Here is a 114,523-nt window from a genome sequence, read left to right as displayed (position 1 = left end):
GTTCAATGCGTGCCACGTCCTTCAAATGCACCATCGAGCCGTCCTGGTTCACCTTCAGCGTCACGCGGCCAAACTCTTCCGGTGATTTCAGGCGGGTTTGCGCAATGATCGAGGCGTTCAGCTGCTGGCCCGGTACAGACGGTGTGCCACCTAACTGGCCTGCCGCAATCTGATCGTTCTGGGTTTTCAGTTGATTAATAATGTCCAGCGGCGTCAGCTGATATTTGTTCATTGCGTTGCTGTCGAGCCAGATACGCATCGCATACTGGGCACCAAACAGCTGAACATCACCCACCCCCGTGGTTCGGCTAATCGCATCTTTCACATTCGAGGCGACATAGTCAGAGATGTCGTCCTGCGAGAGGTTTTTATTGTCGGAAACAAAGCCGGCAACCAGCAGGAAGCTGCTGCTGGCTTTTTTAACGCCGATCCCTTGTTGCTGGACCTCCTGCGGCAACAGCGGCATGGCGAGCTGAAGTTTGTTCTGGACCTGAACCTGCGCGATGTCCGGGTCTGTACCTGACTCAAACGTCAGGGTAAGGGTGACGTTACCTGCAGAGTCGCTGGTGGATGACATATACATCAGGTTATCGACGCCGTTCATGTTCTGTTCGATAACCTGCGTCACGGTATCCTGCACCGTCTGGGCATCTGCGCCGGGATAGGTCGCGGTTATGGCAACCGCGGGTGGGGCGATAGTCGGATACTGCGCGACGGGCAGTTTGAGGATCGCCAGCCCACCAGCAATCATCAAAATGATGGCGAGAACCCAGGCGAAAACCGGCCTCTGGATAAAGAAATTAGCCATGTCGTCGTTCCTTAACCGGCTGGAGTCGTAGAGGTATCGGGTGTGGCGACGACGGTAGCCCCAGGCCTGACTTTTTGTAACCCACTGACAATCACGCGGTCACCGTCTTTCAGTCCTTCCGTGATCAGCCAGCGATCGCCAATGGCCTGGGGTGCAACGACGGTGCGTGACTCGACCTGGTTTTTGGCGTTAACAATCAGGACGGTTGCATCCCCACGCGGTGTGCGGGTCACGCCTTGCTGGGGAACCAGAATCGCATTCGGCTGTGTACCCTCATTAATGCGGGCGCGTACAAACATGCCCGGTAACAGCAGGTGCTGGGGATTCGGGAAAATCGCCCGCAGGGTGATGGAGCCGGTGCTTTCATCAACCGTCACGTCGGAAAACTGCAGCGTCCCTTTTAGCGGATAAGGCTGACCATTCTCCATCAACAGCTCGACGGTGCTGGTGGTCTCACCTTTTTGCAGGCTTGTCTGCTTCAGACGCATAAAATCATTGCTGGACTGGGTGACATCGACATACATCGGATCCAGCTGCTGTACCGTTGCCAGGGCGTTTGCCTGGCCGTTGGTAACAAGCGCCCCTTCGGTCACGCTGGATTTACCAATGCGACCATCGACGGGAGAGGTGACTTTGGTATAGGCGAGGTTGATGCGTGCGCTTTCAACCCCTGCTTTTGCGGCAACGACGCTGGCATCCGCCTGCTGAGCCGTCGCGACGGCCTGGTCGTATTCCTGCTTACTGACATACTGTGTGCCCACGAGCGGGAGATAACGTTTCACCGTCAGGTGCGCAATATTGGCTGCCGCCTGGGCTTTCGCCAGCTCCCCTTGTGCGTTGTCATACGCCGCCTGATAGCTGGCGGGATCGATCTGATAAAGTGACTGACCAGCTTTGACATCGCTGCCTTCGGTGAAATTGCGACGCAGGATAATGCCGCTAACCTGAGGACGCACTTCCGCAACGCGAAACGCATCGGTTCTGCCAGGAAGCTCTGTAGTGACATCCAGGGGGGCACTTTTAACAATATGTACACTCACCTGAGGAGGCTGCGGTTGATGTTGTTGGTTTTCCTGCCCATCGCATCCAGTAAGCAGTGCGGCGCAGACAATAAAACCGGTTAAGGGTAAGCGTCTGAAATGATTCGTCATTACTGTTCCTTTAAACACCCATTAACCGATATTTCCGTGAATCGGTGACAGGGCAGGGGACAAAAACAAAAAATGTAGATGCGTATAATAATGAGGGTATTTAATGTTTTTTAATTTATAAGTGCGAATGAATGCAGTAATAATAAAAAAGTCAGAGCCGGAACTTATAGAAGCAACGAAATAGTTCTGGAAGGCTAATCAGGTTAAGGGCGTTTGATAACCGGTATTCATATATTATATGAATCTAATTACTGCTAAATATTTATCTCAATTATAAATTAAGCGGATTGACGTTTTTTGTGCAGAAATAAAACCGGTTTTAATGAATACTCCCGACGACCAACCTCCGATATACAGCTTAAATCTTGTGAGTAACGAGTAGTCGTCTATGGCGCGTAAAAAGAAAGCAGAGGCTCAACAGACCCGTCAACAGCTGATTGAAGCGGCTATCGGGCAGTTTGCGACGCGCGGTGTGGCTAACACCACGCTGACGGATATCGCGGATGCGGCAAAGGTGACACGTGGTGCCGTCTACTGGCATTTCAGCAGCAAAGCAGAAATATTTAATGCGATTTGGGAACAGCAATTGCCGCTTCGTGACATCATTCGCGACAGACTTTCTCTTTCCGCCAATGCTGACCCATTGTTAATGCTTCGTGAGCAATTCATCACGGCGTTGCAATATATTGCACATGAGCCACGCCAGTGTGCACTTTTACAAATTTTGTATCATAAGTGTGAATTTGCCAGCGATATGATTTCAGAGTATGAAATCAGGAAGCGCATTGGCTTCAACGATGACGCTCTGCGTGCGACGCTGGAAACGTGTATTTCGGCGCAGATGAATGTGGATTTAACGCTGATTGTGTTCCATGGATTTTTTAGTGGAATAATTAAAAACTGGTTAATGAATAACAACAGTTTTAATCTTTATCAGCAGGCTCCCGCTCTGGTCGATAACATTCTGGCGACACTCCCTGTTACGCGAATGTCGCCACGTGAAGAGACTTACGACTCGGTGTCGGGCAAGATCTCTCCCTGCTCGCAAAGCGTCTCAATGGTCTGTGCGCTGACAGGTTTGCCTAACAAATAACCCTGAAGGGTATTACACCCCAGCTCTGTCAAAAAGGCTTGTTGGGCTTCGGTCTCCACCCCTTCAGCCACCACTTTCAGATTCAGCGTTTTCGCCAGGGCGACAATCGCGGAGACAATCGTCGCATCTTCGCTTTCCCCACTTAACTCTTTCACAAACGCCCTGTCGATTTTCAATTCACAGGCGGGTAAGCGTTTAAGGTACAGCAGGCTCGAGTATCCGGTACCAAAGTCATCAATGGAGGCTTTCACGCCCGCATTCGTCAACTCCGTCAACACCCGCACGCTCTCATCCGGATTGCTCATCGCGGTCGTTTCCGTCACTTCCAGGATCAGCATTTCCGGTGGTACCTGATGACGTGCCAGACACTCGAGCACCGTATTAACCAGTGACGGCTGTTCAAACTGCAGCGTCGACAGATTCACTGCCATCGACCAGTTTTGATGTCCTTTAAGGTGCCATTCACGCAACTGGCGGCAGGCTTCATTGAGAACCCAGTTACCAATCGGAATGATCTGCCCTGTTTTTTCCGCCAGCGGCAGGAACAGGTCTGGCGTGAGTAATCCCTGCTTCGGGTGTTGCCAGCGCAGGAGCGCTTCAAATCCAAGTATCGGGCCTGCCGGTGCGTGGAATTTGGGCTGATAATGCAGCTGGAGTTCATTACGATCGATGGCCAGCCACAGATCGTTCATGAGCTGCAGATGGGTTTGCGCCAGGGTGTTCATGGAGGGCTGGAAAAAGTGATAACCGTTACGGCCCATATGCTTGGTGTGGTACATCGCCGCATCGGCGTTAAACATCAGTTCGCGCTCGGTTTTGCCGTCGTGCGGATACAGCGCAATACCAATGCTAAGGGTCACCACCAGCTCATACGGATCCAGATTGAACGGGCTATCAATCGCGCGTACCAGCGCGTTGGCGAGGGAGGCCGCATCGTCCGGGCCTTCTGCTTCTGCGAGCAGCACAAATTCATCACCGCCAATACGTGCAAGCGTGAACTGGCCTTTCAGGGGGAGCAGCAGGCGCTGCGTAACGGCCACCAGCAGCTTATCGCCGACATCATGACCGTAGGCGTCATTGACGGCTTTAAAACCGTCGAGATCCATGAACATCAATGCGAAATGCGTACCCTCACGGTCTGCTTTGTTGATGGCCTGGTCGAGTCGGTCTTCCAGCAGGATACGATTGGGCAGGCGCGTCAGCGTATCTTGCAGTGCCAGTTGAGCCAGCTCCCGGTTAGCTTCTGCCAGGGATGAGGCAAGGAGAGAGGTGCGTGCCTGAAGGCGCGCATCCAGCATGGAGACCAGCAGGGTGATCCCAAGGATGGCGAGCGCGACGACGCTCACCAGCACAGCCAGCCAGCTGCCGTTAATGCCGTCATGGTGTGCCATGGTCGACATCGGAAACTGGGCGGCTTTCATCCCCGCGTAGTGCATTCCGGCAATGGCGATCCCCATCGTGATCGCGGCACCCATGCGCATTAGCGCCACCTGGGCGGCTTCATGACGCAGGCGGAATGTCAGCCACAGTGCCGTGAGCGACGCCGCAAGCGCGATAGCCACCGATATACCCACCCATGTTTTATCCCAGATAATACCGGGCGTGACCTCCAGTGCCGCCATACCGGTGTAATGCATGGCCACAATACCGCTTCCCATCACCAGTGCACCGGGCAGCAGACGGCGCAAACGCAGCTGTTCGCAGCTGACAAGCCACAATGCAAACAAGGATGAACCTACGGCAATGACCATAGATAACCCCGTCAGGGTGGCGTTGTAGCTCATGCTCATAGAGAGATCCATTGCCAGCATGCCGATGAAATGCATCGCCCATACGCCAATACCCATTGCAATACCGCCACCGGCCAGCCAGATGCGAGCTGCGACCCCCTGACTCCCCGCGACACGCGCGGCCATATTCAGCGCGGTATAGGCGGCAAGGATGGCAACAACAAAGGAGAGGACTACAAGGATATGGTTGTATTGGCTAACCAGCATGATCGGTTCAACTCGAGTGTGAGGTTACGCAGGAGCGATTGGGAAGGGCGAGACATTATCATCGTAAGGTAATGACTCAAAGGGATTTAAATCCCCGTTTTTACCAGGAGATTTCGGGGATTTTGGCGACGTTAGCGGCTCAGTCCAGCTCTGAACAATTGACGAGTTTAAGCGGGTTCACAGAATTCATATTGCGACACTTGTCGGTCTCGGTGCTCATCAGTTCAATCCACTGCATCAGCAGCGTATCGAAGATAAAAACGGAGACAGCAAAGACAACCAGCCACCAGTATTTACGAATCATTGTGACATTCCGGGAGAAGAGAGCCAGTAAGGTGGTGGAAATATACACGAAAAGTCGCGGTTGGAAAGTGGGGGAAGCGAAGGTTTACAAAGCATTGACGGTAGCAGGTCTGGGGCAATAAAAAAGGCGCATCCCCATGCCAGGTAGCGCCTTTTTAAACAAGCATTTCGCTAACCGAAATTAGTTCATGCCGTATTTTTTCAGTTTCTTACGCAGGGTACCACGGTTGATACCCATCATCAGCGCAGCGCGGGTTTGGTTACCGCGGGTGTATTGCATCACCATGTCCAACAGTGGCTGTTCAACTTCAGCCAGTACCAGCTCATAGAGGTCATTAACATCCTGACCATTCAGTTGAGCAAAATAGTTCTTCAGTGCCTGTTTAACCGAGTCACGCAGGGGTTTTTGAGTTACCTGGTCCTGAGAGTTAACGGTAGAAACGGTCAGTACGTCAGAATTTACGCGTTGTTCGAACATAGTTCTGTCAGCTCTTTATTTCATTACGCAAGATTTTCGAAGTATGCCTCCAACGCCTCCAGCTGTTCGCTGGCATCCTCTATGGCGTTGAATGTGCGCCGAAACTGGTCATTTGGAGCGTGCTCCTGGAGATACCAGGAGACGTGTTTACGCGCAATTCGGTACCCTTTTGCCTGACCGTAGTGGTCATGCAGTTCCCGAACATGCGAACAAAGCAAGCGCTTAACCTCTGCCAGTGGCAGCGGGGCAAGCAGCTCCCCAGTGTCCAGATAATGCTGGATTTCCCGAAAGATCCAGGGTCTTCCCTGAGCTGCACGTCCTATCATCAGAGCATCAGCTCCCGTATAGTCGAGCACAGCTCTGGCTTTAAGCGGGTCAGTAATGTCGCCATTCGCGATAATCGGAATGGAAACTTTCTGCTTAACTGCCCGAATGCTGTCGTATTCAGCTTCACCGTTGAACAAACAGGCGCGAGTGCGTCCATGAATGGTCAGGGCCTGAATGCCACAGTCTTCGGCCAGTTGGGCAATCTCTACACAGTTACGGTGTTCCGGCGACCAACCCGTGCGAATCTTCAACGTAACAGGAACGTCCACTGCGCTGACAACCGCCGTCAGGATTGACTTCACCTGGTCGGGGTATTGCAGAAGGGCTGAACCTGCAAGCTTGCGATTCACTTTTTTGGCCGGGCAACCCATGTTGATATCAATAATCTGGGCGCCACTTTCCACGTTAATCCGCGCGGCATCTGCCATCTCTTCAGGCACACTTCCGGCGATTTGCACGGTGCGAATACCTGGTTCATCAATGTGCACCATCCGAAGGCGGGATTTATCGCTTTCCCAGACCTGCGGGTTAGACGACATCATCTCGGAAACGGTTAAACCGGCTCCCATCTCATAGCACAGCGTCCTGAACGGCCGGTCGGTAATACCTGCCATTGGGGCTGCGATCAGGCGATTTCTGAGCTGGTGGTGTCCGATGCGCATGAGTTAAGAAATGACCATACTGTGACTGCAAGGCGGCGTATATTACGCATTTTTTGCACGAGATGAAAGGCCAAACTTTGAACAATCCACTGTTGTAGATCAAGGAATCGCCACCCAGTCACAATGATGAAAATTATTTTTTATTTAAATCATTGTGTTATGTATTAACGGCGATTTTATGACCGCTTACAATTTCCCGTAACTTCTCATCATTTCTCAAAAAATGAATCGGTTGAGCGGGATATTCTGCTGTTTTTAGCAGCAGATTCTCCCGCTTCTATGCGATCTGCGTCGCATTTTAGAACATCATCTCCGTACGAAAAATGTTCTTATTTTTTACGGCCCGTGATACGGCACCACTCTTCTTTTTCCACCACCGGATCGAGGGTGAAGAGATCGGCGTAGGCTTCGCAAACGCTGTCAGCCTGGCTTGCCAGGATCCCGGAAAGCCCCAGCAGACCGCCCTCAACGGGCAGCACACTGATTAACGGTGCAAGCTCGCGTAATGGGCCCGCCAGGATGTTCGCGACCACCACATCGGCTTTCATGGCCTCTGGCTGAGCGTCAGGGAGATACAGCTCAAGGCGATCGGAAACGCCGTTACGCTCGGCGTTATCACGACTGGCCTGAATAGCCTGCGGATCGATATCGATCCCGATGGCTTTTGCGGCGCCCAGCTTCAGTGCGGCAATGGCGAGGATCCCGGATCCACAGCCGAAGTCGATCACGGTTTTCCCTTCCAGATCCAGACCATCCAGCCACTGCAGGCACAGTGAGGTGGTCGGGTGGGTGCCGGTACCAAATGCCAGACCCGGATCGAGCATCACGTTGACCGCGTTTTCATCGGGCACCTCACGCCAGCTTGGGCAGATCCACAGACGTTTGCCAAACTGCATCGGGTGGAAGTTATCCATCCATTCGCGTTCCCAGTCTTTGTCTTCCAGCTGTTCAATTTTGTGCGCAAAACCCGCGCCCAGCAGAGGATGATGTTCCAGAATCGCGACCACTTCTTTCATGTCGGTTTCGGCATCAAAGAGGCCGATGACGTCGGTATCGCCCCACAGGCGGGTTTCACCTGGCAGCGGCTCAAAGACCGGCGTGTCATGCGTGTCCTGGAAGGTGATAGAGACCGAGCCGGCCTCCATCAGCGCATCGCTCAGCTCTTCGGCGTGAGCACCGGTTGTGTTCAGTTTTAGTTGGATCCACGGCATGGCAAAACTCTTTATTTATCAGTAGACATCATAGCGGGTTGTGGGACGGGTTGACCGAAACGGTTCCCCACCACAAACGCCAGTAAACTTAACAGTAACGAAGGGACAATCGGGTGGAAGCCCAGGTACTGGATTTTAAAGGTGGCGAGTAGAGCATAAACGACACCGCCAACAATCATGCCGCTCAGGGCGCCTGCAGCATTCGCGCGCTCCCAGTAGAGGCCAAGCACCAGCGGCCAGAGGAATACCGCTTCCAGACCGCCAAACGCAAGCAGGTTTAGCCAGATGATCATCTCCGGCGGACGCCAGGCGGCCAGCAGCAGCAGTGCCCCTAACACCAGAGTGATCACCGCAGACATGCGTTTTAAGCGTCGTTCGTTTTCCATCTGCTCGGGACGCAAATTCAGATAGAGATCTTTGATAATCGTAGCGGAACTTTGCAGCAACTGAGCGTTGATTGTCGACATAATGGCAGCCATCGGTGCGGCAAGGAAAATCCCGGCAGCAAACGGTGGCAGGACTTTTACCATCAGGGTAGGGATCACCAGATCGGGCACGGTAAGGTCAGGGATCACCGCACGGCCTAATGCTCCTGCCAGATGCATTCCCAACATCAGGATCGCCACCACAATGGTGCCGATAATAATCCCGCGGTGGACAGCTTTACTGTCTTTATACGAGATACACCGTACGGCGGTATGCGGCAGACCAATGACACCAAAGCAGACCAGCACCCAGAAAGAGGTCATAAAGGTGGGCGACAGAATATCATCAGCCCCTTCTGGCGCGACCAGTTTCGGGTCAATAGCTTCCAGGGTTTCAACAGCATGGCTCAGGCCGCCTGCCGCATGGACAACCCCCACCAGCAGCACAATGGTGCCGATGAGCATCACCATGCCCTGCAGAGTGTCGTTCAGTACGCTGGCGCGGAATCCACCAAACGCCGTATAAAGCGCGATACTGATCCCAAAGATAAGCAGGCCTGTCTCGTAAGGGATCCCCGCGGCGGTTTCAAGCAGACGCGCACCGCCAATAAACTGCACCGTCATCGCACCAATAAAGGCGACCAGCAGGCTTAAACTTGCCAGCCATACCAGTAAACGGCTGCGGTAACGGGCAAACAGCATGTCGTTCAGCGTTACGGCATTATAACGACGCGCCAGGATAGCGAATTTTTTGCCGAGTATTCCCAGAGAGAGCCAGACGGCAGGAAGCTGGATCATCGCCAGCAGCACCCAGCCTAACCCATATTTATAGGCCGCACCGGGACCGCCAATAAATGAACTGGCACTGATGTAGGTGGCGGTGAGCGTCATCGCTAACACAATGCCGCCCATTGAACGGCTGCCGAGGAAATATTCGTTCAGGAAGGTGCCGGTTGCCCTTTTGCGCATCGCATACACGGACACGCCAAACACGACCAACAAATACGCGATAAGCGGCAGAATGACTTCAAGCTGCATCGTCGTCCTCCAGCGGAATATCGCGATAAATGAATTTCACCATTGCCCAACATAGCAGGATAAAAATCACCGGTACCAGCAGACAGGCCATTTCAAACCAGTGCGGCAGGCCGGTGATGCCCATCGCAGAATCAGGTAAGTAAGCAGTTACTAACCACGCAACAAGATAGAGAAGGGTCAGCCACAGCGCCCAGCGCGCTTCTTTATGGGCCTGAACAAAACGTTTGTCCATTTTTTGTCCCTTGTGGATGAAGAAAGCGGGGATTGTACATGATGGGCCTTGACGATCCCCAGAAATAAAAAAGGCCGGTTAAACCGGCCTTTTCGCAAAGATGCTTTCTTACTTCTCGTTGAGACCGAGTTTTTTCTCCAGATAGTGGATGTTGGTCCCACCATTCTGGAAGTGCTCGTCGCTCATGATACGCATCTGCAGATCAACGTTGGTTTTGATACCGTCGATGATCAGTTCCTGCAGGGCGTTCTTCATGCGGGCAATCGCCACGTCACGGTTTTCGCCGTAGCAGATCAGTTTACCGATCATGGAGTCATAGTACGGCGGTACGGTGTAACCGGCGTAGATATGAGACTCCCAACGCACACCAAAGCCACCCGGCGCGTGGAAACGCGTGATTTTACCCGGGCTTGGCAGGAAGGTATTCGGGTCTTCGGCGTTGATACGGCACTCGACCGCATGGCCTTTGACCACCACTTCTTCCTGTTTGATGGACAGAGGCTGGCCGGCAGCGATACGCAGCTGCTCTTTGATCAGGTCAACGCCGGTGATCATTTCGGTAACCGGGTGTTCTACCTGAATACGGGTGTTCATCTCAATGAAGTAGAACTCACCGTTTTCGAACAGGAATTCGAAGGTACCCGCTCCGCGATAGCCGATGTCGACACACGCTTTGGCACAACGCTCGCCGATGTAGCGACGCAGTTCCGGAGTAATGCCCGGTGCTGGTGCTTCTTCGACCACTTTCTGGTGACGACGCTGCATGGAGCAGTCACGTTCTGCCAGATAGATAGCGTTACCCTGACCGTCAGCCAGCACCTGAATTTCGATGTGGCGTGGGTTTTCCAGGTATTTTTCCATGTACACCATGTCGTTGCTGAAAGCCGCTTTCGCTTCCGCTTTGGTCATGGAGATGGACTGTGCCAGTTCAGCGTCGCTGCGCACTACGCGCATACCGCGACCGCCGCCGCCGCCGGACGCCTTGATGATCACCGGGTAGCCAATGCGTTTAGCATGCGCACGGTTTGCATCCATGTCGTCAGTCAGCGGGCCGTCGGAACCCGGAACGGTTGGAACACCGGCTTTTTTCATCGCGGTGATAGCAGACACTTTGTCGCCCATCAGGCGGATGGTGTCAGCTTTCGGGCCGATGAAGATAAAGCCAGAGCGTTCAACCTGCTCAGCAAAGTTGGCGTTCTCGGAGAGGAAGCCATAACCCGGGTGAATCGCCACCGCGCCAGTGATTTCAGCGGCGCTGATGATAGCCGGGATGTTCAGATAGCTTTTTACGGACGGAGCCGGACCGATACAGACCGTCTCATCCGCCAGCAATACGTGTTTTAAATCGCGGTCCGCGCTTGAGTGCACAGCGACAGTCTTGATGCCCAGTTCTTTACAGGCACGAAGAATACGCAGTGCGATCTCGCCGCGGTTGGCGATAACAATTTTATCCAGCATGTTCGCCTCGTTACTCGATGACGACCAGCGGCTCGTCAAATTCTACCGGCTGACCACTTTCGACCAGAATCGCCTTCACAGTGCCTGATTTGTCTGCTTCGATCTGGTTCATCATTTTCATGGCTTCAACGATGCACAGGGTATCGCCTACGTTGACTTTCTGACCCACTTCGATGAACGCCTTCGCGTCCGGGCTCGGGGTGCGGTAGAAAGTACCAACCATTGGGGAACGTACGATGTGACCACTGATTTCTGCTGCAGCGGCAGGTGCGGCTTCAGTTGCGGCTGGCGCAACGGCTGCGGAAAGCGCAGGCTGCTGCACTGGCGCAGCATAAGCTTGCTGCATTACCGGGAAGCTAGCGGCTGGGGCTGCACGGCTGATGCGTACAGACTCTTCGCCTTCAGAAATTTCCAGTTCGGAGATGCCTGATTCTTCAACCAGCTCGATCAGTTTTTTAATCTTACGAATATCCATGAGTGGGTTCCGTACTCTTGTTTAGTGTGATTGTGACAAGCGTTTTACCGCTGTCTGTAAAGCGTATGAATAACCGTCTGCGCCCAGTCCGCAGATAACACCAGCGGCGATATCCGACAGATACGAATGGTGGCGGAACGGCTCTCGGGCGTGCACGTTGCTGAGGTGGATCTCGATAAACGGGATACTCACCGCCAGCAGTGCGTCGCGGATAGCAACACTGGTGTGCGTAAACGCGGCCGGATTGATCAGGATATAGTCCACAGTGTCTTTAGCCTGATGAATACGGTCGATGAGTGCGTACTCCGCATTTGACTGAAAATGATCCAAATCCACATTCAGTGACGCTGCTTCCGTGCCCAAACGGTTAACAATTTCACTCAATGTCAGCGTGCCATACTTCTCTGGCTCACGGGGGCCGAGCATGTTCAGGTTCGGTCCGTTCAAAACTAAGATTCGGAATTTTTCCGCCATTGTGTCGCTATCTCCTGCGAATCTCGGGTAAAAACCAAAATATACCTTTGAAACGCGAAAGTCACCTGATGACTTTCCTAAAATGCATTCAGGAAAACCAAAGTCGCACATTATAACGATTTCGTAGCATTTGGCAGCTAAATACTGGTCTTATCAGGGAAGATTATCAACCGCTATCCGAAAAAGAATTGCGGTTGATAAGTAATCTGCGGGAAAACGCACAGTTTCGCGAACTATCGCAACCACTGGCGGAACTTCTTGTAACGCCATGCTAAAAGCGTCAAAGCCAGCAGCGCGTAGATGACGGGTTGCGGCGAGAGGATCTTCACGGACCACAGATAATGGATGGGGGCGAGGATCGCCACAAGATAGACGAAGTTGTGCAACAGCTGCCAGCGCTTACCCAGTTTTCGCTGCGCATATTGCGTGGATGTCAGCGCTAATGCCAGTAACACCAGCCAGCTGACAATGCCCAGCGTCAGATAAGGACGCGTGACCAGTTCGCGGCCCAGCAGTGTCAGGTTGTTAATCCCCAGTTCCAGCAGCGCGTAGCTGGTCAGGTGCAACGTGGCCCAGGCAAAACACCATAGCCCTAAAAGTCGACGTGTGCGTATCAATAATGGCTGTTTAGCGTAGCGTGCCAGCGGCGAAACCAGCAAGGTCGCCAGTAAAAATTTCAGAGCCATCCGACCGGTAAAATGCTGGATATCTTTAGCCGGATCGGCACTAAACAGCCCCTGGCTGGCGGCCCAGAACAACCAGATAAAAGGAAATAACCCGGCTAAATGCAGCAGCACTTTCAGCCAGGTTATCTGTTTTGCCGTTAAACGCACTCAGAAGTTCTCCCGTAAATTGAGCCCACGGTAGAGCGACGCCACTTCATCGGCATAGCCGTTAAAGAGCAATGTGGGTTGACGCTTCACATCCAGCGCACCGCCGGAACCGATAAAACGTTCCGTCGCCTGGGACCAGCGGGGGTGATCGACATGCGGGTTCACGTTGGCGAAGAAACCGTATTCGTCCGGCGCGGCCAGATTCCATGTCGTGGGCGGACGCTCGCGGGTGAGCTTAATACTGACGATAGATTTAATGCCTTTGAAGCCATATTTCCACGGCACGGTTAAGCGGATGGGGGCGCCATTCTGCGGCGGCAACGCTTTACCGTAAACACCGACGGTCAGCAGGGTAAGAGGATGCATGGCTTCGTCAAGGCGTAATCCTTCTACATAAGGATATGCAAGCCCACCGCCGATGAACCGGTCCTTCTGGCCTGGCATCTCATCCGGGGCGTAACGCGTCTGGAATGCGACATATTTCGCATTGCTGGTGGGTTCAACCATTGCCAGCAGCTTATGCAGCGGAAAACCGACCCACGGTACCACCATCGACCAGGCTTCCACGCAGCGCATACGATAGATGCGTTCCTCTAACGGGAAACGGGTGGTGAGATCGTGGTGATCCAGCGTTAAGGGTTTTGCCACTTCGCCGTCAATTTTCAACGTCCACGGATCGGTTTTCATGCTGCCGGCATTGGCCGCAGGATCGGCTTTATCAAGCCCAAATTCGTAGAAGTTGTTATAGCCAGTGACTTTATCTTCCGGCGTGAGCGTCAGTTTGTTTTGCCACTCGGCAGGTTTCGTAAAGGTGAGTGGGGCACCGGAAGGGGCTTTTGGCCGATCGTTGCCTTTAAACCAGTCGAGCAAATCGGCGTGAGCCGCAGGGGTAAGCGTTAACGCGGTGGCACTGATGCCAAGCATTTTCAGGATCTGGCGGCGCTGTAACATAAAGACAGATTCGGACGTTACGTCGGCTTCCGTCAGTTTTCGGGTTTTCATGGCATCCTCCGTCATGCGTTTTTCTAAGCATGACGGAGGAGAAGGATTAGCGCGAATATGTCACGAAAATTTGAAGATTAGGCAATTTTCACCAGCGCACGGCCGTGGAACTGGTTGTCCATGATCTTACTGGCATATTCCGGGGCCTGGCTGAGGGGGATTTCGGTTGCGCTCTGCGTAAAGAAGGACTCCGGCAGGTCACGCACCAGACGCTCCCACGCTTCTGCACGACGGGCCGCCGGGGTCATGACGGAATCCACACCCTGCAGACGCACGTTACGCAGGATAAAGGGCATCACGGTGGTGGGCAGGGCAAAACCGCCCGCCAGACCGCAGGCCGCCACGCAGCCACCGTAATTCATCTGCGCCAGCACTTTTGCCAGCACTTTGTCACCGACGGTATCAACCGCACCGGCCCAGACCTGTTTTTCCAGCGGACGGGTTTCGGCGAACTCGTCGCGGCCAAGAATGCGGCTGGCGCCAAGCTGACGCAGGTAGTCATGGGTGCTTTCGCGCCCAGAAACCGCGACGACCTGATACCCGAGTTTATGCAGAAGCGTCACTGCTGTACTGCCAACACCACCGCTGGCGCCAGTCACGACAATCTCACCCGACTCAGGACGGATACCGGCATCTTCCAGCGCCATGACGCACAGCATGGCGGTAAAGCCTGCGGTGCCGATAATCATCGCTTTGCGGCCATCCAGCCCTGCTGGCATAGGCACCAGCCAGTCGCCCTTCACCCGCGCCTGCGTTGCCAGCCCGCCCCAGTGGTTTTCACCCACGCCCCAACCGGTGAGCAGCACCTGCTGGCCTGCATGGAAGCGAGGATCTTCGCTGGTATGAACATGGCCCGCAAAATCAATCCCCGGCACCATCGGGAAATTTCGGATGATTTTACCTTTGCCGGTGATGGCCAGCGCATCCTTGTAATTCAGACTGGACCAGTCGATGTCGACGGTGACGTCGCCTTCGGGCAGTCGGCTCTCTTCAAGGGCTTGCACCGAGGCAATGGTTTTGCCGTCCTGCTGTTCTAAGATCAAAGCCTGCATACAGGATCCTCACTATTCTGATGATTGGAAAATTCGTTCTGAAGACTATACTCGCTCAGTGAAACGCTATGCCGATTTAACGCAATAAATTGCCAGATACACCAGGTTTGGTAGTATGCCGCATTTGAAATGCAAGTTAGCGCTTACTCGCTACCCCATCAACCCACGGAGTAATCTCAAGGATGCGATTAACGACGAAGTTCTCAGCTTTTATCACCTTGCTGACGGGGTTAACCATTTTTGTCACGCTGCTCGGCTGCTCCCTGAGCTTTTATAACGCCATTCAGGACAAGCTGGTCAACCGGGTTGAATCTGTTGCGTCGGTTATCGATACGCGTCTGATCACCACTCCGCTTCCGGAACTCTCCCGCGAGCTGGATGAGTTAATGGTACCTGTTGATATTGTGCAGGTAGACATCACCCAGGGAAAGCATCAGGTTTTGAGCCATCAGCGCCAGGGAAGTTATCGTCCCGCGGGCGTTGTCAGCCAGTATCGGGAAGTGAAAGTCCATTCGCTTAAAAATCCGGGGATGACGATACGCATGGTCTACCTCGATCCCATGGCCAGCTACTTCCGCTCAATGATGACCACCGCGCCGCTTACCGTCGCCGTCGCCTTTATTGTAGTGCTGATATTTCTTGCGGTTCGCTGGCTACGCCGCCAGCTCTCCGGTCAGGAGTTACTGGAAACCCGCTCCGTGCGGATACTTAACGGGGAGCGCGGTCCGCAGGTGCGCGGGTCGGTGTATGAGTGGCCGTCCAGCACCAGCAGCGCGCTGGATACCTTGCTCTCTGAAATCCAGTTCGCCAGCGACCAGCGCAGCCGCATGGATACGCTGATCCGTTCCTATGCCGCGCAAGATAACAAAACCGGTCTTAACAACCGTCTGTTCTTTGATAATCAGCTGGCCACGCTGCTGGACGATCCGGAAAAGGTCGGAACGCATGGAGTGGTCATGATGATTCGCCTTCCCGATTTTGATCTCCTGCGCGATACCTGGGGACGGCGTGTGGCGGAAGAGAACCTCTTTACGCTGATTAATTTGCTCTCGACCTTTATTATGCGCTACCCCGGTGCACTGCTGGCGCGCTATCACCGCAGCGACTTTGCGGTACTGTTACCCCATCGCACGCTGAAGGAGTCAGAGAGCATCGCCAGTCAGTTGCTGAAGGCGGTGGATGCGCTACCGCAAAGTAAAATGCTCGACCGGGACGATATGGTACATATGGGCATCTGCGCCTGGCGCGGTGGGCAGTCGACAGAACAGGTCATGGAACACGCGGAAGCGGCAACCCGCAACGCCGTATTGCAAGGGGCGAACGGTTGGGCGGTGTATGATGATTCCCTGCCGGAAAAAGGGCGCGGCAATGTGCGCTGGCGGACACTGATTGAGCAAATGTTGAGCCGCGGCGGACCCCGTCTTTATCAAAAACCGGCGGTCATGAAAAACGGCCATGTCCATCACCGGGAGTTGATGTGCCGTATTTTCGACGGGACGGAAGAGGTTATTTCGGCTGAATATCTGCCGATGGTCCTGCAATTTGGACTCTCCGAAGAGTATGACCGTCAGCAAATTAGCCGACTGATTCCGTTTTTATCGTTCTGGCCTGAAGAAAACCTGGCGTTGCAGGTGACCGTCGAGTCGTTAATACGCCCGCGTTTCCAGCGCTGGCTTCGCGATACATTAATGCAATGCGAAAAATCGCAACGTAAACACATTATTTTTGAACTTGCTGAGGCGGATGTTGGTCAACACATCAGCCGGTTACGTCCGGTGGTACGTTTGATCAATGCGCTCGGCGCGCGTGTGGCGGTGACACAGGCGGGCCTGACGCTGGTCAGTACCAGCTGGATCAAGGAGCTGGATGTGGAATTATTAAAGCTACATCCGGGGCTGGTCAGGAATATTGAAAAGCGCACGGAAAACCAGCTGCTGGTGCAGAGTCTGGTGGAAGCGTGCAAGGGAACGCGAACACAAGTATTTGCTACGGGCGTACGCTCCAGAGGCGAATGGCAGATGTTGACGGAGCGCGGTGTCATGGGCGGTCAGGGTGATTTTTTTGCCGCCTCTCAGCCGCTTGACACCAATGTGAAAAAATATTTGCAAAGATACTCGGTTTGACCTGCCGTTTACGCTGTTTTCACGTAGAATATCGCGCCTGTAGCTTTGAGTATGACGAGCAAAAAGCCAGTGAACGACCTTTTGCGGGTTACAAATGAAAGTGAGGAACGCTACTGTGTACTCAGCCCTGAGGGAGTCAGGGGATGAATTTGTAACAGAAGGAAACGTACTGCACAAATTTTCACCGCAGCAGGTGATTTTTGCGCCTTGTCGCTGCTGCGTGTGGTTGGTAAAGTAAGCGGATTTTGTTTTCCGCCCCAGCTTTCAGGATTATCCCTTAGTATGTTGAAAAAATTTCGTGGCATGTTTTCCAATGACCTGTCCATTGACCTGGGTACCGCGAATACCCTTATTTATGTAAAAGGACAAGGCATCGTATTGAATGAGCCTTCTGTTGTGGCCATTCGTCAGGATCGTGCCGGCTCGCCGAAAAGCGTAGCCGCAGTGGGTCATGACGCGAAGCAGATGCTGGGTCGTACCCCAGGTAACATCGCCGCGATCCGCCCAATGAAAGACGGCGTTATCGCTGACTTCTTCGTGACTGAAAAAATGCTTCAGCACTTCATCAAGCAGGTCCATAGCAACAGCTTCATGCGTCCAAGCCCGCGTGTTCTGGTCTGTGTGCCGGTCGGTGCGACCCAGGTAGAACGTCGCGCAATCCGCGAATCTGCCCAGGGTGCCGGTGCGCGTGAAGTGTTCCTGATTGAAGAGCCAATGGCTGCGGCTATCGGTGCAGGCCTGCCTGTTTCTGAAGCAACCGGTTCTATGGTGGTGGATATCGGTGGTGGTACCACTGAAGTGGCCGTTATCTCCCTGAACGGCGTGGTGTACTCCTCTTCCGTGCGTATCGGTGGTGACCGTTTCGACGAAGCCATCATTAACTATGTGCGTCGTAACTACGGTTCTCTGATCGGTGAAGCGACCGCAGAACGTATTAAGCACGAGATCGGTTCTGCTTATCCGGGTGATGAAGTGCGCGAAATTGAAGTGCGCGGCCGTAACCTGGCGGAAGGCGTTCCACGCGGCTTTACCCTGAACTCCAACGAAATCCTGGAAGCGCTGCAAGAGCCACTGACCGGTATCGTGAGCGCGGTGATGGTTGCTCTGGAACAGTGCCCACCAGAACTGGCGTCCGATATCTCTGAGCGCGGTATGGTTCTGACCGGTGGTGGTGCGCTGCTGCGTAACCTCGACCGCCTGTTAATGGAAGAGACAGGTATTCCTGTCGTAGTTGCAGAAGATCCACTGACTTGCGTCGCCCGTGGTGGTGGCAAGGCGCTGGAAATGATCGACATGCACGGCGGCGACTTGTTCAGCGAAGAGTAGTCATTGTGAAAGGGTAGCGAATCGCTACCCTTTCTCTCTGACACGAGAATACGCATAGCCTATGAAGCCAATTTTTAGCCGTGGCCCCTCGCTACAGTTTCGCCTGATCCTGGCGGTTCTGGTTGCGCTTGGTGTCATTATTGCCGATAGCCGCCTCGGTACGTTCAGTCAGATCAGAACGTACATGGATACCGCCGTCAGTCCTTTCTATTTTATATCCAATGGTCCCCGTGAACTGCTCGACTCCGTTTCTCAAACGCTGTCTTCACGTGACCAGCTCGAACTTGAAAACCGGGCATTGCGCCAGGAACTGCTGCTGAAAAACAGCGAACTGCTGATGTTAGGGCAATACAAGCAGGAAAACGCGCGTCTGCGTGAGCTGCTTGGCTCGCCGTTGCGTCAGGATGAACAGAAGATGGTGACGCAGGTGATCTCCACCGTGAACGATCCTTACAGCGATCAGGTGGTGATCGACAAAGGTAGCGTTAACGGGGTGTATGAAGGTCAGCCTGTGATCAGTGATAAAGGTGTGGTGGGCCAGGTGGTCGCCGTCGCCAAACTGACCAGCCGTGTGCTGCTGATCTGCGATGCCACCCATGCGCTGCCTATTCAGGTTCTGCGTAACGATATTCGCGTCATTGCGGCGGGTAACGGCTGTACGGACGATCTGCAGCTGGAACACCTGCCAGCCAACACGGACATCCGTGTGGGCGACGTGCTGGTTACGTCTGGCCTGGGTGGACGTTTCCCTGAAGGGTATCCGGTTGCGGTTGTCTCTTCTGTGAAGCTTGATACGCAGCGTGCCTACACCGTGATTCAGGCGCGTCCAACGGCGGGTTTACAGCGTCTTCGCTACCTGCTGCTGTTGTGGGGTGCCGATCGCAACGGTGCCAACCCAATGACGCCTGAAGAAGTACATCGCGTCGCCAATGAGCGCCTGATGCAGATGATGCCGCAGGTTCTCCCTGCGCCGGATGCAATGGGGCCGCCTGCGCCAGTACCCGCGCCGGCTACCGGGATAACGGATGCGCCGCCACCGCCTAAACTCTCATCCGGAGGGCAGTAGTGGCAAGTTATCGTAGCCAGGGACGCTGGGTTATCTGGCTCTCGTTTCTCATTGCGCTGTTGCTGCAGATTATGCCCTGGCCGGACGACATTCTCGTTTTCCGGCCAAACTGGGTATTGCTCATTTTGCTCTACTGGATCCTGGCCCTGCCGCACCGCGTAAATGTTGGCACAGGTTTTGTGATGGGTGCCATACTGGATCTCATTAGTGGCTCAACGCTGGGTGTTCGTGCGTTATCCATGAGCATTATTGCGTATCTCGTTGCACTCAAATTCCAGCTCTTTCGTAACCTCGCGCTCTGGCAACAGGCGCTGGTGGTGATGTTGTTGTCGCTTGCCGCGGATATCGTTGTTTTCTGGGCAGAGTTTTTAGTGATCAACGTCTCTTTCCGACCCGAAGTGTTCTGGAGTAGTGTAGTAAACGGTGTGCTCTGGCCGTGGCTGTTCCTGTTGATGCGTAAGGTTCGCCAGCAGTTTGCTGTGCAGTAAAAGGTTTCCATGACGTCTATATATCTTGCCTCCGGTTCTCCACGTCGTCAGGAGTTGCTCACACAGCTGGGCATCTCTTTTGAACGTATCGTTACCGGCATCGAAGAAAAACGGGCTGAGGGTGAAAGCGCTCAGCAGTATGTCTCTCGCCTGGCGCGTGAGAAAGCGCAGGCTGGCGTAGCACGTGTGCCATGCGACCTGCCGGTGTTGGGGGCGGATACCATCGTTATCCTTAACGGTGAAGTGCTTGAGAAACCGCGCGATGCTGAGCATGCGGCGCATATGCTGCACAAAATGTCCGGGCAAACGCATCAGGTGATGACCGCCGTGGCGCTGGCGGACAGCCAGCACGTGCTGGATTGCCTGGTCGTGACGGACGTCACCTTCAGAGTACTGACCAACGACGAGATCGCCGCGTATATTGCCAGCGGTGAACCGATGGATAAAGCAGGTGCATACGGTATTCAAGGGCTGGGTGGCTGTTTTGTCAGGAAGATTAATGGCAGCTATCACGCCGTAGTCGGCTTACCGCTGGTGGAAACGTATGAGTTGCTGAGCAATTTTAACTCACTGCGTGAGGGAAGGGATAATTATGACGGCTGAATTGTTGGTAAACGTAACGCCATCGGAAACCCGTGTGGCCTACATTGATGGTGGCATTCTTCAGGAAATTCATATTGAGCGTGAAGCGCGACGCGGAATAGTAGGCAATATCTACAAAGGTCGTGTCAGCCGCGTACTGCCAGGTATGCAGGCGGCTTTTGTAGATATTGGACTGGATAAGGCGGCATTTTTACATGCCTCCGATATCATGCCGCATACCGAGTGTGTCGCTGGCGAAGAGCAGAAGCAGTTTGCCGTGCGCGACATTTCAGAGCTGGTGCGTCAGGGGCAGGATCTGATGGTGCAGGTGGTCAAAGATCCCCTTGGTACTAAGGGTGCCCGTCTGACAACCGACATCACGCTACCTTCCCGTTACCTGGTGTTTATGCCGGGCGCGTCGCACGTGGGGGTTTCCCAGCGTATTGAAAGTGAGAGCGAGCGTGAGCGTCTGAAGAAAGTGGTCAGCGCCTACTGCGACGAACAGGGCGGGTTTATCATCCGTACCGCCGCCGAAGGGGTCAGCGAAGAGGATCTGGCGTCCGATGCGGCTTATCTGAAGCGTGTCTGGACCAAGGTGATGGAGCGTAAAAAACGCAACCAGACCCGCTATCAGCTGTACGGTGAGCTGGCGCTTGCCCAGCGCGTCCTGCGCGATTTTGCTGATGCTCAGCTCGATCGAATCCGCGTGGACTCGCGTCTGACGTATGAAGCGCTGCTGGAATTTACCGCTGAGTACATTCCGGAGATGCCTGGCCTGCTGGAACATTACACCGGGCGTCAGCCAATCTTCGATCTCTATGATGTCGAAAATGAGATCCAGCGTGCGCTGGAGCGCAAGGTTGAACTGAAGTCCGGTGGTTATCTGATCATCGATCAGACCGAAGCAATGACCACCGTGGATATCAACACCGGTGCGTTTGTCGGACATCGCAACCTGGATGACACCATCTTCAATACCAACATCGAAGCGACACAGGCGATTGCGCGCCAGCTTCGCCTGCGCAATCTGGGCGGCATTATCATTATCGACTTTATTGATATGAATAATGAAGACCATCGCCGTCGCGTGCTCCATTCGCTGGAGCAGGCGCTGAGTAAAGATCGCGTGAAAACCAGTATCAACGGCTTCTCACAGCTGGGGCTGGTGGAAATGACGCGTAAACGGACCCGTGAAAGCGTGGAACATGTGCTGTGTAATGAGTGTCCAACCTGCCACGGACGCGGCACCGTAAAGACGGTGGAGACCGTCTGCTATGAGATCATGCGTGAAATTGTCCGCGTTCATCATGCTTACGACTCCGATCGTTTTCTGGTCTATGCTTCCCCTGCGGTGGCTGAAGCACTGAAAGGCGAAGAGTCGCACGCGCTGGCGGAAGTGGAAATCTTTGTCGGCAAACAGGTAAAAGTACAAATTGAGCCGCTCTATAACCAGGAGCAATTTGACGTCGTCATGATGTAAGACGCAGTTCGCTGTGTGACCAAAGCTGACAAGGAGAGATGCGTGAGGCGATTGCCGGGGATTTTACTGCTTACAGGGGCAACGCTTGTCGTGATTGTCGCGTTGCTCGTGAGTGGGCTACGCCTCGTTTTACCGCATCTGGACAGCTGGCGTCCACAAGTGCTGGCGAAGATCGAATCCGCCACCGGTGTACCGGTTGACGTCAGTCAGGTCAGCGCCAGCTGGCAAAACTTTGGCCCGACGCTGGATGCCCGGGACATCAGTGCCAGCCTGAAAGATGGCGGCTATCTGAAAATCAAACGCGTGACCCTGGCACTGGATGTCTGGCAAAGCCTGCTGCACATGCGCTGGCAGTTCCGCGACCTTACCTTTTATCAACTGCAGTTTTTGACCAACACGCCGATCTCTGGCGGTGATAATAATCAAAGTCTTGAAGCCAACCGCCTGAGCGATCTCTTCCTGCGTCAGTTCGATCATTTCGATCTGCGCGACAGTGAGGTGAGCTTTATTACCCTCTCCGGCCAGCGCGCCGAACTGAAGATCCCGCAGCTGACCTGGCTTAACGGCAAAGAGCGTCACCGTGCCGAGGGGCAGGTGAACCTCTCCAGCCTGAACGGCCAGCACGGGGTCATGCAGGTTCGTATGGATCTGCGTGACGACGACGGCTTGCTCAACAACGGAAAGGTGTGGCTACAGGCTGACGACGTGGATGTGAAGCCATGGCTCGGCGACTGGTTGCAGCAAAATATGCAGCTGGAAACGGCCCGTTTTAGCCTGGAAGGCTGGATGACCGTGACGAAAGGTGTGTTCGCCAGCGGCGATATCTGGCTGAAGCAGGGCGGCGCAAGCTGGCAAGGCGAAAGCAAGCAGCATCAACTCTCCGTGGATAACCTCACCGCACATGTGACGAAAGAGAAAGGGGGCTGGCAGTTTGCCATCCCGGATACACGCATCACCATGGACGGCAAACCCTGGCCGCGCGGCGCGCTGACGCTGGCATGGATGCCTGAGCAGGATGTCGGCGGCACGAATAATAAGCGTAGCGATGAGCTGCGTATCCGCGCCACGCATCTCGACCTGGCGGCCATTGAAGGGCTGCGCTCCATGGCGGCGAAACTCTCTCCGGATTTGGGTGACGTTTGGCTGGCGACGCAGCCTGCTGGGGAAATTGACGCCCTCGCGCTGGATATCCCGCTGCAGGCAACCGAGAAAACCCGTTTCCTGGCAACATGGAAAGATCTGGCCTGGAAACAGTGGAAACTGCTGCCGGGGGCTGAAAACTTCAGCGGTAAGCTGGAGGGCAGCGTTGAGAACGGCAGACTGACCGTTGAGATGCATGACGCCAGAATGCCTTACGAAACGGTCTTCAGGGCACCTCTGGAAATTGAAAAAGGCAACGCGGTGCTTAACTGGCTGCGCAACGATAAAGGCTTCCAGCTTGATGGCCGACATATTGATGTGAAAGCCAAAGCGGTTCATGCCCGCGGGGATTTCCGCTATTTAAAGCCTGAAGGTGAAGAGCCGTGGCTGGGTATTCTGGCGGGGATCAGCACCAGCGACGGTTCTCAGGCCTGGCGTTACTTCCCGGAAAACCTGATGGGTAAAGCGCTCGTGGATTACCTGAGCGGGGCGATCCAGGGTGGTCAGGCAGATAACGCCACGCTGGTCTATGGCGGTAACCCGCATCTTTTCCCGTACAAACATAACGAAGGTCAGTTCCAGGTGCTGGTGCCGTTGCATAACGCCACCTTTGCGTTCCAGCCGGGCTGGCCTGCCCTGAAAAACCTCGATATCGAGCTTAATTTTCTCAATGACGGGTTGTGGATGAAGTCAGACAGCGTCGCGCTGGGCGGCGTGACGGCTACCAACCTGACGGCAAATATCCCCGATTACTCAAAAGAGAAACTGCTGATTGATGCCGATATCAACGGGCCAGGCAAGGCGGTCGGCCCCTATTTTGACGAGACGCCGCTGAAAGCCTCGCTGGCGGCCACGCTTGAGCAGCTCCAGCTTGATGGCGATGTGAATGCTCGCTTACATCTGGATATCCCGCTGGACGGCGAAATGACCACCGCCAAAGGCGACGTCCGTCTGAATAATAACAGCCTGTATATCAAGCCCCTGGAAAGTACGCTCAAGAACCTCAGCGGGCAGTTCAGCTTTGTGAATGGCAACCTGAAGAGTGAGCCGCTCACAGCCCGCTGGTTCAATCAGCCTGTGAATATTGACTTCTCGACCACCGAAGGCGAGAAGTCCTATCAGGTGGCCGTCAACCTGGATGGCAACTGGCAACCGTCGCAGATGGACGTGCTGCCGAAACCCATTCAGGAGTCGGTTGGGGGGGCTGCCGCCTGGAAAGGGAAGGTTGATATAGAACTGCCCTACCATGCCAGTGCGCATTATAAGGTCGACCTTACCGGTGACCTGAAAAATCTCAGCAGTCAGTTGCCTGCACCGCTGGATAAACAGGCCGGACAGGCACTGCCGGTGAAGCTTAACGTCGACGGTAACCTGAACAGTTTCGAACTGACCGGCAGCGCGGGTGGCACAAACCACTTTAACAGCCGCTGGTTGCTCAACCGCAAGCTGACGCTGGACAAAGCCATCTGGACGACGGACAGTCGAACCACGCCTCCGCTCCCGGATCACCAGGGCGTTGAGCTGAATCTCCCACCGCTGGATGGCGCGCAGTGGCTGGCACTGTTCCAGAAAGGCGTCGGGCAAAACGTGGATGAGGCTGCGCAGTTCCCGCAGACCGTTACCGTGCGTACCCCGTCGCTCACGCTGGGTGGGCAACAGTGGAACAACCTGAGTATCGTTTCTCAGCCGACGGCTAACGGCTCGAAAGTAGAGGCTCAGGGCAGGGAGATCAACGCCACTCTGACCATGCGCGATAACGCCCCGTGGCAGGCGGCCATCCGCTATCTCTACTACAACCCGGCAACGGCGGGCGGGAAAGATCAATCGACTCCGGCATCGCCGTTGAGTAACACTTCCCGCGTGGACTTCAGCGGCTGGCCGGATCTGCAACTGCGCTGCGCTGAGTGCTGGCTGTGGGGACAAAAATATGGCCGCATTGACGGTGACTTCGCGATTCAGGGCAACACGCTGAGCCTCACGGGCGGGCTGGTGGATACCGGCTTTGGTCGTCTGACGGCCGCGGGCGAGTGGGTGAATAACCCTGGCGAACAGCGCACCTCGCTGAAAGGCGACATTAAGGGCAACAAACTGGATGCGGCAGCCAATTTCTTTGGTATCAGTACACCGCTGCGCGGCTCGTCATTTGACGTCGATTACGATCTTCACTGGCGTGATGCGCCGTGGAAGCCGGATGAGGCCTCGCTTAACGGCATACTGAAAACCCGCTTCGGAAAAGGGGAAATTGCCGACGTGAGCACGGGACGCGCCGGGCAGATCCTGCGTCTCCTGAGCTTTGATGCATTGCTGCGCAAGCTGCGCTTCGATTTCAGCGATACCTTCAGCGAAGGGTTCTACTACGATTCCATCCGCAGTACGGCGTGGATCAAGGACGGCGTTATGCATACGGACGACACGCTGGTGGACGGCCTGGAAGCGGATATCGCCATGAAGGGCTCGGTTAACCTTGTGCGTCGCGAGCTGGATATGGAAGCCGTGGTGGCGCCGGAAATCTCCGCGAGCGTGGGGGTGGCAGCCGCCTTTGTGGTGAACCCGATTGTTGGGGCCGCGGTGTTTGCCGCCAGTAAAGTGCTGGGGCCGCTGTGGAGTAAGGTCTCTATTCTGCGCTACCGCATCACCGGTCCGGTGGATAAACCGCAGATTAATGAAGTGCTGCGCCAGCCGCGCAAAGATGCACAGCAATGATTTGACGTGGGCAGGTAATTGCCTCACTCTCAATAAATACGATCTTTATACCGCCACGGGCGGCAACGAACGAGTAGCAATACGATGAGTCTGAACCTGGTAAGTGAACATTTGCTCGCAGCGAACGGCCTGAGCCATCAGGACCTGTTCTCCATTCTTGGTCAACTGACCGAACGCCGTCTCGACTACGGCGATCTCTATTTCCAGTCGAGCTATCACGAATCCTGGGTTTTAGAAGACAGCATCATCAAAGATGGTTCTTACAACATTGACCAGGGCGTGGGTGTGCGCGCCATCAGCGGCGAGAAAACCGGTTTTGCCTACGCCGATCAGATAAGCCTGGCTGCGCTGGAGCAGAGCGCGCAGGCGGCGCGTACCATCGTGCGTGATGCTGGCGATGGGCGTGTGAAAACGCTGGGTGAGGTGCAGCATTCTGCCCTCTACACCAGCATCGACCCACTGCAGAGCATGAGCCGTGAAGAGAAGCTGGATATCCTGCGCCGCGTGGATAAAGTGGCGCGCGCTGCCGATAAACGCGTGCAGGAAGTGTCTGCCAGCCTGAGCGGTGTCTATGAACTGATTCTGGTTGCGGCCACTGACGGCACGCTGGCGGCGGATGTCCGTCCGCTGGTGCGCCTCTCTATCAGCGTGCAGGTCGATGACAACGGTAAACGCGAGCGCGGCTCAAGTGGTGGCGGCGGTCGTTTTGGCTATGACTGGTTCCTGGGTGACGTCGACGGTGAAGCGCGCGCTGACGCGTGGGCAAAAGAAGCCGTGCGCATGGCGCTGGTGAATCTTTCTGCCGTGGCGGCACCGGCGGGGTCATTCCCGGTGGTGCTGGGTGCCGGCTGGCCAGGCGTGCTGTTGCACGAAGCGGTAGGACACGGTCTGGAAGGGGACTTTAACCGGCGCGGTACGTCCGTATTCAGCGGTCAGATGGGGCAGCTTGTCTCCTCTGAGCTATGCACCGTGGTGGATGACGGTACCATGCCTGACCGTCGTGGCTCTATCTCCATCGATGATGAAGGCACACCCGGCCAGTACAACGTGCTGATCGAAAACGGTGTCCTGAAAGGTTACATGCAGGACAAACTGAACGCGCGCCTGATGGGCGTAGCGCCAACCGGTAACGGCCGTCGTGAATCCTATGCGCACCTGCCGATGCCACGTATGACCAACACCTATATGCTGCCGGGCAAATCTACGCCGCAGGAGATCATCGAATCCGTTGATTACGGTATCTTTGCGCCAAACTTTGGCGGCGGCCAGGTGGACATTACCTCCGGTAAATTCGTCTTCTCCACGTCAGAAGCCTATCTGATCGAGAAAGGCAAAGTGACCAAAGCGGTGAAAGGCGCGACGCTGATTGGCTCCGGCATTGAAGCTATGCAGCAGATCTCCATGGTCGGTAACGATCTCAAGCTGGATAACGGCGTGGGTGTCTGCGGTAAAGAGGGGCAGAGCCTGCCGGTGGGTGTGGGTCAGCCAACGCTGAAAGTGGATAATCTGACGGTGGGCGGTACAGCCTGACCTGACGACCTGTAAAAAAATGGCGCTACTCTGGGGTAGCGCCTTTTTTTTAACGCAAGTGACCCAGCGGTATCTCCGGATCCGGCTCATGAGTGATGCGGTTACGCAAATCACGACGAATAATTTCAATCGACCAGAACCAGATCAAATGGCCCACGATCTCTGAGACGTGCTCGTACCAGGGCAGCTCAAACAGCGGCGGCGTCAGTCCCATCAATGGGAAGGAGATCATATGGACAAAAAGCTGCGCTAACGCACCCGCCAGCAAACCTTGCCAGAGTTTAATTTTCGGGAAGACTTCCGCAACTACGCAATAACCTACGGCGAAGACGATAGAAAAAATAATATGCGTGACGCCGACCCAGTTAAAAATATGTCCGGCAAAGGTGTAAACCGCTGCGTTAGGATCGACGACACCCAGCCAGTCACGCAGAAATATATAGGGAGGATTTAAGAAATTGCGGGAACAATCAATCTGACTTGCTGCTCTTATTAATTGCTCTGGCCCGCATGCGCCGGTGAATAAATCTGTGGGACTGCGCGGCGGCAGTGGAACTTCGGCTCCCCATTTGACAAAGGCGGAGACAATCCCCGCGATCAACCCAATGAATGCGGCTAGCCCATAGCGCCTGCGTGAAGGCGGTGTTTGTTCAAATATATTCATTTCTGTTCCTTGTTCAATGTCATCCTGCGAAATACATTTTATTATTCATATTGGTAACATAAATATAACAGCCTGAGATTCAGGCTCCTCACAAAATAAATGGCGTAAGGCGACGGTGTCAATTAACTATTATTTAGAGTGAGGGAGGGGAATTGCGCCATGCAAGGGATATTATCCCGGACATTGTCATGCCAGAAAGGCGTTCCGGGATAATTTCATTACTCTTTTCTGCGTCCCCGCATTCCCTGAAACAGTTCTGCCACGTCCACAAAATACTCGGTCAGATAGTTGATACAGACCTGCACTTTGAGCGGCAGTTTGTCTTTTTCGGTATACAGGGCATACACCGGACGCGGATCGGACTGGTAGCGAGGGAACAGGATCTCCAGTACGCCGCTGTTGATCTCATTGATCACCCACATTAACGGTACGTAAGCGATCCCGGCGCCCGCCACCAGCCAGCGCGAGATGGTCATCGGATCGTTGGTGACAAACCGCCCTTCCGGCAGCAGTCGGGTAGAAATCCCTTCCGGGGCAATCAGTTCAAACTCATTATCGGGGCGGACGCTGTACTCCAGCCAGGAGTGGTTGGCGAGATCGGCAGGTTTCTCCGGCACGCCGTACTGTGCCAGATAGCTCTTTGAGGCGCAGACCACCATCGGCATGCTGCCGAGTCGACGGGAGAAGAGGCTGGAGTCCTGCAGTGCGCCGACGCGGATCACTACATCCAGGCCATCGGCAATCAGGTCCGGGGCAGGAATACCCGTGACCAGATTCACGGTTAATCCCGGATATTCTTTCAGCATCTCGGCGGTCATGGCGGCGAGAACATTTTGTGCCATAGTTGAAGAACAACCGATCCGCAGGGTCCCGATGGGTGTGTTGTTAAAGGCATAGAGCTGTTCGTGAACATCCTGCACTTCATGCAGCATGCGGCGACAGCCCTGATAGTAAATTTTACCCGCTTCCGTCAGCCCGATGCTGCGGGTGCTGCGGTTGAGCAATTTCACCTGCAGTTCATCTTCCAGTTTTGACACCGTCTGACTGATGGAGGAGACGCTCATCTGCAACTGCCGGGCAGCAGCAGTAAATGAGCCAAGTTCAACCACTTTGGCGAAGACCGACATGCGTTTTAAACGTTCCATTGTTCACTCTGGCTTAAAAGTGATTTAGATCACATATTATAGATAACAGCATAACAGTTACGTTAATATACTATTAATTACATAACGGCTGCGCCATTCTCGCCCGGCGTTTCTTGCTCTCCTGCGATGGCGTGCGCTAAAAATTCTGAAGCCTGCACTCTCTCTTATCAAGGTCAACATGAGTCTGTTTCCCGTTATCGTGGTGTTCGGTCTGTCGTTCCCACCGATATTTTTCGAGCTTCTTTTATCACTGGCGATCTTCTGGCTGGTGCGCAAGGTGCTGGTTCCTACCGGGATCTACGATTTCGTCTGGCACCCTGCATTGTTCAATACCGCGCTGTATTGCTGCCTGTTCTACCTGATATCGCGCATGTTTGTCTGAGGTTGATGTGAAAACGCTAACAAGAAAAATCTCCCGCACCGCCATCACCATGGCGCTGGTTATCCTCGCGTTCATCGCTATTTTTCGCGCCTGGGTCTATTACACCGAATCACCGTGGACACGTGACGCGCGTTTTAGCGCGGATGTCGTGGCGATCGCCCCCGACGTGGCCGGTCTTATCACCGCGGTTAACGTCCACGATAACCAGCTGGTGAAGAAAGACCAGGTGCTGTTCACCATCGACCAGCCGCGTTACCAGAAAGCACTGGAAGAAGCGGAAGCGGATGTTGCCTATTACCAGGCGCTGGCCGCAGAGAAACGCCGTGAGGCGGGCCGCCGTAACCAGCTGGGTGTCCAGGCGATGTCCCGGGAAGAGATTGATCAGTCCAACAACGTGCTGCAAACCGTACTGCATCAGCTGGCAAAAGCGCAGGCGACGCGCGATCTGGCGAAGCTCGATCTGGAGCGTACCGTGATCCGCGCGCCAGCCGATGGTTGGGTTACTAACCTTAACGTCTATGCCGGGGAGTTTATTACCCGCGGTTCAACCGCCGTGGCGCTGGTAAAACAGAACTCGTTCTATGTGCTTGCCTATATGGAAGAGACCAAGCTGGAAGGCGTTCGTCCGGGCTATCGCGCAGAGATCACGCCGCTTGGCAGCAACCGCGTCTTTAAAGGCACCGTCGACAGCGTCGCGGCTGGCGTCACCAACTCCAGCAGCTCCAACGACGCAAAAGGGATGGCGACCGTCGATTCCAACCTGGAGTGGGTGCGTCTGGCCCAGCGTGTGCCGGTACGTATTCATCTGGACGAACAGCAGGGCAACCTGTGGCCTGCTGGCACGACGGCGACGGTGGTGATCACCGGTGAGAAAGATCGGGACGCCAGCCAGGACTCAATCTTCCGTAAAATTGCCCACCGTCTGCGCGAATTTGGTTAATCGCTATGGGTATCTTTACTATCGCCAGTCAGCACATTCGCTTCGCCGTGAAGCTGGCGAGTGCTATTGTGCTGGCGCTGTTTGTCGGCTTTCACTTCCAGCTGGAAACCCCGCGCTGGGCGGTGCTGACGGCGGCGATTGTCGCGGCTGGCCCGGCATTTGCGGCCGGCGGTGAGCCCTACTCCGGGGCGATCCGCTATCGCGGCATGCTGCGTATCATCGGGACGTTTATCGGCTGTATCGCCGCGCTCACCATCATTATTCTGATGATCCGCACACCGCTGCTGATGGTGTTGGTGTGCTGTATCTGGGCGGGTTTCTGCACCTGGCTCTCCTCGCTGGTGAAAGTAGAGAACTCTTATGCCTGGGGGCTGGCGGGTTATACCGCGCTGATTATTGTCATCACCATTCAAACCGAACCGCTGCTCGCGCCGCAGTTTGCTGTGGAACGCTGTAGCGAGATCGTGATTGGTATCGTCTGCGCAATTGTCGCTGACCTGCTTTTTTCCCCGCGCTCCATCAAACAGGAAGTGGATCGCGAGCTGGACGCGCTGATTGTCGCTCAGTACCAGCTGATGCAGCTGTGCATTAAGCACGGTGACAGTGAAGAGGTGGACAAGGCGTGGAGCGGACTGGTCCGCCGTACGCAGGCCCTGGAAGGAATGCGCAGCAACCTTAACATGGAGTCTTCGCGCTGGGCACGCGCCAACCGCCGACTCAAAGCGATCAATACCGTCTCCTTAACGCTGATTACCCAGGCGTGCGAAACCTACCTCATCCAGAACACTCGTCCGGAATCGGTCACCGATACCTTCCGCGAACTGTTTGCCGAGCCGGTGGAAACGGTGCAGGACGTGCATAAGCAGCTCAAACGCATGCGCCGGGTCATTGCCTGGACCGGAGAGCGCGACACGCCAGTGACCATATACACCTGGGTTGGCGCTGCGACGCGCTACCTCTTGCTGAAACGCGGCGTGATTGGCAATACCAAAATCAGCGCCGCGGAAGAAGAGGTCCTGCAGGGGGAAGTGGTGATCAAGGCGGAATCGGCTGAACGCCATCACGCAATGGTCAACTTCTGGCGTACCACGCTGGCCTGTATGCTCGGTACGCTGTTCTGGCTTTGGACCGGCTGGACCTCCGGCAGTGGCGCGATGGTCATGATTGCCGTTGTCACGGCGCTGGCAATGCGTCTGCCCAACCCGCGTATGGTCGCCATCGATTTCCTGTACGGGACGATAGCCGCGCTGCCCATTGGTGCGCTCTATTTCCTGGTGATCCTCCCGTCCACGCAGCAGAGCATGTTGCTGCTCTGTATCAGTCTCGCGGTGATGGCGTTCTTTATCGGGATCGAAGTGCAGAAGCGCCGTCTGGGATCGCTGGGTGCTCTCGCCAGTACCATTAACATTCTGGTGCTCGATAACCCGATGACGTTTCATTTCAGCCAGTTCCTCGACAGCGCGTTGGGTCAGCTGGTGGGCTGTTTCCTGGCGATGATGGTGATCCTGCTGGTGCGCGATAATTCGCAGGCACGGACGGGTCGCGTGCTGCTGAACCAGTTCGTCTCGGCCGCGGTTTCGTCCATGACCACCAACACTGCGCGCCGTAAAGAGAACCACCTACCGGCGCTCTATCAGCAGCTGTTTTTACTGCTGAATAAATTCCCCGGCGACATTGCCCGTTTTCGTCTGGCGTTAACAATGATCATTGCGCACCAGCGTCTGCGCAACGCCCCGGTGCCGATCAACGACGATTTGTCGGCTTTCCATCGCCAGTTGCGCCGCACCGCCGACCATGTGCTTTCCGCCTCCAGTGATGACAAACGGCGCCGCTACTTTAAGCAACTGCTGGAAGAGCTGGATGTCTACCAGGAGAAGCTCAGGGTCTGGGAAGCGCCTCCTCAGGTGACAGAGCCGGTAGGACGGCTGGTGCTTATGCTGCACCGCTACCAGAACGTCCTGACGGATAACTGACTGAAGTAAAAAAACCGACGCCAAAAGCGTCGGTTTTTTGTAGCTATACTTATTGCTGCAGTCTCTTACATTCAGAAAGGGAGGACACATGACGACCCAGGCGCTTCAGGACAACATCCTTTTTCAGACCGGTTATCTGGTCAACGGCATTTGGAAGACGCTGGATACGACCTTTGATGTGTTGAACCCGGCTACCGGTGACGTTATCGCCAGAGTGGCGAAAGCGGGTAAAGCAGAAACCGAAGAAGCTATTGCTGCTGCCGTGAAAGCCTTCCCGGCATGGCGAGCCAAAACCGCGAAAGAGCGCTCGACTATCCTCTATCGCTGGTACGAACTGATTATTGAGCACAAAAGCTGGCTTGGTCGGTTAATGACCACCGAACAGGGCAAACCCCTGAAAGAAGCCGAAGGTGAGGTGGAGTACGCCGCCAGTTTTATTCAGTGGTTTGCCGAAGAGGCCAAGCGCGCTAACGGTGAAATTATTCCGCCGATCAAGCCGGGGTCCCGCATTCTGGCTACCCGTGAACCTGTTGGCGTGGTGGCAGCGATCACGCCGTGGAACTTCCCGATGGCCATGCTCACCCGCAAACTAGGTCCGGCACTTGCTGCGGGCTGTACCGGGGTGATTAAACCGGCCAATAACACCCCACTCAGCGCCTTTGCGCTCCTCACGCTGGCGAAACAGGCCGGTGTGCCGGATGGGGTGCTCAACGCCGTGGCAGGTAATACGCATGAGATCAGCGACGCGATTATGGCGAGCCATGAGGTGCGTAAAATCTCGTTTACCGGCTCCACTTCCGTCGGCAAAACGCTGGTGCGTAACGCCGCGGAGACCATGAAAAAAGTCTCTATGGAGCTGGGGGGAAATGCCCCGTATATCGTGTTTGAGGATGCGGACATCGATGCTGCCGTCAAAGGGGCAATCGCCAACAAATTCCGTAATGCTGGACAAGTCTGCGTCAGCGTTAACCGCTTCTATATTCAGGAAACCGTCTACGACAAGTTTGTGAACAAACTGGCCGATGCGGTGAACGCGCTGAAGGTGGGAAATGGTCTGGAGGACGGTGTGGTCGTAGGCCCGCTGATTGAACCCTCCGCAGTGAACAAAGTGCGTGAGCACGTTGAGGATGCGGTTGCCCGTGGAGCAACGGTCCTGGCGGGCGGCAAACCGCACCCGCTTGGCGGCAATTTCTGGATGCCCACCGTGCTGGGCGACTGTCATGAAGGCATGAAACTGGCAGAAGAAGAGACGTTTGGTCCCGTTGCAGCCTGCTTCCGTTTCACTTCTGAAGATGAAGTCATCCAGCGTGCCAACAACACGCCATATGGTCTGGCGGCTTACTTCTATACTCAGAATCTGTCGCGGGTGTTCCGTGTGTCGCAGGCGATCGAAAGCGGGATGATCGGGATTAACGAGTGCGCCGTCTCCACGGAGCTTGGCCCCTTCGGAGGAGTAAAAGAGTCTGGCCTGGGCCGTGAAGGGTCCGTGCTGGGGCTGGAAGAGTATCTGGAAGTCAAAACCCTGCATATCGGCGGATTATAATAGACAGGGCGGCATCTGCCGCTCGCCTGGACTGGGTGGCTGGCAATGAAAACCTATACCTTTGATTTTGACGAGATCGACAGTCAGGAAGACTTCTATCGTGAATTTATCCGGGTGTTTGATCTTGAACGGGAAAGCGTCACGAATCTGGATACGTTGTGGGATGTGGTAACCGGCAGTCAGTTGCCTTTACCGCTGGAGCTAGAGTTTATCCATCTGCCTGAGAAACTGCGCAGACGCTTTGGTGCACTGATTTTATTGTTTGATGAAGCGGAAGAAGAGCTGGAAGGGCAGTTGCGTTTCAACGCGCGCCAGTGATTAATCAAAAAAGCCCCTAACCAGCGAGGCCAGGGGCAAGTCGTATGATGAGATACGACGAGGGTTTATTTATACAGTTCTGCCGTCGCATGCCAGTGGTCACCCTGATTCAGTTCGGTGACGCGATAGCTGCTGGCGCCTGCTTTTTCAGCTTTTGCGGCCAGTTCCTGACGGATATCCATCGGAGAGCCGGTGACAGATGTCACGGAGATACTACCCATAGACTGCAGATTCTGCGCCTGGTCGGCATTCACCTGCTGAACGGCTGCGCTTGCACCGAAAGAGAGAACCGATGCCAGACCGAGGGTTGCGATGATTAATTTGCTTTTCATAGTCTTTGCTCCTGAAGAGGTTTTTGCTCAACGGCAAGAAGGGTTGAACTGCTATTTTTATGCCTGGTGCCGTTGAGTGGAGATTTTCGTCTTTTGCTATTACTAAAACTTATTTGTACAGCTCAGCGGTCGCGTGCCAGTGGTCACCTGAACGCGCTTCAATGATGCGATAGGATGATGCACCCTGTTCTTCCGCTTTTTTGTTCAGCATTTCACGCATATCCATTGGAGACGTGCCGATCGCGCCGACAGAAACCGTACCGATAGCCTCACGGGATTGCGCCTGGTCGGCATTGATGGAGTCCGCTGCGAAAGCACCGAATGACAGGACAGACAGGACGCTCAGCGCCGCTACAGTAGTTTTGATTTTCATGATTCTTTACCTCGTCGAATTTTTAGAGGGGTCTTTGTTTCGTGACCCTCATCACAAAATCAAGTATACACTAATAACGGTAAAAATTAATACCAGACTAATTGTTTCACAGGAAATTACGCGTTAAACAGCGCCATTTTTATAACCAAACTGCATAATGTTGGTCGATTTTTGTTCGCATTGATGAGCTATATCTAAGAAAATCATATGGATATTTGATTTTGATTTTTTGTGCGATTTTTTGATTTACCATTCACTGGATGAATGTTAATGGGTGGTAAAAAGCACTATTTGTCAAATCAGGGACAGAAGAAAGCAGGGGAAAACGCAGCGGGGGCAGAATGAACCCCGTAGCGGCGCTACGGGGCTAGAGAGGACTACAGCTCCTGTTCGAACAGAACCAGGATTGCCTCGTGGAGATCTTTCACGGAAAAACCGTTAGCCGGCGTGGTAAAGATGGTGTCGTCACCGGCGATGGTGCCGAGGATACCTTCCGTTTTACCTAAAGAGTCCAGCATGCGGGCAATCAGCTGTGCGGCGCCAGGGCTTGTGTGGATCACCACAACGGCGTCGTTATGGTCGATATCCAGAACCAGGTTCTTCAGTGGGCTGGAGGTTGTCGGCACGCCAAGTTCAGCCGGCAGGCAATAGACCATCTCCATTTTGGCGTTACGGGTACGCACCGCGCCAAACTTGGTTAACATGCGGGAGACTTTCGACTGGTTGATGTTATCGAAGCCTTGTTCCTGCAACGCCTGAACAATTTCTCCCTGAGAACTGAATTTCTCTTCTTTGAGTAGCGCTTTAAACGCCTTTACTAATTCTTCTTGCTTAGACGAGCTTCGCATAAGTCACCCGGAATATGACGATAGAAACAACATTATTATGCATGTGGATGAATTTTTATGCAAATTATCTACCAGGCAGTAGCCTGAAATAATGTTATGAAAGGGAGTGATTTTATCAGATTTCGTTATCAGAAAACATGCCTGGGTCACGCCACGCAAATAAGCTTAAAAGTAAATTAAATGTTATCAAAATGATGTTGTTTTGGTGGCGTGGCAGGGTGTATTGTAACCACCTCTTAATTCGTTGCCGTCTGTTGTCAGAGAGTCTTCTGGTGAGAGATAAAGTCGCGTGACCTCAAATTCTTTAGCTACGAAAATTGTAATTAATTACCTGCTGAATTAAGGTCGCCGCAACGGATTTACAGATACTTAAGTTAACCATAATAAGGAGTTTAGGATGAAAGTCGCAGTCCTCGGCGCTGCTGGTGGTATCGGCCAGGCGCTTGCCCTACTACTGAAAACCCAACTGCCTTCAGGCTCAGAACTCTCCCTGTACGATATTGCTCCGGTAACCCCAGGTGTGGCGGTTGACCTGAGCCACATCCCGACAGCTGTAAAAATCAAAGGCTTTTCCGGTGAAGACGCGCGTCCTGCGCTGCAGGGTGCTGACGTTGTGCTGATCTCCGCTGGTGTGGCGCGTAAGCCAGGCATGGATCGTTCAGACCTGTTCAACGTCAACGCAGGCATCGTGAAAAACCTGGTGCAGCAGATCGCTGAAGTTTGTCCGAAAGCGTGCATCGGTATCATCACCAACCCGGTGAACACCACGGTCGCTATCGCGGCGGAAGTGCTGAAGAAAGCGGGTGTTTACGACAAGAACAAACTGTTCGGCGTGACCACGCTGGATATCATCCGTTCTAACACCTTCGTTGCTGAGCTGAAAGGCAAGCAGCCTACGGAAGTGGAAGTGCCGGTCATCGGCGGTCACTCTGGTGTCACTATTCTGCCTCTGCTGTCGCAGATCCCTGGCGTGAGCTTCACCGAGCAGGAAGTGGCTGACCTGACCAAACGTATTCAGAACGCAGGCACCGAAGTGGTGGAAGCGAAGGCGGGTGGCGGTTCTGCAACACTGTCTATGGGCCAGGCGGCTGCACGTTTCGGTCTGTCACTGGTTCGTGCGCTGCAGGGCGAGAAGGGCGTGGTTGAATGCGCTTATGTAGAAGGCGATGGCGAACACGCGCGCTTCTTCTCTCAGCCGCTGCTGCTGGGTAAAAACGGTATTGAAGAACGTAAGCCAATTGGCACGCTGAGCGCGTTTGAACAACACGCGATGGAAGGCATGCTGGATACGCTGAAAAAAGATATCACCCTGGGCGAAGAGTTCGTTAACAAGTAACACGAACCTTCTTCCGCAGGCCGGGTAAGCGTTAGCGCCACCCGGCAAAAAAAACCGAAGCACTGGCTGGCTTCGGTTTTTTTATGGCTGTCAGTTGGTGGCCGGGTATTCCTGAATGGTGACCTGAATCGTCAGCTTCTTATCGTTACGCATGACTTCAACAGGGATGATAGAGCCAGGGCGGATCTCCGCAACCTGGTCCATTGTCTCCAGCGCCGATACCGCCGGTGTGCCGTTCACCGACAAAATGACATCATTAACCTGAATACCCGCGTTAGCTGCCGGGCCGCCAGGCGCCACCTCGTTGACCACAATCCCCTGAATCTGATCGATACCGCCACCCTGGGTATGCATGGGGGCAATCTCACGACCGCCAATCCCGATATAACCGCGGATGACACGGCCGTCGCGGATCAGCTTATCCATAATCTTGGTAGCCAACTGGAACGGAATGGCAAAGCCAATCCCTTCCGGCGTTTCGCCATCGTTACTTTTATCGAACGAAAGGGTGTTGATGCCCATCAGCTCGCCCAGGGAGTTGACCAGCGCACCGCCGGAGTTTCCGTGGTTGATGGAGGCATCGGTTTGCAGGAAGTTCTGCCGTCCCGATGGATTCAGACCGATTCGACCGGTGGCGCTGATGATACCCTGGGTGATGGTCTGGCCCAGGTTGTAAGGGTTACCGATAGCCAGAACCACGTCGCCAATATGAGGAGTACGTTTACGGTTAATCGGAATAACCGGCAGCCCGCCGGTGGCGTTGATCTTCAGTACCGCCAGATCGGTCAGGCTGTCAGAACCCACCAGCAAGGCCTCAAACACGCGGCCATCCTGAAGCGCAACGATGATCTGGTCCGCATCGTTAATCACATGTTTGTTGGTAATAATGTACCCGCGATCGTCCATAATCACGCCGGAGCCGAGGGTGCGGATCTCCAGCTGGTTATGGGCGGAACTGTTGAGGCCGCGATTATAGACGTTAACCACAGCGGGTGCGGCACGGCGAACAGCCTGATTATAGGTAGCAGGCGTTTCATCCGTGCTGTCAAACTGGGGCGCCGACAGCTTGTTGAACTGGCGTAAAGACGGCATGGCCGCTAACAGCAGGGCTGCAACAATCAAACCGATGGCAATTGAACGAAAGAGCTTTAAAAGCATGATGCGCGTGTCGTTAAAAAAGGAACGATTTGCAGCATAACATGAGTTATCCCGGACATCACACGCAGCGGTGATACCCGGGATCGCAAATGCTTAGCGCAACAGAATATAGATAGACTCGTTGCCGCGCATGATTTGCAGGGCAATGACCGTTGGTTTACTTTCCAGCACTTTGCGCAGCTCAGCAATGGATTGCACGCGCGTGCGATTCACGCCGATGATCACATCATCCTGATGCAATCCTGCCTGTGCGGCAGGGCTGCTTTTCTCGACGGTATCGATGCTGATGCCTTTTGTCCCGTCTTTCAGTTGTCCGTCGCTAAGGGTCGCGCCCTGCAGTGCCGGTGCGATTAGCTCCGCGCTGGCAGAGGAGGATGTGCTCTTATCCAGGGTTACTTCCACGTTCAGCGGCTTGCCGTCACGAATCAGACCCAATTTCACTTTGGCGCCCGGTTCAGTGGTGGCGATTCGTGAACGCAGCTCTGCAAAGCTGCTCAGCGGCTTGTCATTCAGGCTGACGATCACATCGCCCGATTTAATGCCCGCTTTGGCCGAGCCGGAGTTTGGCAGCACTTCACTGACGAACGCACCGCGCTGCACGTTGATATTGAACGCTTTTGCGATATCGGCGCTCATCTCCATCCCTTTAATACCCAACAGCCCGCGTTTGACTTCGCCAAACTGGATAAGCTGTTGTGCCAGCGTTTTGGCCATGTTGCTGGGGATAGCAAAACCAATCCCGATACTGCCGCCGCCCGGGGCCAGAATTGCCGTGTTAATGCCAATCAGCTCACCGTTAAGGTTCAGCAGCGCACCGCCGGAGTTACCGCGGTTAATTGAGGCGTCGGTCTGGATAAAGTTTTCCAGCCCTTCCAGGTTCAGACCGCTGCGGCCCAGCGCAGAGATGATCCCGGAGGTGGCGGTTTGTCCTAAACCAAAGGGGTTACCCACGGCAACGGCAAAGTCGCCGACGCGCAGTTTGTCGGAGTCTGCGATGGCAATCTGCGTCAGGTTGCTCGGGTTCTGCACCTGCAAAAGCGCAATATCGCTCTGATCATCGCCACCAATCAGTTTGGCATCAAATTCCCGGCCATCATTCAACTGCACGCTGATTTTATCGGCCTGACTGATGACGTGGTTGTTGGTCAGAATATAGCCTTTGGCCGCATCAATAATGACGCCAGACCCCAGCCCTTCAAAAGGCTGAGCCTGCTGGTCGGGAGACTCATCGCCAAAATATTTTTTCAGTTCTTCAGGTACGCGCTGGCTTTGTACTGCCGTTCCCTCTACCTGCACGCTAACCACTGCAGGCAACACTTTGTCCAGCATGGGGGCGAGGCTCGGAATAGCCGTCTGGCCCGGCACCTGCGAAGGAAGGGCGGCCAGGGCAGGGAAGGACGCCGAGAGAGATAACCCGACACTTAACGCTAACGCGCTCAACAGCTGGTTCTTTTTCTTCATCGATGCTGACTCTCGTAACCTGGAGTAAAGGAAAAAACGGGCCCAAAAACATGTTGATGTTATTGAATTTTAAACCGCTGAACAATGAGGTGTTTAACTAAATAATAGCTGGGGTCAGGAAGAAAGGACGGGCGCAATCGCTGCGCCCGTAAAATAAATTCAGGTTGTGCGATTAATCGCGTTTTACACCACCGCGCAGCAGGCCGGATGCGCCATCAGAATAGTCGCGAGGCATCTGAACAGGGGCCTGATCGTTACCGGCTTCAGAGTCTGCCAGACGGTTGCGGAACGGGTTGGTTTCCGCGGTCATTTCCGGCAGCAGGCTGCTGGAGCTTTTTGCCATGTGTTGATACAGCTGGCGATAGTCGGTTGCCATGTTGTCCAGCAGCTCGGCGCTACGGGCAAAGTGGCTGACCAGCTCTTCGCGATACTCTTCCAGCTCGGCTTTGTTCTTTTCCAGTTCGTATTGCAGTGACTGCTGCTGACGCAATTTGCGATTACCGAAACGCATGGCCACAGCACCGATCACGATGCCGACGACTAAACCGATTAGCGCATATTCCCAGGTCATGAACTTCTCCCGTTGTCTTGTTGTTCCGTAGGGTGTTGGCTCGGCTCCTGCCTGTGCCTGATATTGCCACTATAACCGCTATTTCTGCAGAAGTGGAATCCTGACGTATCATCGCGTAGTGTAGAACGGCCTTTTTTTCATCAGTCACGCCTGCTGATGAGGTTTAATTGAAGGAATAACAACAAGATTATGCAAAACCTGTCCCCCGCATCGCGATATCAACTGGCCCTGGACGAGGGCTCACATCAGCCGGATGACGTTCAACGTGAAGCGGTTAACCGTCTGGATACGATTTATCAGGAACTCACGGCAAAACCTGCTGAGGCAGGGCAGAGCGGTGGGCTGAAGGCGGCATTGGGTCGGCTGCTTGGCAAAAAAGAGCAGCAGGCTAACCCTCCCGTGCGCGGTTTATATATGTGGGGGGGGGTCGGGCGCGGGAAAACCTGGCTGATGGATCTCTTTTATCAGAGCCTGCCGGGTGAGCGAAAACAGCGTCTGCACTTCCACCGCTTTATGCTGCGGGTGCATGAAGAGCTGACGGCGCTGCAGGGCAAAAGCGATCCGCTGGAGATTGTGGCTGACAGGTTTAAGGCTGAAACGGACGTCCTCTGTTTCGATGAGTTTTTTGTTTCGGATATTACCGATGCCATGCTGTTGGGCGGCCTGATGAAAGCGCTGTTTGCCCGCGGGATCACGCTGATCGCCACCTCGAATATTCCGCCGGATGAGCTGTATCGTAACGGCCTCCAACGGGCGCGTTTCCTGCCTGCCATTGATGCCATCAAACAACATTGTGACATTATGAACGTTGATGCGGGCGTGGATTACCGTTTGCGCACGCTGACCCAGGCGCACCTGTGGCTCTCGCCGCTGAACGCAGAGACTACCCGCCAGATGGATAAACTCTGGCTGGCGCTGGCCGGGGCAAAGCGCGAAAACGCGCCGACGCTGGAGATTAACCATCGTCCGTTGCCAACGCTTGGCGTGGAAAATCAAACGCTGGCGGTCTCTTTCTCTACGCTCTGCGTCGATGCCCGCAGCCAGCACGACTACATCGCCCTTTCGCGCCTGTTCCACACGGTGATGCTGCTGGATGTCCCCGTCATGACACGGTTGATGGAGAGCGAAGCGCGGCGCTTCATTGCGCTGGTGGACGAGTTTTACGAGCGCCACGTCAAGCTGGTGGTGAGCGCTGAGGTACCTTTATATGAGGTGTATCAGGGGGAACGTCTGAAGTTCGAGTTCCAGCGCTGCCTGTCGCGCCTGCAGGAGATGCAGAGCGAGGAGTATCTGAAGCTGGAGCATATGCCTTAAATGCTACCCTCTCCCCGTGGGAAAGGGGCTGGGGGTGAGGGCACCGGACCGCAAAAACTCGCCCCCCGAAAAACCCATTCCAAATCACATTTAAGGGTCGATCTTTGACCTCAACTTCTCTATAATCTTGCGACCCCACGTTACGAGAAGGTTTTTTTCCCGAAACTTTCTATGTGTCGGCATGAGCTATTCGAAGGGGTAGGTTTGCCGGACTTTGTCGTGTGAACCTCAACTGACTAAACGTTTGGGTGTTCACCAACGTGTAACTTATTATTTGGGTAAGCTTTTAATGAAAACTTTTACAGCTAAACCAGAAACCGTACAACGCGACTGGTATGTTGTTGACGCGACCGGTAAAACTCTGGGCCGTCTGGCTACTGAACTGGCTCGTCGCCTGCGCGGTAAGCACAAAGCGGAATACACTCCGCACGTTGATACTGGTGACTACATCATCGTTCTGAACGCAGAAAAAGTTGCTGTAACCGGCAACAAGCGCGAAGACAAAATGTACTACCACCACACTGGCCACATCGGTGGTATCAAAGAAGCGACCTTTGAAGAGATGATTGCTCGCCGTCCTGAGCGTGTGATTGAAATCGCGGTTAAAGGCATGCTGCCAAAAGGCCCGCTGGGTCGTGCTATGTTCCGTAAACTGAAAGTTTACGCAGGTAACGAGCACAACCACGCGGCACAGCAACCGCAAGTTCTTGACATCTAATCGGGATTATAGGCAATGGCTGAAAATCAATACTACGGCACTGGTCGCCGCAAAAGTTCCGCAGCTCGCGTTTTCATCAAACCGGGCAACGGTAAAATCGTTATCAACCAGCGTTCTCTGGAACAGTACTTCGGTCGCGAAACTGCCCGCATGGTAGTTCGCCAGCCGCTGGAACTGGTTGATATGGTAGAAAAACTGGATCTGTACATCACCGTTAAAGGTGGTGGTATCTCCGGTCAGGCAGGTGCGATCCGTCACGGTATCACCCGCGCTCTGATGGAGTACGATGAATCCCTGCGTTCTGAACTGCGTAAAGCTGGCTTCGTTACTCGTGACGCTCGTCAGGTTGAACGTAAGAAAGTGGGTCTGCGTAAAGCACGTCGTCGTCCACAGTTCTCCAAACGTTAATCATTTTCTGCTCACGCAGAACGATTGGCGAAAAACCCGCTTCGGCGGGTTTTTTTATGGATAATGCTCAGGTTATCCACAATATCAATGCATATATCTCCTCTTTTTCCACATTTCCAGAATCCCCTCACCACAAAGCCATCAAAATCTGGTAAACTATCATCCAATTTTCTGCCCAAATATCGGTGAATACTCGATTTTTGTTCGATTCTTGAACAATGTGTCTTCTCGGGGATGGGCGCTACATCATCTGGCTGGCCCCACCGGGCCGGTAGCAGTAAAAATTCTGAATATACCTGGAGGTTTTCATGGCTGTCGCTGCCAACAAACGTTCGGTAATGACGCTGTTTTCTGGTCCTACTGACATTTATAGCCATCAGGTTCGTATCGTGCTGGCCGAGAAGGGTGTCAGTTTTGAGATCGAGCATGTGGAAAAGGATAACCCACCTCAGGATCTGATCGATCTCAACCCGAGCCAAAGTGTACCAACGCTGGTGGATCGCGAGCTGACCCTGTGGGAATCCCGTATCATTATGGAATACCTGGATGAGCGTTTCCCGCATCCACCGCTGATGCCTGTTTACCCTGTTGCGCGTGGTGAAAGCCGCCTGTACATGCAGCGTATCGAGAAAGACTGGTACACGCTGATGAACGTGATCGTAAACGGCTCTGCCGCTGAAGCGGACGCTGCGCGTAAACAGCTGCGTGAAGAGCTGCTGGCGATTGCCCCGGTGTTCGGCCAGAAACCGTTCTTCCTGAGCGATGAATTCAGCCTGGTGGATTGCTATCTGGCACCCCTGCTGTGGCGTCTGCCAACACTTGGCGTTGAGTTCAGTGGCCCAGGTGCAAAAGAGCTGAAAGGTTATATGACCCGCGTCTTTGAACGCGACTCCTTCCTGGCATCCTTAACTGAACCGGAACGTGAAATGCGTCTCGGCCGAGGCTAATGACTGTGGAAATGTCACAACTTTCACCACGCCGTCCGTATCTGCTGCGCGCCTTCTATGAATGGCTGCTGGACAACCAGCTCACGCCGCACCTGGTTGTGGATGTGACGCTGCCGGGCGTGCAGGTTCCTATGGAATATGCACGCGACGGACAAATCGTATTGAACATTGCGCCACGTGCGGTGGGCAATCTGGAGTTGGCCAACGACGAAGTCCGCTTTAATGCGCGTTTTGGCGGTGTGCCGCGTCAGGTTTCTGTGCCATTGGCTGCTGTGCTGGCAATCTACGCGCGTGAAAACGGTGCGGGGACGATGTTTGAGCCGGAAGCGGCTTACGACGAAGACGTTGCCAGCCTGAATGACGACGATGCAACCGAAGAACGCGAAAGCGATACGGTGATGTCTGTTATTGACGGCGACAAACCCGATCATCAGGATGATAACGATCCGGATGACGATCCGCCACCACGCGGCGGGCGTCCGGCGCTACGTGTCGTGAAATAATTCAACAGGCCCAACGGGCCTGTTTTGCTTTGTGTCCTTTTTCGCCCCCTCTTGTTCCTGTGTTATGATGAATTGTTCTTCTTCAATGGCACCGGATTGCAATGAAACCGACTGATCTTAAAGCTGAAAACTCTGATGAACCTCTTGGGCGCAGCCTGCGTCGTCGACCGCTGACGCGCAAAAAACTGTCCGATATGGTGGAAGAAGAGCTGGAGCAGATGATCCGCCGAAAAGAATTTGCACAGGGAGAGCAATTGCCCTCTGAGCGTGAGCTGATGGAGTTCTTTAATGTGGGCCGGCCCTCGGTGCGGGAAGCGCTGGCGGCACTAAAGCGTAAAGGACTGGTACAGATTAACAATGGTGAACGTGCTCGCGTCTCCATACCTTCTGCTGATACCATCATCAGTGAATTGTCGGGCATGGCGAAAGACTTCCTGACTCAGCCAGGCGGCATTGCCCACTTTGAGCAGCTCCGTTTGTTCTTTGAATCCAGCCTCGTTCGTTATGCCGCCGAATACGCGACTGACGATCAGATTACGCAGCTGACGAAAGCCCTGGAGATCAATAGCCAGTCTCTGGATGACAATACGCTGTTTATTCGATCCGATGTCGATTTTCACCGCGTACTGGCGGAGATCCCCGGCAATCCGATCTTCAATGCGATCCACGTTGCGCTGCTCGACTGGTTAATAGCGGCACGCCCTAAAGTGCCGGATGTAGAGCTTTATCAGCATAATGAAGCCAGCTATCGCCAGCATATCGCGATAGTTGATGCGATCCGCCGCCGCGATCCCGATGAAGCCGATCGGGCGTTGCAAACCCACCTTAACAGCGTTTCAGCCACCTGGCACGCTTTCGGACAGCACGCCAAAGCCAACAAATAACGATCCTTTAGTGAAGTCGATCGCAATATAAACGATCTGGTCACCACTGCTGCTTAATTGATCTGGTATAACAGGTATAAAGGTATATCGTTATTATTGACTCACCCAATCTGGAGGTATCTATGACAACGCAATTACGAGGCGTAATGGCTGCACTTTTGACCCCTTTTACCCAACACCAGGCTCTGGATAAAGAGAGTCTGCGCCGTTTGGTCCAGTTCAATATTGGGCAGGGGATCGACGGGCTTTATGTTGGTGGCTCAACGGGAGAGGCGTTTGTGCAAACCCTTTCAGAGCGTGAACAGGTAATGGAAATTGTGGCGGAGGAGGCGAAGGGGAAAATCACGCTCATCGCGCATGTGGGTTGTATCAGTACGGCTGAAAGCCAGCAACTCGCCATCGCCGCCGCTCGCCTGGGCTTTGACGCAGTGTCCGCCGTCACGCCGTTTTACTATCCCTTCAGCTTTGAAGAGCATTGCGATCACTACCGCGCCATTATTGAGTCAGCAGAGGGGTTGCCGATGGTGGTCTATAACATTCCAGCATTAAGCGGCGTGAAGTTAAGTCTGGATCAGATCAACACCCTGGTGACGCTGCCGGGTGTCGGTGCCCTGAAACAAACCTCAGGCGATCTTTTCCAGATGGAGCAGATCCGTCGCGCGCATCCTGATCTGGTGCTCTATAACGGCTATGACGAGATCTTCGCATATGGCCTGCTGGCGGGGGCCGATGGGGGAATTGGCAGCACCTACAACATCATGGGCTGGCGCTATCAGGCGATCGCAAAAGCGGTTCGCGACGGGGATAACGCCACCGCTCAGCGCCTGCAAAGCGAGTGTAACAAGGCTATCGATCTGCTTATCAAGTCAGGTGTATTCCGTGGACTAAAAACGGTATTGCACTACATGGACGTGGTTTCCGTGCCGCTGTGCCGCAAGCCGTTTGCCCCCGTGGATGAACAATATGTGCCGGAGCTGAAAGCGCTGGCGGAGCAGTTAATGGCGGAAAAACGCTAACGCATCGCCGGATGACGCGTTGCTTGTCCGGCTAAAAATCCTGTTCGGGAGAGTGTTATGAGTATGTCTACCCAAAGCATCCCGTGGTATCGCCATCTTACGCGCCCTCAATGGCGTGCCTTCTCCGCCGCCTGGCTGGGGTATCTGCTTGATGGCTTCGATTTTGTACTGATTGCCTTAGTCCTGACAGAAGTAAAAAGTGAATTTGGCCTGACGACCGTTGAAGCGGCGAGCCTTATTTCAGCGGCATTTATCTCGCGCTGGTTCGGCGGCTTGTTGCTGGGCGCGATGGGCGACCGCTATGGTCGAAAGCTGGCGATGATCACCAGCATTGTGCTTTTTTCCTGCGGTACGCTGGCCTGCGGTTTTGCACCGGGCTACGTCACCATGTTTATCGCCCGCATGGTGATTGGGATGGGAATGGCAGGGGAGTACGGCTCCAGCGCAACCTATGTTATTGAAAGCTGGCCAAAACATCTGCGCAATAAGGCCAGCGGTTTTCTCATCTCTGGATTCTCTGTTGGTGCGGTGGTTGCGGCGCAGGTGTACAGCCTTGTGGTACCCGTCTGGGGCTGGCGGGCATTATTCTTTATCGGCATCTTGCCTATTGTCTTTGCCCTGTGGCTGCGTAAAAACATCCCGGAAGCCGGGGACTGGAAAGCGAAGCATGAAGGAAAAACACCGGTGCACACGATGGTCGATATTCTTTATCGTGGCAAATACCGTGTGATCAACATTGCGATGACGTTGTTTGCCGGAGTGGCACTGTGGCTCTGTTTTGCGGGAGAGCTTAATAACGTCGGGATGGTGGTCATACTGGGGCTGCTGTGCGCTGTCGTTTTTATCAGCTTTATGGTGCAAAGTAGCGGCAAACGCTGGCCTACCGGCGTCACGCTGATGGTAGTGGTGCTGTTTGCCTTTCTCTACTCGTGGCCGATTCAGGCATTGCTGCCAACCTATCTGAAAACGGAGCTGGCCTACGATCCGGCTACGGTGGCTCGCGTGCTGTTCTTCAGCGGGTTTGGTGCGGCGGTAGGCTGCTGTGTAGGCGGCTTTCTTGGCGACTGGCTGGGAACGCGTAAAGCCTACGTCTGTAGCCTGCTGGCCTCGCAGCTGCTCATCATTCCGGTGTTTGCGATTGGCGGCGCTAATATCTGGGTGCTCGGGTTATTGCTCTTTTTCCAGCAGATGTTAGGTCAGGGTATTTCCGGGATTTTGCCTAAGCTGATTGGCGGCTATTACGATACCGATCAGCGGGCAGCTGGGCTTGGATTTACCTATAACGTCGGCGCTCTGGGCGGGGCGATTGCGCCGGTAGTAGGTGCACTCCTTTCACAACGAATGGAACTAGGAACCGCGCTGGGATCGCTCTCCTTTGGCCTGACGTTTGTGGTTATTCTGTTGATCGGCCTGGATATGCCGTCTCGCGTACAGCGTTGGATCAGGCCGGAAGCACTGCGCACTCATGACGCCATCGACGGTAAACCACTGAGCGGCGCTTTTCCTGCGGGGACAGTAAAAAGCGAGCAGGTGGTAAAATGACGATGCTGGCAATGGATACTGGCGCAACAATGCTCGCCGCGGCTCTGTTAGTACCAGGAGACACATTATGATTTTGGGAGAACTGCGGTCAATGGCGTCTTCCGGGTTGCCTTCTGTCCTGGCAAACGCCCTCTCGCTGGCGGTTGCTGCCCGACCTCAGGAGAAGGCGCCGGGCCACTACGAACTGCCGGGCAACGATATCTTTATGAATGTTATGCAGTTTGACACGCAGACGCCGGAACAGAAAAAGGCAGAACTGCACGCGCAATATATCGATATCCAGCTGTTGCTAGCCGGAGAAGAGCGCATTCTGTTTGGTGTTACCGGCTCTGCGCGTGAGTGCGAGGAAATGCATAACGCCGAAGATTATCAGCTTTGCAGGCGCATTGAAGGGGAGCAATTCGTCATTCTGAGACCGGGTATGTTCGTGGTGTTTATGCCGGGGGAACCGCATAAACCGGGGTGTATTACCGAATCGGCGAGAGAAATAAAAAAGGTCGTGGTGAAAGTGCGTGCCAGCCTGTTAACCGCATAAAAAAAGCCGGATGGTTATCCATCCGGCTCGTTTTTACACTTCCAGATAGTTCAGTATACCGTCTGCCGCCTTACGCCCTTCGGCAATCGCTGTGACCACCAGGTCAGAGCCACGAACGATATCACCACCGGCAAAGATTTTCGGGTTGCTGGTCTGGAACGCATTGTCACTGCCTTCTGGCGCGATAATGCGACCCTGTGAATCCAGCTCAACGCTGTGCTTCGCCAGCCACTCCATGCTGTGAGGGCGGAAACCGAACGCCATCACTACGGCATCGGCCGGGATCACATGCTCAGAGCCAGCCACGATCTCCGCACGACGACGGCCTTTGGCATCCGGCGCACCCATCTCGGTACGCGCCATCTTCACGCCGCTCACCTTGCCGTTGGCATTCACTTCAATACCCAGAGGCTGGATGTTGAACTGGAACTCCACACCCTCTTCACGCGCGTTTTTTACTTCGCGTTTGGAGCCTGGCATGTTTTCTTCGTCACGACGGTAAGCACAGATCACGTGCGCCGCGTTCTGGCGAATGGAGGTACGCACGCAGTCCATCGCGGTATCACCGCCGCCCAGCACCACCACGCGTTTGCCTTCCATACTGACGAAAGGCTCATCAGCCGTTTCGCCATAACCCATGATCTGCTTGGTGTTGGCGATCAGGAACGGCAGCGCGTCGTACACGCCCGGCGCGTCTTCGTTCTCCAGCCCGCCACGCATGGACTGATAGGTGCCCACGCCGAGGAACACGGCGTCGTAATCTTTCAGCAGATCGTCGAGCTGCACGTCGCGGCCCACTTCCACATTCAGTTTGAACTCAATGCCCATGCCGGTGAAGATTTCACGGCGGCGGGTCATCACCTCTTTCTCCAGCTTAAAGGCCGGGATACCGAAGGTCAGCAGGCCGCCGATCTCCGGATGACGGTCAAAGACCACCGCCTTCACGCCGTTACGGGTCAGGACATCTGCACAGGCCAGGCCCGCCGGGCCTGCACCGATAATCGCCACGCGCTTGTCGGTTTGCTTCACCCCGGTCATATCCGGACGCCAGCCCATCTCAAACGCTTTATCGTTGATGTAGCGCTCAATGTTACCGATGGTCACTGCGCCAAACTCATCATTCAGCGTACAGGAGCCTTCACACAGACGGTCCTGCGGGCACACGCGGCCGCACACTTCCGGCAGGGTGTTGGTCTGGTGAGAGAGCTCAGCGGCTTCGAAAATACGTCCTTCGTTGGCCAGCTTCAGCCAGTTCGGGATGTAGTTATGGACCGGACATTTCCACTCACAGTAAGGGTTACCGCAGGACAGGCAGCGGTCTGCCTGTGCTTTGGCCTGGCCTTCTGAAAACGGCTCATAGATTTCTACAAATTCAATTTTACGGATCTTCAGCGGTTTCTTTGGCGGATCAACACGCTGCAGGTCGATAAACTGGTATACGTTCTGGCTCATCTGAATTCCTTACTGCGCCTGCACACGCAGCTCTGCTGCGCTACGACTACGGTGACCCAACAGGGCTTTAACATCGCTGGACTTCGGTTTAACCAGCGCGAATTTCGCAGAGAACGCCGGCCAGTTCGCCAGGATCTCTTCGCCGCGCGAAGAACCGGTATGCTGCACGTGTTCGGTAATCAAACCGCGCAGGTGTTCTTCGTGGATCGCCAGCGTATCAACGTCCAGCACTTCCACCAGTTCCGGGTTCACGCGTTTGCGGAACTCGCCGTCTTCATCCAGGACGTAAGCAAAACCACCTGTCATGCCTGCGCCAAAGTTCACGCCGGTTTTACCCAGCACGCACACAATCCCGCCCGTCATGTATTCACAGCCGTTATCGCCAATGCCTTCCACCACGGTGATGGCACCGGAGTTACGCACCGCAAAACGCTCACCCGCACGGCCCGCGGCAAACAGACGACCGCCGGTTGCTCCATACAGACAGGTGTTACCGATGATGCTCGCTTCGTGACTGCGGAACGCTGAGCCCACCGGAGGACGCACGGCCAGCAGACCCCCCGCCATGCCTTTACCGACGTAGTCGTTGGCATCGCCAGTAAGGATAAGCTCAACGCCGCCGGCGTTCCACACGCCGAAGCTTTGACCCGCCGTACCGCTGAAGTGCGCGGTGATCGGATCCGCTGCCAGCCCCTGGTCGCCATGCGTTTGCGCGATGTAACCAGAGAGCGACGCGCCCACAGAGCGGTCGGTGTTGCGGATATCAAACCAGAACGTTTTGCTCTGCTTCTCATCTACATACGGCTTTGCCTGCTGCAGCAGCTGCGCGTTCAGCACGCCATTGTCGAACGGCGGGTTGTTCTCGGTGCAGTAGACCGCTTTACCCGGATGCGGCTCGGCCGTTTCCAGCAGCTTGCCGAGATCCAGTTTCTGCTGTTTGGCAGTGAAACCGTCCAGCTCTTTCAGCAGGTCGGTACGGCCAATCAGATCCACCAGACGCTTCACGCCCAGTTGCGCCATCAGCTCGCGGGTTTCGCGGGCGATAAAGTCAAAGTAGTTCGTCACTTTGAACGGCAGGCCGTGATAGTGGTTCTTACGCAGTTTCTCATCCTGGGTTGCCACACCGGTCGCACAGTTGTTCAGGTGGCAAATACGCAGGTATTTACAGCCCAGCGCAACCATCGGGCCGGTACCAAAGCCAAAGCTTTCCGCACCCAGAATCGCCGCTTTGATGATGTCGAGGCCGGTTTTCAGGCCGCCATCCACCTGCAGACGGATCTTATGACGCAGACCGTTCGCCACCAGCGCCTGTTGGGTTTCCACCAGGCCAAGCTCCCACGGGCAGCCCGCGTATTTCACGGAGGAGAGCGGGCTTGCGCCGGTACCGCCGTCATAACCGGCGATGGTGATGAGATCCGCATAGGCTTTCGCCACGCCGGTAGCGATGGTGCCGACGCCCGGTTCGGAAACCAGCTTCACGGAGATCATCGCTTTCGGGTTGACCTGTTTCAGGTCGAAAATCAGCTGCGCTAAGTCCTCGATAGAGTAGATATCGTGGTGCGGCGGCGGGGAGATCAGCGTCACGCCCGGTACGGAATAGCGCAGTTTGGCGATGTACGGGGTGACTTTATCACCCGGCAGCTGACCGCCTTCGCCCGGTTTCGCACCCTGAGCGACTTTAATCTGAATGACGTCGGCGTTGACCAGGTACGCTGGCGTTACGCCAAAGCGACCAGATGCCACCTGCTTGATACGGGACACTTTATTGGTGCCGTAGCGGGCAGGATCTTCACCGCCTTCACCGGAGTTAGAGTTACCGCCGATGCTGTTCATCGCTTCGGCCAGCGCCTCGTGGGCTTCCGGGCTCAATGCACCGATGGACATCGCGGCGGTGTCGAAGCGTTTGAACAGCTCAGACGCCGGCTCCACCTCGTTAATGCTGACTGCTTCATCACCCGGATTCAGCGCCAGCAGGTCGCGCAGCGTGGCCGCCGGACGCTCGTTAACCAGTTTTGCATACTGCTGATAATCGCTGTACTCGCCGCTCTGAACGGCCTGCTGCAGCGTGCGCACCACGTCCGGGTTGTAGGCGTGATATTCGCCACCGTGAACGTATTTCAGCAGACCGCCTTGCTCCAGCGGCTTACGTGCCAGCCAGGCGCGTTTCGACAGGTTCACCAGATCCTGCTGGAAGTCGGCAAAACCGGCTCCGCCGATACGGCTGACCACGCCCTGGAAGCAGAGATTTGCGACCTCATTATGCAGACCAACCGCTTCAAACAGCTTCGAGCAGCGGTAGGAGGCAATGGTCGAGATGCCCATTTTGGACATGATCTTATACAGGCCTTTGTTGATGCCGTTACGGTAGTTCAGCATCACTGCACGGTAGTCTTTGTCGATCGCGCGGGTATCGACCAGACGTGCCAGCGTTTCGTAGGCCAGGTATGGATAAATCGCCGTCGCACCAAAACCTAACAGCACGGCAAAGTGGTGTGGGTCGCGTGCGCTTGCGGTTTCAACAATGATGTTGGCGTCGCAGCGCAGGCTCTTATCGACCAGACGCGTCTGGATAGCACCCACCGCCATCGGCGCAGGCACCGGCAGGCGGTTCTTCGCGATATTACGGTCAGACAGCACCAGCAGAACGGTACCGTTACGTACCATCTGTTCAGCTTTGTCACACAGCGCGTTCACCGTCTCTTCGAGGCTCGCTTCAGTCACGTCGAAGGTGATATCGAGCGTGTCGGCGCGGTAGTGATCCTCTTTCAGCGTGGTGAGCTGTTTGAAATCGGAGTAGAGCAGGATCGGCGATTTAAAGGTCAGGCGGTGGGCCTGGCCTTCAGCTTCGCAGAAAACGTTCATCTCGCGACCAATACTGGTAGCCAATGACATGACGTGTGCTTCACGCAGCGGATCGATTGGCGGGTTGGTCACCTGCGCGAACTGCTGACGGAAGTAGTCGTAAATAATGCGCGGCTGGCTGGAGAGTACGGCAAACGGGGTATCGTCACCCATGGAGCCGACCGCTTCCTGGCCGTTTTCACCCAGTACGCGGATGACGGAGTCCAGCTCTTCCGCGCTGTAGTTAAATTGTTTCTGGAAACTCGCCAGCGTATCGTCGTCCAGTTCGCGGCTGCCCACTTCTTCATCCGGCAGATCTTCGAACGGCACCAGACGGCGCACGTTTTTCTCCATCCACTCTTTGTACGGATGGCGGCTCTTCAGGTCGTGGTCGGTTTCAGCGGAGTGCAGAATACGTCCACCGCGGGTATCGATAACCATCAGCTCGCCCGGGCCAACGCGGCCTTTCTCAACCACTTCGTCAGGCTGGTAATCCCAGATACCGACTTCAGAGGCACAGGTGATGAGCTTATCTTTGGTGATGACATAGCGCGCCGGACGCAGGCCGTTACGGTCCAGGTTACAGGCGGCAAAACGACCGTCGGACATGACGATGCCCGCCGGACCATCCCACGGCTCCATGTGCATGGAGTTAAAATCGAAGAAGGCGCGCAGCTCCGGATCCATATCCGGGTTGTTCTGCCAGGCTGGTGGCACCAGCAGACGCATGGCACGAACAATATCCATGCCGCCTGCCAGCAGCAGTTCCAGCATGTTATCCATCGAGCTGGAGTCAGAGCCGGTTTCGTTAACGAACGGCGCGGCATCGTGCAGATCCGGGATCAGTGGGGTCTGGAACTTATAGGTACGGGCGCGTGCCCACTGGCGGTTACCGGTGATGGTGTTGATCTCACCGTTGTGCGCCAGATAGCGGAACGGCTGTGCCAGCGGCCAGCGTGGCACGGTGTTGGTGGAGAAGCGCTGGTGGAACAGGCAAATGGCCGATTCCAGACGCAGATCCGCCAGGTCCAGGTAGAAGCGCGGCAGGTCAGCCGGCATACACAGACCTTTATAAATGTTCACCAGATTCGAGAGGCTACAGACGTAGAACTCTTTATCGTCCTGGAGACGTTTTTCAATGCGGCGGCGAGCGATAAACAGACGGCGTTCCATATCGCGTGGACGCCAGCCCGCAGGCGCATTAACGAAAATCTGTTCAATACGAGGCAGCGAGGAGAGGGCGATTTCACCGAGCACCCCTTCGTTGGTTGGCACATCGCGCCAGCCGACAATAGACAGGGTTTCACGCTGAAGTTCTTCTTCAACGATGCGGCGTGAGGCAGCAGCTTTTTCAGGATCCTGATTCAGGAACAGCATACCGACAGCGTAGTTTTTGGCTAAACGCCAGCCGCGCTCTTCCGCTACGATACGGAAGAAACGATCCGGTTTTTGCAGCAGCAGGCCGCAACCGTCGCCGGTTTTACCATCGGCAAGGATGGCACCACGGTGCTGCATACGGGCCAGTGCGTGAATAGCAGTACGCACTACCTTGTGGCTAGGTTCGCCTTCTATGTGGGCGATCAGGCCGAAACCACAGTTATCCTTCTCAAGGGATTTATCGTACAACATATCAGTGAACCTCCCCAGGCTCGTCGGGCTTCCCACTGAACCGTGGCGCACAGGCACAGAAAGAGCATGGCGACGGGGTTTGCGTTTCATACGCGGACCTCGCATTCGCCCTCTTTTTCATCCTTTCGCGCAGGTAAACAAGTTTGAGGACTTGCTTCAGAGGGAAATCTCAATTACTGCATAAATATGATGAGCAGGCCGCTCATCCAGAAAGCTTCCAGCGGATTTCCAACTTATCGGGAATTGGTACACAGGTCAAATGGCAATCTTATTTATACAAAAATGTGCTAAAGAGAAGTTATCTTATTGTATATAAAGGGTATTTAACTATTTTTACAACCACCTGGCGCCCCGGGAAGTCGCCGAGGAGTGTGATCTGACTCACTATATGAAAGCGGTATTATCGATGCAGCGTGCTGAATAGCGGTTTTTTAGCAGAATAATACGCTGTCATGGAGTTTAAACCCGCATAAAGACACTGTTTTTCAATGCTGGCGTGATAAATGAAAAAAACAATCAGAACATAAGGAAAAGTAATCACGTCTGGCGTGAATGAAATTGCAGTAATCTTGAGTATTTATTCATGAGGGTAATGGCCATCCAGGGCGATTGATCCAGGTCATCGCCGACGGTGGCTAAAAATGGCAGGCTTGTCCCCTTTCTTCGGGACGGTCTATCAGATTATGCAGTTACAGAAATTAGTCAATATGTTTGGTGGGGATCTTTTGCAGCGCTACGGGCAAAAGGTTCACAAGCTGACGCTGCATGGCGGTTTTAGCTGCCCGAACCGCGATGGCACTATCGGACGTGGTGGCTGTACGTTCTGCAACGTGGCTTCGTTTGCGGACGAAGCGCTGCAGCATAAATCTATCGCGGAACAGCTCGCGCATCAGGCCCGTCTTGTGAACCGGGCAAAGCAGTATCTGGCCTATTTTCAGGCCTACACCAGCACATGGGCGGAAGTGCAGGTGCTGCGTTCCCTGTATCAGCAGGCGGTCAGCCAGGCCAATATTGTGGGGTTGTGCGTAGGCACGCGACCGGACTGCGTGCCGGACGCGGTGCTGGATCTACTCAGCGAGTACCAGGATCAAGGGTACGAGATCTGGCTGGAACTGGGTTTGCAAACGGCTCATGACAAAACGTTGCATCGCATTAACCGTGGGCATGATTTTGCCTGCTATCAGCGCACCACTCGCCTGGCGCGCGAGCGCGGGTTGAAGGTCTGCTCGCATCTGATTGCCGGTCTGCCGGGCGAAGGGCTGCAGCATGGCCTGGAGACGCTGGAAAAAGTCGTTGAAACGGGCGTAGACGGGATCAAGCTGCACCCGCTGCATATCGTCCAGGGCAGCATTATGGCCAAAGCGTGGCAAGCCGGACGGTTAAACGGCATTCCACTTGATGAGTATACGGAAACGGCAGGGGAGATGATCCGCCATACGCCGCCCGAGATTGTCTACCACCGCATCTCCGCCAGCGCCCGCCGTCCAACGCTTCTGGCACCGCTGTGGTGTGAGAACCGTTGGACGGGGATGGTGGAAATTGACCGCTATCTGCATGAGCACGGTGTGCAGGGATCGGCGCTGGGAAGACCGTGGGTTGCCCCGCTACCGACGGCGACCGCCTAACAAACTCCCCAGCATGCCGCGCACAATCTGATTCGTGACCTGCCGCGCGGCGCTTTTCGCCATCGTCTGTACAACGCCATCGCGCTTGCCGCCGCGCGGCCCGGTGCTGCCAAACAAAATGTCTTTCAGCCCACCCAGAATGCCGTCATCCACCGCGACTGACTGGCCTTTGGCAGGAGGCGCATCCTGCGATTCGGTGGTGGCCTGTACGCCTTTTTGTAGCATCTCGAAGGCAGATTCACGATCCACTTCGTCTTCGTATTTCCCGTAAACCGGGGAGTGGTTAATCAGGGCATTGCGCTCATCGTCTGTCACCGGTCCCATCCGCGAGCAAGGGGCAATCACCATGGCACGTTCCACAATGGACGGGCTGCCCTTGGCATCAAGGAACGAAATCAGTGCTTCACCGGTGCCCAGCGCCTGGATCGCCGCTTCGGTATTAAAGTCCGGATTCGCGCGCATGGTTTGTGCGGCAGCTTTGACGGCTTTCTGATCTTTTGGCGTAAAGGCGCGCAGGGCGTGCTGGACGCGGTTACCGAGTTGTCCCAGTACGTTATCGGGGATATCCGACGGGTTTTGCGAGACAAACCAGACGCCGACGCCTTTGGAGCGGATCAGGCGGATAACCTGCTCGATCTTGTCCAGCAGCACCTGCGGTGCGTCGTTAAACAGCAGGTGCGCTTCATCAAAGAAGAACACCAGCTTCGGCTTCTCAAGGTCGCCCGCCTCTGGCAGCTGTTCGTAAAGTTCAGAGAGCATCCACAGCAGGCTGGCGGCGTAGAGTTTCGGCATCTGGTAGAGCTTCTCTGAACTCAGGATATTGATGATGCCCTTGCCGCTGCTGTCGGTGCGCATCCAGTCTTTGATATCCAGCATCGGCTCGCCGAAGAAATGTTCTGCCCCCTGTTGCTCCAGCGTCAGTAACCCGCGCTGAATAGCCCCTACTGAGGCACTGCTGATGTTGCCGTACTGGTTCTGGAAAGATTTGGCGTTATCGCCGATGTACTGGGTAATGGCGCGCAGATCTTTGAAATCAAGCAGCAGCAGCCCCTGGTCATCGGCAATACGGAAGATGATGTTCAACACCCCGGACTGGACATCGTTGAGGTTCAGGAGACGGGCCAGCAGCAGCGGGCCAAGATCGGAGACGGTGGCTCGTACCGGATGACCTTTCTCACCAAAAATATCCCAGACAACAACCGGGTTGTTGTGGGGCGTCCAGTCATTGACGCCGATATTTTTCAGGCGCTCAATCAGTTTCTCGGACGGAGTCCCCTCCTGAGCCACACCGGTTAAATCGCCTTTTACATCGGCCATAAAGACCGGCACGCCAATCTCAGAGAGCGATTCGGCCAGCTTCTGCAGGGTCACGGTTTTCCCTGTCCCGGTGGCACCGGTGATCAGGCCGTGACGGTTCGCCATCGCAGGCAGTAAAAACAGCTCTTTCTCCAGCGTCCTGGCAATCAACAATGGTGTACTCATGATACTCATCCTCTCTTAGTCCTCGGTGGAGTATAGGCAACCTGACGGCAAAATGGCGGTAAAAATTCCTTACTTTGCGGCGTATTACCCAGCGCGGACTATGCTTTTGCATACGGTTCACAACATGTTGGGAATGTATGTCCAGATTCTTTTTTAATAATCGCAAACAACTGGTCAACGATGCTATTGAAGGCATTCTGATTTCTGCTCCGCACGGCAATCTCGTCAAGCTCGATGTTGATCCCGCCATTCGCATTGTGGCGCGCAGCGACTGGGACAAGAGCCGCGTGGCGGTGATCTCCGGTGGCGGCTCAGGGCATGAACCGGCACATGCCGGGTTTGTTGGTAAAGGGATGCTCACGGCGGCGGTCTGTGGCGACCTGTTCGCCTCGCCGAGCGTGGATGCGGTGCTGAATGCCATTGTGGCGGTAACGGGCGACCGTGGCTGCCTGCTGATCGTCAAAAACTACACCGGTGACCGCCTGAACTTTGGCCTGGCGGCAGAAAAGGCTAAACGCTACGGCCTGAAGGTGGAGATGGTGATTGTGGCAGACGATATTGCGCTGCCGGACAACAAACAGCCGCGCGGCATTGCCGGTACGGCGCTGGTTCATAAGATTGCGGGTTATGCCGCAGAGCATGGAAAATCGCTAAGTGAAGTGCGTGATATTGCGCAACAGGCCTGCGATAACCTCTGGAGCCTGGGCGTTGCGATGCAAACGTGTAACCTGCCGGGAAGCGACGAGGAAGAAGGGCGCATTAAGCAAGGCCATGTCGAGCTGGGTCTGGGCATTCATGGTGAGCCGGGGGCTTCCGTCGTGGATACGCAGAACAGCAAAGCGATTATCGACACGCTGGTGACGCCGCTTAAGACTCAGGCCGGTGACGGGCGCTTCGCAGTGTTAATCAATAACCTGGGTGGGGTATCAGCGCTTGAGATGGCTCTGCTCACCAAAGAGCTGGCGCACTCGGCCCTGAAAGAGAACATTGCGTACCTGATTGGCCCGGCACCACTGGTGAGCGCCCTGGATATGAAGGGCTTTTCGCTGACGCTGCTGAAGCTGAACGATCTGTTCGAGAAAGCCCTTCATGAAGAGGTGGAGACGTTGGGCTGGCAGAAGCCGGTGGCGTTTGCACCGTTGCGGACCCAGGAGCATAGCGCGATCCACGACCGCGTGGAGTTTACCCCGTCCGCGAATCCGCAGGTGGGCGAGTATGTCTCTGTGGCGACAAACACCCTGATTCGACTGGAAAACCGTCTTAACGCGCTGGATGCGAAAGTGGGGGACGGCGATACCGGATCCACCTTTGCGCAAGGGGCGCGGGAGATTGCGCAGCGTCTGGAGGAGAACAACCTGCCCCTTAACGATGTGTCGACATTACTCCTGCTGGTGGGGGAGCGGCTGGCAACGGTGATGGGCGGATCGAGCGGCGTATTAATGTCGATCTTCTTCACGGCGGCCGGGCAAAAGCTGCATGACGGACAATCGCTTGCGGATGCCTTGCTGAGCGGGCTGGCACAAATGAAGCAGTATGGCGGGGCCGATCTTGGCGATCGCACACTGATCGACGCGCTGCAACCGGCGCTGGAGGCATTGCAGAAAGGGGATCTTAAGGCAGCAGCGCAGGCGGCACAGCAGGGCGCAGAGGCAACAGCCAGAATGGGCAAAGCAGGTGCGGGGCGCTCGTCGTATGTGAATAAAGAGAATCTGGATGGGGTAATGGATCCGGGGGCGGTCGCGGTGGCAGAGGTGTTTAAGGCCATGGTAGAAGCAAAACGGTAACAACCGTTACCGTTTTTAGTGTTTGCGCCCTCTCCCCGTGGGAGAGGGTTGGGGTGAGGGTATCAGGCCGCACATACCCCGGAAATGTCACATCAAAAATCCGCTTTTAACACCACGCGATAACGGGCTTTGCCGTCACGTACGTGCTGAATAGCTTCGTTGATTTTCGACATCGGATAGAGTTCGGTGGTGGGAGACACTTTCGTGCGCCCGGCGAACTTCATCAGTTTGCGCAACTCGTACGGCGTACCGGTTGCAGAGCCGGACACGCTGCGATCCCCGCCGATCAGGGTAAATGCCGGAACCGGTAGCGGCTTCAGCACGGCACCCACCGTATGGAAGTTACCGCCGTAGGCCAGCGCTTCAAAGTACGGCTGCCAGTCGAGATCGACATTAACGGTGTTAATGATCAGATCGAATTGACCTGCCAGCGCGTTCAGGGCTTCCGGATCGCGGCTGTTCACCACTTTATCTGCCCCCATCGCCAGCACTTCTTGCTCTTTCGCCGGGTTAGAACTGAACGCCGTTACTTCACAGCCCATTGCGTGCAGCAGCTTGATGGCAATATGACCGAGACCCCCGATGCCAATCACGCCCACACGGCTGGTGGCGGTAATATGGTGCATCAGCAGCGGCTTGAAGACGGTGATACCGCCACACAGCAGCGGACCGGCGGATTCGATATCAATGCTCTCCGGCAGCGGGATGACCCATTGCCAGTCGGCGCGCAGTTTATCGGCAAAACCGCCCTTGTTGAGGATGGTTGGCACGGCGCCTTCAAGGCAGTTGATCTGGTTACCGCTGATACAGGCGTCGCAATGACCGCAACTGCGTGCGGTCCAGCCAATACCCACGCGCTGGCCCACTTTCAGGCCTTTGTCCTGCGCAGCGCTACCGAGCGCCACGACGCGGCCAATGACCTCGTGTCCGGCGACCAGTGGATAGCTTGAAAAGCCCCATTCGTTGTCGATCATGGAGAGATCCGAGTGGCAGATCCCGCAGTAATCAACCTGTACTTCGACGTCTTCTGCTTTTAGTTCGCCCGCATCGTACTCGTACAGCTCAAGTTCTGCACCCGCCTGCGGTGCGGCGTAGCTTTTTATCTTCGACATCGTGTTTCCCCCGTTGTGGTGTGAACTGAGAGTGTAGAGCATTCAGTTAACCACCGCTTAACAGAAGAGGGCGGGAACACAATTTACAGCGTTTTCAGCATCCTGACTTCGCAATCGACGTGGCCGGTACAGCCCAGCGGCGCATCGATATGCTGAAAGCCCAGATGTTCATACAGGCCGATGGCCTCTTTGAGGAAGGCGGTTGTTTCGAGGTAGCAGCGTGTAAAACCCTGATTGCGGGCATGTTCGAGTGCAACCAGCGCCAGTTTTTTCGCCAGGCCTTGCCCGCGAACTGATGGCAGGAAATACATTTTCTGCAATTCGCAGATATCCGGCTCGCTGCAGCTGAGCGGCGCAACGCCGCCGCCGCCTACCACCTGGCCATTCTGCTCAATAACCCAATAGGCGTGGCCTGGCTGGCTGTACAGCTGAAACAGCTCATCCAGATTCGGGTCGGCAACCGTATAGCCTTTATCGGCCGTCAGGCCATACTCGGCAGAGACGGTGCGGATAACGGCGGCAATCGCCGGGTTGTCCTGCTCAGTGATCCGACGCATCGTCGTCGCGACGGGGGTAATCACGCTCATAGCATTACTCATGACAAAAATTGACACACAACTGCTGTTAATAGCACCGCAGAAAGGGGAGTGCAAGCGAGGAGTTTTCAGGAAGAGTACCCCTTACGCCCTGAAGCGTAAGGGGTAAAAGCATTACAGGGCCGCAATAACCGCCTGCTGCTCAATCAGCTTGGTTTTCGCATCGGCGAAAGCAACCAGGCGTTCACGCTCTTTGGCGATGACCGCTTCCGGCGCGCGGGCGACAAAGCCTTCGTTCGCCAGTTTGCTTTCGATTTTGCCAATTTCCACGTCGACTTTGGCCACTTCTTTCGCCAGACGAGCCAGCTCGGCATCTTTGTCGACAAGACCCGCCATTGGGATCAGCAGCTCAGCGCCATCGATGATTTTTGTCACAGAGACCGGACCTTTGTCATCGGCTGGCAGCACGGTGATGCTTTCCAGACGCGCCATGGTTTTCAGGAAGGTGTTGTTCTCGGTGACACGACGAACAGCCGCGTCGCTGCAACCGCGCAGGAGCAGTTCCAGTGGTTTGCCCGGGGCGATGTTCATTTCTGCACGGATGTTACGTACAGCGACGATCGCCTGCTTCAGCCACTCGGTATCCGCTGAGGCAGCTTCATCCACTTTAGCAGCATCGAATTCCGGGAACGGCTGCAGCATGATGGTGTCGGCGTTGATACCCGCAATCACTTTCACACGCTGCCAGATGGTTTCGGTGATAAATGGAATGACCGGATGCGCCAGACGCAGCAGACCTTCCAGCACGGTAATCAGCGTGTTACGCGTACCGCGCAGTTCCGCCTCCGTTCCACCGTTCATGACCGGCTTCGCCAGCTCCAGATACCAGTCACAGAACTGGTTCCAGGTGAATTCGTACAGAATGCCCGCCGCGATGTCGAAGCGGTAGCTGTCCAGCGCCTCGCGGAACGCTTTCACCGTCTGGTTGAACTCGGCCAGGATCCAGCGATCGGCCAGAGACAGGATCATCTCGCCGCCGTTGAAGCCGCAATCCTGATCTTCGGTGTTCATCAGCACGAAGCGGCTGGCGTTCCACAGTTTGTTACAGAAGTTACGGTAACCTTCCAGACGCTTCATGTCCCAGTTGATATCGCGACCGGTGGAGGCCAGCGCTGCCAGGGTGAAACGCAGGGCGTCGGTACCGTGAGATTCAATCCCGTTCGGGAACTGTTTCTCGGTGCGTTTGCGGATCTTCTCTGCCAGCTGCGGCTGCATCATGTTGCCGGTACGTTTTTCCAGCAGCTCTTCCAGGGAGATACCATCAACCATATCCAGCGGGTCAATGACGTTGCCCTTGGATTTGGACATCTTCTGGCCTTCATCGTCACGGATAAGACCGGTCATATAGACGGTATGGAACGGAACCTGTGGCTTGCCGTTTTCATCTTTGATGAAGTGCATGGTCATCATGATCATGCGGGCAATCCAGAAGAAGATAATATCGAAGCCGGAGACCATCACGCTGGTTGGGTGGAACTGACGCAACGCGTCGGTGTTCTCTGGCCAGCCGAGGGTGGAGAAGGTCCACAGCGCGGAGGAGAACCAGGTATCCAGCACGTCTTCGTCCTGACGCAGGGCAATATCCGCGCTCAGGTTGTTTTCCTGACGCACTTCATCTTCACTGCGGCCAACGTACACGTTGCCTTCGTTGTCGTACCATGCCGGGATACGGTGACCCCACCACAGCTGACGGGAGATACACCAGTCCTGAATATCGCGCATCCAGGAGAAGTACATGTTTTCGTACTGTTTTGGCACGAACTGAATGCTGCCGTTTTCAACCGCTTCAACAGCCGGTTTTGCCAGCACGTCGGCACGCACGTACCACTGGTCGGTCAGCATTGGCTCGATAACCACACCGCCGCGGTCGCCGTACGGCACGGTCAGATCGTGAGGTTTAATTTCTTCCAGAAGGCCGAGGGCGTCAACGGCAGCCACAATTGCTTTACGCGCGGCAAAGCGTTCCAGCTTCTGGAACTCAGCCGGGATGTCGCTTGAGTAAACGTCGGATTCGTTGCCTTTGGTGTCATACACTTCTGCGCTTTCGCGGATATCACCGTCGAAGGTCAGAATGTTGATCATTGGCAGGGCGTGACGACGACCTACTTCGTAGTCGTTGAAGTCGTGTGCCGGGGTGATCTTCACGCAGCCGGTACCTTTTTCCATGTCGGCGTGTTCATCGCCCACAATCGGAATACGGCGGTTAACCAGCGGCAGCACCACGAATTTGCCAATCAGATCTTTATAACGCGGATCTTCCGGGTTAACGGCCACGCCGGTATCGCCCAGCAGGGTTTCCGGACGGGTGGTCGCCACCACTAAGTAATCTTTACCGTCTGCGGTTTTCGCGCCGTCGGCCAGCGGATAGCGGATGTGCCACATGGAGCCTTTAGACTCGCGGTTCTCCACTTCCAGGTCAGAGATGGCGGTGCGCAGTTTCGGATCCCAGTTTACCAGGCGTTTGCCACGGTAAATCAGGTCTTCTTTGTACAGACGGACGAACACTTCTTTCACGGCGTTGGAAAGGCCTTCGTCCATGGTGAAACGCTCGCGCTCCCAGTCTACGGAGTTACCGAGACGGCGCATCTGACGGGTAATGGTGCCGCCAGATTCTGCTTTCCACTGCCAGATTTTATCGATAAAGGCGTCGCGACCGTAATCGTGACGGGTTTTACCCTCTTCAGCGGCAATCTTACGCTCAACCACCATTTGGGTCGCGATACCCGCGTGGTCAGTCCCCGCCTGCCACAGGGTGTTTTTGCCCTGCATGCGCTGGTAGCGGATCATGGTATCCATGATGGTCTGCTGGAAGGCATGACCCATATGCAAACTGCCGGTGACGTTCGGCGGCGGGATCATGATGCAGAAGGACTCTTTGCTTTCATCGCCGTTAGGCTTGAAATAGCCCTGCTGTTCCCAGTGCTCGTAAAGCGGCTGTTCGATATCGCGTGGGTTATATGTCTTTTCCATTATTTCCAGGTTGCCGTATTCAGGTTAAAACCAGCCAGGCGGTACGCTTTGTAGCGTTCGCGCGCCAGTTGTTTCAAGGATTCTTCGTAAGGGACAAAGTCTACCACTTCTGTGAAAGCGGTGGCAAAATCTGCAAAATCTATCCGCAGGCTAATCAGAATATCGCGCGCGCTGCTGTTGCGCTTTTGCGGCCAGGCTATCTCTACCGGTGCGCCGCCGCGCGGACCTTCGCCAGACAGGTTATGCGGAACAAAACTCTCCGGCGGGCGGGCCCACAGCGCTTCGTCCAGGCGAATCGCCTGTTGTTCATCTTCACAGGCAATGAGCACACGCTTACCTGCGCGCCAACGTTCTGCGGCAATTTCACACACCAGCTGTTCTACGGCGCTGAGGCCATCCTGATGGGTGTCGTTGTCCAGAAGGTAGAACGTTGCATTCTTCATATATGGGGCTTCTTAGTTTGGATTCAAATGCAAAGCCGGGTGGCGCTACCGCTTACCCGGCCTACGGTTGAGTGGCGTTGTAGGCCGGGTAAGGCGTAACCTCCACCCGGCGTGTTACATCACTCGTCGCCATTAAATCCGGCGCGATTGAGCAGGAACTGCGACAGCAGCGCAACCGGACGACCGGTTGCACCTTTGGCTTTTCCGGAGCGCCAGGCGGTGCCGGCAATATCCAGGTGCGCCCAGTTGTACTTGCGTGTGAAGCGTGCCAGGAAGCAGCCCGCGGTGATGGCACCGCCAGGACGGCCACCGATGTTCGCCATATCCGCAAAGTTAGACTCCAGCTGTTCCTGGTATTCGTCACCCAATGGCAGACGCCATGCACGGTCACCGGCTTGTTCGGACGCGCCGATAAGCTCGTGCGCCAGCGGGTTGTGGTTCGACATCAGGCCGGTGATGTGGTGACCGAGGGCGATGACGCAGGCACCGGTCAGGGTTGCCACGTCGATCACCGCTTCAGGTTCGAAGCGCTCAACGTAGGTCAACACGTCGCACAGCACCAGGCGGCCTTCGGCATCGGTGTTGAGCACTTCAACGGTCTGGCCGGACATGGTGGTCAGGACGTCACCCGGACGGTAAGCACGTCCACCAGGCATGTTTTCGCAGCCTGCCAGGACGCCGATAACGTTAATGGGTAACTGCAGTTCAGCCACCATACGCATCACGCCGTAAACGGCCGCTGCGCCACACATGTCGTACTTCATCTCATCCATGCCTTCGGCAGGCTTGATGGAGATACCACCGGAGTCGAAGGTCAGGCCCTTACCGACCAGCACAATTGGACGCGCGTCTTCAGACGGATTGCCCTTGTATTCGATGACCGACATCAGGGATTCGTTCTGCGAACCGTTGCCAACCGCCAGGTAAGAGTGCATACCCAGCTCTTTCATCTGCTGTTCGCCGATGACGCGGGTGATGACATTTTTACTGTAGGAATCAGCCAGCTGGCGCGCCTGAGAGGCCAGATAAGCGGCGTTACAGATATTAGGCGGCATGTTGCCTAAATCTTTTGCGGCTTTAATCCCGGCGGCAATCGCCAGACCATGCTGGATAGCGCGCTCGCCGCTGGTCAGTTCGCGACGGGTTGGCACGTTAAAGACCATTTTACGCAACGGACGACGCGGCTCGCTTTTATTGGTCTTGAGCTGATCGAAGCTGTACAGGCTCTCTTTTGCGGTTTCGACAGCCTGACGCACTTTCCAGTAGGTGTTACGACCTTTGACGTGCAGTTCAGTCAGGAAGCAAACGGCTTCCATAGAGCCGGTATCATTCAGCGTATTAATTGTTTTCTGAATCACCTGCTTATACTGACGTTCATCCAGCTCGCGTTCTTTGCCGCAGCCAATCAGCAGAATACGTTCGGACAGCACGTTCGGAACATGGTGCAGCAACAGCGTCTGCCCAGGTTTGCCTTCCAGTTCGCCACGGCGCAGCAGGGCGCTAATGTAGCCGTCACTGATTTTATCGAGTTGCTCGGCGATCGGGGAGAGTCGGCGTGGTTCAAAGACGCCCACAACGATGCAGGCACTCCGCTGTTTCTCCGGGCTACCGCTTTTTACACTGAACTCCATGCACTACGCTCCTGAATCTTAAAGACAACAGCGGCTGCTACGGATAGAATTGAAACCTTTCGTAACTCAAGTCCGCTGTTGTGGTGACTTCGTGTTAATCTTACGTTATTACGGTTTCGACACGTCAGAAAAAGTCCTGAAGCGTGAATCCGCCGGATGTTTTAATCTTAGCGATGATTTCGACGACTCAAGAGAATAAATGACGTTTAAGCCATGAAACAAGCGATTTTCCAGCAAAGAGACGGGTTTTTACGGGCGTATTTAAAGTGATAATCATAAGATATCTGGTGCGGGAGACGCTCAAAAGCCAACTGGCGATCCTCTTCATCCTGTTGCTGATTTTTTTCTGTCAGAAGCTGGTTAAGATCCTCGGTGCGGCCGTTGACGGCGAAATTCCAACGAATCTGGTGCTTTCCCTGCTTGGTTTAGGGATCCCGGAAATGGCGCAGCTTATTCTGCCGCTAAGTCTTTTCCTCGGTCTGCTCATGACGCTCGGTAAGCTCTACACCGAGAGTGAAATCACGGTGATGCATGCCTGCGGCCTGAGCAAGGCCGTGCTGGTGAAAGCCGCCATGATACTGGCGCTGTTCACGGGGATCGTCGCCGCGGTGAATGTGATGTGGGCGGGCCCAATGTCCTCTCGTCATCAGGATGAAGTGCTGGCCGAAGCGAAAGCGAACCCTGGCATGGCGGCGTTAGCGCAGGGGCAATTCCAGCAGGCGACTGACGGTAACTCGGTGCTGTTTATTGAGAGCGTCGACGGCAGTAAATTCAACGACGTCTTCCTTGCGCAGTTGCGTACCAAAGGAAACGCGCGGCCGTCGGTTGTCGTGGCTGACTCCGGCCAGCTTGCTCAGCGCAAAGATGGTTCCCAAATCGTGACGCTGAATAAAGGCACCCGTTTTGAAGGTACCGCGATGCTCCGTGACTTCCGTATTACGGATTTCCAGAACTATCAGGCCATTATCGGCCATCAGGCTGTAGCGCTGGATCCAAGCGATACCGATCAGATGGATATGCTCACCCTGTGGAATACCAACACCGACGGTGCGCGTGCGGAATTCCACTGGCGTGTCACTCTCGTATTCACCGTCTTTATGATGGCATTGATCGTCGTTCCGCTGAGCGTGGTGAACCCGCGTCAGGGACGCGTGCTCTCGATGCTGCCGGCGATGCTGCTGTACCTGATCTACTTCCTGCTGCAGACCTCGATTCGCTCCAACGGTGCTAAGGGCAAGCTGGATCCGATGGTTTGGACGTGGGCCGTCAACAGTTTGTACATCCTGCTGGCGCTGGGATTAAACCTGTGGGATACGGTGCCAGTGCGCCGCCTTCGTGCCCGATTCTCGCGTAAAGGAGCCATCTAATGCAGGCGTTTGGCGTTCTTGATCGCTATATCGGTAAAACCATTTTCACCACCATCATGATGACGTTGTTCATGCTGGTGTCGCTCTCCGGCATTATCAAATTTGTCGATCAGTTGAAAAAAGCCGGGCAAGGGAGCTACGACGCGCTGGGCGCAGGGATGTATACCCTGCTCAGCGTGCCAAAAGATGTGCAGATTTTCTTCCCGATGGCCGCCCTGTTGGGCGCGCTGCTGGGGCTGGGGATGCTGGCACAACGCAGCGAGCTGGTTGTGATGCAGGCTTCGGGCTTCACCCGTATGCAGGTGGCGTTGTCAGTCATGAAAACCGCGATCCCGCTGGTGCTGTTAACCATGGCGATTGGCGAGTGGGTGGCGCCGCAGGGTGAGCAGATGGCGCGTAACTATCGTGCGCAGGCAATGTACGGTGGTTCGCTGCTCTCGACACAGCAAGGGCTGTGGGCGAAAGACGGCCATAACTTTGTCTATATCGAACGGGTGAAAGGCGATGATGAACTGGGCGGCGTGAGTATTTATGCCTTCAATGATCAGCGTCGTTTACAGTCTGTTCGTCACGCATCGTCGGCGAAATTTGACCCTGAACACAAGCAGTGGCGGTTATCCCAGGTTGACGAGTCTGACCTGACGGATCCAAAACAGATCACCGGTTCTCAGACGGTGTCCGGGACGTGGAAAACCAACCTCACGCCGGACAAACTGGGTGTCGTGGCGCTGGATCCGGATGCACTCTCCATCAGCGGATTGCACAACTATGTGAAATACCTGAAGTCGAGCGGGCAGGATGCCGGACGCTATCAGCTCAACATGTGGAGCAAAATCTTCCAGCCGATGTCCGTGGCGGTGATGATGCTGATGGCTCTGTCGTTTATCTTCGGCCCGTTACGTAGCGTGCCGATGGGTGTTCGTGTGGTCACCGGTATCAGCTTCGGTTTTGTATTCTACGTCCTCGATCAGATTTTCGGCCCGCTGACGCTGGTTTACGGCATCCCGCCGATTATTGGTGCGCTGCTGCCGAGCGCCAGCTTCCTGCTGATCAGCCTCTGGCTGCTTCTGAAACGCTCCTGATTGTCCTCTCCTCGCTTCCGGTTAGCCGGAAGCGAGGCTAATCTCCTGTTTCACCCCGCACTTTTTCTCACAACCTTCAACGCCGCGCCGCGAATTTGAGTATTATTGAGCGATAAAGTCGTGAAGGGATCCTCTATGAAGCAAATTCGAATGCTTGCCCAGTACTACGTCGACCTGATGATGAAGCTCGGGCTGGTGCGTTTCTCCATGCTGCTGGCGCTGGCGCTGGTTGTTCTGGCCATTGTGGTACAAATGGCCGTGACCATGGTGTTACATGGTCAGGTCGAGAGTATCGACGTGATCCGCTCTATCTTCTTCGGTTTGCTGATCACCCCCTGGGCGGTCTATTTCCTCTCTGTCGTCGTGGAGCAACTGGAAGAGTCCCGCCAGCGCCTGTCAAAGCTGGTCGATAAGCTGGAAGAGATGCGCGAGCGCGATCTGAAGCTCAACGTGCAGCTGAAAGACAATATCGCCCAGCTTAACCAGGAGATTTCGGATCGTGAGAAGGCGGAAGCCGAGCGTCAGGCAACGCTGGAGCAGCTGAAAATCGAAATGAAAGAGCGCGAGGTGACGCAGATTCAGCTTGAGCAGCAATCCTCTTTCCTGCGTTCGTTCCTCGATGCTTCACCGGATCTGGTTTTCTACCGTAACGAAGACAAAGAGTTCTCTGGCTGTAACCGGGCGATGGAGCTGCTGACCGGCAAAAGTGAAAAGCAGCTGATTCACCTGAAGCCGCAGGATGTCTATTCTGAAGAGGCGGCTGCCAAGGTCATGGAGACGGATGAAAAAGTCTTCCGCCACAACGTCTCGCTGACCTATGAACAGTGGCTGGATTACCCGGACGGGCGCAAAGCGTGCTTTGAGATCCGTAAAGTGCCGTACTACGACCGCGTCGGGAAACGTCATGGCCTGATGGGCTTTGGCCGCGATATTACCGAACGTAAGCGCTATCAGGATGCCCTTGAGCGTGCCAGCCGCGATAAGACCACCTTCATCTCCACCATCAGCCATGAACTGCGTACGCCGTTAAACGGCATCGTTGGCTTAAGCCGTATTCTGCTGGACACCGACCTGACGGCGGAGCAGGAGAAATACCTCAAAACGATCCATGTCTCGGCGGTCACGCTGGGGAATATCTTCAACGATATTATCGACATGGATAAGATGGAGCGCCGTAAAGTCCAGCTGGATAACCAGCCGGTTGATTTCACCAGCTTCCTTGCCGATCTGGAAAACCTGTCCGGCCTGCAGGCGCAGCAGAAGGGATTACGCTTTGTCATGGAGCCAACCCTGCCGCTGCCGCACAAAGTGGTCACGGACGGCACGCGTCTGCGTCAGATCCTGTGGAACCTGATCAGCAACGCGGTGAAATTTACCCAGAAGGGTCAGGTGGCGGTGCGTATCCGTTATGACGAAGGAGACATGCTGCACTTTGAGGTGGAAGACTCCGGGATTGGCATTCCGCAGGAAGAGCAGGACAAAATCTTTGCCATGTATTACCAGGTGAAGGACAGCAACGGCGGTAAGCCAGCCACTGGTACGGGGATTGGCCTGGCGGTATCGAAACGGCTCGCGAAAAGCATGGGCGGTGATATCACCGTGTCCAGCCAGGCGGGCAAAGGCTCAACCTTTACCCTGACGGTGCATGCTCCGGCGGTGGCGGAAGAGGTTGAGGATACCTTCGAACATGATGATATGCCGCTCCCGGCACTGCATGTCCTGCTGGTGGAGGACATCGAGTTAAACGTGATTGTGGCGCGCTCTGTGCTGGAAAAACTGGGTAACAGCGTGGACGTGGCGATGACCGGTAAAGCCGCGCTGGAGATGTTTAAACCGGGCGAGTATGACCTCGTTCTGCTGGATATTCAGCTACCGGACATGACCGGGCTGGATATTTCCCGCGCGCTGACAACGCAGTACGCGGCCGATGAACTGCCGCCTCTGGTCGCGTTGACGGCCAACGTACTGAAAGATAAAAAAGAGTACCTCGATGCCGGTATGGATGATGTGCTCAGCAAGCCGCTGGCGGTGCCTGCTCTGACCGCCATGATCAAGAAGTTCTGGGATACCCATGATGAAGAGGAGAGCACCATGACGTCTGTTGATAGCGCCAAAGCCCAAACGATTCTGGATACTGCCATGCTGGAACAGTACATCGACCTGGTCGGCCCCAAACTGATTACCGACGGTCTGGCCGTGTTCGAAAAAATGATGCCGGGCTACCTGAACGTACTGGAGTCCAACCTGACCGCGCGCGATCAGAAAGGGATTGTGGAAGAAGGACATAAGATCAAAGGCGCCGCTGGCTCTGTCGGGTTACGCCACCTGCAGCAATTGGGTCAACAGATTCAGTCACCTGATTTACCAGCATGGGAAGATAACGTGGGTGATTGGGTCGAAGAGATGAAACAAGAGTGGCAGAACGATGTGGCGGTGCTTAAAGCCTGGGTGGATGCCAGAAAAAAATGACCCCGGCTTAACCGGGGTGCGCGAATACTGCGCCAACACCAGGGAAATCGTGGCTGCGCCTGATTTTTCGTGTTGTTTTCGCATGGGCGCCGCCTGAAAATTTAGGCCGCACGCAGATAAGATAGCAAATCTTAAATGATTTGTTACATGAATCAGTGAAATGTGTGAAGCATAGCGTTTTAATCAAAATTAATTATGTGCTTCAGCGAGTTGCAAAGAAGGAACGTCATGATGAAAAAGATTGGTGTCGTACTGAGCGGATGCGGTGTTTACGATGGTTCCGAAATACATGAAGCCGTCATCACGCTGCTGGCCCTGGCAAGGCAGGGAGCAGAAGCGATCTGTTTCGCACCGGACAAAAAACAGGCTGATGTGATTAATCATCTGACCGGCGAACCCATGGCGGAAACCCGTAACGTACTGATCGAAGCGGCGCGTATAGCGCGTGGCAATGTTCACCCTCTTATTCAGGCGGATGCGACAGAGCTCGACGCGTTAATCGTGCCGGGCGGATTTGGCGCGGCCAAAAATCTCAGTACCTTTGCTTCAGAAGGGACGGCGTGTCAGATCGATCCCCAGCTGAAAGCGTTATCACAGGCGATGCATGCGGCGGGTAAACCGCTGGGCTTTATCTGTATCGCGCCGGCGATGCTGCCAAAAATCTTTGATTTCCCGCTGCGTCTGACGATCGGCACCGACATTGATACCGCCGAAATCATCGAGGAGATGGGCGGCGAGCACGTCCCTTGTCCGGTGGATGACATTGTGGTGGATGAAGACAACAAGATCGTCACCACCCCTGCCTGGATGCTGGCGCAGAATATTGCCGAGGCCGCGACGGGCATCGAAAAGCTGGTGGCCAGAGTGCTGGTGCTGACTGAATGAGTCGTAAATTCGGTGCAGGCGCATGGGTGAAACGTATTCTGTTGCGCATTGTTCTTGTGCTGGCGGTGTTCTGGGGCGGTGGACTCGCCTTATTCAGCATTATGCCGGTACCGTTTTCTGCCGTGATGGTCGAGCGTCAGCTTGGGGCATGGTTCACCGGTGATTTCAGCTATGTCGCCCACTCGGACTGGGTAAGCATGAGTGAGATCTCGCCTTATATGGGGCTGGCCGTGATTGCCGCAGAGGACCAGAAATTCCCGGTGCACTGGGGGTTTGACGTGGCGGCAATCGAGAAAGCGCTGGCGCATAACGAACGTCATGAAAACCGCGTGCGTGGCGCATCGACATTATCGCAGCAGACGGCAAAGAATCTGTTCCTGTGGGACGGCCGCAGTTGGGTGCGCAAAGGGCTGGAGGCGGGGTTGACGCTGGGGATGGAAACGGTCTGGAGCAAAAAACGCATTCTGACCGTCTATCTCAATATCGCTGAGTTTGGTGACGGTGTATTCGGTGTGGAGGCCGCCGCGCAGCGCTATTTCAATAAACCGGCCAGCCGACTGAGTATGTCTGAAGCGGCGCTCCTGGCCGCCGTCTTACCAAATCCTATCCGCTTTAAGGCCAACGCTCCGTCAGGATACGTGCGAAGCCGTCAGGCGTGGATCATGCGCCAGATGCGTCAGTTGGGAGGGGAAGGTTTTATGGAGCGCAATAAATTAATGTAGGGCGGGTAAGCGCAGCGCCACCCGCCTGAATAGCAGACCTTAATCTTCGTCGAACCCGGCGTTAAACAGTGCAATGACTGCCGCCAGCGCTTCTTCTTCCTGGGGACCGGTGGCTTCGACTTCAATCTGGCGACCTTTGGCGGAGTCCAGCATCAGCAGCGCAATGACGCTGTTTGCTTCCGCTTCGGTCCCTTCATCATTTCGCAGCAGAACTTCCGCATCGAAACCCTGCATCAGTTCAAACAGCTTCATCGCCGGGCGCGCGTGCATGCCCAGCTTATTGGTGATCTCAACGGTCTGTTTTACGGTCATGTTTTACGTTTTTCCAGCGTGCGATGACGGGACTGAACGTTCTTTCCGCGCGAACGGAAATAGTCGGCCAGCTGTTCGGCGATGTAGACCGAACGATGTTTACCGCCGGTACAGCCAATCGCCACCGTCAGATAGCTACGATTGTTTGTCTCCAGCATAGGTAACCATAGCTCAAGGTAGCTTCGCGTCTGGTAGATAAAATTGTGAACTTCTGTGTGCCTGTCGAGGAACGCCGCGACGGGTTTATCCAGACCGGTCATCGGACGCAGTTTCGGATCCCAGTGCGGGTTTGGCAGGAAGCGCACGTCGAAAACGTAATCCGCATCGATAGGAATACCGTGCTTAAAGCCGAATGACTCAAAGACCATCGTCAGCTCACGCTCGCGTTTGCCCAGTAAACGGGTGCGCAGCATTTCTGCCAGCTCGTGAACGGACATTTCTGAGGTGTCGACAATCAAATCGGCGCGTGAGCGCAGCGGCTCCAGCAGGTCGCTCTCTTCGTCGATTGCGCTCTCCAGAGAGAGGTTCTTGCTGGAAAGCGGGTGCAAACGACGGGTATCGCTGTAGCGACGGATGAGCGTGTTGCGGTCAGCGTCAAGGAACAGCAGCTGAGGCGAAAACGTGTCCGGCAGGTTACTCATCGCCTGTTCAAAGATTTCTGGCGATTCAGGCATGTTACGGACGTCGATGCTGACGGCGGCAGAGATTTGTCTGTCTGCAAGGGTGCGCGCCAGCTCGGGCAGCAGTACCACCGGCAGGTTATCTACGCAGTAAAAACCCATGTCTTCCAGCGCGCGCAGGGCCACGGATTTCCCCGACCCCGAACGGCCACTGACAATCATCAGCACCATGTTCCGTTTCTCCTCAGGACAACAGATGTGAAGGCCATCTCCTGGTTACGCATCATCCTGACTGCCTTCTGCTTCAGTGATAATTTGATAGAGCTCTTCATCACTTTGCGCTGAGCGCAGTCGACGGCAGATGATTTTATCGGCCAGGCGTTTAGCGACCAGTGAAAGTGTATGCAGATGGGTTTTCGTCTGGTCGGCAGGAACCAGCAGCGCGAAGAGGAGATCAACGGGCTGGTTATCGATGGCATCAAAGGCAATAGGCGTTTCCAGTTGCACAAACACACCGACGGCACGCAGGGTGTCCTCTTCCAGTTTGCCATGCGGGATCGCAATGCCGTTGCCGATACCGGTACTGCCCATTTTTTCACGGGTCAGGATGGCTTCGAACACGACCTGCGGCGGCAGGCCCAGCTGTTTTGCGGCCAGTTCACTGATAATTTCCAGGGCACGTTTTTTGCTCTGGCAGTGAACGCCACTGCGGGTACATTCCTGGTTAAGGACATTGCTCAATTGAAGAGCGGAATCGTTGTTCATCATAATTTCACCTAAGCGCTAACTGTACAAATGGCCTGTTGTGTTCCACAACAGGCCTTCCTGCACCCGTTAACTGCCCGGACAATTAGTGTTGTTTCAGTTTATCTTTATGTTTATTGAGCTGTCGTGCAAGCTTATCAATCAAGCCGTCGATAGCAGCGTACATGTCTTGCCCTTCCGCACTGGCGTGGAGTTCGCCCCCATTGACATGCAGGGTTGCATCCGAGATATGAGTCACTTTTTCCACTTTCAACACAATATAGACCTGATTGATCCTTTCGAAATACTGTTCAAGTTTCGCGAACTTAGTATTCACAAAGTCGCGCAAGGCCTCAGTAATCTCGACGTTTTGTCCAGTGATGTTGAGCTGCATAGTGTCTTCCTTATCGGTTGTGTCAGACCAGCTGTTTACGCTGGTTAGACGGCGGAATGGATAAAGACTCTCGATACTTCGCAACAGTACGACGTGCCACCATAATACCCTGGTCGGACAGCATGGTGGTTAACTTACTGTCGCTCAGTGGCTTCGCGGGGTTTTCCGCGGCGATCAACTTCTTCACCAGGGCACGAATCGCCGTTGAGGAGGCTTCGCCCCCACCTTCGGTGTTCACATGGCTGGAGAAGAAATACTTAAGCTCAAATATGCCGCGAGGACTGTGCAGATACTTCTGCGTGGTCACGCGGGAAATGGTTGATTCATGCATCTCGACGGCCTGGGCGATATCCGCCAGCACCATCGGTTTCATATACTCTTCGCCCTGCTCAAAGAAAGCTTGCTGCTGTTCAACGATGCAACGGCTCACGCGCAGCAGCGTATCATTCCGGCTCTCCAGACTTTTGATTAACCATCGCGCTTCCTGCAGGTTGCTACGAATATACTGGTTGTCGGAGTCGTTACGTGCGCTGGTACACATGGAGGCGTATTGCTGATTGATTTGCAGGCGAGGAATGCTGTCTGAGTTGAGTTCAACGACCCAGCGGCCATTGTGTTTTCTGACCAGCACATCCGGAATGACGTATTCAGGTTCGCTGGTCTGGATAGACTGACCGGGGCGAGGATCGAGCGACTGGATCAGGTTAACCGCCTCTTTCAGCACCTCTTCTTTCAGACGCGTAACGCGCATCAGGGTACGGAAATCATGGTTAGCCAGCAGATCCAGATGATCGCTGATGATTAAGCGGGCCTCATCGATCCAGGGCGTCTCTTTACTGAACTGCGAAAGCTGGATCAGCAGGCAGTCGCGCAGATCTTTTGCCGCCACACCCACCGGGTCGAAACGCTGAATGCGCTTCAGAACGGCTTCTATCTCTTCGAGTTCAATCTCGTCATCGCCCATGCTTTCCAGAATATCGTCGAGCGTGACGGTCAGATAGCCGGTGTCGTCTACGGCATCGACAATGGACGTGGCAATCGCACGATCGGTATCGGAGAAGGGGGTCAGCTCCACTTGCCACATCAGGTAATCCTGCAGTGACTGGGTGGTTTCACCCTGATAGACAGGTAGCTCGTCATCCTGGTAGTCTGCACGCGTTCCGGAAGGGGTCCCGGCGGTGTAGATTTCATCCCAGCTGGCATCCAGTGGAAGCTCGTCCGGCATCTCTTTTTGTTCGAGAGCATCAACGGTATCAAGGGTTTCCGTGTCCTGCGCTTGCTGGGTGTCTACCTCGTCATGAAGATCGGCTTGCTCCAGCAGCGGATTGCTGTCCAGCGCTTGCTGGAGCTCCTGCTGGAGTTCTAATGTGGACAGTTGCAACAGGCGAATCGCCTGCTGTAGCTGCGGCGTCATCGCCAGTTGTTGGCTGAGCCTTAATTGCAAACCTTGCTTCATGTTCAGAGCATTTTTCTCCGGTTCGGCGTTACGTTACCTCTACCCTATCAGAGTCTGAAGTCTTCCCCAAGATAGACGCGCTTAACATGATCATCTTCGAGGATCTGTTGCGGCGTACCGTGGGCGATCAGATTGCCCTGGCTCACAATGTAGGCGCGTTCGCAGACGGCCAGTGTTTCACGGACGTTGTGGTCGGTGATCAACACGCCAAGCCCGCTGTCGCGCAGGTGCTCAATAATACGTTTAATGTCGATAACGGAGATCGGGTCAACACCCGCAAACGGTTCATCCAACAGGATAAACTTCGGATTTGCGGCCAACGCGCGTGCAATTTCAACACGGCGGCGTTCCCCCCCGGACAGCGCCTGACCGAGGCTGTCACGCAGGTGTTCAATGTGAAACTCTTCCATCAGCTCGTTGGCGCGATCCTGACGCTGCTCGCTGGTCAGATCGTCACGAATTTGCAGAACGGCCATCAGGTTATCGAAGACGCTCAGGCGACGGAAAATAGAGGCTTCCTGCGGCAGGTAGCCAATACCACGACGCGCGCGCGCATGCAGCGGCAGAAGGCTGATGTCTTCATCATCAATGATGATGTTACCGGCATCGCGCGGGACAATACCGACGACCATGTAGAAGGTCGTGGTTTTACCCGCACCGTTAGGGCCAAGCAGGCCAACAATTTCGCCGGAGTTGACGGTCAGACTGACATCTTCCACGACACGGCGGCCTTTGTAGGCCTTCGCGAGATTTTTTGCAGTTAATGTTGCCATAACGAATTAGTTACTCTTCTTCTGTGCCGGGGCCTGGCCCTTGCCTTTGTCCTGCAGCTGAGACGGCACCAGCACGGTGGTGACACGTTTGCCTTTCTCGCTGGAGGCCTGCATTTTTTGCTCTTTCACCAGATAGGTGATCTTGTCACCGGTGATATTGCTATCGAGCTGTTCCAGATAGGCGTTGCCGGTCAGGATGACCAGATCTTTCGCCAGTTCATAATGCATGTGGCTGGCATGACCTTTCACCGGTTTGCCGTTGTCCTGCATCTGGTAGAACGTGGCCGGGTTGCCGTAGCCATCAATGATCTCTTTGCCCTGTTCGCCACCTGGACGGGTAACGACCACCTTATCGGCGTTAATCTTGATGGTGCCCTGGGTCACGACGACGTTGCCGGTAAAGGTAACGACATTACCCTGCATATCAAGAGACTGTGTATCGGACTCGATATGGATCGGCTGTTCAGTATCGCCAGTAACAGCAAGCGCGGGAAGACTGGCCGCCAGCATCGCGCTGGCGATAATTACTTTAAGGCTGAGTTTGTTTGTTTTGAATTTCATAGGAGGTTCTAACCTTTTCAATCAGCTCGGCGTTTTTGCTGCGTAAGTTCCCGCGCATTCTTAAACCGCTGGAATTAAATGTTGTGCCGTACAGAGTAACCAGATCCTGCGACGTCACATCCTGGGTTACCAGGTTGATCTGGGCATTATCTGTCGTAATTTTGCGCAGTTGTGCGTCAGCGGTCAGGGCGTTGACTTCAACGTGGCCATAGAGATAAAGCATACGGTCATTTGTCAGTTTTGCCCGGTCAGACTTAATTGACCACGTCGGCACTTTGTCCTTATCAAACGTCGTCATCACCGGCTGGGTAAACCACGAAATACCGTCATCTGAAAAATATTCAACGTGCTGGGCAATCAGGCGATAGTTCAGCGCACCTTCCGGGCTATAGACTACGGTATCACTGTGATCGCTTTTATAGGTTGGATCGTTATTGTTGATCACTTCCGTTTGCGTATCGTCACGATCGGCAAGGTTCACGCCAATCAATATCAGTGCGACAAGCGAAAGCAGAATGATAACCCAACGTCTGGTTTTACTCATATCGATTGCCCTTTGGCCTCATCCAGCTTACCCTGCGCCAGCAGAAGCAGATCGCAGACTTCACGTACGGCACCACGGCCACCATTGATGTGGGTAACATAATCAGCCCGCGGGATCAGCAGCGGATGCGCATCCGCAACCGCGACACTCAGGCCAATCTCGGCCATAACCGGCCAGTCAATCAGATCGTCCCCGACATAGGCCACCTGTTCTGGCGCGATAGACAGTTTACCCAGTAAATCGTTGAAAGCCGCCATCTTATCGGATTGCCCCTGATACAGATGGGTAATGCCCAACGTTTCACAGCGATCTTCTACCAGTTTAGCTTTTCGCCCGGTGATGATGGCAACCTCGATACCCGATGTGAGCGCACAACGAATACCGTAGCCATCGCGAACGTTGAACGCTTTCAGCTCTTCACCATTATTGCCCATGTAAATCAGGCCATCGGACAGTACGCCATCCACATCCAGAATCAGCAGACGGATGTTTTCCGCCTTTGCCATTACCTGGGTACTGACCGGACCATAACAGGTTGCAAGGGATGCACCCGCATTACTCATTGTCTTATCCTTCATTACACTACGCCTGCGCGCAGCAGATCATGCATATGTACCACACCCAGCAACTGGTCGCCATCGGCAACCATCACTGAGGTGATATGTCGGGACTGCATCAGGTTCAGCACATCCACCGCCAGCGTGCCCGGGCGAACGCGAATACCGCCAGGCGTCATCACATCGGCAATACCGAGAGTGCGGACATCCACGCCCATGTCAAACACGCGACGCAGGTCACCATCGGTGAAAATCCCCTCGATCTTCATCAGGTCGTCACACACTACCGTCATGCCCAGATTTTTACGGGTGATTTCCAGCAGCGCATCACGCAGGGAGGCCTCTTTACTGACGTGAGGGATTTCATCGCCAGTATGCATAATATCGTTAACCCGCAGCAGCAGTTTCCGCCCCAGCGCACCGCCAGGATGGGACAGCGCGAAGTCTTCAGGGGTAAAACCGCGGGCTTCAAGGAGCGCAACGGCAAGCGCGTCGCCCATCACCAGCGCCGCGGTGGTACTGGACGTCGGTGCGAGGCCCAGCGGGCAGGCTTCTTTCGGCACTTTCACGCAGAGATGAATATCCGCCGCACGCGCCATGCTGCTTTCCGGGCGGCTGGTCATGCAGATGAGTGGCACCTGCAGTCGCTTCAGAACCGGAATCAGCGCCAGGATCTCATTGGACTCACCGGAATTCGACAGGGCAATCACGACATCCTGCGGCGTGACCATGCCCAGATCGCCGTGTGCCGCTTCCCCTGGGTGTACAAAGAATGAGGAGGTTCCGGTGCTGGCGAATGTTGCAGCCATTTTGCGACCAATGTGACCGGACTTGCCCATCCCCATCACCACGACTTTACCGGCACAGTAGAACATCTTCTCACAGGCCAGACTAAAATCCTGATTAATGTACTGATCTAACTGCGCCAGACCTTCACGTTCAATCTCCAGAACGTCTTTGCCTGCTTTCTGAAAGTCAAAACCCGGCTGCAATTCTATTTGCGACATAATGCGTTTCCGTTTACCCAGAGAGAAGAGGCGAAAGCCAGTACAGCATCGCCATCCATACGATAAATCCACCCGTCAGCAGCGCGCCTGCGCCTTTGCCGATTTGTCTTTGCCGCCGCCAGCAGAGCAGGGCAAAGATAACGCTCACCAGCAACATCACCCCGTAATCACGTGAGAAGGCCAGCGGGTTAAACGGCCCAGGCGTTATCAGGGCTGGCAGGCCCATGACGATGGCGATATTAAAGATGTTGGAACCGATAATATTGCCGATGGCGATGTCATCTTCACCTTTACGCGCGCCCGCGATGGCCGTGGCCAGTTCCGGCAGACTGGTACCGATAGCGATGACGGTCAGGCCAATGGTCAGTTCGCTCATGGCGAAATAGTTCGCCAGCACCGTCGCGTTATCCACGATCATGCGTGTTGCCATTGGCATGATGATTAACGCGACACCCAGCCAGAGCAGCGCAACCGGCAGCGTGCCTTCACGCGGCAGTTCCGCGACCTGTTCACGCGTCAGGCTGTCATGTCCCTGTTTTTCCGCCTGGCGGGCGATTTTAACACTATACAGCAGCCAGATGACCGCCAGTGCCAACAAGAAAATGCCGTCACTGTAGCTGAGAACGCCATCGTAAAATACGCATCCTGCCAGCAGGCTTACGATTAACATTAGCGGCAATTCCCGGCGCAGAACATCAGAATGCACGCGAAATGGATGCAGCAGCGCGGCCAGACCTAAAATAAGCAGAATATTGACGATGTTAGAGCCAATCGCGGTGCCGACAGCAAGGTCTATCTGACCATGCAGCGATGCCGTAACAGAGACGATGATTTCAGGCAGGGAGGTGCCAACACTGACAACGGTCATCCCGATGACAACAGGCGGTACGCCACTCAGACGGCAAAGGATCGATGCAGCAAATACCAAACGGTCAGCACTGTAGACCACCAAAAGTAAACCAATTATTAACAGTGCTGTTGCTAAAAGCATCAAAAGTCCTTTCTTCAGGTATACTCGCCGGTCCACCGCGCGGGAATTGTTAGCGCTGCATATAGCCTAAGACGTAACGAATTCCTAATTTTGACTTTATGCGCCGGAAAAGTAAAACAAATGCCAGCTTTCGCTAACCTCTACGGCTAATATTCTGTAAAAATGTGGGGTTTAGGGCTGATTTAAGCTTCACGCTTCGCATGAAGCAGGGTAAGAAAGGAACCGTAAATGAGCCAAACGACGGCGAATTTAGTCGATGTCCGTGGGGTGAGTTTTTCTCGCGGCAACAGATTGATCTTTGATGATATTTCGTTGACCGTCCCGCGTGGCAAAATTACTGCCATTATGGGACCGTCCGGGATCGGTAAAACGACCCTGCTGCGACTTATCGGTGGGCAGATCCCACCCGATAGCGGTGAAATCCTCTTCGACGGTGAAAACGTTCCGGAGATGTCGCGATCGCGCCTGTATACTGTGCGCAAGCGTATGAGCATGCTCTTTCAGTCGGGGGCCTTGTTCACCGACATGGACGTCTTCGATAATGTCGCCTATCCGCTGCGCGAGCATACGCACCTTCCGCCGGAGCTGCTGAAAAGCACGGTGATGATGAAGCTGGAAGCGGTAGGGCTGCGGGGTGCCGCAAAACTGATGCCGTCAGAGTTGTCAGGCGGGATGGCGCGCCGCGCTGCGCTGGCGAGAGCCATTGCCTTAGAACCCGATTTAATCATGTTCGACGAACCGTTTGTCGGGCAGGATCCTATTACGATGGGTGTGCTGGTGAAGCTTATCTCTGAATTGAACAGCGCGCTCGGCGTCACCTGCATTGTGGTTTCTCACGATGTGCCGGAAGTGTTGAGTATTGCCGACTATGCCTACATTGTGGCAGACAAAAGGATCGTCGCGCACGGCAGCGCCCAGGCGTTGCAGGAAAACTGCGATCCGCGAGTACGGCAGTTCCTCGACGGTATTGCGGATGGGCCTGTGCCGTTCCGCTATCCTGCGGGCGACTATCGTGACGATTTATTGGGAATAGGGAGTTAAGCCACTCATGCTGTTAAATGCGTTGGCCGCTCTTGGACACCGTGGCATAAAAACCATCAGGACGTTCGGGCGCGCCGGATTGATGTTATTCAACGCGCTGGTCGGCAAGCCGGAATTCCGTAAGCATGCGCCTTTACTGGTGCGGCAGCTTTATAACGTCGGCGTGCTGTCGATGCTCATCATCATTGTGTCCGGTCTGTTTATCGGCATGGTGCTGGGGCTGCAGGGCTACCTGGTTCTGACGACCTACAGTGCGGAAACCAGCCTCGGGATGCTGGTGGCGCTTTCGCTGCTGCGTGAACTGGGACCGGTTGTGGCGGCACTGCTGTTTGCCGGACGCGCAGGATCGGCGTTAACCGCTGAGATTGGTCTGATGCGTGCCACCGAGCAGCTTTCCAGTATGGAAATGATGGCGGTCGATCCGCTGCGTCGTGTTATCTCACCCCGTTTCTGGGCAGGGGTTATCTCCTTACCGTTGCTGACTATCCTGTTTGTGGCTGTCGGTATCTGGGGCGGTTCGCTGGTGGGCGTTCACTGGAAAGGCATTGATGCCGGTTTCTTCTGGTCTGCCATGCAGGACGCCATCGACCTGCGAATGGATCTGATTAACTGTTTGATTAAAAGCGTGGTATTTGCCATTACGGTCACCTGGATTGCGTTATTTAATGGTTACGATGCCATCCCGACGTCGGCGGGCATCAGCCGTGCAACTACACGTACTGTCGTACATTCGTCGCTGGCCGTACTGGGTCTGGATTTTGTGCTCACCGCACTGATGTTTGGGAATTGAGTTCATGCAAACGAGAAAAAATGAAATTTGGGTCGGCGTGTTCCTGTTGCTGGCGCTGCTGGCCGCACTGTTTATCTGCCTGAGAGCGGCGGATATCACTTCCGTGCGTACCGAACCGACTTATCGCATCTATGCCACTTTCGATAATATCGGCGGGCTGAAGGCGCGCTCACCGGTGCGTATTGGTGGCGTGGTGATCGGCCGCGTGTCTGACATTACGCTTGATGAGAAAACCTATCTGCCGCGCGTGGCGATGGATATTGAAGAGCGTTACAACCATATCCCGGACACCAGCTCGCTTTCTATCCGCACCTCTGGCCTGCTGGGCGAACAATATCTGGCACTGAACGTTGGCTTTGAAGATCCTGAGCTTGGAACGACTATTCTTAAAGACGGTAGCGTGATCCAGGATACCAAGTCCGCGATGGTGCTGGAGGATATGATTGGTCAGTTCCTTTACAACAGTAAGGGAGATGATAAAAAGTCCGATGCTGCCCCTGCGCAGACTGAAGATCATACCAACGTCGCACCGACACCTGGCACGACGAATTAATTTCAGGAGAAGTCATTCATGTTTAAACGACTGTTAATGGTTGCCATGCTGGTTATTGCCCCTCTTACGGCAGCACATGCTGCAGATCAGAGCAACCCGTACAAACTGATGGACGAAGCCGCGAAGAAAACCTTCGATCGTCTTAAAAACGAACAGCCTAAAATTCGTTCTAATCCTGATTATCTGCGTGATGTGGTCGATCAGGAACTGCTGCCTTATGTGCAGATCAAATATGCCGGTGCGCTGGTGCTGGGGCGTTATTACAAAGACGCTACCCCTGCACAACGTGAAGCCTACTTTGCTGCATTCCGTGAATACCTGAAACAGGCTTACGGCCAGGCGCTGGCGATGTACCATGGCCAGACCTACCAGATTGCACCTGAACAGCCGCTGGGGGATGCCACCATTGTGCCTATTCGCGTCACAATCATCGATCCTAACGGTCGTCCACCGGTTCGCCTGGATTTCCAGTGGCGTAAAAACAGCCAGACCGGCAACTGGCAGGCGTATGACATGATCGCCGAAGGGGTGAGCATGATCACCACTAAGCAGAATGAGTGGAGCGACCTGCTGCGTACCAAAGGCATCGATGGCCTGACCGCCCAGCTGCAGTCCATCTCTCGCCAGAAAATCACCCTGGACGAGAAGAAGTAATGTCGCAGCAACTGAGCTGGTCACGTGAGGGCGAGACGTTAACACTGTCCGGAGAACTCGATCAGGATCTGCTTAACCCATTGTGGGATAAGCGCCATGAAGCCATGCAGGGCGTTACGCTGATCGATTTAAGCCACGTCACGCGGGTGGATACGGCAGGGATCGCGCTGCTTGCTCACCTCGTTGCGGTGGGGAAAAAGCAGGGGGCAACCGTTACGCTTCACGGTGCGAGCGATAATGTCGTGACCCTGGCGCAGCTCTATAATCTCCCTCAGGACGTACTGCCCCATTAATATTTTCAGCGCGTTACTTCTGAAAGCCCTGACAGTTTCATCGTCGGGGCTTTTTGCTTGTTTAAGACGACGCCACTTTGCTCTAAGATGTTGGGCTTGTTTTCACTATCAGATGATTAAGAACCCATGGAAAATCATGAAATCCAGACAGTGCTGATGAATGCACTCTCCCTTCAGGAAGCCCACGTCACTGGCGATGGCAGTCACTTCCAGGTTATTGCTGTGGGTGAGATGTTCGACGGTATGAGCCGTGTGAAGAAACAGCAGGCTGTCTATGCGCCGCTGATGGAATATATTGCGGATAACCGCATCCACGCCCTGTCGATTAAAGCGTTCACCCCGCAAGAGTGGGCACGCGATCGCAAACTAAACGGTTTTTGAGCTGAGGGCGATGCGCCCGCAGCACGGTTGAATTTATAAGAGAGCACACCATGGATAAATTTCGTGTACAGGGGCCAACGCGCCTCCAGGGCGAAGTCACAATTTCTGGCGCGAAAAACGCCGCGCTGCCGATTCTCTTTGCGGCGTTGCTCGCGGAAGAGCCGGTAGAAATTCAGAACGTACCGAAGCTGAAAGATATCGACACCACCATGAAGTTGCTCACCCAGTTGGGGACGAAAGTCGAGCGTAATGGTTCCGTCTGGATCGATGCCAGCAATGTTAACAACTTCTCAGCACCTTACGACCTGGTGAAAACCATGCGTGCATCCATCTGGGCGCTTGGCCCGCTGGTGGCGCGTTTTGGCCAGGGACAGGTGTCACTACCGGGTGGTTGCGCCATCGGCGCGCGTCCTGTTGATCTCCACATCTTCGGTCTGGAGAAGCTGGGCGCGGAGATCAAACTGGAAGAAGGTTACGTTAAAGCGTCCGTTAATGGCCGTCTGAAAGGCGCGCACATTGTCATGGACAAAGTGAGCGTTGGCGCAACCGTCACTATTATGTCTGCGGCGACGCTGGCTGAAGGTACTACCATCATTGAAAACGCCGCGCGCGAGCCGGAAATTGTGGATACCGCAAACTTCCTCGTGGCGCTGGGCGCAAAAATCGCTGGCCAGGGTACCGATCGCATCACCATCGAAGGCGTTGAGCGCCTGGGCGGCGGTGTTTATCGCGTTCTGCCAGACCGTATCGAAACCGGGACTTTCCTGGTAGCAGCGGCTATTTCTGGCGGCAAGATTGTTTGCCGCAATGCGCAACCTGACACCCTGGATGCGGTGCTGGCGAAGCTGCGTGAAGCGGGCGCGGATATTGAAACCGGTGAAGACTGGATCAGCCTCGATATGCACGGTAAACGTCCGAAAGCGGTCACCGTTCGCACGGCCCCGCATCCGGCATTCCCGACCGATATGCAGGCACAGTTCACGTTGCTGAACCTGGTGGCGGAAGGTACCGGTGTGATCACCGAGACTATCTTCGAGAACCGCTTCATGCACGTACCGGAACTGATCCGTATGGGCGCTCATGCAGAGATCGAAAGTAACACAGTGATTTGCCACGGCGTTGAGAAACTGTCCGGTGCGCAGGTTATGGCTACCGATCTGCGTGCGTCTGCGAGCCTGGTATTAGCGGGTTGTATCGCGGAAGGAACGACGGTTGTGGATCGTATCTACCATATCGATCGTGGTTACGAGCGTATTGAAGACAAACTGCGCGCGCTGGGTGCCAATATCGAGCGTGTGAAGGGCGAGTAATCGTTCCGGCAGCCCCCTGCCAGAAATGACCGGGGGGTTGCTGTTCCTGTCAAAAAAGCGCCTCAGACTGACTGCTCTTTCTTCGTTTTTTTCTGGCGAATCATGCGTGTTCTGTCGATAAATTCATGGGTAATGGGATCGTGGTAACGCGAGGGCCAGATTACCCACGGATGCGTCTCCAGCGCCGACGCAATGATCAATTCACCTTTTGGCCAGGGGCGAGTCAGGGCATTTGCCAGCGTTGAAGAGCTCAACCCATTGCGGCGTGATTCTGCGGCGAGCGACGTTCCTTTTTTGCGCAGCGCAGCAATGATATCTGCTGAGTGCCAGTCGATAAATTTCATATCCATAAAGCTGTCCTTGTGTTCGTAATCACCCATGTCATTTCTACTGAAACGACGGGAGTTACTATACTCATTTCGAACACGGGTCCTAAAAAGTTCGTGTTACTTGAAGGAATATTCAGAATAAGACATAGCTTTATTCATGCGGCCTGTAAACCTGTGATTTTACGTGAACAGGGAATTTATAAGCACTTATAAGAATCTCCCCGCGACGGGCACGGGGAGAAGAGAGGCATTAACGATCGCGCTGTACGGCGATGTGGGCAAGACCGATTAACGCATCGCGCCACGGACTGTCAGGAATGACCTGAAGTGCCGCGATGGCTTTATCCGCCTCTTCTTCAGCGCGCTGACGTGTCCATTCCAGCGAGCCACAGATAGCCATTGTTTCCAGTACCGGTTCCAGAAGATGGCGACCATTTCCCTGCTCGATCGCTTCACGGATCATTTTCGCCTGGTCAGCCGTTCCGTTGCGCATGGCATGCAGCAGCGGCAGGGTCGGTTTGCCTTCATTGAGGTCATCGCCGACGTTCTTGCCGAGCGTTTCGCCATCAGCACTGTAGTCCAGCAAATCGTCAATCAGCTGGAATGCGGTCCCCAGATAACGGCCATAGTCCTGCAGCCCTTTTTCCTGCGCAGCGGTACAGCCAGCCAGAATACCGGAACATTGCGCGGCGGCTTCAAAGAGGCGCGCCGTTTTGCTGTAGATCACGCGCATGTAGTTTTCTTCGGTGATGTCAGGGTCGTTGACGTTCATCAGCTGCAGTACTTCGCCTTCCGCGATCACGTTAACGGCTTCAGACATCACTTCCAGCACTTTCAGAGAACCGAGGCTGGTCATCATCTGGAAGGCGCGGGTATAGATAAAATCGCCGACCAGAACGCTGGCTGCGTTGCCGAAGGCGGCGTTTGCCGTGGCTTTCCCGCGGCGCATGTCCGATTCATCCACAACGTCATCATGCAGAAGCGTTGCAGTGTGAATAAATTCGATCAGTGCAGCGATAGTGACATGGGCATTTCCCTGATAGCCAACGGCTCTGGCAGCCAGGATGGCAATCATCGGGCGAATACGTTTACCGCCACCGCTGACGATGTAATAGCCCAACTGATTGATTAGCTGAACATCAGAGTTGAGTTGTTCCAGGATTGCTGCATTCACACCCGCCATATCTTGCGCGGTTAACTCGTTGATTTTTTCTAAATTCATCGCAAAAGCCGGGCTTTTTATCCTGTTTATCCCATCTTCAATGGGGTAACGAAGGGTTTCGGTTTATCAATAGTATTGCTGATTGTACTGAAAAAACGGCTCAGATAAACGCTACCGTACGTGTTGTGTTTTTTTTCTTCATGTATTGACGGTAGCACTTGTCAAAGGCTCGCGTTTTGCGTAATATTCGCGCCCTATTGTGAATATTTATAGCGCACTCTGATTCATACGAGGATGTGCGCGGAAGCGGAGTTTATATGTACGCGGTTTTCCAAAGTGGTGGTAAACAACACCGAGTAAGCGAAGGTCAGACCGTTCGCCTGGAAAAGCTGGACATCGCAACTGGCGAATCTGTTGAGTTCGCAGAAGTTCTGATGATCGCAAACGGTGAAGAAGTCAAAATCGGCGTTCCTTTCGTTGATGGCGGCGTTATCAAAGCTGAAGTTGTTGCTCACGGTCGTGGCGAGAAAGTTAAAATCGTTAAGTTTCGTCGTCGTAAACACTACCGTAAGCAGCAGGGCCACCGTCAGTGGTTCACTGATGTGAAAATTACTGGCATCAGCGCCTAAGACCTGAGGAGAGATTTAAATGGCACATAAAAAGGCTGGCGGCTCCACACGTAACGGTCGCGATTCAGAAGCTAAACGCCTGGGCGTTAAGCGTTTCGGTGGCGAATCCGTTCTGGCGGGCAGCATCATCGTTCGTCAACGTGGTACCAAATTCCACGCTGGCAACAACGTAGGTTGCGGTCGTGACCACACTCTGTTTGCTAAAGCAGACGGTAAAGTGAAATTTGAAGTTAAAGGCCCGAACAACCGTAAATATATCAGCATCGTTGCTGAGTAAGGTTTTCTCGGTCCGGTAACGGATTAAAGCCCCGCAACCTGTTGCGGGGCTTTTTACATTGGAAACCCGGTAATTTTTTCTGTAGGGAAAACGGGCATGAAGCAGCAGGCCGGCATTGGTATTCTTTTGGCGCTCACAACCGCAATGTGCTGGGGTGCGCTGCCAATTGCAATGAAGCAGGTACTGGAAGTGATGGAGCCGCCTACGGTGGTGTTTTATCGCTTTCTGATGGCAAGTATCGGCCTGGGTGCCATTCTCGCTGTTAAAGGTAAGCTTCCACCATTGCGTCTCTTCCGTAAACCGCGCTGGCTGGTGTTGCTGGCTATCGCGACCGGTGGACTGTTTGGCAACTTCATACTGTTCAGCTCTTCCCTGCAATACCTCAGCCCGACAGCGTCGCAAGTGATTGGTCAACTCTCACCGGTCGGCATGATGGTCGCCAGCGTCTTTATCCTCAAGGAGAAGATGCGGGGTACGCAGATTATCGGGGCGAGCATGCTGCTATGTGGTCTGGTGATGTTCTTCAATACCAGCCTGATAGAGATTTTTACCCGACTGACCGATTACACCTGGGGTGTGATCTTCGGTGTGGGGGCAGCAACAGTCTGGGTGAGCTATGGTGTCGCGCAAAAGGTGTTATTGCGTCGTCTTGCTTCACAGCAGATCCTCTTTTTGCTGTACACTTTGTGTACAATAGCATTATTGCCGTTAGCGAAGCCGGGGGTGATTACCCAGCTTAGCGACTGGCAACTGGCGTGCCTCATATTTTGTGGGCTGAATACGCTGGTCGGTTATGGCGCGCTGGCCGAAGCAATGGCGCGCTGGCAGGCAGCACAGGTGAGCGCATTGATTACGCTCACTCCGCTGTTTACGCTGTTATTTTCAGATTTGTTATCAATGGCCTGGCCCGATGTCTTCGTCAGACCGATGCTCAACCTGTTGGGCTATCTCGGTGCGTTTGTCGTGGTTGCGGGCGCGATGTATTCCGCCATTGGTCATCGTCTCTGGGGGCGTTGGCGCAAAAATGAAGCGGTTGTAGTAGTCCCCCGCTCAGGCGAATGAGTTACGGAGAGTAAAATGAAGTTTGTTGATGAAGCGACGATCCTGGTCGTGGCAGGTGATGGCGGCAACGGTTGCGTGAGCTTCCGCCGTGAAAAATATATCCCACGTGGCGGCCCTGACGGCGGCGACGGTGGTGACGGCGGTGACGTGTGGCTGGAGGCGGATGAGAACCTCAACACGCTGATCGACTACCGTTTCGAAAAATCTTTCCGCGCAGAACGTGGCCAGAATGGCCAGAGCCGTGACTGTACCGGGAAACGCGGTAAAGACGTGACCATCAAGGTGCCAGTCGGTACGCGTGTGATCGATCAGGGTACAGGTGAGACCATGGGCGATATGACCAAACACGGTCAGCGTCTGATGGTCGCAAAAGGCGGCTGGCACGGTCTGGGTAACAGCCGTTTCAAATCTTCCGTCAACCGTACACCGCGTCAGAAAACGATGGGTACGCCGGGCGATAAGCGCGACCTGCAACTGGAGCTGATGCTGCTGGCTGACGTGGGTATGCTGGGTATGCCAAACGCCGGTAAATCGACGTTTATTCGTGCCGTCTCCGCAGCGAAGCCAAAAGTGGCGGACTATCCGTTTACCACGCTGGTGCCAAGCCTGGGCGTTGTCCGTATGGATAACGAGAAGAGCTTCGTGGTTGCCGATATCCCGGGTCTGATTGAAGGTGCTGCTGAAGGTGCCGGTCTGGGTATCCGCTTCCTGAAACACCTTGAGCGCTGCCGCGTACTGCTGCACCTGATCGATATCGATCCGATCGACGGGTCCGATCCGGTAGAAAATGCCCGTATCATCGTCGGCGAGCTGGAGAAATACAGCGAGAAACTGGCGAACAAACCGCGCTGGCTGGTCTTTAACAAGATTGACCTGATGGATAAAGCCGAAGCAGAAGCAAAAGCGAAAGCCATTGCTGAAGCGATGGGTTGGGAAGAGAAATACTACCTGATCTCCGCGGCAAGCCAGGTTGGCGTGAAAGATCTCTGCTGGGATGTGATGACCTTTATCATCGAGAACCCGGTTGTTCAGGCGGAAGAAGCGAAGCAGCCTGAAAAAGTGGAATTCATGTGGGATGACTACCACCGTCAACAGCTTGAAGAGCTGGAAGCGGAGGAGGAAGACGACTGGGACGACGACTGGGATGAAGACGACGAAGAAGGCGTCGAGTTCATCTACAAGCACTGATGACCACAGAAGGCCCCTGTTGATACAGGGGCTTTTTTTATTCCAGTGTTGAAGGCAGCCAGCAGCTGGCGATGAGACCGCCTTGCGCGCCATTCTCCAGCGTCAGTTTTCCGTGGTGAAGCTGCACGATGCGTTGCACGATACTCAGACCCAGGCCACTACCGCCGTAGCGCTGGTCGAGACGACGGAACGGCTCGGTGATCGACTGCCGGTGCGCTTCATCAATACCGGGTCCCTGATCGATAACGCTGACCCGCGTACCGCCGTCCAGGCCGGTTAATGTCACGGTGATGGTTGTTCCTGCCGGGCTATAACGTCCGGCATTCTCCAGCAGGTTACGCAGCATCAATCGCAGAAGCACCGCGTCCCCCTGCACCGTTAGCGGGCTTTTGGCCGGCCATATCACCGTATGTTCTTTGGCTTCATGCTCAAGGCCAAGCGGGGTGATGATATTGTCTGTCCAGTTCACCGTCTCGTAGTGGCCGCTTGCCATCGCCTGCCCGGCACGCGCCAGCATGAGCAACTGTTCAATGGTATGCATGAGCTGATCGATACGGCTGATGAGTGTCGAAGCCTGCGGCGAACCTGACTGCGCCATGAGTTCCAGATGCAGCCTGATCCCGGCGAGAGGCGTGCGCAGCTCGTGCGCAGCATCGGCGGTAAAGAGTCTTTCCTGCTGGATGGTGTGATCCAGCCTGGCGAGCAACTGATTCAGAGAGGTGGTGACGGCACCGATTTCTTCCATATCGGAATACATTGGCAGCGGGGTCAGGTTGTCCGCGGAACGATTCGCCAGACTGGCACGCAGCTTGTTCAGGGGGCGGGTTATCCAGGTAACTGCCCAGAAGGAGAAGAGCAGGGTGAAGCCAACCATCACCAGGGAGGGGACCAACAGCGAGGCAATCGCTTCGCGGATCTCTTTTTCAACGTGGTTGTTGCGTGATTTTGCCGACAACGTTTCATTGACCAGAAAACCAATCTGTTCGCGGCTTTCATGCCAGAGCCAGATTACGCTTATCAACTGGAAAAATAACAGAATAACCGCCAGCAGAACCATCAATCGCCGACGCATGCTGTTCATTTCTGGCTCTCCAGACGATAGCCCACACCGCGTACGGTTTTTATCCTGTCTTTACCGAGTTTGCGCCGCAGATTGTGAATGTGCACTTCAAGGGTGTTTGACCCCGGATCGTCTTGCCAGGAGTAAATATCCTGCTGGAGGGTTTCTCGGTGAACCGTCTGTCCGCTCCGCATGATCAGACGCGTAAGCAGAGCGAACTCTTTGGGGGTGACCTCAACGGGCTGGGACTCACGCAGCACCTGCTGGGTTTGCAGATTCAGCGTAATATCCCCGTCGGTGAGTAAGTTATCACTATGCCCCTGATAGCGGCGGATTAAGGCCCGCACGCGCGCCTGTAGCTCAGCAAGGGCAAAAGGCTTCACCAGATAATCATCCGCGCCGGAATCAAGGCCGTTGATACGATCTTCGATGGCATCACGTGCCGTCAGGATCAACACCGGGTTGTCGACACCGCGGCGGCGCCACTGGCTTAACAATGTGGCACCGTCTTTATCTGGTAAGCCAAGATCGAGGATCACCAGACTGTATTCCCCGCTCTGGATCAGGGCATCCGCCTCTGCCGCCGTGGCGGCACAGTCGAGGGCATATCCTTCATTGGCCAGCGCAAGCGCCAGCCCTTCCTGTAATAACAGATCGTCTTCAACTATAAGTAGTTTCATCGCTAGTTATTCTGGTAGATGTCCTTATAAAGCCTGCTTTCGAAGCGTACCAGCGGGATACGGCGATTGCGCTGGTCGGCCGGTTCGACGGCATAGCCGGAAAGATACTGCACGAATGCCATGCGTTGCCCGCTGGCGGTAGTGATGAAGCCTGCAAGGTTGTAAACCCCCTGCAGTGAACCTGTTTTAGCGGACACTTTACCGTCCACACCGGCAGCGTGAAGGCCGGCCCGGTACTGAAGTGAACCGTCATGCCCGGCAAGGGGCAGCATCGAGATAAAGTTTAGCTCAGTGTCATGTTGTGCAATGTACTGAAGCACTTGCATCATGGTTGCCGGAGAGATCAAATTGTGACGCGATAACCCGGAGCCATCGACAGCGATAGTATTGCCCAGATCGATGCCCGCCTGCTGACGCAGGATCTGACGCACGGCGTCGGAGCCCGCACGCCAGGTTCCCGGAACACCGAAACGCGCGTGACCAATCATGCGGAACACGGTGTCGGCGATCATATTGTCAGACTTCTTCAGCATGATCCTTAGCAAATCGTGCAACGGCTCAGACTGTTTGCTGGCGATAACCGTGCCGGGTTGATTAACCTGCGTCTGACGCAGGAGAGTACCGGTATAGGTGATCCCAGCCTGTTTCAGTTCGTCCTTGAGAATTGCGCCCGCATAGCTTGCGCCATCCTGGATGGCGAAGGCCAGCGGTAGGGGATCGGCGCGTTGCGTCAGGCATCCGGTAAGGGTGAAGCGGTTAAGATCGCCGGGCACGACATCCAGTTCGCAATACTGTGCATCCGGGGAGCCTTTGGCCAGCGTACGGACCTGGCTGAACATGGTGACCGGGTAGTAAGACGCTACGCGAATAAACGCTAAATCGTCCGGTTTTGGCGCGCTGTAAAGCGAAATCGAGAAGCAGTTACGGTCAACAATAGCGGCCGCTGGCGGCGCGCTAAAGCACTGCGTCATGTCGTTCCACGGCCAGCCAGGGGCTTTATCGTGGCTGGCAAAGATGGAGGTATCGATCAACACGTTGCCATCGATCTTCTGCACGCCGGATTTTTTCAGCACCGCCACCATGTTGCGGATATCCTGGCGTTTGAAGGTGGGGTCACCGCCAAAGCGGGCGATGAGATCGCCTTTCAACTCACCGTCTTCAACCTTGCCTTTGGTCTCAAGGGTGGTGGTAAAACGGAAGTCAGGCCCGAGCTGAAGCAGGGCGGCGAGCGCAGTGATCACCTTCTGGGTACTGGCAGGCAGCGCCATTTGTTGACTGTGGTAGTCAATCTCTGGTGCCTGTGCCCCGACCTTCTGCACCATCAGTGCAAGGTTAGCACCGGCGGGTAGCTGATTAATGTACTCATCAACATTCGCGGCCTGAACGCTGAACGTTATACTGGTAGTCAATCCGATGATAAATCTGGAAAATCGCATAATCTCGCGCTAACAACCCGAAAACAAACCGTCATACTACGGTGCATAGCACTGCAAAGTAAACGATGACCCATAGTGAACTTCGCGGTAAAATGCGTATCAAATTGAAAATTGCTGCTGACCTGGGGCGTTGCTCCCGGGTCGGTTTTCTTTTTGCTTCTGGCCCGCTCATGAGGGCCGGGGCAGGGAACACTGCTCCCAACAGGAATGTTTAAGAGGTATAACAAATGCAAGCTATTCCGATGACCTTACGTGGTGCCGAAAAACTGCGCGAAGAGCTGGATTTCCTGAAATCGGTTCGTCGCCCTGAAATCATCGCCGCTATCGCGGAAGCGCGTGAGCATGGCGACCTGAAAGAGAACGCTGAATACCATGCGGCGCGTGAGCAGCAGGGGTTCTGTGAAGGGCGTATTAAAGATATCGAAGCAAAACTGTCCAATGCGCAGGTTATCGATATCACCAAAATGCCAAACAATGGCCGTGTGATCTTCGGTTCGACCGTTAGCGTGCTGAACCTGGACACTGACGAAGAGCAGACTTACCGCATCGTGGGTGATGATGAAGCTGACTTCAAACAGAACCTGATCTCAGTGAACTCTCCGATTGCCCGCGGCCTGATTGGCAAAGAGCAGGACGATGTGGTCACCATCCGTACCCCGGGCGGGGAAGTGGAATACGAAATTATCAAGGTTGAGTACCTGTAATTCGCCTCGCCACACAGATGTTGATACATTGTAAAGAAAGGAAAAAGGCCGCATAGCGGCCTTTTAACAACTCAAGGAGCATGGCATTTTGCTCACCTGCTGACAGAAATCCCTCGTTTTACACAGAAAATGTGTTTAATTCAGGATATCCTTAGCGTGGCAGCGAGATTTTACGCTCTTTAGTTGGGCGATAGAGCACCAGCGTTTTACCGATGACCTGTACATTACAGGCACCGGTTTCGCGCACGATGGCTTCCACGATCAAGTTCTTCGTGTCTCTGTCTTCAGAGGCAATTTTCACCTTGATCAGCTCGTGGTGTTCCAGCGCTTGTTCAATCTCGGCAAGCACCCCTTCGGTCAAACCATTGTTGCCAAGCATGACTACAGGCTTGAGCGGATGTGCCAGACCTTTAAGGTGCTGTTTTTGTTTAGTACTCAGATTCATCGTATATTTTTGCTTACGTTGGGATTGAAAACGGTTCATTCTACCGCCATCTCCCTTATATCGCCAAATAGCTGCGTAGAAATTTACGTCACAGGCAAGCAACGATGAACCAGGACGGAAATGTTAAATGACAGGTAAAAAGCGTTCTGCCAGTTCCAGCCGCTGGCTTCAGGAACACTTTAGCGATAAATATGTTCAACAGGCACAGAAAAAGGGGTTGCGTTCCCGTGCCTGGTTTAAACTTGATGAAATACAGCAAAGTGACAAACTTTTTAAGCCGGGGATGACGGTGGTTGACCTCGGTGCGGCACCTGGCGGATGGTCCCAGTATGCGGTAACGCAGATTGGCGGCACGGGCCGAATCATCGCATGCGATCTTTTACCAATGGATCCCATCGTTGGTGTCGACTTCCTTCAGGGCGACTTTCGTGATGAATTAGTGCTGAAAGCGTTACTTGATCGTGTAGGTGACAGTAAGGTCCAGGTTGTCATGTCAGATATGGCACCAAATATGTGTGGAACACCGGCGGTGGATATCCCCCGCGCCATGTATCTGGTGGAGCTAGCGTTAGAAATGTGTCGTGATGTACTAGCGCCTGGTGGTAGTTTTGTTGTGAAGGTGTTTCAGGGCGAAGGTTTCGAGGAGTACCTTAAGGAAATTCGCTCCCTGTTTGCGAAGGTCAAAGTTCGTAAGCCGGACTCTTCCCGGGCCCGTTCCCGTGAAGTGTATATTGTAGCGACCGGGCGAAAATGATAGCCGGTGGATTTCAGACGAAAGTTTGAATGACACTGGATATAGAGTATCCTGACGCTGTTTTTAACACAGTTGTAATATGAGGTTAATCCCTTGAGTGACATGGCGAAAAACCTAATACTCTGGCTGGTCATTGCCGTTGTGCTGATGTCAGTATTCCAGAGCTTTGGGCCCAGCGAGTCGAATGGCCGCAAGGTGGATTATTCTACCTTCCTGCAGGAGGTCAATCAGGACCAGGTTCGCGAAGCGCGTATCAACGGACGTGAGATCAACGTTACCAAGAAAGATAGTAACCGTTACACGACTTACATCCCGGTGAACGATCCTAAGCTGCTTGATAACCTTCTGACTAAAAACGTCAAGGTGGTAGGTGAGCCGCCAGAAGAACCAAGCCTGCTGGCTTCTATCTTCATCTCCTGGTTCCCGATGCTGCTTCTTATCGGCGTCTGGATCTTCTTTATGCGCCAGATGCAGGGCGGCGGTGGCAAAGGTGCCATGTCGTTCGGTAAGAGCAAGGCGCGTATGTTGACGGAAGACCAGATCAAAACCACGTTTGCAGACGTCGCCGGTTGTGACGAAGCAAAAGAAGAGGTGGGTGAACTGGTTGAATACCTGCGCGAGCCGAGCCGTTTCCAGAAGCTGGGCGGTAAGATCCCGAAAGGCGTCCTGATGGTCGGCCCTCCGGGTACCGGTAAAACCCTGCTGGCGAAAGCCATCGCGGGTGAAGCGAAGGTGCCGTTCTTTACTATTTCGGGTTCTGACTTCGTAGAAATGTTCGTGGGTGTCGGTGCATCTCGTGTGCGTGACATGTTCGAGCAGGCTAAAAAGGCAGCACCGTGCATTATCTTCATCGATGAAATCGACGCCGTGGGCCGCCAGCGTGGCGCAGGCCTGGGCGGTGGTCATGATGAACGTGAGCAGACTCTGAACCAGATGCTGGTTGAGATGGACGGCTTTGAAGGTAACGAGGGTATTATCGTTATTGCGGCAACTAACCGTCCGGACGTTCTTGACCCAGCGCTGCTGCGTCCAGGCCGTTTCGACCGTCAGGTTGTGGTTGGTCTGCCGGATGTCCGTGGTCGTGAACAGATTCTGAAAGTTCACATGCGTCGCGTACCGCTGGCGCCAGATATCGACGCGGCAATCATTGCGCGCGGTACACCGGGCTTCTCCGGTGCGGATTTGGCTAACCTGGTCAACGAAGCTGCACTGTTTGCTGCTCGCGGTAACAAGCGCGTGGTATCGATGGTGGAATTCGAAAAAGCGAAAGACAAAATCATGATGGGGGCGGAACGCCGCTCCATGGTGATGACGGAAGCGCAGAAAGAGTCCACGGCATACCACGAAGCGGGCCACGCGATTATCGGTCGCCTGGTGCCGGAACACGATCCGGTGCATAAAGTGACGATCATTCCGCGCGGTCGTGCGCTGGGTGTGACCTTCTTCCTGCCTGAAGGCGACGCGATTAGCGCCAGCCGTCAGAAACTGGAAAGCCAGATTTCAACCCTGTACGGCGGTCGTCTGGCGGAAGAGATTATCTACGGTGCGGAACATGTTTCTACCGGTGCGTCCAACGATATTAAAGTGGCGACAAACCTGGCGCGTAACATGGTGACCCAGTGGGGCTTCTCCGACAAACTCGGTCCACTGCTGTATGCAGAGGAAGAGGGCGAAGTGTTCCTGGGCCGCTCTGTGGCGAAAGCGAAACATATGTCTGATGAGACAGCTCGCATCATCGACCAGGAAGTGAAAGCGCTGATTGAACGTAACTACGGTCGCGCACGTCAGATCCTGAACGACAATATGGACATTCTGCATTCGATGAAAGATGCGCTCATGAAATATGAGACCATCGATGCTCCGCAGATTGACGACCTGATGGCTCGCCGCGAAGTGCGTCCGCCAGCAGGCTGGGAAGACCCAGGTGCTTCCAACAATTCTGACAACAATGGCACCCCGCGTGCGCCGCGTCCGGTTGATGAACCACGTACGCCGAACCCGGGCAACACCATGTCAGAACAGTTGGGCGACAAGTAAGTCACTGCTGTTGGTGAGTATGTCTGTACCTCAAACCCTGGAGCTTGCTCCGGGGTTTTTCTTTTCTGTTAAACCACATTAATACCAGGGATTTAACCATGAAACTATTCGCCCAGGACTCGCATCTCGATCTCTCACATCCGCATGTGATGGGGATCCTGAATGTCACGCCTGACTCCTTCTCTGATGGTGGCACGCATAACACGCTTATCGAGGCGGTTAAGCACGCCAATCTGATGATCAACGCGGGAGCCACCATCATTGACGTCGGCGGTGAATCGACGCGTCCAGGGGCGGCAGAGGTTTCGGTGGAAGAAGAGCTGGCGCGGGTGGTGCCGGTGGTAGAAGCGATCGCACAACGTTTTGAGGTGTGGATATCCGTCGACACGTCCAAGCCAGAGGTCATTCGCGAAGTGGCGCGAGTGGGTGCTCACATCATCAATGATATCCGCTCTCTCACCGAGCCAGGGGCGATTGAGGCGGCTGCGGAAACCGGGCTGCCGGTTTGTCTGATGCATATGCAGGGCCAGCCGAAAACGATGCAGGATGCGCCTAAGTATGAGGATGTTTTTGCGGATGTGAATCGCTTCTTTAATGAGCATATTGCACGCTGTGAGCGTGCAGGTATCGCAAAAGAGAAATTGCTGCTCGACCCGGGGTTCGGTTTCGGTAAAAATCTCTCTCACAATTATGAGTTGCTTGCGCGCTTATCAGAGTTTCATCATTTCGGCCTGCCGCTGCTGGTTGGCATGTCGAGAAAGTCGATGATTGGGCAGTTGCTCAATGTAGGGCCGAGTGAACGCCTGAGCGGTAGCCTGGCTTGTGCGGTGATTGCGGCAATGCAAGGCGCGCACATTATCCGTGTCCATGATGTTAAAGAAACAGTAGAAGCCATGCGTGTGGTGGAAGCCACACTGGCAGCGAAGGAAAAGAAACGCTATGAGTAACCGTAAGTATTTTGGTACCGATGGTATCCGTGGGCGCGTAGGCGATGCTCCAATCACCCCTGATTTTGTGCTTAAACTTGGTTGGGCTGCTGGCAAGGTTCTGGCACGTCATGGCTCGCGTAAAATTATCATTGGTAAAGATACCCGTATCTCCGGCTATATGCTGGAGTCCGCGCTGGAAGCCGGACTGGCCGCAGCGGGGCTTTCAGCTTCCTTTACGGGGCCAATGCCAACCCCGGCTGTTGCGTATCTGACGCGTACCTTCCGCGCGGAAGCTGGCATCGTGATTTCTGCCTCGCATAACCCGTTCTATGACAACGGCATCAAGTTCTTCTCCATCGATGGCACCAAGCTACCGGATGAAGTGGAAGAGGCGATCGAAGCCGAAATGGAAAAAGAGATCACCTGCGTCGATTCCGCTGAACTGGGCAAAGCAAACCGTATTGTTGATGCAGCTGGCCGTTACATTGAATTCTGCAAAGGGACCTTCCCGAACGAGCTAAGCCTGGCTCACCTTAAAATTGTGGTGGACTGTGCAAACGGTGCGACGTATCACATTGCGCCTAATGTTTTCCGTGAGCTGGGGGCGAAAGTGATCACCATCGGCTGTGAGCCTGATGGTCTGAACATTAACGAACAGGTCGGTGCGACAGACGTTCGTGCCCTGCAGGCACGCGTGCTGGCAGAAAAAGCGGATCTCGGCATTGCGCTGGACGGTGACGGCGACCGTGTGATCATGGTTGATCACGAAGGTAACAAGGTCGATGGTGATCAAATTCTTTATATCATCGCCCGTGAAGGCCTGCGTCAGGGGCAGTTGCGCGGCGGCGCCGTGGGTACCCTGATGAGCAATATGGGACTGGAGCTGGCGTTGAAACAGCTGGGTATCCCGTTTGTTCGTGCGAAAGTGGGTGACCGCTACGTGCTGGAAAAACTGCAGGAGAAAGGCTGGCGTATTGGCGCAGAAAACTCCGGTCACGTGATCCTGCTGGACAAAACCACCACCGGTGACGGCATCGTCGCGGCACTGCAGGTGGTAGCCGCCATGGCCCGCAATCATATGACCCTGCAGGATCTCTGCAGCGGTATGAAAATGTTCCCGCAGATCCTTGTCAACGTGCGTTTCACCGCAGGAAAAGGCGATCCGCTGGAAAACGAAAATGTAAAAGCCGTCATGACTGAGGTTGAAGCCGCGCTCGGCAGCCGTGGTCGTGTTCTGCTGCGTAAGTCGGGTACTGAACCGCTGATCCGCGTGATGGTGGAAGGTGAAGACGAAACGCAGGTGACGGAATTTGCGCACCGTATTGCGGATGCCGTTAAAGCTGCATAACTTTTCACAGTAAGTGTTTAAAAAGGCGGCGCTTGCCGCCTTAGTTTTAAGCATTTAATGGCTTTTTGCTGTTTTTTTCTGCAGTTGATACAATGCGTCAAAATTGCCCTTGCGAAGGTCATTCGCTTTGGTTAGTATTCACACCCGCTTCAGTGGGAAACAAAAACCCTGCTAATTGGTCGAAGCATTGGTATGCGGCAAATCCGCAAGGAACAGGTTGATTATGTACGAAGCTCTTTTAGTTGTTTTCCTTATTGTAGCCATCGCTCTCGTAGCGCTGATTATGCTGCAGCAAGGTAAAGGCGCTGATATGGGAGCCTCCTTCGGAGCAGGCGCTTCCGGTACGCTGTTCGGTTCAAGTGGTTCTGCGAACTTCATGACCCGTACTACAGCGATTCTGGCTACGCTGTTCTTCATCATCAGCCTGGTGCTGGGCAATATCAACAGCAACAAGACCAGCAAAGGAAGCGAGTGGGAAAACCTGAGCGCGCCAGCGAAAACTGAGCAGACTCAGCCAGCTGCACCGGCTAAGCCAACCAGCGATATCCCGCAGTAAGTATTCCGTACCGAGGTGGTGGAATTGGTAGACACGCTACCTTGAGGTGGTAGTGCCCTAACGGGCTTGTGGGTTCGAGTCCCATCCTCGGTACCAATATTCCAGAAGAAAGACGTCGATAGACGTCTTTTTTTCGTCTGAAGTACGATCGAAAAAAAACCAAAAAAAGGCGTCCATCGGACGCCTTTTGCATTTCATCTCAGCGATTACTTCTTATCGCTGTGCTCCAGGTTTTCAACCTGCGGCAGGCCGTTACCGGAACTGGCTGACAGCAGGCCATTCTCAACGTAGTTGAACAGCTTCTCACGGGTATCGGTGATATCCAGATTACGCATGGTCAGCTGACCAATACGGTCATCAGGTGAGAACACGGATTCGCCTTTCTCCATGGTCAGACGCTCTGCTTTGTAGGTCAGGTTGTCGGACACGGTATTCAGGATGGAGTAGTCGTTACCGCGACGCAGTTCCAGAGTCACTTCGCCAGTAATAGCGCTTGCCACCCAACGTTGCAGGGCATCACGCAGCATCAGTGCCTGCGGATCGAACCAGCGGCCCTGATACAGCAGTTTACCCAACTGACGGCCATGCGAGTGATACTGCTCAATGGTATCTTCGTTGTGAATGCCGGTCAGCAGACGTTCATACGCAATGTGCAGCAGCGCCATCCCCGGGGCTTCATAGATGCCACGGCTCTTCGCTTCAATGATACGGTTTTCAATCTGATCGCTCATACCCAGACCGTGACGGCCGCCGATGCAGTTCGCTTCCAGCATCAGTTCCACATCGTCAGAGAAGGTCTTGCCATTGAGGGCAACCGGATGGCCACGCTCGAAACGCACGGTCACTTCCTCTGCCGGGATTTTGACGTTTTCATCCCAGAACTTCACACCCATGATGGGGTTAACGATTTTCACGCTGGAATTCAGGAACTCCAGATCTTTTGCTTCGTGCGTCGCGCCCAGCATGTTGGAGTCAGTGGAGTAGGCTTTTTCGACGGACATCTTATAGTCGAAGCCGCAGGCAATCATAAATTCAGACATTTCATGACGGCCGCCCAGCTCATCGATAAAATCGGTGTCCAGCCACGGTTTGTAAATCTGCAGCTCGGCGTTAGTCAGCAGGCCATAGCGATAGAAACGTTCAATGTCGTTGCCTTTATAGGTACTGCCGTCACCCCAGATGTTCACACCATCTTCTTTCATGGCGGCAACCAGCATGGTGCCGGTCACGGCACGGCCCAGTGGGGTGGTGTTGAAATAGGTCAGACCGCCGGTGGTATTATGGAAAGCGCCACACTGAATAGCGGCAATACCTTCGGCGACCAGCTGCTTACGGCAGTCAATCAGACGTGCGTTCTCTGCGCCATACTCTTTAGCACGACGAGGAATGGCATCATAGTCGTCCTCATCCGGCTGACCCAGGTTCGCTGTATATGCATACGGAACCGCTCCCTTCTGGCGCATCCACAGCAGTGCAGCGCTGGTATCCAGGCCGCCTGAAAAAGCGATGCCAATACGTTGTCCTACCGGAAGATGCTTGAGAATCGTCGTCATAAAATAAAACCCTGCGTGATTGACTGATTAGAGACCGCTTTCGCTCTCGATGCATGTTTATGCAAAATAAGTGAGTATTCATTTAATCATCTTTTGTCGATGACCGGAAGAGACTCGTGCGTTTTTTGTAAAAATTTCCCTCCGTTTGGCCTGGTGGAAACTGGGTTGACAGGCGGGGTTCACTATCAATATACTGAACGCCGATTTTACGTCCCGTCTTCGGTACCAAATCCCAGCATTATTTGCATTTTCTCGCCAAAAAGCGTAGAATTTGCCACGTTTCAGGCGCGGGGTGGAGCAGCCTGGTAGCTCGTCGGGCTCATAACCCGAAGGTCGTCGGTTCAAATCCGGCCCCCGCAACCACTTTCCCATAAAGTCATTTTTCAAATATACTGTGAAGACTCAGAGCCTTCGTAGCTGGATTTGAAAAAATTCTTTCGGAGAGTGCTCCAGGCCACCGTTGTGGCTATAGGGTTCAGTTATCTAAAGCCCCGATTTATCGGGGTTTTTTGTTATCTGACTACAGAATAACTGGGCTTTACGCCCTTTTTTTATGTCTTGGGGGTGGGCTTGTCCACATTAGAGCAAAAATTAACAGAGATGATTACTGCACCGGTCGAAGCACTGGGCTACGAACTGGTCGGCATCGAATTCGTTCGCGGCCGCACATCGACGCTGCGCATCTATATTGATAGTGAAGATGGCATCAATGTTGATGATTGTGCTGATGTTAGCCACCAGGTGAGTGCGGTTCTTGATGTTGAAGATCCGATTACCGTTGCGTACAACCTGGAAGTTTCCTCACCTGGCCTCGATCGCCCGATGTTCACGGCCGAGCACTATGTGCGCTTTACCGGTGAAGAAGTGGCTCTCGTTCTGCGTATGGCCGTACAGAACCGCCGTAAATGGCAGGGAATTATCAAAGCCGTTGATGGTGAAATGATCACGGTGACAGTCGAAGGCAAAGATGAAGTGTTCGCGCTGAGTAATATCCAGAAGGCGAACCTGGTTCCCCACTTTTAACAGTCTGGATTGAGGTGAAAAGCCCGCGATGAACAAAGAAATTTTGGCTGTTGTTGAAGCCGTCTCCAACGAGAAATCACTGCCGCGTGAAAAGATTTTCGAAGCGCTGGAAAGTGCACTGGCTACAGCAACCAAGAAAAAATACGAACAAGAGATCGATGTTCGCGTAGAAATCGATCGTAAAAGCGGTGACTTCGATACATTCCGTCGTTGGGTAATCGTTGAAGAAGTGACCCAGCCAACCAAAGAGATCACCCTGGAAGCGGCACGTTTTGAAGACGAAAGCCTGAACGTTGGTGACTATGTTGAAGATCAGATTGAGTCTGTGACCTTCGACCGTATCACCACCCAGACCGCAAAACAGGTTATCGTGCAGAAAGTTCGCGAAGCCGAGCGTGCGCTGGTTGTTGATCAGTTCCGCGATCAGGAAGGCGAAATCATCACGGGTGTGGTGAAGAAAGTGAACCGCGACAACATCTCTCTGGAGATCAAATCCGAAGGGATGCCGGGCAACGCTGAAGCGGTGATCCTGCGTGAAGACATGCTGCCGCGTGAAAACTTCCGTCCAGGTGACCGTATCCGTGGTGTGCTGTATGCCGTTCGCCCTGAGGCACGTGGTGCGCAGCTGTTCGTGACCCGTTCTAAACCAGAAATGCTGGTAGAACTGTTCCGTATCGAAGTGCCGGAAATCGGTGAAGAAGTTATCGAGATTAAAGCGGCGGCTCGCGATCCGGGCTCCCGTGCAAAAATTGCGGTGAAAACCAACGACAAGCGTATCGACCCGGTCGGTGCTTGCGTCGGTATGCGTGGTGCGCGTGTTCAGGCGGTCTCTACCGAGCTGGGCGGCGAACGTATCGATATCGTTCTGTGGGATGACAACCCGGCGCAGTTCGTGATCAACGCAATGGCTCCGGCGGATGTGGCGTCTATCGTTGTTGACGAAGACAAACACACCATGGATATCGCTGTTGAAGCGGGCAACCTGGCGCAGGCAATCGGCCGTAACGGTCAAAACGTACGCCTGGCGTCACAGCTGAGCGGCTGGGAACTCAACGTCATGACCGTTGATGACCTGCAGGCCAAGCATCAGGCTGAAGCCCATGCGGCGATCGATACCTTCACGAAATACCTGGACATTGACGAAGAGTTCGCCACGGTTCTGGTAGAAGAAGGTTTCTCTACGCTGGAAGAACTGGCCTATGTGCCAATGAAAGAGCTGCTGGAAATTGACGGTCTGGATGAACCAACCGTTGAAGCCCTGCGTGAACGCGCTAAAAACGCACTGACCACCCTGGCACTGGCTCAGGAAGAAAGCCTTGGCGATAAAAAGCCGGCTGATGACCTGCTGAATCTGGAAGGTCTTGATCGTGCGATTGCGTTCAAGCTGGCTGCCCGTGGTGTTTGTACGCTGGAAGATCTCGCTGAGCAAGGCGTTGATGACCTGGCTGATATCGAAGGTTTAACCGACGAGAAAGCCGGCGAACTCATCATGGCCGCACGTAATATTTGCTGGTTCGGCGACGAAGCGTAATAAACTGTAGCAGGAAGGAACAGCATGACTGATGTAACTGTAAAATCGCTGGCTGCCGAGATTCAGACCTCCGTGGACCGCCTGGTACAGCAATTTGCTGATGCAGGGATCCCGAAGACCGCTGATGACTCGGTGACGGCAAACGAAAAACAAACCTTGTTAGCGCACCTGAACCGTGAACACGGCTCTGCGCCTGACAAGCTGACGCTGCAGCGCAAAACGCGCAGCACGTTGAATATCCCTGGTACCGGTGGCAAAAGTAAATCGGTACAAATTGAAGTCCGCAAGACGCGCACCTTTGTAAAACGTGATCCGCAAGAGGCAGAACGCCTTGCCGCGGAAGAGCAGGCACAGCGTGAAGCGGAAGAACAAGCTCAGCGTGAGGCGGAAGCATCTGCCAAACGTGAGGCAGAATTAAAAGCTGAACGTGAGGCCGCAGAAAAAGCGAAACGCGACGCAAGTGATAAAGTGAAGCGTGAAGCTGCGGAAAAAGACAAAGTGAGCAATCAACAGACAGACGAAATGACCAAAACCGCCCAGGCTGAAAAAGCCCGCCGTGAAAATGAAGCTGCCGAGCTGAAGCGTAAAGCGGAAGAAGAAGCACGCCGCAAGCTGGAAGAAGAAGCGCGTCGTGTGGCTGAAGAAGCGCGCCGTATGGCAGAAGAAAACGAGAAGAATGGTGTGAATACCGCTGAACCGACTGAAGATACCAGCGACTATCACGTGACCACTTCTCAGCACGCGCGTCAGGCTGAAGATGATAACGACCGTGAAGTTGAAGGCGGCCGTGGTCGTGGTCGCAATGCGAAGGCAGCGCGTCCGGCGAAAAAAGGCAACAAACACGCCGAGTCTAAAGCTGACCGTGAAGAAGCGCGTGCAGCCGTGCGTGGCGGTAAAGGCGGCAAACAGCGTAAAGGGTCTTCCCTGCAGCAGGGCTTCCAGAAGCCAGCTCAGGCCGTTAACCGTGACGTTGTGATCGGCGAAACCATCACCGTTGGCGATCTGGCGAACAAAATGGCGGTTAAAGGCTCTCAGGTCATCAAAGCGATGATGAAACTGGGCGCAATGGCGACCATCAACCAGGTTATCGACCAGGAAACCGCACAGCTGGTTGCCGAAGAGATGGGCCACAAAGTTATCCTGCGTCGTGAAAACGAGCTGGAAGAAGCAGTAATGAGCGACCGTGATACCGGTGCTGCGGCAGAACCGCGTGCGCCAGTTGTGACCATCATGGGTCACGTTGACCACGGTAAAACCTCGCTGCTCGACTACATTCGTTCTACGAAAGTGGCCTCCGGTGAAGCGGGTGGTATTACCCAGCACATCGGTGCATACCACGTAGAAACCGATAACGGTATGATCACCTTCCTGGATACCCCAGGTCACGCCGCGTTTACCTCAATGCGTGCGCGTGGTGCTCAGGCGACAGATATCGTTGTTCTGGTTGTTGCTGCAGACGATGGCGTCATGCCACAGACCATCGAAGCTATCCAGCACGCGAAAGCGGCGGGTGTGCCGGTAGTGGTTGCAGTGAACAAGATCGATAAGCCAGAAGCGGATCCGGATCGTGTTAAAAACGAACTGTCCCAGTACGGCATCCTGCCAGAAGAGTGGGGCGGTGAAAGCCAGTTCGTACACGTGTCTGCGAAAGCAGGTACCGGTATCGATGAGCTGCTGGACGCGATCCTGCTGCAGGCTGAAGTTCTGGAGCTGAAAGCGATCCGTAACGGTATGGCGAGCGGCGCGGTCATCGAATCCTTCCTGGATAAAGGCCGTGGCCCGGTGGCTACCGTTCTGGTTCGCGAAGGTACACTGCATAAAGGCGATATCGTCCTGTGTGGTTTCGAATACGGTCGTGTTCGTGCGATGCGTAACGAACTGGGTCAGGAAGTGCTGGAAGCAGGTCCGTCCATTCCAGTGGAAATCCTCGGTCTGTCCGGTGTGCCGGCTGCCGGTGATGAAGTGACCGTTGTGCGTGACGAGAAGAAAGCGCGTGAAGTTGCACTGTACCGTCAGGGCAAATTCCGTGAAGTTAAACTGGCTCGTCAGCAGAAATCTAAACTCGAGAACATGTTTGCGAACATGGCTGAAGGCGAAGTTCACGAAGTGAACGTCGTACTGAAAGCAGACGTTCAGGGTTCTGTGGAAGCGATCTCCGACTCCTTGCTGAAACTGTCTACCGACGAAGTTAAAGTGAAGATCATCGGTTCTGGCGTAGGTGGTATCACCGAAACCGACGCAACCCTGGCGGCTGCCTCCAACGCCATCCTGGTTGGCTTCAACGTGCGTGCTGACGCGTCTGCTCGCCGCGTGATCGAAGCGGAAAGCCTGGATCTGCGTTACTACTCCGTCATCTATAACCTGATCGACGAAGTGAAAGCAGCGATGAGCGGTATGCTGTCTCCAGAGCTGAAACAGCAGATCATCGGTCTGGCCGAAGTGCGTGATGTGTTCAAATCACCGAAATTCGGTGCAATCGCGGGCTGTATGGTTACCGAAGGTACCATCAAGCGTCACAACCCAATCCGCGTACTGCGTGACAACGTGGTTATCTACGAAGGCGAGCTGGAATCCCTGCGCCGCTTCAAAGATGACGTTAACGAAGTCCGTAACGGCATGGAATGTGGTATCGGCGTGAAGAACTACAACGACGTTCGCGTTGGCGATATGATCGAAGTGTTCGAAATCATCGAGATCCAACGCAGCATCGACTAATCCTGTTGGGATAGGTCCATATGTCGGCCGGGATCGCCTCGTGCCACCCGGCAATAATTTTAAAAAGGGGCTTTAGCCCCTTTTTTGTCTGGAGAATTTATTATGGCGAAAGAATTTGGTCGCCCGCAGCGCGTAGCGCAGGAAATGCAGAAAGAGATCGCGCTCATCCTGCAACGCGAAATTAAAGATCCGCGTGTGGGCATGATGACCACCGTGTCCGGCGTGGAGATGTCCCGAGACCTGGCGTATGCCAAAGTGTTCGTGACGTTCCTGAACGATCAGGACGAAGCGGCAGTGAAAAATGGCATTAAAGCGCTGCAGGAAGCCTCTGGTTTCATCCGCTCTCTGCTCGGTAAAGCGATGCGCCTGCGTATCGTGCCTGAGCTGACCTTCTTCTACGACAACTCCCTGGTCGAAGGTATGCGTATGTCCAACCTGGTGACCAGCGTGGTGAAACATGACGACGAACGTCGTGTTAATCCGGCGGACGACAGCAAGGAGGACTGATGAGTCGTCCTCGTCGTCGTGGTCGCGACGTGCATGGTGTGCTGCTGCTGGATAAACCCCAGGGCGCTTCCAGCAACGACGTGCTGCAAAAAGTTAAGCGAATTTTTAACGCCAACCGTGCGGGCCATACAGGTGCGCTGGACCCTCTGGCGACGGGCATGTTGCCTGTCTGCCTGGGGGAGGCAACAAAGTTTTCTCAGTACCTGCTGGATTCCGATAAACGTTATCGCGTCATCGCCAGACTGGGCCAGCGCACGGACACCTCCGATGCCGATGGCCAGGTGGTAGAGGAGCGTCCTGTGACGTTTAGCGCAGAGCAACTGGATGCGGCGCTGGAGAGCTTCCGTGGCGATACGCTGCAGGTGCCGTCGATGTATTCTGCACTGAAATATCAGGGCAAAAAGCTCTACGAATATGCGCGCCAGGGTATTGAAGTGCCGCGTGAAGCCCGTCCGATCACCGTGTATGAACTGCTCTTTATTCGCCACGAGGGTGACGAGCTGGAGCTGGAAGTCCACTGTTCGAAAGGCACCTATATTCGTACCATCATCGACGATCTGGGCGAGAAACTGGGCTGCGGCGCGCATGTTATCTACCTGCGTCGCCTGGCCGTCAGTAAGTATCCGGTTGAGCGGATGGTGACCCTTGAACATCTGCACGCGCTGGTTGAGCAGGCGCAAGCGCAAGGGATGGCAGCAGCAGAACTGCTCGATCCGCTGCTGATGCCGATGGACAGCCCGGCGGCCGACTTCCCGCTTGTTAATCTTCCTTTAACATCGTCCGTTTACTTTAAGAACGGAAACCCGGTTCGGACCACGAATGCACCGCTGGAAGGGCTGGTACGCGTGACCGAAGGGGATGACGGTAAGTTTATCGGCATGGGTGAAATGGACGGTGAAGGACGCGTTGCGCCCCGCCGTCTGGTGGTGGAATACCCGGTCGAAGGCTGACGGCGATATCAGCTCACCTTGCGGTAAACCGGTGAGGCGAGTAGAATATCGCGGCTTAACGTCCGGCAAATTGTTTAACAATTTTGCGGGGCGTATACGGGGATCGCTGAATTAGAGATCGGCATCCTTACATTCTTTATACTTTGGAGTTTGAAAATGTCTCTAAGCGTTGAAGCTAAAGCTAAAATCGTTTCTGAGTTTGGTCGTGGTACTAACGACAGCGGTTCTACCGAAGTTCAGGTTGCACTGCTGACTGCACAGATTAACCACCTGCAGGGTCACTTTGCAGAGCACAAAAAAGATCACCACAGCCGTCGTGGTCTGCTGCGTATGGTTTCTCAGCGTCGTAAACTGCTCGACTACCTGAAACGTAAAGATGTTGCACGTTACTCCGCGCTGATCGAGCGTCTGGGTCTGCGTCGCTAAGTCTTGCGAGTTTCAGAAAAGGGGGCCTGATGGCCCCTTTTTTCAACCAGACCGCAGCAATTCACTGGAAACTATTGTATTGTTGCTATAAATGATCTTCCTTGCAGAGGTTCGCGCGGCTAATGAGAGGCTTCACCCATGGGGGTGTTGGTTGTCATTAGTCGCGAGGATGCGAAGAAGGTCGGGTTAAATCGTCAGCACACCGGTGGTGTGCTGTCAAACTTTTAAGAAAGGACAGAATTTTGCTGAATCCGATCGTTCGTAAATTCCAGTATGGTCAGCATACCGTCACGCTGGAAACCGGCATGATGGCACGTCAGGCTACTGCTGCCGTTATGGTAAGCATGGATGACACCGCGGTATTCGTGACCGTTGTTGGCCAGAAAAAAGCAAAACCAGGTCAGGACTTTTTCCCTCTGACCGTTAACTACCAGGAGCGTACTTACGCTGCCGGTAAAATCCCGGGTGGCTTCTTCCGTCGTGAAGGCCGTCCAAGCGAAGGCGAAACCCTGATCGCGCGTCTGATTGACCGCCCGGTTCGTCCGCTGTTCCCGGAAGGCTTCGTAAACGAAGTGCAGGTTATCGCGACCGTTGTTTCCGTTAACCCACAGGTTAACCCGGATATCGTTGCGATGATCGGCGCATCCGCTGCGCTGTCTCTGTCCGGTATTCCATTCAATGGTCCAATCGGTGCTGCGCGCGTTGGCTACATCAACGACCAGTATGTGCTGAACCCGACTCAGGAAGAGCTGAAAGAAAGTAAGCTGGACCTGGTTGTTGCGGGTACTGAAGCCGCTGTTCTGATGGTTGAATCTGAAGCTGAACTGCTGAGCGAAGACCAGATGCTCGGCGCTGTGGTCTTCGGCCACGACCAGCAGCAGGTTGTTATCCAGAACATCAACGAGCTGGTGAAAGAAGCCGGCAAACCACGTTGGGACTGGCAGCCTGAAGCAGTAAACGACGCGCTGAACGCACGCGTTGCTGCGCTGGCTGAAGCGCGTCTGAGCGATGCATACCGTATCACCGACAAACAGGAGCGTTATGCTCAGGTTGACGTGATCAAAGACGAAACCATCGCCACGCTGGTTGCTGAAGACGAAACGCTGGATGCTAACGAGCTGAGCGAGATTCTGCACGCAATCGAGAAAAACGTTGTTCGTAGCCGCGTACTGGCTGGCGAGCCGCGTATCGATGGTCGTGAAAAAGACATGATCCGTGGTCTGGACGTGCGTACTGGCGTACTGCCACGTACTCACGGTTCTGCGCTGTTCACCCGTGGTGAAACGCAGGCGCTGGTTACCGCGACCCTGGGTACTGCACGTGACGCACAGATCATCGACGAGCTGATGGGCGAGCGCACTGACAGCTTCCTGTTCCACTATAACTTCCCTCCGTACTCCGTAGGGGAAACCGGTATGGTGGGTTCGCCGAAGCGTCGTGAAATTGGTCACGGTCGTCTGGCGAAGCGCGGCGTGCTGGCAGTGATGCCAGACGCAGACAAATTCCCGTACACCGTTCGTGTGGTTTCTGAAATCACCGAATCTAACGGTTCTTCTTCCATGGCTTCCGTATGTGGTGCCTCTCTGGCGCTGATGGATGCAGGCGTGCCAATCAAAGCCGCCGTTGCGGGTATCGCAATGGGTCTGGTGAAAGAGGGCGACAACTTTGTTGTTCTGTCTGACATTCTGGGCGACGAAGACCACCTGGGCGATATGGACTTCAAAGTGGCGGGTTCCCGCGACGGTATCTCTGCGCTGCAGATGGATATCAAAATTGAAGGTATCACCAAAGAGATCATGCAGGTTGCTCTGAACCAGGCTAAAGGTGCGCGTCTGCACATCCTGGGCGTGATGGAACAGGCGATCAACGCGCCACGCGGTGATATCTCTGAATTCGCTCCGCGTATTCACACCATCAAGATCAATCCAGACAAGATCAAAGATGTTATCGGTAAGGGCGGTTCCGTGATCCGTGCGCTGACCGAAGAGACCGGCACCACCATTGAAATCGAAGATGACGGTACTGTGAAAATCGCAGCGACCGACGGCGAGAAAGCGAAATTCGCGATTCGTCGTATCGAAGAAATCACTGCAGAAATCGAAGTGGGCCGTATCTACAATGGTAAAGTGACCCGTATCGTTGACTTTGGCGCATTCGTTGCCATCGGTGGCGGTAAAGAAGGTCTGGTACACATCTCTCAAATCGCTGACAAGCGCGTTGAGAAAGTGACCGATTACCTGCAGATGGGTCAGGAAGTACCGGTTAAAGTTCTGGAAGTTGACCGCCAGGGCCGTATCCGTCTGAGCATTAAAGAAGCAACCGAGCAGTCTCAGCCAGCTGCTGCGCCAGAAGCACCGGCAGCAGAACAGCAGGGCGAGTAAGGTTGCCATTTGCCCTCCGCATCGCGGAGGGCCGTTATCAGGCAGGACGCCTTGTTAAGCCGCCGGGGGACAGGACGTTCATCCAATAGTTGTCTTCGGGAGTGGGAAATGAAGCCTTTTTTGCGCTGGTGTTTCGTTGCGACAGCTTTAACGCTGGCAGGATGCAGCAACTCTGCCTGGCGTAAGAGCGAAGTCCTCGCAGTGCCATTGCAACCGACTTTGCAACAGGAAGTGATTCTGGCACGCATGGAACAAATTCTTGCCAGTCGGGCTTTAACCGATGACGAACGCGCACAGCTTTTATATGAGCGCGGAGTGTTGTATGATAGTCTCGGTCTGAGGGCATTAGCGCGAAATGATTTCTCACAAGCGCTGGCTATCCGACCTGATATGCCTGAAGTATTCAATTACTTAGGCATTTATTTAACGCAGGCAGGCAATTTTGATGCTGCCTATGAAGCGTTTGATTCTGTACTTGAGCTTGATCCAACTTACAACTACGCGCACTTGAATCGCGGTATCGCATTGTATTACGGCGGTCGTGATAAGTTAGCGCAAGATGATCTGCTGGCGTTTTATCAAGACGATCCTAATGATCCTTTCCGTAGCCTGTGGCTTTACATCGTTGAGCAGAAGCTCGATGAGAAGCAGGCAAAAGAGGCACTGAAACAGCGCTTCGACAAATCGGACAAGGAACAGTGGGGATGGAACATTGTCGAGTTCTACCTGGGCAACATTAGCGAAGCAACGCTGATGGAACGCCTCAAGGCGGACGCAACGGATAACACCTCGCTCGCTGAGCATCTCAGTGAAACCAACTTCTATTTAGGTAAGTACTACCTAAGTCTGGGGGATAAGGACAGCGCTACGGCACTGTTCAAATTAGCGGTTGCTAACAACGTACATAACTTCGTTGAGCACCGTTATGCATTGTTGGAATTATCGCTCTTGGGCCAGGAGCAAGACGACCTGGCAGAATCGGACCAGCAATAGCTGACGACATAAACATCAGCCCGTAATCTTTTTGATTGCCATCACCTTAACTGGTGAGGGCGTTGTTGTTCGTCAATACACCTACTTTGAGCCGGTTCACACTTTTCAATGAAAATTGCTAATCATTTTCACGATGAGCTAAGTAGACTGGCCGCCATTGACATTGAGGCACTCGTACTACATGGCTGAATTCGAAACCACTTTTGCAGATCTGGGCCTGAAGGCTCCTATCCTTGAAGCCCTTAACGATCTGGGTTACGAAAAACCATCTCCGATCCAGGCAGAATGTATCCCACACCTGCTTTCTGGTCGTGACGTGCTGGGCATGGCCCAGACTGGTAGCGGTAAAACTGCGGCGTTCTCGCTGCCGCTGCTGAACAACATCGATCCGGACCTGCGTGCACCGCAGATCCTCGTTCTGGCTCCAACCCGTGAACTGGCGGTTCAGGTTGCTGAAGCCATGACGGAATTCTCTAAACACATGCGCGGCGTAAACGTGGTTGCCCTGTACGGCGGCCAGCGTTATGACGTGCAGTTACGCGCCCTGCGCCAGGGCCCACAGATTGTTGTCGGTACGCCGGGCCGTCTGCTGGATCACCTGAAGCGCGGTACACTGGATCTCTCTAAACTGAGCGGTCTGGTACTGGATGAAGCAGACGAAATGCTGCGTATGGGCTTCATCGAAGACGTAGAAACCATTATGGCGCAGATCCCGGAAGGTCATCAGACCGCTCTGTTCTCTGCCACGATGCCAGAAGCCATTCGTCGCATTACCCGTCGCTTCATGAAAGAGCCGCAGGAAGTGCGCATTCAGTCCAGCGTTACCACTCGCCCGGACATCAGCCAGAGCTACTGGTCTGTGTACGGCATGCGCAAAAACGAAGCGCTGGTGCGTTTCCTGGAAGCAGAAGATTTTGATGCGGCGATTATTTTCGTACGTACCAAAAACGCGACCCTGGAAGTGGCTGAAGCCCTGGAGCGTAACGGCTATAACAGCGCAGCGCTGAATGGTGACATGAACCAGGCTCTGCGTGAGCAGACGCTGGAGCGTCTGAAAGACGGTCGTCTGGATATCCTGATTGCAACCGACGTGGCAGCACGTGGTCTGGACGTTGAACGTATCAGCCTGGTTGTAAACTACGACATCCCAATGGACTCCGAGTCCTACGTTCACCGTATCGGCCGTACCGGTCGTGCGGGTCGTGCAGGCCGTGCGCTGCTGTTCGTTGAGAACCGCGAGCGTCGTCTGCTGCGTAACATTGAACGCACTATGAAGCTGACCATTCCGGAAGCTGAGCTGCCAAACGCAGAACTGCTGGGCAAACGCCGTCTGGAAAAATTCGCTGCCAAAGTTCAGCAGCAGCTGGAAAGCAGCGATCTGGATCAGTACCGTGCGCTGCTGGCGCAGATCCAGCCAACCGCTGAAGGCGAAGAGCTGGATATCGAAACGCTGGCTGCAGCACTGCTGAAAATGGCACAGGGCGAACGTACCCTGATCGTGCCACCAGATGCACCGATGCGTCCTCGTCGTGAGTTCCGTGACCGTGACGATCGCTTCGAACGTCGTGGCGATCGTAACGACCGTGGTCCACGTGGTGACCGTCCAGAGCGTGGTGGTGAAGATCGTCCACGTCGTGAGCGTCGTGACGCTGGCGAAATGGAGCTGTACCGCATTGAAGTGGGCCGTGATGATGGTGTTGAAGTTCGTCATATCGTTGGCGCGATCGCGAACGAAGGCGACATCAGCAGCCGTTACATCGGTAACATCAAGCTGTTCGCATCCCACTCCACCATCGAGCTGCCAAAAGGCATGCCGGGTGAAGTACTGCAGCACTTTACCCGCACTCGCATCCTGAACAAGCCGATGAACATGCAGCTGCTGGGCGATGCACAGCCACGTCCTGACCGTGGTGGCGAACGTCGTGGCGGTGGTCGTGGTTTCGGTGGCGAGCGTCGTGAAGGCGGTCGTAGCGAAGGTCGCGGTGGTGAAGGTCGTCGTTTCTCCGGTGAACGCCGCGAGAGCCGTGGCCCACGTCGTGAAGAAGGCACCAGCCGTCGTCGTTTTGGTGACGCGTAAGCCTTTCGTTTCTGACGTAAAGTAATATATACAGCCCCGATAAAGACTATCGGGGCTTTTTTTATTTCCTTTGTACTCTTGTACTGGTACAGTGCAGCACATTAAAATGCAAACCACATTTTTGACTGGAGATATGGCTGTATGGCGACACTAACCACCACCCAAACGTCACCTTCGCTGCTTGGCGGCGTGGTGATCATCGGCGGAACCATTATTGGTGCCGGGATGTTCTCCCTGCCAGTGGTCATGTCCGGTGCGTGGTTCTTCTGGTCGCTGGCTGCGCTGGTTTTCACCTGGTTCTGTATGTTGCATTCAGGGCTGATGATCCTTGA

108 protein-coding genes and 2 tRNA genes (2 of these 110 cut by a window edge) are annotated in these 114,523 nt (G+C 54.5%); 61 read left to right on the top strand and 49 right to left on the bottom strand.

Going from position 1 to position 114,523, the window contains the following annotated elements; genetic code table 11:
- Positions 1-808: the 5' portion of an efflux RND transporter permease subunit gene (locus ACTJJI_RS15845; protein WP_014833503.1), read on the bottom strand. Its footprint begins 2,309 nt before the window's first position; only the first 808 of its 3,117 coding nucleotides appear in the window; the start codon lies at positions 806-808; its stop codon lies off the left edge, out of view.
- Positions 809-819: 11 nt separating this feature from the next.
- Entirely contained in the window at positions 820-1,959 is a 1,140-nt protein-coding gene (locus ACTJJI_RS15840) for an efflux RND transporter periplasmic adaptor subunit (RefSeq protein WP_192544686.1), read from the bottom strand.
- A 388-nt stretch (positions 1,960-2,347) separates the two neighbouring features.
- On the opposite strand from ACTJJI_RS15840, the gene envR reads away from it, so the two are divergent.
- A complete protein-coding gene (envR, locus tag ACTJJI_RS15835) occupies positions 2,348-3,052 on the top strand; it encodes an acrEF/envCD operon transcriptional regulator (protein ID WP_440654754.1) in 705 nt (234 codons plus the stop codon).
- Here envR and ACTJJI_RS15830 read toward each other — a convergent pair.
- From ACTJJI_RS15830 to acuI, 13 genes are all read right to left on the bottom strand, one after another.
- On the bottom strand, positions 2,968-5,049 hold the full coding sequence (locus ACTJJI_RS15830; protein ID WP_047361177.1) for a putative bifunctional diguanylate cyclase/phosphodiesterase: 2,082 nt from the start codon (positions 5,047-5,049) through the stop codon (positions 2,968-2,970). The genes envR and ACTJJI_RS15830 overlap by 85 nt on opposite strands.
- 139 nt (positions 5,050-5,188) lie before the next feature.
- A complete protein-coding gene (locus ACTJJI_RS15825; RefSeq protein ID WP_014833499.1) occupies positions 5,189-5,353 on the bottom strand; it encodes a DUF2556 family protein in 165 nt (54 codons plus the stop codon).
- Between the two features lie 180 nt (positions 5,354-5,533).
- Complete coding sequence (gene fis, locus ACTJJI_RS15820) at positions 5,534-5,830, bottom strand: DNA-binding transcriptional regulator Fis (RefSeq protein WP_000462905.1); 297 nt, start codon at positions 5,828-5,830, stop codon at positions 5,534-5,536.
- 23 nt (positions 5,831-5,853) lie between these two features.
- Positions 5,854-6,819 (bottom strand): tRNA dihydrouridine synthase DusB, encoded by a 966-nt coding sequence (dusB, locus tag ACTJJI_RS15815; RefSeq protein WP_013098996.1) that lies wholly within the window; start codon positions 6,817-6,819, stop codon positions 5,854-5,856.
- 329 nt (positions 6,820-7,148) lie between these two features.
- Positions 7,149-8,030 carry a 50S ribosomal protein L11 methyltransferase gene (prmA, locus tag ACTJJI_RS15810; protein ID WP_014833498.1) on the bottom strand — a complete coding sequence of 294 codons (882 nt, stop codon included), beginning with the start codon at positions 8,028-8,030 and terminating at the stop codon, positions 7,149-7,151.
- Between the two features lie 11 nt (positions 8,031-8,041).
- Positions 8,042-9,493, bottom strand: coding sequence for a sodium/pantothenate symporter (gene panF / locus ACTJJI_RS15805; protein ID WP_014833497.1), 1,452 nt, complete (start codon positions 9,491-9,493; stop codon positions 8,042-8,044).
- On the bottom strand, positions 9,483-9,725 hold the full coding sequence (locus tag ACTJJI_RS15800; RefSeq protein WP_440654750.1) for a YhdT family protein: 243 nt from the start codon (positions 9,723-9,725) through the stop codon (positions 9,483-9,485). Before ACTJJI_RS15800 ends, panF begins: the two co-directional genes overlap by 11 nt.
- A gap of 108 nt (positions 9,726-9,833) precedes the next feature.
- On the bottom strand, positions 9,834-11,183 hold the full coding sequence (gene accC, locus ACTJJI_RS15795; RefSeq protein ID WP_003860388.1) for an acetyl-CoA carboxylase biotin carboxylase subunit: 1,350 nt from the start codon (positions 11,181-11,183) through the stop codon (positions 9,834-9,836).
- 10 nt (positions 11,184-11,193) lie between these two features.
- The gene (accB, locus tag ACTJJI_RS15790; RefSeq protein ID WP_013098992.1) at positions 11,194-11,658 is read right to left on the bottom strand and encodes an acetyl-CoA carboxylase biotin carboxyl carrier protein; all 465 of its coding nucleotides are present in this window, start codon (positions 11,656-11,658) and stop codon (positions 11,194-11,196) included.
- Positions 11,659-11,679: 21 nt separating this feature from the next.
- Entirely contained in the window at positions 11,680-12,132 is a 453-nt protein-coding gene (gene aroQ, locus ACTJJI_RS15785) for a type II 3-dehydroquinate dehydratase (RefSeq protein ID WP_440654747.1), read from the bottom strand.
- A 233-nt stretch (positions 12,133-12,365) separates the two neighbouring features.
- Positions 12,366-12,965 carry a protein-methionine-sulfoxide reductase heme-binding subunit MsrQ gene (msrQ, locus tag ACTJJI_RS15780; protein ID WP_440654745.1) on the bottom strand — a complete coding sequence of 200 codons (600 nt, stop codon included), beginning with the start codon at positions 12,963-12,965 and terminating at the stop codon, positions 12,366-12,368.
- Positions 12,966-13,967, bottom strand: coding sequence for a protein-methionine-sulfoxide reductase catalytic subunit MsrP (msrP, locus tag ACTJJI_RS15775; protein WP_040021899.1), 1,002 nt, complete (start codon positions 13,965-13,967; stop codon positions 12,966-12,968). It lies immediately after the preceding gene.
- A 77-nt stretch (positions 13,968-14,044) separates the two neighbouring features.
- Positions 14,045-15,019 carry an acrylyl-CoA reductase (NADPH) gene (acuI, locus tag ACTJJI_RS15770; RefSeq protein WP_248060435.1) on the bottom strand — a complete coding sequence of 325 codons (975 nt, stop codon included), beginning with the start codon at positions 15,017-15,019 and terminating at the stop codon, positions 14,045-14,047.
- 182 nt (positions 15,020-15,201) lie between these two features.
- On the opposite strand from acuI, the gene csrD reads away from it, so the two are divergent.
- The 8 genes from csrD to tldD all read left to right on the top strand — a co-directional run bounded on the left by csrD (position 15,202) and on the right by tldD (position 27,457).
- A complete protein-coding gene (gene csrD / locus ACTJJI_RS15765; protein WP_014833492.1) occupies positions 15,202-17,142 on the top strand; it encodes an RNase E specificity factor CsrD in 1,941 nt (646 codons plus the stop codon).
- 282 nt (positions 17,143-17,424) lie between these two features.
- Positions 17,425-18,468, top strand: coding sequence for a rod shape-determining protein MreB (gene mreB, locus ACTJJI_RS15760; protein WP_000913396.1), 1,044 nt, complete (start codon positions 17,425-17,427; stop codon positions 18,466-18,468).
- Between the two features lie 61 nt (positions 18,469-18,529).
- A complete protein-coding gene (gene mreC, locus ACTJJI_RS15755; protein WP_013098986.1) occupies positions 18,530-19,534 on the top strand; it encodes a rod shape-determining protein MreC in 1,005 nt (334 codons plus the stop codon).
- The gene (gene mreD / locus ACTJJI_RS15750) at positions 19,534-20,022 is read left to right on the top strand and encodes a rod shape-determining protein MreD (RefSeq protein ID WP_014071997.1); all 489 of its coding nucleotides are present in this window, start codon (positions 19,534-19,536) and stop codon (positions 20,020-20,022) included. The genes mreC and mreD overlap by 1 nt, the downstream gene beginning before the upstream one ends.
- A gap of 9 nt (positions 20,023-20,031) precedes the next feature.
- The gene (locus ACTJJI_RS15745) at positions 20,032-20,625 is read left to right on the top strand and encodes a Maf family protein (protein WP_014833491.1); all 594 of its coding nucleotides are present in this window, start codon (positions 20,032-20,034) and stop codon (positions 20,623-20,625) included.
- Entirely contained in the window at positions 20,615-22,084 is a 1,470-nt protein-coding gene (gene rng / locus ACTJJI_RS15740) for a ribonuclease G (RefSeq protein ID WP_014833490.1), read from the top strand. The genes ACTJJI_RS15745 and rng overlap by 11 nt, the downstream gene beginning before the upstream one ends.
- A 42-nt stretch (positions 22,085-22,126) precedes the next feature.
- Entirely contained in the window at positions 22,127-25,927 is a 3,801-nt protein-coding gene (yhdP, locus tag ACTJJI_RS15735; protein WP_440654741.1) for an AsmA2 domain-containing protein YhdP, read from the top strand.
- A gap of 84 nt (positions 25,928-26,011) precedes the next feature.
- A complete protein-coding gene (gene tldD, locus ACTJJI_RS15730; RefSeq protein WP_046889012.1) occupies positions 26,012-27,457 on the top strand; it encodes a metalloprotease TldD in 1,446 nt (481 codons plus the stop codon).
- A gap of 49 nt (positions 27,458-27,506) precedes the next feature.
- Here tldD and ACTJJI_RS15725 read toward each other — a convergent pair whose 3' ends face one another.
- Positions 27,507-28,121 (bottom strand): YagU family protein, encoded by a 615-nt coding sequence (locus ACTJJI_RS15725; RefSeq protein WP_014833487.1) that lies wholly within the window; start codon positions 28,119-28,121, stop codon positions 27,507-27,509.
- 218 nt (positions 28,122-28,339) lie between these two features.
- Entirely contained in the window at positions 28,340-29,266 is a 927-nt protein-coding gene (gene aaeR, locus ACTJJI_RS15720) for an HTH-type transcriptional activator AaeR (RefSeq protein WP_014833486.1), read from the bottom strand.
- Between the two features lie 178 nt (positions 29,267-29,444).
- Here aaeR and aaeX point away from each other — a divergent pair, with 178 nt between their 5' ends.
- The 5 genes from aaeX to ACTJJI_RS15695 all read left to right on the top strand — a co-directional run bounded on the left by aaeX (position 29,445) and on the right by ACTJJI_RS15695 (position 34,422).
- Positions 29,445-29,648 (top strand): p-hydroxybenzoic acid efflux pump operon protein AaeX, encoded by a 204-nt coding sequence (gene aaeX, locus ACTJJI_RS15715; protein ID WP_003860416.1) that lies wholly within the window; start codon positions 29,445-29,447, stop codon positions 29,646-29,648.
- 7 nt (positions 29,649-29,655) lie between these two features.
- Positions 29,656-30,588, top strand: coding sequence for a p-hydroxybenzoic acid efflux pump subunit AaeA (gene aaeA / locus ACTJJI_RS15710; RefSeq protein ID WP_013098978.1), 933 nt, complete (start codon positions 29,656-29,658; stop codon positions 30,586-30,588).
- 5 nt (positions 30,589-30,593) lie between these two features.
- Complete coding sequence (aaeB, locus tag ACTJJI_RS15705; protein ID WP_014833485.1) at positions 30,594-32,561, top strand: p-hydroxybenzoic acid efflux pump subunit AaeB; 1,968 nt, start codon at positions 30,594-30,596, stop codon at positions 32,559-32,561.
- Positions 32,562-32,649: 88 nt separating this feature from the next.
- Positions 32,650-34,104, top strand: coding sequence for an NAD-dependent succinate-semialdehyde dehydrogenase (locus ACTJJI_RS15700; RefSeq protein WP_014833484.1), 1,455 nt, complete (start codon positions 32,650-32,652; stop codon positions 34,102-34,104).
- Between the two features lie 45 nt (positions 34,105-34,149).
- Positions 34,150-34,422: a barstar family protein gene (locus ACTJJI_RS15695; RefSeq protein ID WP_440654737.1), complete on the top strand. Its 273-nt coding sequence runs from the start codon at positions 34,150-34,152 to the stop codon at positions 34,420-34,422.
- A 65-nt stretch (positions 34,423-34,487) separates the two neighbouring features.
- Here ACTJJI_RS15695 and yhcN (ACTJJI_RS15690) read toward each other — a convergent pair whose 3' ends face one another.
- The 3 genes from yhcN (ACTJJI_RS15690) to argR all read right to left on the bottom strand — a co-directional run bounded on the left by yhcN (ACTJJI_RS15690) (position 34,488) and on the right by argR (position 35,975).
- A complete protein-coding gene (yhcN, locus tag ACTJJI_RS15690) occupies positions 34,488-34,754 on the bottom strand; it encodes a peroxide/acid stress response protein YhcN (protein ID WP_014833482.1) in 267 nt (88 codons plus the stop codon).
- Between the two features lie 109 nt (positions 34,755-34,863).
- Positions 34,864-35,127: a peroxide/acid stress response protein YhcN gene (gene yhcN / locus ACTJJI_RS15685; protein ID WP_014833481.1), complete on the bottom strand. Its 264-nt coding sequence runs from the start codon at positions 35,125-35,127 to the stop codon at positions 34,864-34,866.
- A gap of 377 nt (positions 35,128-35,504) precedes the next feature.
- The gene (gene argR / locus ACTJJI_RS15680) at positions 35,505-35,975 is read right to left on the bottom strand and encodes a transcriptional regulator ArgR (RefSeq protein WP_013098972.1); all 471 of its coding nucleotides are present in this window, start codon (positions 35,973-35,975) and stop codon (positions 35,505-35,507) included.
- A gap of 397 nt (positions 35,976-36,372) precedes the next feature.
- Here argR and mdh point away from each other — a divergent pair, with 397 nt between their 5' ends.
- Positions 36,373-37,311, top strand: coding sequence for a malate dehydrogenase (mdh, locus tag ACTJJI_RS15675; RefSeq protein WP_046889016.1), 939 nt, complete (start codon positions 36,373-36,375; stop codon positions 37,309-37,311).
- A gap of 90 nt (positions 37,312-37,401) precedes the next feature.
- Here mdh and degS read toward each other — a convergent pair whose 3' ends face one another.
- The 3 genes from degS to zapG form a co-directional block, all read right to left on the bottom strand.
- Positions 37,402-38,469: an outer membrane-stress sensor serine endopeptidase DegS gene (degS, locus tag ACTJJI_RS15670; protein ID WP_046889017.1), complete on the bottom strand. Its 1,068-nt coding sequence runs from the start codon at positions 38,467-38,469 to the stop codon at positions 37,402-37,404.
- Between the two features lie 93 nt (positions 38,470-38,562).
- Complete coding sequence (gene degQ, locus ACTJJI_RS15665; protein WP_014833478.1) at positions 38,563-39,930, bottom strand: serine endoprotease DegQ; 1,368 nt, start codon at positions 39,928-39,930, stop codon at positions 38,563-38,565.
- Positions 39,931-40,102: 172 nt separating this feature from the next.
- On the bottom strand, positions 40,103-40,501 hold the full coding sequence (gene zapG, locus ACTJJI_RS15660) for a Z-ring associated protein ZapG (RefSeq protein ID WP_008502832.1): 399 nt from the start codon (positions 40,499-40,501) through the stop codon (positions 40,103-40,105).
- A gap of 189 nt (positions 40,502-40,690) precedes the next feature.
- Between zapG and zapE the strand changes: the two genes are divergently transcribed.
- From zapE to nanQ, 9 genes are all read left to right on the top strand, one after another.
- Positions 40,691-41,815, top strand: coding sequence for a cell division protein ZapE (zapE, locus tag ACTJJI_RS15655; protein ID WP_047361184.1), 1,125 nt, complete (start codon positions 40,691-40,693; stop codon positions 41,813-41,815).
- A gap of 289 nt (positions 41,816-42,104) precedes the next feature.
- Positions 42,105-42,533: a 50S ribosomal protein L13 gene (rplM, locus tag ACTJJI_RS15650; protein WP_013098967.1), complete on the top strand. Its 429-nt coding sequence runs from the start codon at positions 42,105-42,107 to the stop codon at positions 42,531-42,533.
- Between the two features lie 15 nt (positions 42,534-42,548).
- Complete coding sequence (gene rpsI, locus ACTJJI_RS15645) at positions 42,549-42,941, top strand: 30S ribosomal protein S9 (RefSeq protein ID WP_000829818.1); 393 nt, start codon at positions 42,549-42,551, stop codon at positions 42,939-42,941.
- Positions 42,942-43,249: 308 nt separating this feature from the next.
- Positions 43,250-43,888, top strand: coding sequence for a stringent starvation protein SspA (gene sspA, locus ACTJJI_RS15640; protein WP_014833476.1), 639 nt, complete (start codon positions 43,250-43,252; stop codon positions 43,886-43,888).
- A 5-nt stretch (positions 43,889-43,893) separates the two neighbouring features.
- Positions 43,894-44,391, top strand: a complete 498-nt coding sequence (gene sspB / locus ACTJJI_RS15635; RefSeq protein WP_014833475.1) for a ClpXP protease specificity-enhancing factor — start codon at positions 43,894-43,896, stop codon at positions 44,389-44,391.
- A gap of 101 nt (positions 44,392-44,492) precedes the next feature.
- Complete coding sequence (nanR, locus tag ACTJJI_RS15630) at positions 44,493-45,275, top strand: transcriptional regulator NanR (RefSeq protein WP_192544678.1); 783 nt, start codon at positions 44,493-44,495, stop codon at positions 45,273-45,275.
- A 122-nt stretch (positions 45,276-45,397) separates the two neighbouring features.
- Positions 45,398-46,291 (top strand): N-acetylneuraminate lyase, encoded by an 894-nt coding sequence (gene nanA, locus ACTJJI_RS15625; protein ID WP_440654730.1) that lies wholly within the window; start codon positions 45,398-45,400, stop codon positions 46,289-46,291.
- A 57-nt stretch (positions 46,292-46,348) separates the two neighbouring features.
- Positions 46,349-47,833: an MFS transporter gene (locus ACTJJI_RS15620; RefSeq protein WP_014833472.1), complete on the top strand. Its 1,485-nt coding sequence runs from the start codon at positions 46,349-46,351 to the stop codon at positions 47,831-47,833.
- A gap of 67 nt (positions 47,834-47,900) precedes the next feature.
- Complete coding sequence (nanQ, locus tag ACTJJI_RS15615) at positions 47,901-48,368, top strand: N-acetylneuraminate anomerase (RefSeq protein WP_014833471.1); 468 nt, start codon at positions 47,901-47,903, stop codon at positions 48,366-48,368.
- A gap of 33 nt (positions 48,369-48,401) precedes the next feature.
- Here the strand turns inward: nanQ and gltD are convergent, their stop codons facing one another.
- A complete protein-coding gene (gene gltD, locus ACTJJI_RS15610) occupies positions 48,402-49,820 on the bottom strand; it encodes a glutamate synthase subunit GltD (RefSeq protein WP_014833470.1) in 1,419 nt (472 codons plus the stop codon).
- Positions 49,821-49,829: 9 nt separating this feature from the next.
- Positions 49,830-54,290, bottom strand: coding sequence for a glutamate synthase large subunit (gene gltB / locus ACTJJI_RS15605; protein WP_046887323.1), 4,461 nt, complete (start codon positions 54,288-54,290; stop codon positions 49,830-49,832).
- A 683-nt stretch (positions 54,291-54,973) separates the two neighbouring features.
- Between gltB and ACTJJI_RS15600 the strand changes: the two genes are divergently transcribed.
- Entirely contained in the window at positions 54,974-55,915 is a 942-nt protein-coding gene (locus ACTJJI_RS15600) for a TIGR01212 family radical SAM protein (protein WP_192544699.1), read from the top strand.
- Here ACTJJI_RS15600 and ACTJJI_RS15595 read toward each other — a convergent pair.
- Positions 55,895-57,397: a helicase HerA-like C-terminal domain-containing protein gene (locus ACTJJI_RS15595; RefSeq protein WP_014833467.1), complete on the bottom strand. Its 1,503-nt coding sequence runs from the start codon at positions 57,395-57,397 to the stop codon at positions 55,895-55,897. The genes ACTJJI_RS15600 and ACTJJI_RS15595 overlap by 21 nt on opposite strands.
- A gap of 137 nt (positions 57,398-57,534) precedes the next feature.
- On the opposite strand from ACTJJI_RS15595, the gene ACTJJI_RS15590 reads away from it, so the two are divergent.
- Positions 57,535-59,181, top strand: coding sequence for a dihydroxyacetone kinase subunit DhaK (locus tag ACTJJI_RS15590; protein WP_014833466.1), 1,647 nt, complete (start codon positions 57,535-57,537; stop codon positions 59,179-59,181).
- A 92-nt stretch (positions 59,182-59,273) separates the two neighbouring features.
- On the opposite strand, the gene ahr is transcribed toward ACTJJI_RS15590, so the two are convergent.
- From ahr to pepA, 5 genes are all read right to left on the bottom strand, one after another.
- Complete coding sequence (gene ahr, locus ACTJJI_RS15585) at positions 59,274-60,293, bottom strand: NADPH-dependent aldehyde reductase Ahr (RefSeq protein WP_118283320.1); 1,020 nt, start codon at positions 60,291-60,293, stop codon at positions 59,274-59,276.
- Between the two features lie 83 nt (positions 60,294-60,376).
- Complete coding sequence (locus ACTJJI_RS15580) at positions 60,377-60,880, bottom strand: GNAT family N-acetyltransferase (RefSeq protein WP_046887328.1); 504 nt, start codon at positions 60,878-60,880, stop codon at positions 60,377-60,379.
- Between the two features lie 123 nt (positions 60,881-61,003).
- A complete protein-coding gene (locus ACTJJI_RS15575; RefSeq protein ID WP_348579532.1) occupies positions 61,004-63,859 on the bottom strand; it encodes a valine--tRNA ligase in 2,856 nt (951 codons plus the stop codon).
- The gene (holC, locus tag ACTJJI_RS15570; RefSeq protein ID WP_008502815.1) at positions 63,859-64,302 is read right to left on the bottom strand and encodes a DNA polymerase III subunit chi; all 444 of its coding nucleotides are present in this window, start codon (positions 64,300-64,302) and stop codon (positions 63,859-63,861) included. The genes ACTJJI_RS15575 and holC overlap by 1 nt, the downstream gene beginning before the upstream one ends.
- A gap of 119 nt (positions 64,303-64,421) precedes the next feature.
- Positions 64,422-65,933, bottom strand: coding sequence for a leucyl aminopeptidase (gene pepA, locus ACTJJI_RS15565; protein ID WP_014833462.1), 1,512 nt, complete (start codon positions 65,931-65,933; stop codon positions 64,422-64,424).
- A gap of 266 nt (positions 65,934-66,199) precedes the next feature.
- Between pepA and lptF the strand changes: the two genes are divergently transcribed.
- From lptF to mtgA, 5 genes are all read left to right on the top strand, one after another.
- The gene (gene lptF / locus ACTJJI_RS15560) at positions 66,200-67,300 is read left to right on the top strand and encodes an LPS export ABC transporter permease LptF (RefSeq protein WP_014833461.1); all 1,101 of its coding nucleotides are present in this window, start codon (positions 66,200-66,202) and stop codon (positions 67,298-67,300) included.
- Positions 67,300-68,382, top strand: a complete 1,083-nt coding sequence (lptG, locus tag ACTJJI_RS15555) for an LPS export ABC transporter permease LptG (RefSeq protein ID WP_014833460.1) — start codon at positions 67,300-67,302, stop codon at positions 68,380-68,382. Before lptF ends, lptG begins: the two co-directional genes overlap by 1 nt.
- 135 nt (positions 68,383-68,517) lie before the next feature.
- The gene (gene arcB, locus ACTJJI_RS15550; RefSeq protein ID WP_046887329.1) at positions 68,518-70,851 is read left to right on the top strand and encodes an aerobic respiration two-component sensor histidine kinase ArcB; all 2,334 of its coding nucleotides are present in this window, start codon (positions 68,518-68,520) and stop codon (positions 70,849-70,851) included.
- A gap of 231 nt (positions 70,852-71,082) precedes the next feature.
- Positions 71,083-71,736, top strand: coding sequence for an isoprenoid biosynthesis glyoxalase ElbB (gene elbB, locus ACTJJI_RS15545; protein ID WP_440654771.1), 654 nt, complete (start codon positions 71,083-71,085; stop codon positions 71,734-71,736).
- On the top strand, positions 71,733-72,458 hold the full coding sequence (mtgA, locus tag ACTJJI_RS15540) for a monofunctional biosynthetic peptidoglycan transglycosylase (RefSeq protein ID WP_047361203.1): 726 nt from the start codon (positions 71,733-71,735) through the stop codon (positions 72,456-72,458). The genes elbB and mtgA overlap by 4 nt, the downstream gene beginning before the upstream one ends.
- Before the next feature lie 39 nt (positions 72,459-72,497).
- Here the strand turns inward: mtgA and npr are convergent, their stop codons facing one another.
- The 11 genes from npr to ACTJJI_RS15485 all read right to left on the bottom strand — a co-directional run bounded on the left by npr (position 72,498) and on the right by ACTJJI_RS15485 (position 80,417).
- A complete protein-coding gene (gene npr / locus ACTJJI_RS15535) occupies positions 72,498-72,770 on the bottom strand; it encodes a PTS phosphocarrier protein NPr (RefSeq protein ID WP_003861872.1) in 273 nt (90 codons plus the stop codon).
- The gene (gene rapZ, locus ACTJJI_RS15530; RefSeq protein ID WP_013098945.1) at positions 72,767-73,621 is read right to left on the bottom strand and encodes an RNase adapter RapZ; all 855 of its coding nucleotides are present in this window, start codon (positions 73,619-73,621) and stop codon (positions 72,767-72,769) included. The genes npr and rapZ overlap by 4 nt, the downstream gene beginning before the upstream one ends.
- 45 nt (positions 73,622-73,666) lie before the next feature.
- Positions 73,667-74,158, bottom strand: coding sequence for a PTS IIA-like nitrogen regulatory protein PtsN (ptsN, locus tag ACTJJI_RS15525; protein WP_440654715.1), 492 nt, complete (start codon positions 74,156-74,158; stop codon positions 73,667-73,669).
- 82 nt (positions 74,159-74,240) lie between these two features.
- The gene (hpf, locus tag ACTJJI_RS15520; protein WP_013098943.1) at positions 74,241-74,528 is read right to left on the bottom strand and encodes a ribosome hibernation promoting factor; all 288 of its coding nucleotides are present in this window, start codon (positions 74,526-74,528) and stop codon (positions 74,241-74,243) included.
- Between the two features lie 22 nt (positions 74,529-74,550).
- On the bottom strand, positions 74,551-75,984 hold the full coding sequence (gene rpoN, locus ACTJJI_RS15515) for an RNA polymerase factor sigma-54 (protein WP_014833456.1): 1,434 nt from the start codon (positions 75,982-75,984) through the stop codon (positions 74,551-74,553).
- A gap of 47 nt (positions 75,985-76,031) precedes the next feature.
- Entirely contained in the window at positions 76,032-76,757 is a 726-nt protein-coding gene (gene lptB / locus ACTJJI_RS15510; RefSeq protein ID WP_013098941.1) for an LPS export ABC transporter ATP-binding protein, read from the bottom strand.
- A gap of 6 nt (positions 76,758-76,763) precedes the next feature.
- A complete protein-coding gene (lptA, locus tag ACTJJI_RS15505; protein ID WP_014833455.1) occupies positions 76,764-77,318 on the bottom strand; it encodes a lipopolysaccharide ABC transporter substrate-binding protein LptA in 555 nt (184 codons plus the stop codon).
- A complete protein-coding gene (lptC, locus tag ACTJJI_RS15500; RefSeq protein ID WP_047361205.1) occupies positions 77,287-77,862 on the bottom strand; it encodes an LPS export ABC transporter periplasmic protein LptC in 576 nt (191 codons plus the stop codon). The genes lptA and lptC overlap by 32 nt, the downstream gene beginning before the upstream one ends.
- Complete coding sequence (kdsC, locus tag ACTJJI_RS15495; RefSeq protein ID WP_014833453.1) at positions 77,859-78,425, bottom strand: 3-deoxy-manno-octulosonate-8-phosphatase KdsC; 567 nt, start codon at positions 78,423-78,425, stop codon at positions 77,859-77,861. Before kdsC ends, lptC begins: the two co-directional genes overlap by 4 nt.
- 14 nt (positions 78,426-78,439) lie before the next feature.
- Positions 78,440-79,426 carry an arabinose-5-phosphate isomerase KdsD gene (gene kdsD / locus ACTJJI_RS15490; RefSeq protein WP_014833452.1) on the bottom strand — a complete coding sequence of 329 codons (987 nt, stop codon included), beginning with the start codon at positions 79,424-79,426 and terminating at the stop codon, positions 78,440-78,442.
- A gap of 13 nt (positions 79,427-79,439) precedes the next feature.
- On the bottom strand, positions 79,440-80,417 hold the full coding sequence (locus ACTJJI_RS15485) for a calcium/sodium antiporter (RefSeq protein ID WP_014833451.1): 978 nt from the start codon (positions 80,415-80,417) through the stop codon (positions 79,440-79,442).
- Between the two features lie 228 nt (positions 80,418-80,645).
- Between ACTJJI_RS15485 and mlaF the strand changes: the two genes are divergently transcribed.
- From mlaF to murA, 7 genes are all read left to right on the top strand, one after another.
- Positions 80,646-81,458 (top strand): phospholipid ABC transporter ATP-binding protein MlaF, encoded by an 813-nt coding sequence (gene mlaF / locus ACTJJI_RS15480; RefSeq protein ID WP_046887333.1) that lies wholly within the window; start codon positions 80,646-80,648, stop codon positions 81,456-81,458.
- A gap of 7 nt (positions 81,459-81,465) precedes the next feature.
- Positions 81,466-82,248 carry a lipid asymmetry maintenance ABC transporter permease subunit MlaE gene (gene mlaE, locus ACTJJI_RS15475; protein WP_008501454.1) on the top strand — a complete coding sequence of 261 codons (783 nt, stop codon included), beginning with the start codon at positions 81,466-81,468 and terminating at the stop codon, positions 82,246-82,248.
- Between the two features lie 4 nt (positions 82,249-82,252).
- Positions 82,253-82,801 carry an outer membrane lipid asymmetry maintenance protein MlaD gene (gene mlaD / locus ACTJJI_RS15470; RefSeq protein WP_014833448.1) on the top strand — a complete coding sequence of 183 codons (549 nt, stop codon included), beginning with the start codon at positions 82,253-82,255 and terminating at the stop codon, positions 82,799-82,801.
- An 18-nt stretch (positions 82,802-82,819) separates the two neighbouring features.
- Complete coding sequence (gene mlaC / locus ACTJJI_RS15465) at positions 82,820-83,455, top strand: phospholipid-binding protein MlaC (protein WP_013098933.1); 636 nt, start codon at positions 82,820-82,822, stop codon at positions 83,453-83,455.
- Positions 83,455-83,748, top strand: coding sequence for a lipid asymmetry maintenance protein MlaB (gene mlaB, locus ACTJJI_RS15460; RefSeq protein ID WP_014833447.1), 294 nt, complete (start codon positions 83,455-83,457; stop codon positions 83,746-83,748). Before mlaC ends, mlaB begins: the two co-directional genes overlap by 1 nt.
- Positions 83,749-83,874: 126 nt before the next feature.
- Complete coding sequence (gene ibaG / locus ACTJJI_RS15455) at positions 83,875-84,129, top strand: BolA family iron metabolism protein IbaG (RefSeq protein ID WP_008501458.1); 255 nt, start codon at positions 83,875-83,877, stop codon at positions 84,127-84,129.
- Between the two features lie 50 nt (positions 84,130-84,179).
- Positions 84,180-85,439, top strand: a complete 1,260-nt coding sequence (gene murA, locus ACTJJI_RS15450) for a UDP-N-acetylglucosamine 1-carboxyvinyltransferase (RefSeq protein ID WP_014833446.1) — start codon at positions 84,180-84,182, stop codon at positions 85,437-85,439.
- Positions 85,440-85,501: 62 nt separating this feature from the next.
- On the opposite strand, the gene sfsB is transcribed toward murA, so the two are convergent.
- Both sfsB and ispB read right to left on the bottom strand, forming a co-directional pair.
- Positions 85,502-85,789 carry a DNA-binding transcriptional regulator SfsB gene (gene sfsB, locus ACTJJI_RS15445; protein WP_014833445.1) on the bottom strand — a complete coding sequence of 96 codons (288 nt, stop codon included), beginning with the start codon at positions 85,787-85,789 and terminating at the stop codon, positions 85,502-85,504.
- A 229-nt stretch (positions 85,790-86,018) separates the two neighbouring features.
- Positions 86,019-86,990 (bottom strand): octaprenyl diphosphate synthase, encoded by a 972-nt coding sequence (ispB, locus tag ACTJJI_RS15440; RefSeq protein ID WP_014833444.1) that lies wholly within the window; start codon positions 86,988-86,990, stop codon positions 86,019-86,021.
- Between the two features lie 257 nt (positions 86,991-87,247).
- On the opposite strand from ispB, the gene rplU reads away from it, so the two are divergent.
- From rplU to cgtA, 4 genes are all read left to right on the top strand, one after another.
- Positions 87,248-87,559: a 50S ribosomal protein L21 gene (gene rplU, locus ACTJJI_RS15435; RefSeq protein ID WP_003025032.1), complete on the top strand. Its 312-nt coding sequence runs from the start codon at positions 87,248-87,250 to the stop codon at positions 87,557-87,559.
- Between the two features lie 19 nt (positions 87,560-87,578).
- A complete protein-coding gene (gene rpmA, locus ACTJJI_RS15430) occupies positions 87,579-87,836 on the top strand; it encodes a 50S ribosomal protein L27 (protein ID WP_004385076.1) in 258 nt (85 codons plus the stop codon).
- Between the two features lie 96 nt (positions 87,837-87,932).
- A complete protein-coding gene (locus ACTJJI_RS15425) occupies positions 87,933-88,898 on the top strand; it encodes a DMT family transporter (RefSeq protein WP_014833443.1) in 966 nt (321 codons plus the stop codon).
- 15 nt (positions 88,899-88,913) lie between these two features.
- Positions 88,914-90,086 carry an Obg family GTPase CgtA gene (gene cgtA, locus ACTJJI_RS15420; RefSeq protein WP_014833442.1) on the top strand — a complete coding sequence of 391 codons (1,173 nt, stop codon included), beginning with the start codon at positions 88,914-88,916 and terminating at the stop codon, positions 90,084-90,086.
- Between the two features lie 37 nt (positions 90,087-90,123).
- Here the strand turns inward: cgtA and pmrB are convergent, their stop codons facing one another.
- Genes pmrB through dacB form a run of 3 tightly spaced genes read right to left on the bottom strand, consistent with a single transcriptional unit; the run spans position 90,124 to position 93,262 of the window.
- Complete coding sequence (pmrB, locus tag ACTJJI_RS15415; RefSeq protein WP_050859749.1) at positions 90,124-91,167, bottom strand: two-component system sensor histidine kinase PmrB; 1,044 nt, start codon at positions 91,165-91,167, stop codon at positions 90,124-90,126.
- Positions 91,164-91,826, bottom strand: coding sequence for a two-component system response regulator PmrA (gene pmrA, locus ACTJJI_RS15410; RefSeq protein ID WP_014833440.1), 663 nt, complete (start codon positions 91,824-91,826; stop codon positions 91,164-91,166). Before pmrA ends, pmrB begins: the two co-directional genes overlap by 4 nt.
- Before the next feature lie 2 nt (positions 91,827-91,828).
- Positions 91,829-93,262, bottom strand: coding sequence for a serine-type D-Ala-D-Ala carboxypeptidase (gene dacB, locus ACTJJI_RS15405; RefSeq protein WP_046887336.1), 1,434 nt, complete (start codon positions 93,260-93,262; stop codon positions 91,829-91,831).
- A gap of 227 nt (positions 93,263-93,489) precedes the next feature.
- On the opposite strand from dacB, the gene greA reads away from it, so the two are divergent.
- The gene (greA, locus tag ACTJJI_RS15400; RefSeq protein ID WP_013098923.1) at positions 93,490-93,966 is read left to right on the top strand and encodes a transcription elongation factor GreA; all 477 of its coding nucleotides are present in this window, start codon (positions 93,490-93,492) and stop codon (positions 93,964-93,966) included.
- Positions 93,967-94,117: 151 nt separating this feature from the next.
- Here greA and yhbY read toward each other — a convergent pair whose 3' ends face one another.
- Positions 94,118-94,411, bottom strand: coding sequence for a ribosome assembly RNA-binding protein YhbY (gene yhbY, locus ACTJJI_RS15395; protein ID WP_014833438.1), 294 nt, complete (start codon positions 94,409-94,411; stop codon positions 94,118-94,120).
- Positions 94,412-94,538: 127 nt separating this feature from the next.
- Between yhbY and rlmE the strand changes: the two genes are divergently transcribed.
- The 6 genes from rlmE (at position 94,539) to ACTJJI_RS15365 (ending at position 100,131) form a co-directional block, all read left to right on the top strand.
- Positions 94,539-95,165: a 23S rRNA (uridine(2552)-2'-O)-methyltransferase RlmE gene (rlmE, locus tag ACTJJI_RS15390; protein ID WP_003861812.1), complete on the top strand. Its 627-nt coding sequence runs from the start codon at positions 94,539-94,541 to the stop codon at positions 95,163-95,165.
- A gap of 102 nt (positions 95,166-95,267) precedes the next feature.
- The gene (gene ftsH / locus ACTJJI_RS15385; RefSeq protein ID WP_014833437.1) at positions 95,268-97,202 is read left to right on the top strand and encodes an ATP-dependent zinc metalloprotease FtsH; all 1,935 of its coding nucleotides are present in this window, start codon (positions 95,268-95,270) and stop codon (positions 97,200-97,202) included.
- Positions 97,203-97,300: 98 nt separating this feature from the next.
- Positions 97,301-98,149: a dihydropteroate synthase gene (gene folP / locus ACTJJI_RS15380; RefSeq protein WP_014833436.1), complete on the top strand. Its 849-nt coding sequence runs from the start codon at positions 97,301-97,303 to the stop codon at positions 98,147-98,149.
- A complete protein-coding gene (gene glmM, locus ACTJJI_RS15375; RefSeq protein ID WP_014833435.1) occupies positions 98,142-99,479 on the top strand; it encodes a phosphoglucosamine mutase in 1,338 nt (445 codons plus the stop codon). The genes folP and glmM overlap by 8 nt, the downstream gene beginning before the upstream one ends.
- Before the next feature lie 223 nt (positions 99,480-99,702).
- The gene (secG, locus tag ACTJJI_RS15370) at positions 99,703-100,035 is read left to right on the top strand and encodes a preprotein translocase subunit SecG (RefSeq protein ID WP_021242256.1); all 333 of its coding nucleotides are present in this window, start codon (positions 99,703-99,705) and stop codon (positions 100,033-100,035) included.
- Positions 100,036-100,044: 9 nt separating this feature from the next.
- Positions 100,045-100,131: transfer RNA gene (locus tag ACTJJI_RS15365), tRNA-Leu, on the top strand.
- A gap of 110 nt (positions 100,132-100,241) precedes the next feature.
- Here the strand turns inward: ACTJJI_RS15365 and argG are convergent.
- Positions 100,242-101,588 (bottom strand): argininosuccinate synthase, encoded by a 1,347-nt coding sequence (argG, locus tag ACTJJI_RS15360; RefSeq protein WP_440654703.1) that lies wholly within the window; start codon positions 101,586-101,588, stop codon positions 100,242-100,244.
- Positions 101,589-101,874: 286 nt separating this feature from the next.
- Here argG and ACTJJI_RS15355 point away from each other — a divergent pair.
- From ACTJJI_RS15355 to mtr, 12 genes are all read left to right on the top strand, one after another.
- Positions 101,875-101,951 (top strand) — tRNA-Met (locus ACTJJI_RS15355).
- Positions 101,952-102,158: 207 nt separating this feature from the next.
- Positions 102,159-102,611: a ribosome maturation factor RimP gene (rimP, locus tag ACTJJI_RS15350; RefSeq protein WP_014833432.1), complete on the top strand. Its 453-nt coding sequence runs from the start codon at positions 102,159-102,161 to the stop codon at positions 102,609-102,611.
- Positions 102,612-102,639: 28 nt separating this feature from the next.
- Complete coding sequence (nusA, locus tag ACTJJI_RS15345; RefSeq protein ID WP_013098917.1) at positions 102,640-104,142, top strand: transcription termination factor NusA; 1,503 nt, start codon at positions 102,640-102,642, stop codon at positions 104,140-104,142.
- A gap of 24 nt (positions 104,143-104,166) precedes the next feature.
- Positions 104,167-106,857 (top strand): translation initiation factor IF-2, encoded by a 2,691-nt coding sequence (gene infB / locus ACTJJI_RS15340; protein WP_014833431.1) that lies wholly within the window; start codon positions 104,167-104,169, stop codon positions 106,855-106,857.
- A gap of 102 nt (positions 106,858-106,959) precedes the next feature.
- Complete coding sequence (gene rbfA / locus ACTJJI_RS15335) at positions 106,960-107,364, top strand: 30S ribosome-binding factor RbfA (protein WP_003024988.1); 405 nt, start codon at positions 106,960-106,962, stop codon at positions 107,362-107,364.
- Positions 107,364-108,314, top strand: coding sequence for a tRNA pseudouridine(55) synthase TruB (gene truB / locus ACTJJI_RS15330; protein ID WP_248060427.1), 951 nt, complete (start codon positions 107,364-107,366; stop codon positions 108,312-108,314). Before rbfA ends, truB begins: the two co-directional genes overlap by 1 nt.
- A gap of 156 nt (positions 108,315-108,470) precedes the next feature.
- The gene (rpsO, locus tag ACTJJI_RS15325) at positions 108,471-108,740 is read left to right on the top strand and encodes a 30S ribosomal protein S15 (protein ID WP_013098914.1); all 270 of its coding nucleotides are present in this window, start codon (positions 108,471-108,473) and stop codon (positions 108,738-108,740) included.
- A 242-nt stretch (positions 108,741-108,982) separates the two neighbouring features.
- On the top strand, positions 108,983-111,121 hold the full coding sequence (gene pnp / locus ACTJJI_RS15320) for a polyribonucleotide nucleotidyltransferase (RefSeq protein ID WP_014833429.1): 2,139 nt from the start codon (positions 108,983-108,985) through the stop codon (positions 111,119-111,121).
- A 108-nt stretch (positions 111,122-111,229) separates the two neighbouring features.
- Positions 111,230-112,114, top strand: a complete 885-nt coding sequence (nlpI, locus tag ACTJJI_RS15315; RefSeq protein WP_013098912.1) for a lipoprotein NlpI — start codon at positions 111,230-111,232, stop codon at positions 112,112-112,114.
- Between the two features lie 108 nt (positions 112,115-112,222).
- Positions 112,223-112,303 carry a protein YrbN gene (yrbN, locus tag ACTJJI_RS15310; RefSeq protein WP_100122156.1) on the top strand — a complete coding sequence of 27 codons (81 nt, stop codon included), beginning with the start codon at positions 112,223-112,225 and terminating at the stop codon, positions 112,301-112,303.
- Positions 112,296-114,191 carry a DEAD/DEAH family ATP-dependent RNA helicase gene (locus ACTJJI_RS15305; RefSeq protein ID WP_014833428.1) on the top strand — a complete coding sequence of 632 codons (1,896 nt, stop codon included), beginning with the start codon at positions 112,296-112,298 and terminating at the stop codon, positions 114,189-114,191. The genes yrbN and ACTJJI_RS15305 overlap by 8 nt, the downstream gene beginning before the upstream one ends.
- Before the next feature lie 141 nt (positions 114,192-114,332).
- Positions 114,333-114,523, top strand: partial view of a tryptophan permease gene (mtr, locus tag ACTJJI_RS15300; RefSeq protein WP_014833427.1) — the 5' end (the start) only. 1,054 nt of this gene lie beyond the right edge of the window; only the first 191 of its 1,245 coding nucleotides appear in the window; it begins with the start codon at positions 114,333-114,335; its stop codon lies off the right edge, out of view.

The sequence above is a fragment of the Enterobacter sp. 22466 genome (genome assembly GCF_052044775.1).
GTDB lineage: Bacteria > Pseudomonadota > Gammaproteobacteria > Enterobacterales > Enterobacteriaceae > Enterobacter > Enterobacter dissolvens.
This window is presented reverse-complemented; position numbering and strand designations above follow the sequence as displayed.

Excerpts from the sequence above, each read along its gene's own strand:
- kdsC (WP_014833453.1), bottom strand. The coding sequence starts at position 78,425 with ATGAGTAATGCGGGTGCATCCCTTGCAACCTGTTATGGTCCGGTCAGT.
- lptA (WP_014833455.1), bottom strand. The coding sequence starts at position 77,318 with ATGAAATTCAAAACAAACAAACTCAGCCTTAAAGTAATTATCGCCAGC.
- pmrB (WP_050859749.1), bottom strand. The coding sequence starts at position 91,167 with ATGAACAGCATGCGTCGGCGATTGATGGTTCTGCTGGCGGTTATTCTG.
- ibaG (WP_008501458.1), top strand. The coding sequence starts at position 83,875 with ATGGAAAATCATGAAATCCAGACAGTGCTGATGAATGCACTCTCCCTT.
- mlaF (WP_046887333.1), top strand. The coding sequence starts at position 80,646 with ATGAGCCAAACGACGGCGAATTTAGTCGATGTCCGTGGGGTGAGTTTT.
- ACTJJI_RS15425 (WP_014833443.1), top strand. The coding sequence starts at position 87,933 with ATGAAGCAGCAGGCCGGCATTGGTATTCTTTTGGCGCTCACAACCGCA.
- mreB (WP_000913396.1), top strand. The coding sequence starts at position 17,425 with ATGTTGAAAAAATTTCGTGGCATGTTTTCCAATGACCTGTCCATTGAC.
- secG (WP_021242256.1), top strand. The coding sequence starts at position 99,703 with ATGTACGAAGCTCTTTTAGTTGTTTTCCTTATTGTAGCCATCGCTCTC.
- ACTJJI_RS15830 (WP_047361177.1), bottom strand. The coding sequence starts at position 5,049 with ATGCTGGTTAGCCAATACAACCATATCCTTGTAGTCCTCTCCTTTGTT.
- argR (WP_013098972.1), bottom strand. The coding sequence starts at position 35,975 with ATGCGAAGCTCGTCTAAGCAAGAAGAATTAGTAAAGGCGTTTAAAGCG.
- pepA (WP_014833462.1), bottom strand. The coding sequence starts at position 65,933 with ATGGAGTTCAGTGTAAAAAGCGGTAGCCCGGAGAAACAGCGGAGTGCC.
- lptC (WP_047361205.1), bottom strand. The coding sequence starts at position 77,862 with ATGAGTAAAACCAGACGTTGGGTTATCATTCTGCTTTCGCTTGTCGCA.
- ACTJJI_RS15620 (WP_014833472.1), top strand. The coding sequence starts at position 46,349 with ATGAGTATGTCTACCCAAAGCATCCCGTGGTATCGCCATCTTACGCGC.
- lptG (WP_014833460.1), top strand. The coding sequence starts at position 67,300 with ATGCAGGCGTTTGGCGTTCTTGATCGCTATATCGGTAAAACCATTTTC.
- infB (WP_014833431.1), top strand. The coding sequence starts at position 104,167 with ATGACTGATGTAACTGTAAAATCGCTGGCTGCCGAGATTCAGACCTCC.
- aroQ (WP_440654747.1), bottom strand. The coding sequence starts at position 12,132 with ATGGCGGAAAAATTCCGAATCTTAGTTTTGAACGGACCGAACCTGAAC.
- folP (WP_014833436.1), top strand. The coding sequence starts at position 97,301 with ATGAAACTATTCGCCCAGGACTCGCATCTCGATCTCTCACATCCGCAT.
- csrD (WP_014833492.1), top strand. The coding sequence starts at position 15,202 with ATGCGATTAACGACGAAGTTCTCAGCTTTTATCACCTTGCTGACGGGG.
- degS (WP_046889017.1), bottom strand. The coding sequence starts at position 38,469 with ATGCTTTTAAAGCTCTTTCGTTCAATTGCCATCGGTTTGATTGTTGCA.
- ACTJJI_RS15305 (WP_014833428.1), top strand. The coding sequence starts at position 112,296 with ATGGCTGAATTCGAAACCACTTTTGCAGATCTGGGCCTGAAGGCTCCT.
- yhcN (WP_014833482.1), bottom strand. The coding sequence starts at position 34,754 with ATGAAAAGCAAATTAATCATCGCAACCCTCGGTCTGGCATCGGTTCTC.
- degQ (WP_014833478.1), bottom strand. The coding sequence starts at position 39,930 with ATGAAGAAAAAGAACCAGCTGTTGAGCGCGTTAGCGTTAAGTGTCGGG.
- ACTJJI_RS15725 (WP_014833487.1), bottom strand. The coding sequence starts at position 28,121 with ATGAATATATTTGAACAAACACCGCCTTCACGCAGGCGCTATGGGCTA.
- rng (WP_014833490.1), top strand. The coding sequence starts at position 20,615 with ATGACGGCTGAATTGTTGGTAAACGTAACGCCATCGGAAACCCGTGTG.
- ACTJJI_RS15695 (WP_440654737.1), top strand. The coding sequence starts at position 34,150 with ATGAAAACCTATACCTTTGATTTTGACGAGATCGACAGTCAGGAAGAC.
- argG (WP_440654703.1), bottom strand. The coding sequence starts at position 101,588 with ATGACGACGATTCTCAAGCATCTTCCGGTAGGACAACGTATTGGCATC.
- acuI (WP_248060435.1), bottom strand. The coding sequence starts at position 15,019 with ATGCAGGCTTTGATCTTAGAACAGCAGGACGGCAAAACCATTGCCTCG.
- aaeR (WP_014833486.1), bottom strand. The coding sequence starts at position 29,266 with ATGGAACGTTTAAAACGCATGTCGGTCTTCGCCAAAGTGGTTGAACTT.
- ptsN (WP_440654715.1), bottom strand. The coding sequence starts at position 74,158 with ATGATGAACAACGATTCCGCTCTTCAATTGAGCAATGTCCTTAACCAG.
- zapG (WP_008502832.1), bottom strand. The coding sequence starts at position 40,501 with ATGACCTGGGAATATGCGCTAATCGGTTTAGTCGTCGGCATCGTGATC.
- msrP (WP_040021899.1), bottom strand. The coding sequence starts at position 13,967 with ATGAAAACCCGAAAACTGACGGAAGCCGACGTAACGTCCGAATCTGTC.
- dacB (WP_046887336.1), bottom strand. The coding sequence starts at position 93,262 with ATGCGATTTTCCAGATTTATCATCGGATTGACTACCAGTATAACGTTC.
- yrbN (WP_100122156.1), top strand. The coding sequence starts at position 112,223 with ATGAAAATTGCTAATCATTTTCACGATGAGCTAAGTAGACTGGCCGCC.
- ispB (WP_014833444.1), bottom strand. The coding sequence starts at position 86,990 with ATGAATTTAGAAAAAATCAACGAGTTAACCGCGCAAGATATGGCGGGT.
- rpmA (WP_004385076.1), top strand. The coding sequence starts at position 87,579 with ATGGCACATAAAAAGGCTGGCGGCTCCACACGTAACGGTCGCGATTCA.
- accB (WP_013098992.1), bottom strand. The coding sequence starts at position 11,658 with ATGGATATTCGTAAGATTAAAAAACTGATCGAGCTGGTTGAAGAATCA.
- rpsO (WP_013098914.1), top strand. The coding sequence starts at position 108,471 with ATGTCTCTAAGCGTTGAAGCTAAAGCTAAAATCGTTTCTGAGTTTGGT.
- aaeB (WP_014833485.1), top strand. The coding sequence starts at position 30,594 with ATGGGTATCTTTACTATCGCCAGTCAGCACATTCGCTTCGCCGTGAAG.
- ACTJJI_RS15485 (WP_014833451.1), bottom strand. The coding sequence starts at position 80,417 with ATGCTTTTAGCAACAGCACTGTTAATAATTGGTTTACTTTTGGTGGTC.
- ACTJJI_RS15800 (WP_440654750.1), bottom strand. The coding sequence starts at position 9,725 with ATGGACAAACGTTTTGTTCAGGCCCATAAAGAAGCGCGCTGGGCGCTG.
- rapZ (WP_013098945.1), bottom strand. The coding sequence starts at position 73,621 with ATGGTGCTGATGATTGTCAGTGGCCGTTCGGGGTCGGGGAAATCCGTG.
- hpf (WP_013098943.1), bottom strand. The coding sequence starts at position 74,528 with ATGCAGCTCAACATCACTGGACAAAACGTCGAGATTACTGAGGCCTTG.
- rlmE (WP_003861812.1), top strand. The coding sequence starts at position 94,539 with ATGACAGGTAAAAAGCGTTCTGCCAGTTCCAGCCGCTGGCTTCAGGAA.
- gltD (WP_014833470.1), bottom strand. The coding sequence starts at position 49,820 with ATGAGCCAGAACGTATACCAGTTTATCGACCTGCAGCGTGTTGATCCG.
- lptB (WP_013098941.1), bottom strand. The coding sequence starts at position 76,757 with ATGGCAACATTAACTGCAAAAAATCTCGCGAAGGCCTACAAAGGCCGC.
- nusA (WP_013098917.1), top strand. The coding sequence starts at position 102,640 with ATGAACAAAGAAATTTTGGCTGTTGTTGAAGCCGTCTCCAACGAGAAA.
- elbB (WP_440654771.1), top strand. The coding sequence starts at position 71,083 with ATGAAAAAGATTGGTGTCGTACTGAGCGGATGCGGTGTTTACGATGGT.
- rplM (WP_013098967.1), top strand. The coding sequence starts at position 42,105 with ATGAAAACTTTTACAGCTAAACCAGAAACCGTACAACGCGACTGGTAT.
- mreC (WP_013098986.1), top strand. The coding sequence starts at position 18,530 with ATGAAGCCAATTTTTAGCCGTGGCCCCTCGCTACAGTTTCGCCTGATC.
- ACTJJI_RS15600 (WP_192544699.1), top strand. The coding sequence starts at position 54,974 with ATGCAGTTACAGAAATTAGTCAATATGTTTGGTGGGGATCTTTTGCAG.
- rplU (WP_003025032.1), top strand. The coding sequence starts at position 87,248 with ATGTACGCGGTTTTCCAAAGTGGTGGTAAACAACACCGAGTAAGCGAA.
- truB (WP_248060427.1), top strand. The coding sequence starts at position 107,364 with ATGAGTCGTCCTCGTCGTCGTGGTCGCGACGTGCATGGTGTGCTGCTG.
- ACTJJI_RS15825 (WP_014833499.1), bottom strand. The coding sequence starts at position 5,353 with ATGATTCGTAAATACTGGTGGCTGGTTGTCTTTGCTGTCTCCGTTTTT.
- mlaB (WP_014833447.1), top strand. The coding sequence starts at position 83,455 with ATGTCGCAGCAACTGAGCTGGTCACGTGAGGGCGAGACGTTAACACTG.
- mtgA (WP_047361203.1), top strand. The coding sequence starts at position 71,733 with ATGAGTCGTAAATTCGGTGCAGGCGCATGGGTGAAACGTATTCTGTTG.
- mdh (WP_046889016.1), top strand. The coding sequence starts at position 36,373 with ATGAAAGTCGCAGTCCTCGGCGCTGCTGGTGGTATCGGCCAGGCGCTT.
- zapE (WP_047361184.1), top strand. The coding sequence starts at position 40,691 with ATGCAAAACCTGTCCCCCGCATCGCGATATCAACTGGCCCTGGACGAG.
- sspA (WP_014833476.1), top strand. The coding sequence starts at position 43,250 with ATGGCTGTCGCTGCCAACAAACGTTCGGTAATGACGCTGTTTTCTGGT.
- envR (WP_440654754.1), top strand. The coding sequence starts at position 2,348 with ATGGCGCGTAAAAAGAAAGCAGAGGCTCAACAGACCCGTCAACAGCTG.
- ftsH (WP_014833437.1), top strand. The coding sequence starts at position 95,268 with ATGGCGAAAAACCTAATACTCTGGCTGGTCATTGCCGTTGTGCTGATG.
- nlpI (WP_013098912.1), top strand. The coding sequence starts at position 111,230 with ATGAAGCCTTTTTTGCGCTGGTGTTTCGTTGCGACAGCTTTAACGCTG.
- panF (WP_014833497.1), bottom strand. The coding sequence starts at position 9,493 with ATGCAGCTTGAAGTCATTCTGCCGCTTATCGCGTATTTGTTGGTCGTG.
- greA (WP_013098923.1), top strand. The coding sequence starts at position 93,490 with ATGCAAGCTATTCCGATGACCTTACGTGGTGCCGAAAAACTGCGCGAA.
- yhbY (WP_014833438.1), bottom strand. The coding sequence starts at position 94,411 with ATGAATCTGAGTACTAAACAAAAACAGCACCTTAAAGGTCTGGCACAT.
- rbfA (WP_003024988.1), top strand. The coding sequence starts at position 106,960 with ATGGCGAAAGAATTTGGTCGCCCGCAGCGCGTAGCGCAGGAAATGCAG.
- fis (WP_000462905.1), bottom strand. The coding sequence starts at position 5,830 with ATGTTCGAACAACGCGTAAATTCTGACGTACTGACCGTTTCTACCGTT.
- ACTJJI_RS15745 (WP_014833491.1), top strand. The coding sequence starts at position 20,032 with ATGACGTCTATATATCTTGCCTCCGGTTCTCCACGTCGTCAGGAGTTG.
- pmrA (WP_014833440.1), bottom strand. The coding sequence starts at position 91,826 with ATGAAACTACTTATAGTTGAAGACGATCTGTTATTACAGGAAGGGCTG.
- prmA (WP_014833498.1), bottom strand. The coding sequence starts at position 8,030 with ATGCCGTGGATCCAACTAAAACTGAACACAACCGGTGCTCACGCCGAA.
- ACTJJI_RS15575 (WP_348579532.1), bottom strand. The coding sequence starts at position 63,859 with ATGGAAAAGACATATAACCCACGCGATATCGAACAGCCGCTTTACGAG.
- aaeX (WP_003860416.1), top strand. The coding sequence starts at position 29,445 with ATGAGTCTGTTTCCCGTTATCGTGGTGTTCGGTCTGTCGTTCCCACCG.
- ACTJJI_RS15700 (WP_014833484.1), top strand. The coding sequence starts at position 32,650 with ATGACGACCCAGGCGCTTCAGGACAACATCCTTTTTCAGACCGGTTAT.
- ACTJJI_RS15595 (WP_014833467.1), bottom strand. The coding sequence starts at position 57,397 with ATGAGTACACCATTGTTGATTGCCAGGACGCTGGAGAAAGAGCTGTTT.
- ahr (WP_118283320.1), bottom strand. The coding sequence starts at position 60,293 with ATGTCGAAGATAAAAAGCTACGCCGCACCGCAGGCGGGTGCAGAACTT.
- nanR (WP_192544678.1), top strand. The coding sequence starts at position 44,493 with ATGAAACCGACTGATCTTAAAGCTGAAAACTCTGATGAACCTCTTGGG.
- kdsD (WP_014833452.1), bottom strand. The coding sequence starts at position 79,426 with ATGTCGCAAATAGAATTGCAGCCGGGTTTTGACTTTCAGAAAGCAGGC.
- ACTJJI_RS15580 (WP_046887328.1), bottom strand. The coding sequence starts at position 60,880 with ATGAGCGTGATTACCCCCGTCGCGACGACGATGCGTCGGATCACTGAG.
- cgtA (WP_014833442.1), top strand. The coding sequence starts at position 88,914 with ATGAAGTTTGTTGATGAAGCGACGATCCTGGTCGTGGCAGGTGATGGC.
- nanQ (WP_014833471.1), top strand. The coding sequence starts at position 47,901 with ATGATTTTGGGAGAACTGCGGTCAATGGCGTCTTCCGGGTTGCCTTCT.
- rpoN (WP_014833456.1), bottom strand. The coding sequence starts at position 75,984 with ATGAAGCAAGGTTTGCAATTAAGGCTCAGCCAACAACTGGCGATGACG.
- glmM (WP_014833435.1), top strand. The coding sequence starts at position 98,142 with ATGAGTAACCGTAAGTATTTTGGTACCGATGGTATCCGTGGGCGCGTA.
- ACTJJI_RS15590 (WP_014833466.1), top strand. The coding sequence starts at position 57,535 with ATGTCCAGATTCTTTTTTAATAATCGCAAACAACTGGTCAACGATGCT.
- holC (WP_008502815.1), bottom strand. The coding sequence starts at position 64,302 with ATGAAGAATGCAACGTTCTACCTTCTGGACAACGACACCCATCAGGAT.
- yhcN (WP_014833481.1), bottom strand. The coding sequence starts at position 35,127 with ATGAAAATCAAAACTACTGTAGCGGCGCTGAGCGTCCTGTCTGTCCTG.
- accC (WP_003860388.1), bottom strand. The coding sequence starts at position 11,183 with ATGCTGGATAAAATTGTTATCGCCAACCGCGGCGAGATCGCACTGCGT.
- sfsB (WP_014833445.1), bottom strand. The coding sequence starts at position 85,789 with ATGGATATGAAATTTATCGACTGGCACTCAGCAGATATCATTGCTGCG.
- mlaE (WP_008501454.1), top strand. The coding sequence starts at position 81,466 with ATGCTGTTAAATGCGTTGGCCGCTCTTGGACACCGTGGCATAAAAACC.
- rpsI (WP_000829818.1), top strand. The coding sequence starts at position 42,549 with ATGGCTGAAAATCAATACTACGGCACTGGTCGCCGCAAAAGTTCCGCA.
- murA (WP_014833446.1), top strand. The coding sequence starts at position 84,180 with ATGGATAAATTTCGTGTACAGGGGCCAACGCGCCTCCAGGGCGAAGTC.
- mlaC (WP_013098933.1), top strand. The coding sequence starts at position 82,820 with ATGTTTAAACGACTGTTAATGGTTGCCATGCTGGTTATTGCCCCTCTT.
- gltB (WP_046887323.1), bottom strand. The coding sequence starts at position 54,290 with ATGTTGTACGATAAATCCCTTGAGAAGGATAACTGTGGTTTCGGCCTG.
- nanA (WP_440654730.1), top strand. The coding sequence starts at position 45,398 with ATGACAACGCAATTACGAGGCGTAATGGCTGCACTTTTGACCCCTTTT.
- mlaD (WP_014833448.1), top strand. The coding sequence starts at position 82,253 with ATGCAAACGAGAAAAAATGAAATTTGGGTCGGCGTGTTCCTGTTGCTG.
- ACTJJI_RS15840 (WP_192544686.1), bottom strand. The coding sequence starts at position 1,959 with ATGACGAATCATTTCAGACGCTTACCCTTAACCGGTTTTATTGTCTGC.
- dusB (WP_013098996.1), bottom strand. The coding sequence starts at position 6,819 with ATGCGCATCGGACACCACCAGCTCAGAAATCGCCTGATCGCAGCCCCA.
- arcB (WP_046887329.1), top strand. The coding sequence starts at position 68,518 with ATGAAGCAAATTCGAATGCTTGCCCAGTACTACGTCGACCTGATGATG.
- npr (WP_003861872.1), bottom strand. The coding sequence starts at position 72,770 with ATGACCGTAAAACAGACCGTTGAGATCACCAATAAGCTGGGCATGCAC.
- tldD (WP_046889012.1), top strand. The coding sequence starts at position 26,012 with ATGAGTCTGAACCTGGTAAGTGAACATTTGCTCGCAGCGAACGGCCTG.